This window comes from Kitasatospora sp. NPDC058184 (assembly GCF_042883725.1).
Taxonomy (GTDB): domain Bacteria; phylum Actinomycetota; class Actinomycetes; order Streptomycetales; family Streptomycetaceae; genus Kitasatospora.
Window position 1 is genome coordinate 169,114 of the sequence record NZ_JBHVVE010000013.1, and the last position, 115,343, is coordinate 284,456.

The 115,343-nt window shown below is 73.3% G+C and carries 92 protein-coding genes, 5 tRNA genes and 1 pseudogene (2 of these 98 only partly in view); 18 read left to right on the forward strand and 80 right to left on the reverse strand.

Translation table 11 applies throughout. From position 1 onward, the window contains the following. The 15 genes from ACFVXH_RS24360 to ACFVXH_RS24430 all read right to left on the reverse strand — a co-directional run. Positions 1-2,667 carry the 5' portion of a ComEC/Rec2 family competence protein gene (locus tag ACFVXH_RS24360; RefSeq protein WP_387827121.1) on the reverse strand. The gene continues 12 nt to the left of window position 1, outside the view, so the window shows 2,667 of its 2,679 coding nt (coding positions 1-2,667); it begins with the start codon at positions 2,665-2,667; its stop codon lies beyond the left edge, outside the window. Positions 2,668-2,751: 84 nt separating this feature from the next. Then, a complete protein-coding gene (locus ACFVXH_RS24365) occupies positions 2,752-3,714 on the reverse strand; it encodes a helix-hairpin-helix domain-containing protein (RefSeq protein ID WP_387827124.1) in 963 nt (320 codons plus the stop codon). Between the two features lie 200 nt (positions 3,715-3,914). Next, complete coding sequence (locus ACFVXH_RS24370; protein ID WP_117487734.1) at positions 3,915-4,760, reverse strand: DegV family protein; 846 nt, start codon at positions 4,758-4,760, stop codon at positions 3,915-3,917. 118 nt (positions 4,761-4,878) lie between these two features. Continuing rightward, a complete protein-coding gene (locus ACFVXH_RS24375) occupies positions 4,879-5,700 on the reverse strand; it encodes a hypothetical protein (RefSeq protein WP_387827127.1) in 822 nt (273 codons plus the stop codon). A 389-nt stretch (positions 5,701-6,089) separates the two neighbouring features. Further along, positions 6,090-8,984 (reverse strand): leucine--tRNA ligase, encoded by a 2,895-nt coding sequence (gene leuS, locus ACFVXH_RS24380; RefSeq protein WP_375877173.1) that lies wholly within the window; start codon positions 8,982-8,984, stop codon positions 6,090-6,092. Positions 8,985-9,366: 382 nt separating this feature from the next. Then, the gene (locus tag ACFVXH_RS24385; protein ID WP_074000712.1) at positions 9,367-10,662 is read right to left on the reverse strand and encodes a hypothetical protein; all 1,296 of its coding nucleotides are present in this window, start codon (positions 10,660-10,662) and stop codon (positions 9,367-9,369) included. 98 nt (positions 10,663-10,760) lie between these two features. Continuing rightward, a tRNA-Ala gene (locus tag ACFVXH_RS24390) sits at positions 10,761-10,833 on the reverse strand. A 337-nt stretch (positions 10,834-11,170) separates the two neighbouring features. Further along, a tRNA-Ala gene (locus ACFVXH_RS24395) sits at positions 11,171-11,243 on the reverse strand. 43 nt (positions 11,244-11,286) lie between these two features. After that, positions 11,287-11,359 (reverse strand) — tRNA-Ala (locus ACFVXH_RS24400). Positions 11,360-11,529: 170 nt separating this feature from the next. Then, positions 11,530-12,180 (reverse strand): histidine phosphatase family protein, encoded by a 651-nt coding sequence (locus ACFVXH_RS24405; protein ID WP_074001141.1) that lies wholly within the window; start codon positions 12,178-12,180, stop codon positions 11,530-11,532. Continuing rightward, positions 12,177-12,635, reverse strand: coding sequence for a ribosome silencing factor (rsfS, locus tag ACFVXH_RS24410; protein ID WP_049658573.1), 459 nt, complete (start codon positions 12,633-12,635; stop codon positions 12,177-12,179). The genes ACFVXH_RS24405 and rsfS overlap by 4 nt, the downstream gene beginning before the upstream one ends. A gap of 244 nt (positions 12,636-12,879) precedes the next feature. Continuing rightward, positions 12,880-14,742 (reverse strand): LytR C-terminal domain-containing protein, encoded by a 1,863-nt coding sequence (locus tag ACFVXH_RS24415; RefSeq protein WP_387827132.1) that lies wholly within the window; start codon positions 14,740-14,742, stop codon positions 12,880-12,882. Between the two features lie 14 nt (positions 14,743-14,756). Then, a complete protein-coding gene (nadD, locus tag ACFVXH_RS24420; RefSeq protein WP_049658574.1) occupies positions 14,757-15,389 on the reverse strand; it encodes a nicotinate-nucleotide adenylyltransferase in 633 nt (210 codons plus the stop codon). Positions 15,390-15,512: 123 nt separating this feature from the next. Beyond that, positions 15,513-15,668, reverse strand: coding sequence for a hypothetical protein (locus tag ACFVXH_RS24425; RefSeq protein WP_181970583.1), 156 nt, complete (start codon positions 15,666-15,668; stop codon positions 15,513-15,515). Between the two features lie 235 nt (positions 15,669-15,903). Continuing rightward, positions 15,904-16,050 carry a hypothetical protein gene (locus ACFVXH_RS24430; RefSeq protein ID WP_158077652.1) on the reverse strand — a complete coding sequence of 49 codons (147 nt, stop codon included), beginning with the start codon at positions 16,048-16,050 and terminating at the stop codon, positions 15,904-15,906. A 249-nt stretch (positions 16,051-16,299) separates the two neighbouring features. On the opposite strand from ACFVXH_RS24430, the gene ACFVXH_RS24435 reads away from it, so the two are divergent. After that, positions 16,300-17,370 (forward strand): M48 family metallopeptidase, encoded by a 1,071-nt coding sequence (locus ACFVXH_RS24435; protein WP_380782907.1) that lies wholly within the window; start codon positions 16,300-16,302, stop codon positions 17,368-17,370. Positions 17,371-17,462: 92 nt separating this feature from the next. Here the strand turns inward: ACFVXH_RS24435 and ACFVXH_RS24440 are convergent, their stop codons facing one another. The 5 genes from ACFVXH_RS24440 to proB form a co-directional block, all read right to left on the reverse strand. Beyond that, a complete protein-coding gene (locus tag ACFVXH_RS24440) occupies positions 17,463-18,524 on the reverse strand; it encodes a hypothetical protein (protein ID WP_380782544.1) in 1,062 nt (353 codons plus the stop codon). A gap of 106 nt (positions 18,525-18,630) precedes the next feature. Beyond that, the gene (locus ACFVXH_RS24445) at positions 18,631-19,212 is read right to left on the reverse strand and encodes a hypothetical protein (protein WP_074000709.1); all 582 of its coding nucleotides are present in this window, start codon (positions 19,210-19,212) and stop codon (positions 18,631-18,633) included. A gap of 122 nt (positions 19,213-19,334) precedes the next feature. Continuing rightward, a complete protein-coding gene (locus tag ACFVXH_RS24450; protein ID WP_074000708.1) occupies positions 19,335-20,651 on the reverse strand; it encodes a glutamate-5-semialdehyde dehydrogenase in 1,317 nt (438 codons plus the stop codon). Between the two features lie 110 nt (positions 20,652-20,761). Continuing rightward, complete coding sequence (locus ACFVXH_RS24455; protein ID WP_074000707.1) at positions 20,762-21,286, reverse strand: hypothetical protein; 525 nt, start codon at positions 21,284-21,286, stop codon at positions 20,762-20,764. Between the two features lie 191 nt (positions 21,287-21,477). Beyond that, on the reverse strand, positions 21,478-22,614 hold the full coding sequence (gene proB, locus ACFVXH_RS24460) for a glutamate 5-kinase (RefSeq protein ID WP_049660991.1): 1,137 nt from the start codon (positions 22,612-22,614) through the stop codon (positions 21,478-21,480). Positions 22,615-22,918: 304 nt separating this feature from the next. Here proB and ACFVXH_RS24465 point away from each other — a divergent pair, with 304 nt between their 5' ends. Continuing rightward, positions 22,919-23,665, forward strand: coding sequence for a hypothetical protein (locus tag ACFVXH_RS24465; protein ID WP_387827139.1), 747 nt, complete (start codon positions 22,919-22,921; stop codon positions 23,663-23,665). Positions 23,666-23,764: 99 nt separating this feature from the next. Here the strand turns inward: ACFVXH_RS24465 and obgE are convergent, their stop codons facing one another. The 6 genes from obgE to ACFVXH_RS24495 all read right to left on the reverse strand — a co-directional run bounded on the left by obgE (position 23,765) and on the right by ACFVXH_RS24495 (position 33,254). Beyond that, positions 23,765-25,243 (reverse strand): GTPase ObgE, encoded by a 1,479-nt coding sequence (obgE, locus tag ACFVXH_RS24470; RefSeq protein ID WP_049659936.1) that lies wholly within the window; start codon positions 25,241-25,243, stop codon positions 23,765-23,767. A gap of 140 nt (positions 25,244-25,383) precedes the next feature. Then, positions 25,384-25,641: a 50S ribosomal protein L27 gene (rpmA, locus tag ACFVXH_RS24475; RefSeq protein ID WP_030309712.1), complete on the reverse strand. Its 258-nt coding sequence runs from the start codon at positions 25,639-25,641 to the stop codon at positions 25,384-25,386. 14 nt (positions 25,642-25,655) lie between these two features. Further along, positions 25,656-25,973: a 50S ribosomal protein L21 gene (gene rplU / locus ACFVXH_RS24480; protein WP_045696828.1), complete on the reverse strand. Its 318-nt coding sequence runs from the start codon at positions 25,971-25,973 to the stop codon at positions 25,656-25,658. A gap of 230 nt (positions 25,974-26,203) precedes the next feature. Continuing rightward, the gene (locus ACFVXH_RS24485; protein ID WP_387827142.1) at positions 26,204-29,896 is read right to left on the reverse strand and encodes a ribonuclease E/G; all 3,693 of its coding nucleotides are present in this window, start codon (positions 29,894-29,896) and stop codon (positions 26,204-26,206) included. A gap of 397 nt (positions 29,897-30,293) precedes the next feature. Further along, the gene (locus ACFVXH_RS24490) at positions 30,294-31,094 is read right to left on the reverse strand and encodes a TIGR03936 family radical SAM-associated protein (RefSeq protein WP_049659422.1); all 801 of its coding nucleotides are present in this window, start codon (positions 31,092-31,094) and stop codon (positions 30,294-30,296) included. Between the two features lie 231 nt (positions 31,095-31,325). After that, positions 31,326-33,254 (reverse strand): TIGR03960 family B12-binding radical SAM protein, encoded by a 1,929-nt coding sequence (locus ACFVXH_RS24495; protein WP_387827145.1) that lies wholly within the window; start codon positions 33,252-33,254, stop codon positions 31,326-31,328. 556 nt (positions 33,255-33,810) lie between these two features. On the opposite strand from ACFVXH_RS24495, the gene ACFVXH_RS24500 reads away from it, so the two are divergent. Continuing rightward, positions 33,811-35,115: a M14 family zinc carboxypeptidase gene (locus ACFVXH_RS24500; RefSeq protein ID WP_387827148.1), complete on the forward strand. Its 1,305-nt coding sequence runs from the start codon at positions 33,811-33,813 to the stop codon at positions 35,113-35,115. 100 nt (positions 35,116-35,215) lie between these two features. On the opposite strand, the gene rodA is transcribed toward ACFVXH_RS24500, so the two are convergent. The 8 genes from rodA to ACFVXH_RS24540 all read right to left on the reverse strand — a co-directional run bounded on the left by rodA (position 35,216) and on the right by ACFVXH_RS24540 (position 44,153). Next, a complete protein-coding gene (rodA, locus tag ACFVXH_RS24505) occupies positions 35,216-36,415 on the reverse strand; it encodes a rod shape-determining protein RodA (protein WP_049658703.1) in 1,200 nt (399 codons plus the stop codon). Beyond that, positions 36,412-38,727, reverse strand: coding sequence for a penicillin-binding protein 2 (mrdA, locus tag ACFVXH_RS24510; RefSeq protein WP_049658705.1), 2,316 nt, complete (start codon positions 38,725-38,727; stop codon positions 36,412-36,414). The genes rodA and mrdA overlap by 4 nt, the downstream gene beginning before the upstream one ends. A gap of 73 nt (positions 38,728-38,800) precedes the next feature. Next, entirely contained in the window at positions 38,801-39,439 is a 639-nt protein-coding gene (gene mreD, locus ACFVXH_RS24515; protein WP_049658707.1) for a rod shape-determining protein MreD, read from the reverse strand. Between the two features lie 3 nt (positions 39,440-39,442). Continuing rightward, positions 39,443-40,414 carry a rod shape-determining protein MreC gene (gene mreC / locus ACFVXH_RS24520; protein WP_074000688.1) on the reverse strand — a complete coding sequence of 324 codons (972 nt, stop codon included), beginning with the start codon at positions 40,412-40,414 and terminating at the stop codon, positions 39,443-39,445. Between the two features lie 115 nt (positions 40,415-40,529). Further along, complete coding sequence (locus ACFVXH_RS24525) at positions 40,530-41,555, reverse strand: rod shape-determining protein (protein WP_049648984.1); 1,026 nt, start codon at positions 41,553-41,555, stop codon at positions 40,530-40,532. Between the two features lie 332 nt (positions 41,556-41,887). Continuing rightward, positions 41,888-42,301 (reverse strand): nucleoside-diphosphate kinase, encoded by a 414-nt coding sequence (gene ndk, locus ACFVXH_RS24530; protein ID WP_049648947.1) that lies wholly within the window; start codon positions 42,299-42,301, stop codon positions 41,888-41,890. Positions 42,302-42,409: 108 nt separating this feature from the next. Then, positions 42,410-42,760: a DUF4233 domain-containing protein gene (locus ACFVXH_RS24535; RefSeq protein WP_049648948.1), complete on the reverse strand. Its 351-nt coding sequence runs from the start codon at positions 42,758-42,760 to the stop codon at positions 42,410-42,412. A 1-nt stretch (position 42,761) separates the two neighbouring features. Beyond that, complete coding sequence (locus tag ACFVXH_RS24540; RefSeq protein ID WP_079271806.1) at positions 42,762-44,153, reverse strand: folylpolyglutamate synthase/dihydrofolate synthase family protein; 1,392 nt, start codon at positions 44,151-44,153, stop codon at positions 42,762-42,764. 184 nt (positions 44,154-44,337) lie between these two features. Between ACFVXH_RS24540 and ACFVXH_RS24545 the strand changes: the two genes are divergently transcribed. The 3 genes from ACFVXH_RS24545 (at position 44,338) to ACFVXH_RS24555 (ending at position 48,670) form a co-directional block, all read left to right on the forward strand. Next, positions 44,338-45,771 carry a glycosyltransferase family 2 protein gene (locus ACFVXH_RS24545; protein ID WP_082345126.1) on the forward strand — a complete coding sequence of 478 codons (1,434 nt, stop codon included), beginning with the start codon at positions 44,338-44,340 and terminating at the stop codon, positions 45,769-45,771. Between the two features lie 52 nt (positions 45,772-45,823). Continuing rightward, positions 45,824-46,969, forward strand: a complete 1,146-nt coding sequence (wecB, locus tag ACFVXH_RS24550) for a non-hydrolyzing UDP-N-acetylglucosamine 2-epimerase (RefSeq protein WP_387827159.1) — start codon at positions 45,824-45,826, stop codon at positions 46,967-46,969. 165 nt (positions 46,970-47,134) lie between these two features. Then, the gene (locus tag ACFVXH_RS24555; RefSeq protein ID WP_387827162.1) at positions 47,135-48,670 is read left to right on the forward strand and encodes a chitinase; all 1,536 of its coding nucleotides are present in this window, start codon (positions 47,135-47,137) and stop codon (positions 48,668-48,670) included. A 31-nt stretch (positions 48,671-48,701) separates the two neighbouring features. On the opposite strand, the gene ACFVXH_RS24560 is transcribed toward ACFVXH_RS24555, so the two are convergent. Both ACFVXH_RS24560 and ACFVXH_RS24565 read right to left on the reverse strand, forming a co-directional pair. Beyond that, positions 48,702-49,226: a hypothetical protein gene (locus ACFVXH_RS24560; protein WP_074000687.1), complete on the reverse strand. Its 525-nt coding sequence runs from the start codon at positions 49,224-49,226 to the stop codon at positions 48,702-48,704. A 311-nt stretch (positions 49,227-49,537) separates the two neighbouring features. Further along, on the reverse strand, positions 49,538-52,177 hold the full coding sequence (locus ACFVXH_RS24565) for a valine--tRNA ligase (protein WP_049648951.1): 2,640 nt from the start codon (positions 52,175-52,177) through the stop codon (positions 49,538-49,540). Positions 52,178-52,367: 190 nt separating this feature from the next. On the opposite strand from ACFVXH_RS24565, the gene ACFVXH_RS24570 reads away from it, so the two are divergent. Continuing rightward, a complete protein-coding gene (locus ACFVXH_RS24570; RefSeq protein WP_387827166.1) occupies positions 52,368-53,243 on the forward strand; it encodes a hypothetical protein in 876 nt (291 codons plus the stop codon). A 71-nt stretch (positions 53,244-53,314) separates the two neighbouring features. Here the strand turns inward: ACFVXH_RS24570 and clpX are convergent, their stop codons facing one another. The 5 genes from clpX to ACFVXH_RS24595 form a co-directional block, all read right to left on the reverse strand. Further along, entirely contained in the window at positions 53,315-54,604 is a 1,290-nt protein-coding gene (gene clpX, locus ACFVXH_RS24575; RefSeq protein ID WP_045696864.1) for an ATP-dependent Clp protease ATP-binding subunit ClpX, read from the reverse strand. Positions 54,605-54,882: 278 nt separating this feature from the next. Continuing rightward, positions 54,883-55,545, reverse strand: a complete 663-nt coding sequence (locus ACFVXH_RS24580; protein ID WP_049648953.1) for an ATP-dependent Clp protease proteolytic subunit — start codon at positions 55,543-55,545, stop codon at positions 54,883-54,885. A gap of 56 nt (positions 55,546-55,601) precedes the next feature. Further along, complete coding sequence (locus ACFVXH_RS24585) at positions 55,602-56,222, reverse strand: ATP-dependent Clp protease proteolytic subunit (protein ID WP_049648988.1); 621 nt, start codon at positions 56,220-56,222, stop codon at positions 55,602-55,604. A 268-nt stretch (positions 56,223-56,490) separates the two neighbouring features. Further along, on the reverse strand, positions 56,491-57,882 hold the full coding sequence (gene tig / locus ACFVXH_RS24590) for a trigger factor (RefSeq protein ID WP_074000685.1): 1,392 nt from the start codon (positions 57,880-57,882) through the stop codon (positions 56,491-56,493). Between the two features lie 305 nt (positions 57,883-58,187). After that, positions 58,188-58,261: transfer RNA gene (locus tag ACFVXH_RS24595), tRNA-Pro, on the reverse strand. 182 nt (positions 58,262-58,443) lie between these two features. On the opposite strand from ACFVXH_RS24595, the gene ACFVXH_RS24600 reads away from it, so the two are divergent. After that, positions 58,444-58,514 (forward strand) — tRNA-Gly (locus tag ACFVXH_RS24600). A 106-nt stretch (positions 58,515-58,620) separates the two neighbouring features. Here ACFVXH_RS24600 and ACFVXH_RS24605 read toward each other — a convergent pair. After that, positions 58,621-59,178: a hypothetical protein gene (locus ACFVXH_RS24605; RefSeq protein ID WP_387827170.1), complete on the reverse strand. Its 558-nt coding sequence runs from the start codon at positions 59,176-59,178 to the stop codon at positions 58,621-58,623. A 189-nt stretch (positions 59,179-59,367) separates the two neighbouring features. On the opposite strand from ACFVXH_RS24605, the gene ACFVXH_RS24610 reads away from it, so the two are divergent. Further along, on the forward strand, positions 59,368-60,159 hold the full coding sequence (locus tag ACFVXH_RS24610; RefSeq protein WP_387827173.1) for a DUF6348 family protein: 792 nt from the start codon (positions 59,368-59,370) through the stop codon (positions 60,157-60,159). A gap of 33 nt (positions 60,160-60,192) precedes the next feature. Here the strand turns inward: ACFVXH_RS24610 and ACFVXH_RS24615 are convergent, their stop codons facing one another. From ACFVXH_RS24615 to ACFVXH_RS24630, 4 genes are all read right to left on the reverse strand, one after another. After that, positions 60,193-60,390: a hypothetical protein gene (locus ACFVXH_RS24615; RefSeq protein ID WP_049648957.1), complete on the reverse strand. Its 198-nt coding sequence runs from the start codon at positions 60,388-60,390 to the stop codon at positions 60,193-60,195. Between the two features lie 500 nt (positions 60,391-60,890). Then, positions 60,891-62,117 carry a PP2C family protein-serine/threonine phosphatase gene (locus ACFVXH_RS24620; protein WP_079271718.1) on the reverse strand — a complete coding sequence of 409 codons (1,227 nt, stop codon included), beginning with the start codon at positions 62,115-62,117 and terminating at the stop codon, positions 60,891-60,893. 329 nt (positions 62,118-62,446) lie between these two features. Then, the gene (locus ACFVXH_RS24625) at positions 62,447-62,932 is read right to left on the reverse strand and encodes a ribose-5-phosphate isomerase (protein ID WP_049648958.1); all 486 of its coding nucleotides are present in this window, start codon (positions 62,930-62,932) and stop codon (positions 62,447-62,449) included. A gap of 79 nt (positions 62,933-63,011) precedes the next feature. Next, on the reverse strand, positions 63,012-63,611 hold the full coding sequence (locus tag ACFVXH_RS24630; RefSeq protein ID WP_074000683.1) for a biotin transporter BioY: 600 nt from the start codon (positions 63,609-63,611) through the stop codon (positions 63,012-63,014). A gap of 266 nt (positions 63,612-63,877) precedes the next feature. On the opposite strand from ACFVXH_RS24630, the gene ACFVXH_RS24635 reads away from it, so the two are divergent. Then, complete coding sequence (locus ACFVXH_RS24635) at positions 63,878-65,305, forward strand: amino acid permease (RefSeq protein ID WP_387827178.1); 1,428 nt, start codon at positions 63,878-63,880, stop codon at positions 65,303-65,305. Positions 65,306-65,371: 66 nt separating this feature from the next. On the opposite strand, the gene ACFVXH_RS24640 is transcribed toward ACFVXH_RS24635, so the two are convergent. Next, complete coding sequence (locus ACFVXH_RS24640) at positions 65,372-66,004, reverse strand: DsbA family protein (protein ID WP_074000681.1); 633 nt, start codon at positions 66,002-66,004, stop codon at positions 65,372-65,374. A gap of 226 nt (positions 66,005-66,230) precedes the next feature. Between ACFVXH_RS24640 and pepN the strand changes: the two genes are divergently transcribed. Further along, positions 66,231-68,795, forward strand: coding sequence for an aminopeptidase N (gene pepN, locus ACFVXH_RS24645; protein WP_049648962.1), 2,565 nt, complete (start codon positions 66,231-66,233; stop codon positions 68,793-68,795). A 153-nt stretch (positions 68,796-68,948) separates the two neighbouring features. On the opposite strand, the gene ACFVXH_RS24650 is transcribed toward pepN, so the two are convergent. The 14 genes from ACFVXH_RS24650 to ACFVXH_RS24715 all read right to left on the reverse strand — a co-directional run bounded on the left by ACFVXH_RS24650 (position 68,949) and on the right by ACFVXH_RS24715 (position 82,162). Then, entirely contained in the window at positions 68,949-69,248 is a 300-nt protein-coding gene (locus tag ACFVXH_RS24650) for a putative quinol monooxygenase (RefSeq protein ID WP_049648963.1), read from the reverse strand. Beyond that, entirely contained in the window at positions 69,248-70,213 is a 966-nt protein-coding gene (locus ACFVXH_RS24655) for an NAD-dependent epimerase/dehydratase family protein (protein ID WP_387827183.1), read from the reverse strand. Before ACFVXH_RS24655 ends, ACFVXH_RS24650 begins: the two co-directional genes overlap by 1 nt. A 69-nt stretch (positions 70,214-70,282) precedes the next feature. After that, the gene (locus tag ACFVXH_RS24660; protein ID WP_380782125.1) at positions 70,283-71,539 is read right to left on the reverse strand and encodes an MFS transporter; all 1,257 of its coding nucleotides are present in this window, start codon (positions 71,537-71,539) and stop codon (positions 70,283-70,285) included. After that, the gene (locus ACFVXH_RS24665; protein WP_387827186.1) at positions 71,536-72,885 is read right to left on the reverse strand and encodes a hydrolase; all 1,350 of its coding nucleotides are present in this window, start codon (positions 72,883-72,885) and stop codon (positions 71,536-71,538) included. The genes ACFVXH_RS24660 and ACFVXH_RS24665 overlap by 4 nt, the downstream gene beginning before the upstream one ends. Further along, a complete protein-coding gene (locus ACFVXH_RS24670; RefSeq protein ID WP_049648966.1) occupies positions 72,882-74,135 on the reverse strand; it encodes an ATP-grasp domain-containing protein in 1,254 nt (417 codons plus the stop codon). Before ACFVXH_RS24670 ends, ACFVXH_RS24665 begins: the two co-directional genes overlap by 4 nt. 78 nt (positions 74,136-74,213) lie before the next feature. Then, the gene (locus tag ACFVXH_RS24675; RefSeq protein WP_387827189.1) at positions 74,214-75,161 is read right to left on the reverse strand and encodes a transketolase family protein; all 948 of its coding nucleotides are present in this window, start codon (positions 75,159-75,161) and stop codon (positions 74,214-74,216) included. Then, positions 75,158-75,976 carry a transketolase gene (locus ACFVXH_RS24680; protein WP_049648968.1) on the reverse strand — a complete coding sequence of 273 codons (819 nt, stop codon included), beginning with the start codon at positions 75,974-75,976 and terminating at the stop codon, positions 75,158-75,160. The genes ACFVXH_RS24675 and ACFVXH_RS24680 overlap by 4 nt, the downstream gene beginning before the upstream one ends. Then, positions 75,973-77,826, reverse strand: coding sequence for a M20/M25/M40 family metallo-hydrolase (locus ACFVXH_RS24685; protein ID WP_049648969.1), 1,854 nt, complete (start codon positions 77,824-77,826; stop codon positions 75,973-75,975). The genes ACFVXH_RS24680 and ACFVXH_RS24685 overlap by 4 nt, the downstream gene beginning before the upstream one ends. Next, positions 77,823-78,875 (reverse strand): N-acetyl-gamma-glutamyl-phosphate reductase, encoded by a 1,053-nt coding sequence (argC, locus tag ACFVXH_RS24690; RefSeq protein WP_074000676.1) that lies wholly within the window; start codon positions 78,873-78,875, stop codon positions 77,823-77,825. Before argC ends, ACFVXH_RS24685 begins: the two co-directional genes overlap by 4 nt. Next, positions 78,868-80,187: a DegT/DnrJ/EryC1/StrS family aminotransferase gene (locus ACFVXH_RS24695; RefSeq protein ID WP_074000675.1), complete on the reverse strand. Its 1,320-nt coding sequence runs from the start codon at positions 80,185-80,187 to the stop codon at positions 78,868-78,870. The genes argC and ACFVXH_RS24695 overlap by 8 nt, the downstream gene beginning before the upstream one ends. After that, the gene (locus ACFVXH_RS24700; RefSeq protein WP_049648972.1) at positions 80,187-80,816 is read right to left on the reverse strand and encodes a DegT/DnrJ/EryC1/StrS family aminotransferase; all 630 of its coding nucleotides are present in this window, start codon (positions 80,814-80,816) and stop codon (positions 80,187-80,189) included. The genes ACFVXH_RS24695 and ACFVXH_RS24700 overlap by 1 nt, the downstream gene beginning before the upstream one ends. A 14-nt stretch (positions 80,817-80,830) precedes the next feature. Beyond that, positions 80,831-81,700 (reverse strand): RimK family alpha-L-glutamate ligase, encoded by an 870-nt coding sequence (locus ACFVXH_RS24705; protein ID WP_387827194.1) that lies wholly within the window; start codon positions 81,698-81,700, stop codon positions 80,831-80,833. Then, positions 81,697-81,885, reverse strand: a complete 189-nt coding sequence (locus tag ACFVXH_RS24710; RefSeq protein WP_049648974.1) for a lysine biosynthesis protein LysW — start codon at positions 81,883-81,885, stop codon at positions 81,697-81,699. Before ACFVXH_RS24710 ends, ACFVXH_RS24705 begins: the two co-directional genes overlap by 4 nt. 118 nt (positions 81,886-82,003) lie before the next feature. After that, a complete protein-coding gene (locus ACFVXH_RS24715; RefSeq protein ID WP_158077651.1) occupies positions 82,004-82,162 on the reverse strand; it encodes a hypothetical protein in 159 nt (52 codons plus the stop codon). A gap of 138 nt (positions 82,163-82,300) precedes the next feature. On the opposite strand from ACFVXH_RS24715, the gene ACFVXH_RS24720 reads away from it, so the two are divergent. Further along, positions 82,301-83,347 (forward strand): LuxR C-terminal-related transcriptional regulator, encoded by a 1,047-nt coding sequence (locus ACFVXH_RS24720; protein ID WP_387827197.1) that lies wholly within the window; start codon positions 82,301-82,303, stop codon positions 83,345-83,347. A gap of 57 nt (positions 83,348-83,404) precedes the next feature. Here the strand turns inward: ACFVXH_RS24720 and ACFVXH_RS24725 are convergent, their stop codons facing one another. Together ACFVXH_RS24725 and acnA are read right to left on the reverse strand one after the other, a co-directional pair. Beyond that, positions 83,405-84,712 carry a glycoside hydrolase family 18 protein gene (locus ACFVXH_RS24725; RefSeq protein ID WP_049648976.1) on the reverse strand — a complete coding sequence of 436 codons (1,308 nt, stop codon included), beginning with the start codon at positions 84,710-84,712 and terminating at the stop codon, positions 83,405-83,407. Between the two features lie 191 nt (positions 84,713-84,903). Continuing rightward, positions 84,904-87,549, reverse strand: coding sequence for an aconitate hydratase AcnA (acnA, locus tag ACFVXH_RS24730; protein WP_049648977.1), 2,646 nt, complete (start codon positions 87,547-87,549; stop codon positions 84,904-84,906). A gap of 573 nt (positions 87,550-88,122) precedes the next feature. Between acnA and ACFVXH_RS24735 the strand changes: the two genes are divergently transcribed. Continuing rightward, on the forward strand, positions 88,123-88,656 hold the full coding sequence (locus ACFVXH_RS24735; protein ID WP_387827202.1) for a superoxide dismutase family protein: 534 nt from the start codon (positions 88,123-88,125) through the stop codon (positions 88,654-88,656). 54 nt (positions 88,657-88,710) lie between these two features. Here ACFVXH_RS24735 and argF read toward each other — a convergent pair whose 3' ends face one another. The 3 genes from argF to ACFVXH_RS24750 all read right to left on the reverse strand — a co-directional run bounded on the left by argF (position 88,711) and on the right by ACFVXH_RS24750 (position 94,190). Further along, positions 88,711-89,712, reverse strand: coding sequence for an ornithine carbamoyltransferase (argF, locus tag ACFVXH_RS24740; protein ID WP_049648979.1), 1,002 nt, complete (start codon positions 89,710-89,712; stop codon positions 88,711-88,713). Between the two features lie 174 nt (positions 89,713-89,886). Then, entirely contained in the window at positions 89,887-92,592 is a 2,706-nt protein-coding gene (locus ACFVXH_RS24745) for a polynucleotide kinase-phosphatase (protein WP_387827206.1), read from the reverse strand. Next, positions 92,589-94,190 carry a 3' terminal RNA ribose 2'-O-methyltransferase Hen1 gene (locus ACFVXH_RS24750; protein WP_387827209.1) on the reverse strand — a complete coding sequence of 534 codons (1,602 nt, stop codon included), beginning with the start codon at positions 94,188-94,190 and terminating at the stop codon, positions 92,589-92,591. Before ACFVXH_RS24750 ends, ACFVXH_RS24745 begins: the two co-directional genes overlap by 4 nt. A gap of 141 nt (positions 94,191-94,331) precedes the next feature. Between ACFVXH_RS24750 and dapD the strand changes: the two genes are divergently transcribed. Continuing rightward, the gene (gene dapD, locus ACFVXH_RS24755) at positions 94,332-95,336 is read left to right on the forward strand and encodes a 2,3,4,5-tetrahydropyridine-2,6-dicarboxylate N-succinyltransferase (protein ID WP_049648981.1); all 1,005 of its coding nucleotides are present in this window, start codon (positions 94,332-94,334) and stop codon (positions 95,334-95,336) included. A gap of 167 nt (positions 95,337-95,503) precedes the next feature. On the opposite strand, the gene ACFVXH_RS24760 is transcribed toward dapD, so the two are convergent. Together ACFVXH_RS24760 and helR are read right to left on the reverse strand one after the other, a co-directional pair. Further along, the gene (locus ACFVXH_RS24760) at positions 95,504-95,803 is read right to left on the reverse strand and encodes a DUF6087 family protein (protein WP_063780004.1); all 300 of its coding nucleotides are present in this window, start codon (positions 95,801-95,803) and stop codon (positions 95,504-95,506) included. Positions 95,804-95,952: 149 nt separating this feature from the next. Further along, positions 95,953-98,109 (reverse strand): RNA polymerase recycling motor ATPase HelR, encoded by a 2,157-nt coding sequence (gene helR / locus ACFVXH_RS24765; protein WP_387827214.1) that lies wholly within the window; start codon positions 98,107-98,109, stop codon positions 95,953-95,955. A gap of 500 nt (positions 98,110-98,609) precedes the next feature. On the opposite strand from helR, the gene ACFVXH_RS24770 reads away from it, so the two are divergent. Beyond that, on the forward strand, positions 98,610-98,855 hold the full coding sequence (locus ACFVXH_RS24770; protein ID WP_049648983.1) for a hypothetical protein: 246 nt from the start codon (positions 98,610-98,612) through the stop codon (positions 98,853-98,855). On the opposite strand, the gene ACFVXH_RS24775 is transcribed toward ACFVXH_RS24770, so the two are convergent. The 6 genes and pseudogenes from ACFVXH_RS24775 to ACFVXH_RS24800 form a co-directional block, all read right to left on the reverse strand. Then, positions 98,792-99,511, reverse strand: coding sequence for a DUF6099 family protein (locus ACFVXH_RS24775; RefSeq protein ID WP_074000668.1), 720 nt, complete (start codon positions 99,509-99,511; stop codon positions 98,792-98,794). The genes ACFVXH_RS24770 and ACFVXH_RS24775 overlap by 64 nt on opposite strands. Before the next feature lie 299 nt (positions 99,512-99,810). Then, a pseudogene (locus ACFVXH_RS24780) lies at positions 99,811-100,116 on the reverse strand (nucleotide pyrophosphohydrolase); the annotation flags it as partial. 32 nt (positions 100,117-100,148) lie between these two features. Next, a complete protein-coding gene (locus ACFVXH_RS24785) occupies positions 100,149-101,570 on the reverse strand; it encodes an AAA family ATPase (RefSeq protein WP_387827218.1) in 1,422 nt (473 codons plus the stop codon). A gap of 145 nt (positions 101,571-101,715) precedes the next feature. Continuing rightward, positions 101,716-102,552, reverse strand: coding sequence for a putative RNA methyltransferase (locus ACFVXH_RS24790; protein ID WP_387827221.1), 837 nt, complete (start codon positions 102,550-102,552; stop codon positions 101,716-101,718). 101 nt (positions 102,553-102,653) lie between these two features. After that, the gene (locus ACFVXH_RS24795; protein ID WP_375877224.1) at positions 102,654-103,475 is read right to left on the reverse strand and encodes a RimK family alpha-L-glutamate ligase; all 822 of its coding nucleotides are present in this window, start codon (positions 103,473-103,475) and stop codon (positions 102,654-102,656) included. After that, complete coding sequence (locus tag ACFVXH_RS24800; protein WP_387827224.1) at positions 103,472-104,377, reverse strand: RimK family alpha-L-glutamate ligase; 906 nt, start codon at positions 104,375-104,377, stop codon at positions 103,472-103,474. Before ACFVXH_RS24800 ends, ACFVXH_RS24795 begins: the two co-directional genes overlap by 4 nt. Positions 104,378-104,604: 227 nt before the next feature. On the opposite strand from ACFVXH_RS24800, the gene ACFVXH_RS24805 reads away from it, so the two are divergent. Beyond that, positions 104,605-105,480, forward strand: a complete 876-nt coding sequence (locus tag ACFVXH_RS24805) for a GNAT family N-acetyltransferase (RefSeq protein ID WP_074000664.1) — start codon at positions 104,605-104,607, stop codon at positions 105,478-105,480. Between the two features lie 131 nt (positions 105,481-105,611). On the opposite strand, the gene ACFVXH_RS24810 is transcribed toward ACFVXH_RS24805, so the two are convergent. The 4 genes from ACFVXH_RS24810 to ACFVXH_RS24825 form a co-directional block, all read right to left on the reverse strand. Continuing rightward, entirely contained in the window at positions 105,612-106,040 is a 429-nt protein-coding gene (locus ACFVXH_RS24810) for a fic family toxin-antitoxin system, toxin component (RefSeq protein ID WP_074000663.1), read from the reverse strand. After that, entirely contained in the window at positions 106,037-106,273 is a 237-nt protein-coding gene (locus tag ACFVXH_RS24815) for a toxin-antitoxin system HicB family antitoxin (protein ID WP_049659744.1), read from the reverse strand. The genes ACFVXH_RS24810 and ACFVXH_RS24815 overlap by 4 nt, the downstream gene beginning before the upstream one ends. A 215-nt stretch (positions 106,274-106,488) precedes the next feature. Continuing rightward, positions 106,489-109,131 (reverse strand): collagenase, encoded by a 2,643-nt coding sequence (locus ACFVXH_RS24820; RefSeq protein WP_387827227.1) that lies wholly within the window; start codon positions 109,129-109,131, stop codon positions 106,489-106,491. Between the two features lie 157 nt (positions 109,132-109,288). Continuing rightward, complete coding sequence (locus tag ACFVXH_RS24825) at positions 109,289-110,239, reverse strand: LysR family transcriptional regulator (protein WP_074000661.1); 951 nt, start codon at positions 110,237-110,239, stop codon at positions 109,289-109,291. 403 nt (positions 110,240-110,642) lie between these two features. On the opposite strand from ACFVXH_RS24825, the gene ACFVXH_RS24830 reads away from it, so the two are divergent. Further along, positions 110,643-110,837 (forward strand): hypothetical protein, encoded by a 195-nt coding sequence (locus tag ACFVXH_RS24830; RefSeq protein WP_143204452.1) that lies wholly within the window; start codon positions 110,643-110,645, stop codon positions 110,835-110,837. Between the two features lie 76 nt (positions 110,838-110,913). On the opposite strand, the gene ACFVXH_RS24835 is transcribed toward ACFVXH_RS24830, so the two are convergent. Both ACFVXH_RS24835 and ACFVXH_RS24840 read right to left on the reverse strand, forming a co-directional pair. Further along, positions 110,914-112,263, reverse strand: coding sequence for a class I SAM-dependent RNA methyltransferase (locus ACFVXH_RS24835; protein WP_387827252.1), 1,350 nt, complete (start codon positions 112,261-112,263; stop codon positions 110,914-110,916). 434 nt (positions 112,264-112,697) lie between these two features. Beyond that, positions 112,698-114,773, reverse strand: coding sequence for an APC family permease (locus ACFVXH_RS24840; protein ID WP_049657522.1), 2,076 nt, complete (start codon positions 114,771-114,773; stop codon positions 112,698-112,700). A 248-nt stretch (positions 114,774-115,021) separates the two neighbouring features. Between ACFVXH_RS24840 and ACFVXH_RS24845 the strand changes: the two genes are divergently transcribed. Then, positions 115,022-115,343, forward strand: partial view of a TrkA family potassium uptake protein gene (locus ACFVXH_RS24845; RefSeq protein ID WP_049657525.1) — the 5' portion only. Its footprint extends 347 nt past the window's final position; the window shows 322 of its 669 coding nt (coding positions 1-322); the start codon lies at positions 115,022-115,024; its stop codon lies off the right edge, out of view.

Here is a 115,343-nt window from a genome sequence, read left to right on the forward strand (position 1 = left end):
GGCCCGCGGGGCGCCCGGGGTCCGCTCCGGGTGGGCGTGGGGTGCGGGGCCGTGCCCGTCGGCCCCACCGGTTCCGCCGGCGCCGCCGGGCCTGGCGTTGCCGCTGGAGTGGCGGGCCGCGTGGGCGGGTTGGGGGTGGACGGCCGCGCCGAGGGTGGCCGGGGAGTCGCCCGTCACCGCGATGTCCCCCTCCCGGTCGGTGCGCAGAACGGTGGCGCCGAGTGCGCGCAGGTGGTCGACCGTCTTCGGGGACGGGTGACCGTACGGGTTGCCCTCACCGCAGGAGACGAGGGCCAGCCGGGGCCGCAGCGCACCGGCCAAGTCCCAGTCCTGGTGGGCCGATCCGTGGTGCGCCACCTTCACGACGTCGACCTTCCCCAGCCGGCCCAGCAGGGCCGACTGGGCCTGCGGTTCGAGATCTCCGAGCAGTGCCATCCGTAGTCCTCCTGTCAGTGACACCATCAATGCGACGCTTGCGTTGTTCGGTCCGGGCGCCTCGGCAGCCGCACCGGGGACGGGCCACACCACGTCCCAGGCCAACTCCGCTCCGACGGAGCGCCGTTCACCCCGACCCGCTCTCAGCAACGGCAGGCCGGCCCCTGCGGCCCAGCCCGTCACCCGGGCCGCCTCACCCGGCGGATCGTCCAGCGTGGTGCCCTCGACGGCGCCGACCCGGCGGCCCCGCAACACGCCCGGCACGCCCTCGACGTGGTCGGCGTGGAAATGCGTCAGCAGGAGTAAGGGGACGGTCGTGACGCCGAGGTCGCGCAGGCATCTGTCAGCGGCGTTCGGGTCCGGCCCGGCGTCGATCACCACCGCGCTGTCCGGCTCCCCCGTCGCCAGGGCCAGCATGTCCCCCTGCCCGATGTCGCACATCACCAGTCGCCACCCCGGCGGCGGCCAGCCGGTGGCGATCCGGATGAGCTGCGGCGGGCGGAGCAGCACGGCCAGCAGGACCATCATCAGCACTGCCGTCACCAGCGCCCGCGCCCAGCTCCGCCGGGCGGGCACCGGCACCGGACTGCCCGGCTCCCGCCGTCGGGGCAGCAGGAGCGGCGCCGCCCAGCAGGCCGCCAGGACGGCCAGCGCGACCGTCGCCGTACCGAACCACCCGCCGGGCCAGGTCAGTTGGCCACCCGGCACCTCGGCGCCGCGCCGTGCGACCAGGGCCAGCCAGCCGGCCGGCAGCCCGGCCGGTTCCGCAAGCAGGCGGGCCAGGGCCGGAAGGAGCGGCTGAAGGGCGAGCACCCCGAAGCCGAGCAGCGTCGCCGGGGCCACCGCCAGCTCTGCCAGCAGGTTGCAGGGGATGCCGACCAGGCTGATGTGCCCGGACAGCACCACCGTCACCGGCGCGCACAGCGCCTGGGCGGCCGCCGTCGCGGCGAACGCGCCTGCCAGGTGGTGCGGCCAGCGGCGGGCCCGCAGGGCTTCGGCCCAGTGCGGCCCCAGGACGAGCAGCCCGGCGGTGGCGAGCACGGAGAGCAGGAAGCCGAACGAGCGCGCCAGGAACGGGTCCAGCAGGACCAGCACCAGGACGGCCCCGGCGAGCGCGGGCACGGCCTTGCGGGGACGGCCGGTGGCCAGGGCCAGCATGCCGATCAGTCCCGTCCCGGCCGCCCGCAGCACGCTGGGCTCGGGCCGGCAGACGGTGACGAAGGCCAGCGTCAGAGCCGTGCCGAGCAGCGCGCCGGTGCGCAATGACAGCCCCAGCACCGCGGCCAGCCCGCGCCGTTCCGGGGTGCCGGCCTGCCCGGGTGCTCCCAGCAGCGCACCGAGGACGATCGCCAGGTTGGCCCCGCTGACCGCCACCAGGTGGACCAGGTCGGTGGCCCGGAAGGCGTCGTCGAGGTCGTCGGGCAGTCGCGAGGTGTCGCCGACGACCAGCCCCGGGAGCAGCCCGCGCGCGTCCGCGGGCAGTCCGTCGGTGGCCGTGCGGAGGCCTTCACGGAGCCGCCCGGCGATCCGCTGCGGCAGGCTCGGCGGCGCCAGCTGCCGGGGCGCCCCGTGGACGACCAGCAGCGCGGCGGACTCGGTGTCGTGCCCCTCCCCCGCCGGCCGCACCTCGGCCTCCACGGCCAGCCGCTGGGACGGGAGCAGCCGCTGCCAGGGCTCGCCCTCCGCCCCTCGGGCCATGACGGTCACCGGCGTACGCGTGCGGGTGCTCCGCCCGTCCGGGAGCGGGGTGACACGGTCGGCCACCGCGTCCACGGTGAGGAGTGCCTGCCCGCCGACGGTGCCGCCCCGGGAGGTGTGGACCTTCGGGTCCCCCACGACGGTCAGCTCCACCTCCACCACCGGGGAGGGCTCGCCCGGCGCTCGCGGACCGGCGGCCGCGGACGCACGGGCGAGCTCCGGCAGCGGCCCCCGGTGCAGGTCGGCGGTGTGCAGCGGGGTGGCGATCGCGGCCGCCGCACCGGTGAGCAGGACGGCGGCCAGCGTCGCCGAGGCCCCGCGCCGGCGCAGGACCCCCGGCCGGGTGAGCAGCAGGACGGCCGCGAGCGCGGCGACGCCCGCCGCGGTGAGGACGAGGGCCGCGTACCCCGGCTCCAAGCGCAGGAGTGCCGCCGTGACCGCCCAGGCCGAGGCGGCGGGCAGCAGCAGCCGGAAGTCGGCGCCCGGAGAACGGGACGCAACGGCCGGACCGAACGGCACGGTGGCGACGGACATGGTGGTACCTCCCTTCGAAGGCCGGGCATGCGGGTGGGGGAAGCGGATAAGGGGAACGGGCAGGGACAGCGGCAGGGCAGGGCGTCAGAGGGTGAGCAGCGGACGGAGCTCCGCGTACGTACGGGCGCCGATGCCGCTGACCTGCCGGAGTTGGTCGAGGGAGCGGAAGGAGCCGTGCGAGGTGCGGTAGGCGAGGATGCGCTGGGCGAGGGTGGGGCCGACGCCGGGAAGGCTGTCGAGCTGTTCGAGCGTCGCGCGGTTGAGGCTGACGGGCGGCCGGGGCACGACGGCGCCCGGAGGGCCGCTCCCGCTTCCGACCACCGGGCCGGGGGCGGGCGCCTGCTCGCCGACCAGGATCTGCTCACCGTCCGTCAGGATGCGGGCCAGGTTGAGGTTCCTGGTGTCCGTCTCCGGCAACGGACCGCCCGCCGCCCGCAGGGCATCGGCTACCCGGGAGCCGCCGGGCAGGGTGTGCAGGCCCGGGAGGTGGACCCGGCCGCCGATGTCCACCACGACAGCCGGCCCGGTGCCGGACACGGCCTCGGCACCGGCGCCGGGCCCGGCCCTGGAAGGAGCGGAGTCGGCGGGGACGGACGGCTCCGCCCCCGACGGTGCCGCGACCGCCGCGAGCGCGGGTACGGCGACCGCCTCCGGCCGGGCCAGCCAGAAGTGCTGCACGGCGTAACCGACCGCGAACAGCAGCAGGATGGCCAATCCGGCCACCGCGCGCCGATCGAGTGCCAGCACCGAGGCGAACGAGGGCATCGAGGAGGATGTGGAGAACCGCGAACGCGCCCCGGCCTCCGGCGGACCCATGTCGGCGTCGCCCGGATCCGACGCAACACCCGCATCCGGCGGGACCGGCGTCGCATCCGACAGCACCGGCACCGGCATCGCAACCGGCGACGGCGGCGGGGCCGGCCCCGAAGGGCCCCCTCCCGTACCGCTCTCCGGCTCGTCATCCATCGGCAGCAGCGCGGCCATCCGCAGCCGCACCGTCTCGTTGATCGCATGGCGCTTCGCCGCGCCCAGGCCCATGGTCGTCATGCCGAGGACGGTAGGAGTCCTCCGGCGAACGTGCGGAAATTAGCGAAACCCTGTGGATAACCCGGGGGTTGTGGATAAAAAGCGTCACTCACAAGAGTGGGTATGGCCGCCTGAGGTTGACCGAGCGGCCAGCGAACCACCCACCGGACCGCCCGCCCAGCGAACCGCCCAACGAACCACCCACCGGACCGCCCGCCCCCTCAGCGCGGCGCGACCACCACCGCCAGCAGCCCCGGCCCGACGTGCGCCCCGATCACCGCCCCCACCTCGCCCACGTACAGCTCCCGCAGCCCCGGCACCCGGGCCCGCAGCCGCTCCGCGAGCGGTTCGGCCCGCTCCTCGGCCGCCAGGTGGTGCACGGTGATGTCGACGTCCTGCTCCCCCGACCGCTCGACCGCGATCTCCTCCAGCCGCGCGATCGCCCGCGACGCCGTCCGCACCTTCTCCAGCGGCTCGATCCGCCCGCCGTCCAGGTGCAGCAGCGGCTTGACCGCCAGGGCCGAACCGAGCAGCGCCCGCGCCGCCCCGATCCGTCCGCCCCGGCGCAGGTGTTCCAGGGTGTCGACGTAGAAGAACCCGCTGGTCCCGGCCGCCCGCCGGCCGGCCGCCTCGGCCGCCTCGGCCAGGCCCTGCCCGGCCACGATCGCCTCGGCCGCCGCCAGCACCCCGTACCCGAGCGCCATCCCGACCAGTCGGCTGTCCACCACCCGCACCGGTACGGGCGCCTCGGCGGCGGCCAGCCGGGCGGCCTCGACGGTGCCGGACAGTTCGCCGGAGATGTGCACCGAGACGATGCCCTTCGCCCCGGACTCGGCAGCCGCCCGGTAGGCGGCGGCGAAGGTCTCCGGGTTCGGCCGGGAGGTGGTCACCCGCTGCTTGCCGCGCAGCGCCTCGGCGACGTCCTTAGGGGAGATCTCGACGCCCTCGCTCAGCACCGAGTCGCCGACCGCGACGCTCAGCGGGACCACCGTGATCCCGTACCGGTCGAGGGCGTCCTGCGGCAGATAGGCCGTGGAATCGGTGACAAGTGCGAGGTCGGAGGGCATGAGCCGGAGGTTACCCCCCGTCGCTCCGGGAGGACAGCGCCCGGTCCGGGCCCCCTCAGGAGGTCCCGTGACGCGCGACCGGCTCAGCCCGTCGGAGCCCCCGTGACGCCCGACCGGCTCAGCCCGCCGAGGGCCCCGTCGAGGGCTTGCGCAGCCGCTGCGCCAGCTTGGCCAGCGGATCGGCGAGCCCGAGCAGCTCCTCCGCGCTCGGCCGTCCCTTCCCGTCGGTCAGCCCGGCCCGAGCCGCACCCCCGGACCGCGCCGCACCCCCGGTCGCCCCCGCGGAACCACCAGACCCCGCAGCAGCACCACCGACCCCCGCGGAACCACCGGACCCCGGGGCTCCACCCGCCCCCGCGGAACCGGCAGCCCCCGAAGCACCCTCCGCGACATCCCAGTGCCGCAGCGCCCCCGCCTCGCTCTCGCACTCCTGGCTCAGCCGGCTCAGCTCGTCGTCCGCGAACCGGTGCATCCGGTCCTGCGCCGCCCAGCGCATGGTCTCCGCCGAGTGCGTGATCCGCTCCGCCCGCTCGCGCAGCTCCGGCAGCTTGGCGGCGATCCGCGCGGTGTCCGGCTCGCGCTCCAGCATCCGCAGCTCGCCGTCGAGTTCGGCGGCGTGCGTGTCGAGCCGGTCGAGCAGGGCGAGCGACTCGCCGAGCTGGCTGTCCTGCGAGAGGCCGCCCTCCAGTACCTGCCGGGTGCCGTCGAGCGAGGTCCGCAGGCCCAGCCGGACCGTGGCGATCTGCGCGGGCGGGCCGACCCTGGTGTACGTCTTCGCCTTGAGGGTGGCGGTCTCCACGGCGCGCCGGGCGTTGGCCTCGTGCTTCTCGATCTTCGCGCCGACGGCCTTGGCGGCCTTGACCGTGCCGATCACGGCCAGGACCATCGCCGCGACCCCGAAGAGCAGGACCAGCCCGATCATCACGCCGAACACGTCCATCGCGCGCCACCTTCCGCCGTCGTTCCGGCCCCCACCGGGCCCAACGCGGGCCGCATTGCCGAGGGTTCCACGGTAGCCGCCGGAACCCGCCCGGGGGCAGCCGAGAGGGCCCTGGCGGACGGAGATCAGGGTCAGATCCGGGATCTCCCCGAGGGCCCCCGACCACCCTGGAAGCCCCCCGCAAGCGCCCCTCAAGACGCCCAGCCGGCACCGAACCCGAAAACGCCGACTCCCGAAAGCACCGAGCCCCGAGACTCCCCGAAGCGCCCCCCGAAACGCCCCGAAAACGCCGGACGGGCGCCCCGAAGGACGCCCGCCCGACCGCTCACGCAACCGCTCACGCGACCGCTCACGCGATCACCCCGCGGTCACTTCCGCACCAAGAACACTCAGCCGGTGACGATGTTCACCAGCTTCGGCGCCCGCGCGATCACCTTCCGCACCTCGGCCCCGCCGATCGCCGCGACGACGGCCGGCTCCGCCAGCGCCAGCGCCTCCAGCTCGGCGTCCGAGATGCCCGGCGCGACCTCCAGCCGCGCCTTGACCTTGCCCTTGATCTGGACCACGCAGGTCACCGTCTCGTCCACCACGTACGCCGGGTCGGCGACCGGGTAGTCGGTGTGCGCCAGCGACTCGCCGTGGCCCAGTCGGCGCCACAGCTCCTCGGCGACGTGCGGGGCCAGCGGCGCGACCATCAGCACCAGCTGCTCGGCCACCGCCCGCGGCGTGGAGCCGCGCTTGACCAGGTAGTTGTTCAGCTCGATGGCCTTGGCGACGGCCGTGTTGAAGCGCAGCCCGGCCATGTCCCCGCGGATGCCGTCGATGGCCTTGTGCAGGGCGCGCAGCGTCGCCTCGTCCGGCTCCTCCTCGGTGACGACCAGTTCGCCGGTGGTCTCCGAGACGACGTTGCGCCACAGGCGCTGCAGGAAGCGGTACGAGCCGACGACGGCGCGGGTGTCCCACGGGCGGGAGACGTCCAGCGGGCCCATCGACATCTCGTACAGGCGCAGCGTGTCGGCGCCGTACTCGTCGGCGATGTCGTCCGGCGCGACGGCGTTCTTCAGGGACTTGCCCATCTTCCCGGCCTCGCGCTTGACCGGCTCGCCGTCCCAGAAGTACTGGCCGTCGCGCTCCTCGACCTCGGCGGCGGGCACCGGGAAGCCGCGCTCGTCGCGGTAGACGTCGGCGGTGATCATGCCCTGGTTGAACAGCTTGTGGAACGGCTCGACGGACGAGACGTGGCCCAGGTCGTGCAGCACCTTGTGCCAGAAGCGCGCGTACAGCAGGTGCAGCACGGCGTGCTCGGCGCCGCCGACGTACAGGTCGGCGCCGCCGGCGGGCTTGGTCTCCGTCGGGCCCAGCCAGTACTTCTCGTTGGCCGGGTCGACGACCGCCTCGGAGTTGGACGGGTCGACGTAGCGCAGCTCGTACCAGCAGGAGCCGGCCCAGTTGGGCATGGTGTTGGTCTCGCGGCGGTACTTCCTGACGCCGTCGCCCAGGTCCAGTTCGACGTTGACCCAGGCCTCGTTGCGCGACAGCGGGGTCTCCGGCGAGGAGGCGGCGTCGTACGCGTCGTAGGTGCGCGGCGAGTAGTCGTCGACCTCGGGGACCTCGACCGGCAGCATCGACTCGGGCAGCGCGTGCATCACGCCGTCCTCGTCGTAGACGATCGGGAAGGGCTCGCCCCAGTACCGCTGGCGGCTGAACAGCCAGTCGCGCAGGCGGTAGTTGACGGTGCCCTCGCCGATGCCGCGCTCGGCCAGCCAGGCGGTGACGGCGGCCTTGGCCTCGACGACGCTCAGCCCGTCCAGGGACAGCGACACGTCGCCCTCGGTGCGGGCGGAGTTGACGATGACGGAGTCGTAGGTGTCGAACGCGTCGTCCCACTCGGCCGGGTCCTGGCCCCGCCCGTCGGTGGGCTCGACGACGCAGCGCATCGGCAGCGCGAAGGCGCGGGCGAAGGCGAAGTCGCGGTGGTCGTGGGCGGGGACGGCCATGATGGCGCCGGTGCCGTAGCCCATCAGCACGTAGTCGGCGATGAACACCGGGACGGACTCGCCGCTGACCGGGTTGACGGCGTGGGCGCCGGTGAAGACACCGGTCTTGACCTTGGCCTCGACCTGCCGCTCGACGTCCGACTTGGCGGCGGCCGTGGCGCGGTAGGCGGCGACGGCCTCGGCGGGGGTCGCGGCACCGCCGGTCCACTCGGCGGGCACGCCCTCGGGCCAGGCGGCGGGGACGATCGAGTCGACCAGGGCGTGCTCGGGGGCCAGCACCATGTAGGTGGCGCCGAACAGGGTGTCGGGCCGGGTGGTGAAGACGGTGATCTTCTGGTCGCCGGGGGCCGCGAAGTCGACCCGGGCGCCCTCGGAGCGCCCGATCCAGTTGCGCTGCTGCAGCTTGATGGCCTCGGGCCAGTCCAGCAGGTCCAGGTCCTCGATCAGCCGGTCCGAGTACGCGGTGATGCGCATCATCCACTGGCGCAGGTTGGACTTGAACACCGGGAAGTTGCCGCGCTCGGAGCGGCCGTCCGCGGTGACCTCCTCGTTGGCCAGGACGGTGCCCAGGCCCGGGCACCAGTTGACCGGCACCTCCTTGGCGTAGGCCAGGCGGTACTCGCCCAGCACCTCGTCGCGCTCGGCGACGGTCAGCCCGGCCCAGGCGCGCCCGTCCGGCAGCTCACGCGCGCCGGACTCGAAGTCGGCGACCAGCTCGGCGATCGGGCGGGCCTTGCGAGCGTCCGCGTCGTACCAGGAGTTGAAGATCTGCAGGAAGATCCACTGGGTCCAGCGGTAGTAGTCCGGGTCGATCGTGGAGATCGAGCGGCGCGGGTCGTGGCCCAGGCCCAGCCGGCGCAGCTGCTGGCGCATGTTGGCGATGTTGGCCTCGGTGGAGACCCGCGGGTGGGTGCCGGTCTGCACCGCGTACTGCTCGGCGGGCAGGCCGAAGGCGTCGTAGCCCAGCGTGTGCAGCACGTTGTGGCCGGTCATCCGCTGGTAGCGGGCGAAGACGTCGGTGGCGATGTAGCCCAGCGGGTGGCCGACGTGCAGGCCCGCGCCCGAGGGGTACGGGAACATGTCCATGATGAAGCTGTGCGGCTTCGCGGCGACGTCGCCGGCCGCCGGGTCGGCCAGCGCACCGGTGGGGTTGGGGGCGTGGAAGGTGCCCTCCTTCTCCCAGATGTCCTGCCAGCGGGACTCGATCTCGGCCGCCAGCGCAGCGCTGTACCGGAACGGCTCGGTCGCGGTCTCGGCCGCGCCGGACGCAGGGGTCGTCTCGCTCATGGTCCTTCAAGCTCCATCGGTGTCGGTTGGCGAACCGCGCGGGCGGCCGGCCCGTGGACCCGGCCCGGGACGGGATCGGGGGGCGGAAAACAAAAAATCCCCTCGCAGGAGGGGACGCCACGCCGACTCCGGCACCGCCCGAAGGCTCAGCCGGTCCTGGTCAGCGCGGCCGGCTAAGGAGCAGGCGCACGGTTCGCATGGGCTCAGGGTACCGCAACCGGGTCGACGGGCTGCGGGGTATACCGCCGGGACGGCGGCACGGAGCCGCCCAGGGCCGCACGGGGCCGCATGAGGCCCCGCGGAGCCACCCGGGAGCCGCAGCGAGCCCCGCAGGACCGCACGAGGCCGCACGGAGCCGCGCGGGGCCGAGCCGCCCCCCGCCCTACCGCGCCGCCACCCGCCCCGCCGCGTCGAACTCCCGCAGCGCCTTCGCCACCCGCTCGGACTGCATCCCCGCCGCGAGCGAGCGCGCCAGCGAGGCGGTGCGGGCCGCCTCCCGCTGGTCGCCGAGTCGGCGGTGGGCCTCGGCGAGGCGCACCATCAGCAGCGTCTTGGTGCGGGCCCGTCCCGGTCCGAGACCGGCCACCGCCTCGGCGAGCAGCACCTTGGCGAGCCGGTGCTGGCCGAGCGCCAGCCGCCCCTCCCCCACCATCCCGGAGAGGGCGGCCCGGACCTCCTCGGTGCCGGGCAGGCCGTCCAGTTCGGCGAAGGCCCGGGCGGCGGCGGCCTCGGCCCGTTCGGCCTCGCCCCGGCGGCCGTACGCGCCGGCGAGCCGGCCGTACTGGCGGGCCCGGGCGACGGGGCTGAGCGCGGCGCCGTGGGTGTCCAGGGCGGTCACCAGCGCGGAGACGGCGTCCAGCCCGCGCCCGCCGGTGCCCTGGGTGGCGAGCACGACCAGCGCGCCGAGCACCGCGACGCCGAGCCGGGGGTCGCCGCTGACGTGGGCGGCGCGCAGCGCGGCGACGAAGGCGCGCTGGGCGGCGGCGTCGTGGCCGAGGTCGTACGCGGCCCAGCCGGCCAGCCGGGCGAGTCTGCTGGCCGTGCCGTAGAGCTCGCGGCCGAGCCGTTCGTCGTACGCGCCGAGTTCCAGCAGCTTGGCCAGCATGGCGAGTTCGGCCCGGACGGGGCCGAGGACGAGGCCGCCGCCGCAGGCCCGTTCGAGTTTCTGCTTGCTGCGGTAGGACAGGCCGAGTTCGCCGGCCAGTCCGGGTTCGACGCGCAGCGCGCCCTCGCCGCCGCCGACGGGCGGCGGCGGGGAGTCCAGGCGGGCGGCGGCCTGGTCGAGGTCGGCGCCGCGGAACAGGTCGGTGAGGCGCACCGGGCCGGCGTCGGTGGCGGCCTCGCGCAGCGCGGTCTGGGCGGTGTCGGCGGTCCACGGGTCGGTGAGCAGCCGGGGCGAGAGGATCTTGGCGCCGCGGTGGCCGCCCATCCGGCCCCAGAGCTGTTCGTAGGTGACGGCGATGCCGAGGGTGCGGCTGAGCACCTCGCAGACCGCCTGGTCGTGCGGGCTGCGCGGGACCATGCCGCGGTCGCGCCACTTGTACGGGGCGGTGGAGCTGATGGCGAGGCCCGGCGGCAGGGCGAGGCTCACCTCGCGGGCGAGCCGTTCCGGACTCCATCCGAGCTGGTGGAGTATCCGGGCCAGTTCCTCGTTCCGCCTTCGCTCCAGATCGGCCATGGCACGACGGTAGCGGGATTCCGGCCGCCGGGACCGGCGGCGCGGGCAGAACGGCGAAGAGCCGCCCCCCGTTTCCGGGAGGCGGCTCTCGACTGCTGTGGAGCTATGGGGAATTGAACCCCAGACCTCTTGCATGCCATGCAAGCGCTCTACCAACTGAGCTATAGCCCCTTGACCTGCGTTGTCACCGTGGTTCCCGGTTGTTTCCGGCCGTTTCCCTCGGCGACATCGACTACTTTACACGCTCCGGGGCGTGCTCCTGAAATCCGTTTCCCGAGGTCCGCACCACGCGCCCCGGGAGCCCGCCTCCCGCACTCCGGGCGTACGGCGCCCACCCCCGGCGCCCGCCCTGACGCACACTCCCAGCGCGCACTCCCGACGCACGCGCCCCAGGAGAACCGCGAAGCCGCACCACGCGCCGACCGCGCGCCCACCAGGAGAACCGCGAGGCCGGGCCCGAAACGCCGGAAGGCCGCCACCCCTTGGGTGACGGCCTTCCGAACTACTGTGGAGCTATGGGGAATTGAACCCCAGACCTCTTGCATGCCATGCAAGCGCTCTACCAACTGAGCTATAGCCCCGCGACACGGGCGACCCTGGCTGACCACGACCGCCGATGCGGAGTGGAGCTATGGGGAATTGAACCCCAGACCTCTTGCATGCCATGCAAGCGCTCTACCAACTGAGCTATAGCCCCGCACTCACCGGATCTCCCGCTTCCCTTCCGGGCCGCGTTCCTTCCCTGCGAACGAGGAAGACTCTAGCTGGTCAGGGCCGGAACTGCGAAATCCGCTCCCTCCGGACCCCCGCCGAGGGCCCCGTGAGGGCCCCCGGCACCCGGTGCCGCCCGAGCCGGTACGGCTCGACTCAGGTGTCGTCGCCGATGACCGGCTGCGGGAGGGTGCCCGCGTTGTGCTCCAGCAGGCGCCAGCCGCGCGTGCCCTGGCCGAGCACCGACCAGCAGCAGTTGGACAGTCCGCCGAAGCGCTCCCACTGGTCCGGCTCCATGTCGAGCAGCCGCCCGAGCATGGTGCGGATCGTCCCGCCGTGGCTGACCACCACCAGCGTGCCGTCCTCGGGGAGCTTGCCGACGGCGTCCAGGACCACCGGCACCGAGCGGTCGGCGACCTCGGTGGCCAGCTCGCCGTCACCTCCCCGCCGCACCGGCTCACCGGCCGCCCAGGCCTCGTACTCCTCCGGGAAGCGCTCGCGGATCTCGGCGTTGGTCAGGCCCTGCCAGGAGCCCGCGAAGGTCTCCCGCAGGCCCTCGTGGTGCTGCACGTCGAGCCCGGTGACCTCGGCCAGCTCCGCGGCGGTGCGCCGGGCCCGCTGGAGGTCCGAGGAGATCAGCAGGTCGGGACGGAGCCCGGAGAGCAGCCGGGCCGCCCGCTGGGCCTGCTGGACGCCCTGGCCGGTCAGCTCGATGTCCGTGGTGCCCTGGAAGCGCGATTCGAGGTTCCAGGAGGTCTGGCCGTGCCGCCAGAAGACGATGCGCGGGCCGCGCGGGCCCCGGCTCAGTGCAGGTCCTCGGGCTTGCCGAAGTCGTCGGCGGGGGCGACGACGTTGCCGGCCTCGTCGGTGAACGCGTCCGGACGGTTGCGCGAGGCCAGGGCGTCCTCGGGCAGCGGGAGCTCGGGGCAGTCCTTCCAGAGCCGGTCCAGCGAGTAGAAGGAGCGCTCCTCGGCGTGCTGGACGTGCACGACGATGTCCAGGTAGTCGAGCAGGATCCAGCGGCCGTCGCGCTCGCCCTCGCGGCGCACCGGCTTGATGTCCAGCTGCTCGCGCAGCTGGTCCTCGATCTCCTCGGCGATCGAGCGGACCTGGCGGTCGTTGTTCGCGGAGGCGATCAGGAAGGCGTCGGTGATCGACAGCACCTCGCTGACGTCGAAGGCGATGATGTTGTGCGCGAGCTTGTCGGCCGCCGCCTGCGCGGCGACGGTGATGAGCTGCTGGCTGTGGTCGGTAACGGTCACGGTGTTCTTCCGGCTCGGCGGCTTGGGGGGCGCCCCGGCGCTCGGCCGGGGTCGCCTTCCAGGATCTCACGCCGCCCGGGCGGGCCCGGAACCGTTTTTCCAGGCCCCCGAGACGCCGGGCCCCCAGGCCACGGGCCCACGCCGACTCCGGGCCGACACCGACACCAACGCCGGGCCGACGCCACCGCCGCCCCGGCCCGGATCCCCACCAGGCCCGGACCCCCGTCGGGCCCGGGCCACCGCCCTACTGGGTCTTCGGCGGCTGGTAGTCCTTGCCGAGCACCACCAGCAGGTCCGCGTTCTGGGTGTCGCCGGTCACCTTCTTCACCGCCGTGTCCGGCAGCCCGAGGCTGGTCGCCAGCGACTTCGCCGCGCCCTGCCGGGCGTCGTCGGTGTAGCGGATCTCACTGGTGGCCTGCGGGGCGCCCTTGGCCCCGCCCGGGATGAAGGTCAGACCGGAGTTGACGATCTGGACCTGTACGGCGGCCGCCGCCGCGTCGTTGCCGCTGGAGTCCTGGACCGCGACCCGGACCGGGGCGTCGCCGGCGGCCGCGGACTTCACGGTGCCGCCCAGCACGTCCTTGACCTGCTTGCCCGCGGTCGCCTCGTCCAGGCTGCCGTCCGGCTTGACGGTCAGCGCGGTGGTGCCGAAGTGGCCGTCCTTCGCCTGCTGGGAGAGCTGGACGAGCACCCCGGCGAGGGCGTCCTCGGGCAGCGAGGGGTCGAGCACCGCGTTCATCCGGTGCACGTCGTCCTTGGCGTCCTTGAACTCGGTCGGCATGGCGCGCACCAGCGCGTCCATGACCTGCCCGAACCGGGCCAGCTGGGCGTCCCGGTTCTCGCCGGGGTTCTGCAGCGTGGCGTAGGCGACCGCGGCCTTCCCGCTGAGCATGGTGTTCTTGCCCGCCGCGGACAGCAGCTTGCCGTCCGGCTTGCCGCCCTCGTGGGTCTCGGCGTTGGTGTCCACCCGGACGCCGCCGAGCTGGGAGACCAGCAGCTCCAGGTACGGGGTGTCCAGCCGCCAGGTGCCGGCCACCGGGGCGCCGAGCACGGTGGACAGGCCGTCGCGGGTCGCCGAGGCGCCGATGCCGTCCATGGACTGGCCGACCGTGGTGACCGGCGGGTCCCCCGGGCCGGGCAGCCGCAGGGTGTCGGGCAGCAGCAGCAGCGTGCCCTTCTTCCCGGAGGCGTCGTTGACCAGCAGCGCGCTGGACACCTTGCCCTGGAGGTCGCGCAGGTGGACGACGTTGACCTGGCGCCCGCCGGCGGCGGCGGCCGCGGTCGGCTTGCCGCCGGTGAGGAAGAGGTACCCGCCGACGCCGGCGGCGGCCAGCGCCACCACCGCACCGAGGCCGATCAGCCGGTTGCGCAGCTTGCGGCGGCGCTCGGCGCGCACCTCGCTGCGGGACTCGGCGAACTTCAGCCAGTCGATGACGTCCTCGGTCTCCTCCGCCTCCTCGTCGACGAAGGTGAACTCCCCCGTGGTGTAGCTGTCGTCGGGCGCCTTGCCGCCGCCCTTCCCGCCCTTCCCGGCCTTCCCCGCCTTCCCGGCCCTCGCCCCGGCGACCTGCTCGGACGGCGGCTCGGCCTTGGCCGGCACCGGCTCGGCGGCCGGCCGGGGCACCCGCGGACGCGCCGGTGCGACCGCCGCGGCCGCGGCCGGCTCGGCCTGCACCGGTTCCTGCGCCTGCGACGGCGCCTGCGGTTCGGTCACGACCGGGGCGGCCGCCTGGTACGGCTGCTCCTGGTACCCCTGGTAGCCCTGCTGCTGGTAGACGTACGTGCCCTGCCCGTACACCGGCTGCCCGTACTGGTCGTACTGCTGCTGCTCGTACGGCTGTTGCTGCGGGAACTGCCCGCCCTGCTGGTACCCGTCGTACCCCTGGTAGCCCTGCTGCTGGTAGCCGTACGCGCCCTGCCCGTACACCGGCTGCCCGTACTGGTCGTACTGCTGCTCGTACTGCTGCTGCTCGTACGACTGCGCCTGCGCCTGCGGCTGCTGTTGCGGCTGCTGCGGGTCCTGCGGCTGCTGGTAGCCCTGGTACGGCTGCTGGTACTGCCCGGTGGACCAGTCCTCCGGCCGCCGGCCGTCGCTGCGATCAGTCATGCACCGCTCCCGGATCAGTCCCCGCGCGGCGCGTACAGCGCCCGCTTGTCGATGTAGCGGACCACGCCGTCCGGGACGAGGTACCAGACCGGTTCGCCCTTGGCGACCCGGTTGCGGCAGTCCGTGGAGGAGATGGCCAGCGCCGGGACCTCCACCAGGGAGACCCCGCCCACCGGAAGCCCGGCGTCCGACAGAGTGTGCCCCGGGCGGGTGCATCCGATGAAGTGGGCCAGCGAGAAGAGCTCGTCGGAGTCGCGCCAGGACAGGATCTGGGCGAGCGCGTCGGCGCCGGTGATGAAGAAGAGGTCGGCGTCCGGGTGCAGGGCGTGCAGGTCGCGCAGGGTGTCGACGGTGTACGTCGGGCCCTCGCGGTCGATGTCGATCCGGCTGACCGAGAACTGCGGGTTCTCGGCGGTGGCGATGACCGTCATCAGGTAGCGGTCCTCGGCCGGAGTGACGTGCCGGTCGCTCTTCTGCCATGGCTGCCCGGTCGGCACGAAGATCACTTCGTCCAGGTGGAACGCGCTCGCGACCTCACTGGCGGCGACGAGGTGGCCGTGGTGGATCGGGTCGAAGGTGCCGCCCATCACGCCGAGGCGCTTCTTCACCGGTTCCGGTCCGCCGGGATTCCCGGCCTGCTCTCCCATGCCGCCACACCTTACGCGACACGCGTTACGGTGCGGGAACGGCCGGGTGGGGGTTCTCCGCAGACGCGTGAGGGAGCGTCCGGCCGGTGGCCGGACGCTCCCCGAGCGGCCCCAGGCCCCGGCTCAGCGGTCCCGGTTGAAGCGGGTGGTGATGAAGAGCAGGACCAGCAGGATGACCAGTGCGGCGCCACCGGTCAGGGCCGGGTTCAGACTGTCGTGGTTGCCCCCCTCGCCCTCGGCGAGCAGGTTCAGAACGGGGAGTGCGGCAGCAGTGCTCATGGTCGGCGGGACCTTCTCGGCTCGGTGAACGGACCTGGGGGTTGTTCCGGGCCGGGTGAGGGCCCACCCGTCATCGTACGGGGGGTTACACGGCAACCGCTCGGCGGCCCACCGCCGCTGACCGGGCGTGAGCGCGGGCCGAGGGAGCGACCGGCGAACGGGCCCGGGCCCCGGCGAACGGACCGGGGACGGCCCCCGGGAACGGACCTGGGACGGCCCCGGGGAACGACCGGCCCTAGTTGTTCTTGAAGGCGCGGGCCATGATCCAGATCAGCAGGCCGATGCCCACGAAGGACGCGACCACGATGATCCGCAGGAACAGGCCGGGGCCGGACTCGTCGGAGATGGGCGCGGCCAGGCTGACAAGCGTGTCGGTGGACATCTGCGGGGGCTCCTCGTACTGCTCGGTACCGCGGCCGGGTCCGGTCTCGGTCGTCCAGGCCTCAGGGTAAACCGGCCTCACACCGGCGGAGCCCCCCGGCCCCGGCGCCCACCGCGCGGACCGCGCGTACGCTGACCCCGGGGACGAGTACGCAACCGCGCACGTTGCACAGACAGTCGTTGCAGGCGAAGACCAGCGGGGGGCGGGCCAGCGGGCCGCGGCCGCCGTCGACCAGGAGGTACTCACACCATGACCGACACGACCTCGAAGACGCCGAGCCGCCGCCGCGAGCGCTTCCCCGGGATCTCCACCCGGGCCTGGGAGCACCCGGCGGACCGCTCGGCCCTGGTCGCACTGCGCAGGCTGACCGGCTTCGACGACATCCTGAAGAAGCTCGCCGGACTGGTCTCCGAGCGGGCGATCCGGCTGATGTTCCTGGCCACCGCGGTGAAGACCTCCGAGCGCCAGTTCCCGGAGCTGCACGACATGGTGCGCGACGCCGCCTACGTGCTCGACCTGGAGCAGGTCCCCGACCTGTACGTTTCCCAGGACCCGACGGTCAACGCGTACTGCATCGGCATCGACACCCCGGTCATCGTGATCACCAGCGGCCTGGTCGAGCTGCTGGACGAGGAGGAGCTGCGCTCCGTCATCGGCCACGAGGTCGGCCACGCGATGTCCGGCCACGCCGTCTACCGGACGATGCTGATGATCCTCACCAACATCGCCACCCGGATCGCGTGGGTGCCGCTCGGCAACCTGGCGATCACCGCGATCATCACCGCGCTCAAGGAGTGGTTCCGCAAGGCGGAGCTGTCCAGCGACCGGGCCGGCCTGCTCGCCGGGCAGGACCTCCAGGCGTCCATGCGGGCCCTGATGAAGCTGGCCGGCGGCCACAACCTGGCCGAGATGAACGTCGACGCCTTCCTGGAGCAGGCCGAGGAGTACGAGAAGGCCGGCGACCTGCGCGACGGCGTGCTCAAGGTGCTCCAGCTGCTGCCGCAGACCCACCCCTTCGCGGTGGTCCGGGTCGCCCAGCTGAAGAAGTGGGCGGAGAGCGACGACTACCGCTCGATCATGGCCGGCGCCTACCCGCGCCGCTCGGACGACCCGGACACCTCGGTCACCGAGCAGTGGAAGGCCGCCGCCGAGCACTACACGACCTCGGTCAAGGAGAGCAAGGACCCGCTGATGGGCCTGCTGCGGGACGTGGCCGGCGGCGCCGCGACGGTCGGCGGCAAGCTCCGCGACACCTTCACCGGAGGCGGCAGCAGCGGCAACGGCAGCCGCAACGGCTCCGCAGACCACGACGGCAGCTGACCCACCGCGACCGACCACGACCGCGAGCCGCGACGGCGGCCGGCGTCCCGCCCGGGGCACCGGCCGCCGTCGCGTTCCACGGCCCGGGCGCCTCAGCCGCCCGCCAGCACCTCGCACACCTGCCAGCCCGGCCGGGCGTGGTTGCCGGGGTCGACCGGCGCCGGCGGCGTGACCGCCGTGCCCTGCGCGGTGGCCAGCACCGGCTGCAGGAAGCCCGCCATCGAGGCGCCGCAGGGCTCCGGCCCGGCCTGCACCACCGAGTCCACCAGCCGCAGCTGCCCCGAGGCCAGGTCCACCCGGTCGAACTCGAAGGTCAGCTGCCGCCGCACGGTCTCCAGGGTGACCGGCGCCCCGGCCGGGGCGCCGGCCGGCTTGAGCGCGTAGACGAAGGTGTGGTCGGTGGTGATCTGCAGCGTCCCGCTGTCCGCCTCGTCGATCCGCATCGCGCCGACCACCTTCACGGTGTTCGAGGCCAGCGCGACCTGTGCCGGGTCGAAGCGGACCATCCAGCCGGTCACCGCGTGGTGGCGGTCGTCCACCGGCTGCGCCACGCTCGCGTCGAACTCCGCCTGCTCACCGGGCGTGACGAAGACCCGTACGTCGGCGGTGGCGCCCTGGACCAGCGTCGCCGGGGAGAGCGAGGAGGCGACCAGGTAGCGCTGGACGGTGTCGAGCGCCTTGGCCACCTCGACCCGGCCGAAGTTCCCGGTGGCGGCGCCGGTCGGGGTGTTCAGCCCGATCGTGCCGTCCCCGTACCCGAGCGGCAGCGCGGCGAACGGGTCCGCCGGGTCGGCGACCGGGTGGACGGCCGACGCCGGGCTCAACGCGACCAGGCTGACGGTCAGTTGGCTGCCCTCGGGCCGCACCGCGGTGCCCTTCGGCGAGCTCACCCCGAAGTACACCGCGGCCCCGAAGGCGAGCAGGATGAGCAGCAGCAGGATGAGCGCCTGGCGCGGGACGGTGCCCAGCGGGCCGAACCGCACCCGCGACCGGGTGGCCTTGCCGAAGGAGCCCGCCAGCCGCTCCCGGGCGGAGAGTTCCTGGATGCGGGCAGCCCGCACGAACGATTCGTCGAACACGACGGACCGGAATTCGTCCTCGTTGCCGGAACCGCCCTCGGGCGTCCCCTCAGGAGGCTCTCGCGGGTCACCCACACCACCAGGGTAGGCGGACACCAGCGCCGCCACGAGGGTCCGGGCGCACATTCCCGGGAACGCTCCGTGACCACCGCCCCGGGGCGTGCGCCCCCGGGCGCTCGGACTAGCCCGCAGGCGCCGTGACCACCAGCGGGGGCTCCGCCGGGGCCTGCCCGGGGGCCACCCCGGTGCTGCTGCTGCCGGACTGGGGGCGCCGGGGCGTGCCCGAGGGGCCGCCCACCCCCTGGTAGATCGCCGCGACGGCGACCGCCACCAGGCTCACCCCCATGATCACGGCGAGCACCCAGGCCACCGGCCGGTGCCACCGCTGCTGGGCCACGTACCGCCCGGGGACGCGCACCGGGTCGTCACCGCGCCGCCACCGCCGGACCCGGCGGTCGGCCGCCCGGCCCGGCCCCGACCAGGGGTCGGGGTAGAGGTGGTCCGCGTCGAGTCCGCTCGGGTACGGGCGCAGCTCCAGCGGCAGCCCGTCCCCGGCCGGAACGTCACGGCCCCAGCCCGGCCCCGCGGCGTCCGGCTCGAACCGGGCCTCGGCGGCGGCGAGTTGCCGCTCCTTGGCGGTCGGCTCGTGCACGGCGGCGGACCGGACGAAGGCCTCGTCGAAGACCACGGTGGCGAACTCGTCGTCCGCACCACCGTGGTCGGAGCCGTCGGGGTACGGGAAGCCCCCCACATCCTCAGCCACGGATTCAGCGTATTACCGGCCGGACGATTTGTCTGTGGCTCCCGGCAGTTGGTCCGTCGCACGTGTGACGGACGCCCCGTGCGCGCCGCCCGGCGGCCGTCCGCGGCCTGCGGCCTGCGCGCCTACTCGACCCCGCCGCCCACGGTCTGCGCGGCCTCGCCCCGCACGTGCCCGTCACCAGTGACGATGTACTTGGTGCTGGTCAGCTCGGGCAGGCCCATCGGGCCGCGGGCGTGCAGCTTCTGGGTGGAGATGCCGATCTCCGCGCCGAAGCCGAACTCGCCGCCGTCGGTGAAGCGGGTGGAGGCGTTGACGGCCACCGTGGTGGAGTCCACCAACCGGGTGAAGCGGCGGGCGGCGGCCTGCGAAGTGGTGACGATCGCCTCGGTGTGGCCGGAGGACCAGCGGCGGATGTGCTCGACGGCGGCGTCCAGCGAGGGCACCACGGCGGCGGCCAGGTCCAGCGAGAGGTACTCGGTGCCCCAGTCCTCGTCGGTGGCCGGCACCACGGTGGCCGGTCCGCCCTCGGCGGCCTTCAGCACCGCCTCGTCGCCGTGCACGGTGACCCCGGCCCCGGCGAGCGCCGCCAGCGCGAGCGGCAGGAAGGCGTCCGCGACGTCCTGGTGGACCAGCAGCGTCTCGGCGGAGTTGCAGACGCTGACCCGCTGCGCCTTGGAGTTCAGCAGGATGCCGACGGCCATCGCCAGGTCGGTCTCGGCGTCCACGTAGACGTGGCAGTTGCCGGTGCCGGTCTCGATCACCGGGACGGTGGAGCCCTCGACCACGGTGCGGATCAGCGAGGCGCCGCCGCGCGGGATCAGCACGTCCACGTAGCCGCGGGCGCGCATCAGCTCCCGCACCGACTCCCGGCTCTCCCCCGGCACCAGCTGGACCGCGTCGGCGGGCAGCCCGGCCGCGGCGACGGCGTCGCGCACCACGGCGACCAGCGCGCTGTTGGAGCGGTAGGCCGAGGCGGAGCCGCGCAGCAGCACCGCGTTGCCGGACTTGAGGCAGAGCGCGGCGGCGTCCGCGGTGACGTTCGGGCGGGCCTCGTAGATGATGCCGACCACGCCGAGCGGCACCCGGACCTGCCGCACGTCCAGGCCGTTGGGCAGGGTGTAGCCGCGCACCACCTCGCCGACCGGGTCGGGCAGGCCGGCCACGTCGCGCACGTCGGAGGCGATCGCGGCGATCCGCTCGTCGGTCAGGGTCAGCCGGTCGATCACCGACTCGGCCGTGCCGGCCGCCCGGGCCCGCTCCACGTCCTCGGCGTTGGCCGCGACGATCTCCGCGCTGCGGGCCACCAGCGCGTCCGCGACCGCCAGCAGCGCGGCGTCCTTCGCGCCGCGCGGCAGCGGGGCGAGCGCGGCGGCGGCCTCCCGGGCTCGGCGCGCTACGGCGAGGACGGGGCTGTCGGCGGTGGCGAGATCGCTGGTCATGCCGCCAAGGGTAGCGACTGCGCCCGCCCCGCCCGGGCGGCATTTCGCCCGGTGAGACAGCTCGGTACGGCGTTCGGTCCGGCGTTCGGTCCGGCGTTCGGTCCGGGCGCTCAGTACGGGTGCACGCCGCCCAGGTGCGGCGGCGGCTCGCCGAAGCCCTCCGCCACCCGCTTGTGGTACGTCGCCCGGTCGACCACCTCCAGCCCGACGATCTCCCAGGGCGGCAGGTTCGAGGTGACCTTGTGCTCGCCCCACAGCCGCAGCGCGATGGCCGCCGCGTCGTGCAGGTCCCGGGCCTGCTCCCAGTAGCGGATCTCGGCGTGGTCGGCCGCGTAGCGGGCGGTCAGGAAGAACGAGTGGTCGTGCGCCAGCTGCTCCAGCGAGGCGCGCAGCGCGGACAGCGGGGTGACCTGCCCGGCCACGCTCAGCACCACGTGCCACAGCCGCGCCTGCTCGGGCACGGTGGGCGGCTGGGCCGCCCGGTCGAGTTCGGGCCGCATCCCGCGCATCCCGCCGGGCCGCTGCGTCGGCGGACCGGCCGGCTCGGCGGGGCCGTCCCCGCGTCCGCCGTCGATGCTGGTCAGCCGCCGGCCCGCGGTCCCTGCGGTCAGCGCTGCCTCGCGCCTGCGTTCCACCGGCGGCCTCCTGTTCGGCGATGTCGTGTCGTCCCCACCGGCCCCGTCGGCCCTCGGCCGACCGGTACGGCTGCGCCCCTCCTCGCCCGCGGCCGGGCCGCTCCCGGTACGGAGCGGCCCGCCGTCCGCGCGGCGCCGATCGGCCGGGCGGCCGGTGCCGGGGCAGGCCCCGGCACGGTCAACCGGGCCGGTCAACCGCGCAGAACGACCAGGTCGTCGCGGTGGACGACCTCGCGCTCGTACGCGGCGCCGAACTCCTGGGCCAGGTCGCGGGTGGACCGGCCGAGCAGGCGGGGCAACTCCCTCGCATCAAAGTTGACCAGTCCGCGAGCCACGATGTGGCCGTTTTCGGCAAGAAGGTCCACCGGATCACCCGCGGCGAACTCCCCGTCGACCTTGGTGACCCCGGCGGGCAGCAGCGAGGCGCCGCCGGAGACGACCGCCCGGACGGCGCCCTCGTCCAGGTGCAGCGCCCCGCGCGGGCTGCTCGCGTGGGCCAGCCAGAGCATCCGGTCGGAGGTGCGGCTGCCGGTGCGCAGGAAGAGCGTGCCGGTGGGCCGGCCGGCCAGCGCGTCGGCGGCCTGGCTGGCGGCGGTGAGCACGACCGGGATGCCGGCGCCGGTGGCGATCCGGGCCGCCTCGACCTTGGTGACCATGCCGCCGGTGCCGACGCCGGCCTTGCCGGCGCTGCCGATCTCGATGCCGTCGAGGTCCTGCGGGCCGCGCACCTCGGCGATCCGGCTGGTGCCGGGGCGGGACGGGTCGCCGTCGTACAGGCCGTCCACGTCGGAGAGCAGTACGAGCAGGTCGGCGCGGACCAGGTGGGCGACCAGGGCGGCCAGCCGGTCGTTGTCGCCGAACTTGATTTCGGCGGTGGCGACGGTGTCGTTCTCGTTGACGATCGGCATCGCGCCCATCGCCAACAGCTGGTCCAGGGTGCGGTACGCGTTGCGGTAGTGGGCACGCCGGCTGGCGTCCTCGGCGGTGAGCAGCACCTGGCCGACCCGGATGCCGTACCGGGCGAAGGAGGCGGTGTAGCGGGCGACCAGCAAGCCCTGGCCGACGCTGGCGGCGGCCTGCTGGCGGGCCAGGTCCTTGGGCCGGCGGTCCAGGCCGAGCGGGGCGAGCCCGGCGGCGATCGCGCCGGAGGAGACCAGCACCACCTCCGGGGCCTCGGGGCGGCCGCGCAGCTTGGCGAGCGCGTCCACCAGGGCGTCGACGCGGTCGGCGTCCAGGCCGCCGGTCGCCGTGGTCAGGGACGAGGAGCCGACCTTGACGACGATCCGTCGTGCGGTCAGCACCTCCTCCCGCAGAGGGTCCTCGCTCATCTCGCTGTACGCCCTTCCGGTGTGGTGCGGGTACGGCGGGGCCCGGGCCCGGCCGTCACCCCCGAAATCTACGCGATCCCCGCAGGTCACCGGCGGGGTGTTTCACCGGATGGACCGGATCCGGTACGGGCCGCCACGGGCCGCCCGCCAAGCCGGATGGCTGGTATGGTCCCTGACCGCAAGCCAGATCGGGGGACGGCTTCTTGCCCGCTGTACCCATGTCGTCATCGACCCTTCCTGTCACGACGGGCGGCGCCGCACTGGGCAAAGGCCGGCAACGGTCGCGGCCGTGCGCCCAGGAGAAATGCGCACCATGCGTTCGTACACCACCAAGCTGACCGTCGCCGCGCTCGCGGCGGCCACCGCCCTCTCGCTCGCGGCCTGCGGGCCGGACAACCCGGACACCCCGGCCGGTACCGGCGGCGCCACCGGCGCGGCCCCGGCCCAGACCGGCGCGCCCCAGACCGGCGCGACCCCGGGTGCCACCGCCGGGGGCGCGGCCGGCGGTTCGACCGCGGCCCCCTCGGGCGCGGCCCCCTCCGGTGCGGCGGGCGGGGCCGGCACGGCCGGCGCGGCGGGCGCCGGAGCCGTCCCGGCGGCCGCCACCAGCGTGAAGGTCGGCCAGAGCGCCACCGTGGACTTCGCCGACAAGACCTCCAAGGTCGCCACCAAGCTGGAGGTCACCATCGCCGGCATCGAGGCCGGTTCGGCGCAGGACTTCACCGCCGCCAAGATCAGCATCGTCGGCCTGGAAGGCCGCACCCCGATGTACGTCAGCTACACCATCAAGAACCTCGGGGACGCCAGCCTCTCCTTCACCGCCCCGGACTCGAAGCTCGTGCTCTTCGACACCACGGGCAAGAAGGGCGTCAACGTCCTGACCGCCGCGACCCCGCTGCCCAAGTGCACCGGCGCGAAGTTCCAGGGCGTGGCCAAGGGCGCCGAGGTCAAGGGCTGCACCATCATCTCCACCCCCGGCAACACCCCGGCCGCCGTCGGCTACACCGACCTGGCCGACCCGCTGAAGCTCCAGGCCTCCTGGACCAAGTGACGCCCCGTCACCGCCGGACACGCGGACGGCCCCCGCCACCTCGACAGGTGGCGGGGGCCGTCCGGACCGGACCGGTCAGCGGTCCTCAGTCCTCAATCCTCAGTCCTCGTCGTCGTCGCCCTCGATGGCGGCCTGGCGGCCGCTGGAGAGCGCCTCGAAGGCGAGGAACTCGGACTCGGCCGCGTCCCGGCCCTTCTGCTTCTCGCGACGGCGGTCGACCGCCGGGCGCGGGGTCTCGAAGCGGTGGTCCTCACCACGGCGGCCGAGCATCTCGGCACCGGCGGCCATGGTCGGCTCCCAGTCGAAGACGACGGCGTTCTCCTCGGGGCCGATGATGACGGTGTCGCCCTCGTGCGCCCCGATCTTCCACAGCTCCTGCTCGATCCCGAGGCGGGCCAGCCGGTCGGCGAGGTAGCCGACGGCCTCGTCGTTGCTGAAGTCGGTCTGGCGGACCCAGCGCTCCGGCTTGACGCCGCGGATGCGGTACGCGCCGTCCTCCTCGGTGATGGTGAAGCCGGCGTCGTCGACGGCCTTGGGCCGCAGCACGATCCGGGTCGACTCCTCGGCCGGCTTGGCGGCGCGCGCCTCGGCGACGATCCCGGCCACGGCGAAGCTCAGCTCGCGCAGGCCCTTGCGGGAGGCGGCGGAGACCTCGAACACCCGGTAGCCGCGCTCCTCCAGGGAGGCGCGGGTCAGGTCGGCGATGTCCTGGCCGTCCGGGACGTCCACCTTGTTGAGCGCGACCAGGCGCGGACGGTCTTCCAGACCGCCGTACTCGGCGAGCTCGGCCTCGATGGTCTCCAGGTCGGTCAGCGGGTCGCGGCCGGGCTCCAGGGTGGCGCAGTCCAGCACGTGCACCAGCACCGAACAGCGCTCGACGTGGCGCAGGAACTCCAGGCCCAGGCCGCGGCCCTGGCTGGCGCCCGGGATCAGGCCGGGCACGTCGGCGATGGTGTAGACGGTGTCGCCCGCGGTGACCACGCCCAGGTTGGGGATCAGGGTGGTGAACGGGTAGTCCGCGATCTTCGGCTTGGCGGCCGAGAGCACCGAGATCAGCGAGGACTTGCCGGCGCTCGGGTAGCCGACCAGGGCCACGTCGGCGACGGACTTGAGCTCCATGACGATGTCACGGGCCTCGCCGGGCTCGCCGAGCAGCGCGAAGCCGGGCGCCTTGCGGCGGGCCGAGGCCAGCGCGGCGTTGCCGAGGCCGCCGCGGCCGCCCTGGGCCGCGACGAAGCTGGTGCCGTGGCCGACCAGGTCGGCCAGCACGTTGCCCTTGCGGTCCAGCACCACGGTGCCGTCCGGCACCAGCAGGACGAGGTCCTCGCCGTCCGCGCCGGTGCGGTGGCCGCCCGCGCCGGGCTTGCCGTTGGTGGCCTTGCGCTTGGGCGAGTGGTGGTACTCCAGCAGGGTGGTGACCTGCGAGTCCACGGTGAGGATGACGCTGCCGCCCTCCCCGCCGTTGCCGCCGTCCGGGCCGCCGAGCGGCTTGAACTTCTCGCGGTGCACGGAGGCGCAGCCGTGGCCCCCGTTACCCGCGGCGACGTGAAGTTCGACGCGGTCCACGAAGGTGGTCATGGGTGTGCCTCCAGTGCGCGAGAGTCTGCTTGCTACCTGCGTAAAGCGTGAAGGGTGGACCGGAGAATTCCGGCCCACCCTTCACTGTGAGTCTTGTCCCGACCCGGTGGGTCTTCTCAGACTCGGGAGTCCGCGGGGACTCAGGCCTCGACGGCCACGATGTTGACGACCTTGCGGCCACGACGGGTGCCGAACTGCACCGCACCGGCGGTCAGCGCGAACAGGGTGTCGTCGCCACCGCGGCCGACACCGGCACCCGGGTGGAAGTGGGTGCCGCGCTGGCGGACGAGGATCTCGCCGGCGGAGACGACCTGGCCACCGAAGCGCTTCACGCCGAGGCGCTGGGCGTTCGAGTCACGGCCGTTACGAGTAGAGCTTGCGCCCTTCTTGTGTGCCATTTTTCGCTATCCCCTTACTTGCTGACCGAGTCGATGCTGGTGATGCGCACCGCGGTGTGCTGCTGACGGTGACCCTGACGGCGGCGGTAGCCGGTCTTGTTCTTGTAACGCAGGATGACGATCTTGTCACCCTTGGTCTGGTCGACCACCTCGGCGTGAGCCTTCACGCCGGCCAGGACCCACGGGTCGGAGGTGACAGCGTCACCGTCGACGACGAGGATGGTCGAGAGCTCGACCGAGTCACCCGGCTTGGCCTCGATACGGTCGATCTCCAGCACGTCGCCGACGGCGACCTTGTGCTGGCGGCCGCCTGCGCGAACGATCGCGTACATGCGGTACCTGCTTTCCTTGCTCGGTCGGAACCCCCGACGCCAGCCACCTGGGTACGGACACAGGAGCCTCTCCCCGGCCCTCCGCGCGAACGCGGTGACCTCGGGAAGGTGATGTGCTCGGGAGCAATGGCGTAGACACGCCGATGGTCAAGAATACGGACCGGCCGCCCGGGGGGCAAACCGGCCCGTACGGCCCGGGGCGGGATCACTCCCGCCCCGGGGCGTGGGCACTACTCGGACGCCGTATCACCCTCGGCGGCCGCGGCCTTCTTGGCCGCCGCGCTCGTCCGCTTGGTGGCGGTCTTGCGGGCGGTGGTCTTCTTGGCCGCCGTGGTGGTCTTCTTGGCGGCGGTCTTCTTCGCGGCGGTCTTGCGGGCGGCCCGCTTCTTCGGTGCCGGCGCCTCCTCGGCGGCGGCCTCGACGGCCTCGGCGGTCTCCGGTGCCTCGACGGCCTCCGGAGCCTCGGCGACGACCGCGGCCTCCGCGGCCACGACCGGCTCACCCGGCGCCTCGGCGACGGCCTCGGCCGCGGCTTCCGCGACCGCCGGGGCGGCGGCCTCCAGGGCCGCCTCCAGCGCCGCCTCGGCCTTGGCCTGGAGCACCACGATCTCGGCGGTGCCCGGGGAGCCCGCCGGAGCGGTCGCCTTGCGCACCGCGCGGCGGCGCGGACGGCCCGCCGGAGCGGCGGCCGGGGCCTCCGCCACGGGAGCCTCGACGACCGGGGCCGTGACGGCGGGAGCCGCCTCGGCCGGGGCCTCGACGCCCGGGACCTCCAGGGCCAGCTGGCCCTCGATCTCCTCGCGCACCGGCTCGGCCGGCTCGGCGAAGGCCTCCACCGCGACCGGCTCGGCCGCCACGGCCACCGCGGCCTCGACGGCCTGCGGCTCCTCGTGGCCCGCGCCGCCCTTGCCCCGGCGACGGCGCTTGCCGCTGCCCGCACCGGCCTCGCCCGCCACCACGGGGGTGTGGACGTGGGCGCTCGGCTGCTCCATGTGGACGATCACGCCGCGGCCGTTGCAGTGCACGCACGGCTCGGAGAAGGACTCCAGCAGGCCCTGGCCGACCCGCTTGCGGGTCATCTGGACCAGGCCCAGCGAGGTGACCTCGGCCACCTGGTGCTTGGTCCGGTCCCGGCCCAGGCACTCCAGCAGGCGGCGCAGCACCAGGTCGCGGTTGGACTCCAGCACCATGTCGATGAAGTCGATCACGATGATGCCGCCGAGGTCGCGCAGCCGCAGCTGGCGCACGATCTCCTCGGCCGCCTCGATGTTGTTCCGGGTGACCGTCTCCTCCAGGTTGCCGCCCTGGCCGACGAACTTCCCGGTGTTGACGTCGATGACGACCATCGCCTCGGTGCGGTCGATCACCAGCGAACCGCCGCTGGGCAGCCAGACCTTGCGGTCCAGCGCCTTCATCAGCTGCTCGTCGATCCGGTAGGTGGCGAACACGTCCACCTCGGAGGTCCACCGCTGGAGCCGCTCGGCGAGGTCCGGGGCCACGTTGGAGACGTACTCGTGGATGGTCTTCCACGCCTCGTCGCCGGAGACGATGACCTTGGTGAAGTCCTCGTTGAAGATGTCGCGGACGACCCGGACGGTCATGTCCGGCTCGCCGTACAGCAGCGCCGGGGCGTTGCCGGTCGCGGCCTTCTTCTGGATGTCCTCCCACTGCTGCTGGAGGCGCTGGACGTCGCGGGTCAGCTCCTCCTCGGAGGCGCCCTCGGCGGCGGTGCGCACGATGACGCCCGCGTCGTCCGGGACGATCTTCTTGAGGATCTGCTTCAGCCGGGCGCGCTCGTTCTCCGGGAGCTTGCGCGAGATGCCGGTCATCGAGCCCTCGGGCACGTACACCAGGTAGCGGCCGGGCAGCGAGATCTGGCTGGTCAGGCGGGCGCCCTTGTGGCCGATCGGGTCCTTGGAGACCTGCACCAGCACGGACTGGCCGGACTTCAGCACCGACTCGATCCGGCGCGGGCCGCCGTGGCCCAGCGCGCCGAAGTTGACCTCGCCGGCGTACAGCACCGCGTTGCGGCCCTTGCCGATGTCGACGAAGGCGGCCTCCATCGACGGCAGCACGTTCTGGACCTTGCCCAGGTAGACGTTGCCGACGTACGAGGTGGCCTGCTCCTTGTTGACGTAGTGCTCGACCAGCACGCCGTCCTCGAGGACGCCGATCTGGGTCCGCTGGCCGCTCTGGCGCACCACCATGACGCGCTCGACCGACTCGCGGCGGGCCAGGAACTCGGCCTCGGTGATGATCGGCACCCGGCGGCGGCCCAGCTCGCGGCCCTCGCGGCGGCGCTGCTTCTTGGCCTCCAGACGGGTCGAGCCCTTGATGGACTGCACCTCGTCCGGGTCGAACGACGGCTCGGTGGAACGGCGGCGCGGCTCGCGCACCTTCACCACCGTACGGACGCCGTCCTCGGTGGTCTCGGAGGTCTCGACGGCGCCGGCCTCACCGCTGCGCCGGCGACGGCGACGACGGCGGCGCGACGAGGACAGGCCGGCGGCCAGGTCGTCGTCCTCCTCGCCCTCCTCCTCGGCGACGGCCTCGGCCGACTCCTCGACGGACTGCTCGGTCTCGACGGCCTCGGCGGCCTCGAACTCCTCGGCCTCACCGCGGCGACGGCGGCGACCGCCCCGGCGGCGACGGCGCGACGGACGGCCGTCCTCCCACTCGTCCTCGGTCTCCGGACCGGCGGCGGGGGCCTCGACGGCGGGCGCCTCGACGACCGGGACCTCGACGACGGGCGCCGCGACCGGCGCCTTCGCCGCGGCCTTGGCGGCCTTCGCGGCGGCCTTCACCGGAGCCTGGGCGCCCGACTTGCGACGGGTCGGCTCGACCCGGGTGCGGACCCGGCGGCGACGGCCGACACCGCTGTACTCGAACTCGTCGTCCTCCTCCTCGCGCCCGGCCTGCACCGGGGCCGCGGCCGGAGCCTCGGCCTTCGCCGGGGCGGCGGCGGGCTGCTGCGGAGCGGCCTGCGCCGCCGGAGCGGACGGCGCGGCCTGTGCCGCCTGAGCGGACGGCGCGACGAAGGAGGCGGGCTCCTGGAACACCGGCGCCTGGAAGACGGCGGTGGCCGGGCGGACCGCACGGCGGCGCACCCGGTGGGGCGGCTCGGCCTCGGCGGCCGGGGCGGCAGCGGCGGGCCGGGCGGCCGGCGCGGCGGCGGGGGCCTCGACGGCCTCCTCCTCGGGCTCCTCCGCGACGGCGGGCTCCTCGGCCTGCGGCTCCTCGGCGGCGGGCTCCGCCACCGGGGCCTCGACGACCGGCGCGGCCTCGACCACGCGACGGCGGCGGGGGCGGCGGGCCGGAGCGGCCGGGGCCTCCTCGGCCACCGGCTCGGCGGCGGGGGCCTCCACGGCGGGGGTCTCGACGGCCGGCGCCTCGACGACGGGGGCCGCGGCCTCGGCCACGGGGGCACCGGCGGGCGCCTCGGCGCGCTTGCGGGTACGGCGGGCCCGGACGGGCTTCTCGGCGGCCGGCTCGGCCGTCGGCTCGGCGGTCTCCGCCTTCGCGGCCTTGGCGGCCCTGGTGGTCTTCGAGGCCTTCGCGGCCTTCACGGGGGCCTCGGCCACCGGGGCCTCGACGGCCTCCGGCGCGGTCACCACGATCGGGGTGGCCTCCGGCGCCCCGGCCGGAGCCTCGGCGCGCTTACGGGTACGGCGGGCCCGGACGGGCTTCTCGGCGGCCGGCTCGGCCGTCGGCTCCACGGCCGGAGCCGGGGCGGCCGCGGGGGCCTCGGCCGGCACGACCGTCTCGGCCGCGTCGGCGGCCGCACCCTGCGGGGTACCCGCCGGGCGGGACACCGCGCGGCGGCGACGGCGCGGCGGCGCGGCGGACGCGCCCTCACCACCGGTCGCGGCGGTTTCGTTCTGTTCCGTGGCCGCAGTCTGCTGCGGATCGGTGTTATCGAGCATGCGGGTGGATCTCCCGTCAGGCCCCCGGGCTCCGCATCCGGGCACGGCACGGCACCGCTGGGCGGCCGGCATCACGACGATGCCTGGACCGGACCCTTGGAACGGTGCCGCCGCGCGGACGCGAGGCCGCACAGGGGCTCGTAGTCTCGCTCGGCGCCCCGCACACGGCGGGGTGTCGAAAGTCTTCTGGTCTGACCAGTCTTCTGAGGTTTTCCCAAGCTGCGCCGTCCCCCAACCCCGGGTGGCTCCCGGACGGGGTCCCGGACCGGCCGACCTTCCTGGTCGGCAGGCCCCGGTTGGCAGGCCTGCGCTGCGACGACGCTCGCTCCCCTGGGGAGCCGCGGGAACCCTGGAGGACCGTCGGGCCCAGTGAGGCACTGGGCCCGGCCTCCCCCCGCTAGGCGGACGCGGTAGCGTGCGGCCCTGCTGCCGGCTCCGAGCCGACCGGGGCCGCTGCGCGGTCGAGCGCCAGCGGGTCGGTCACCGTGCCGGACTCCTCGTCGAGCGGCCCCTGCGCCAGCCTGGTCACCTCTGCGGGGACCGGCGGCGCCAGGTCGGCCGTCACACGGAGACCGGACAATACGTCGTCGGGTCGTACGGCTGGTGTGGCGTGTCGTACTACCAGGCGCAGTATCGCACAGGGACGGCCGGTCCGAACATCGCGGTCGGTTCCGGCCCCGGCGTCCGCACCGGCCTCGACCTGGGCCGGGACGGCTTCCAGCGCCGCCACCGCGCCCCGCGCGTCGAAGACCCGCAGGCCGTTCTTGGTGCGGCGCTCGACCTCGACCCGCTCGGCGGCGAGGAAGCGCGCGACCGCGTCGGCGGCCGCGTCGGGCTCGACACCGTCCAGCCGGAGCAGCCACTCGGAGGCCTCCAGGCGCTCCACGAAGTTCGGCGTCCGCACCTCGACCGCGTCGATCACGTCCAGGCCCGTCGGCAGCGACTCGTCCAGCTGCGCCCGCAGCTGCTCGGGGTCGCGGACAGCGGCCAGGCCGATCTCCAGGTACTCCGCCTCGCTCGCCACCCCGGTCGGGGCCGCGTTCGCGTAGGAGACCTTCGGGTGCGGGGTGAAGCCGGCCGAATAGGCCATCGGAACGGCGGACCGGCGCAGGGCGCGCTCGAAGGCGCGCTGGAAGTCGCGGTGGCTGGTGAAGCGGAGCCGGCCGCGCTTGGTGTAGCGGAGACGAATCCGCTGCACCGTCGGCGCGGGCGGCGGACCGTCGGGCGTACGGCGTGCCAGGGTCGCTCAGTCCTTAGTCAGTTGTCCCCGTCCGGCGTGGCGTCTTCCCGCCACTGTCCGGACTCTGTCACCTCAAAGGGTACGCGCCCCGCCACCCCCCTCGCTCCGCCCCTGGTCAGCCGCCGCTCCCCGGCACGCCGCGACCCCCGGCCGAATCGGTCCGGCCGGGGGTCGCGGGTGTGACGTGCGCTACTTGTTGACGACCGTCAGCGGGAGCATCTTCTTGCCGGTGGGGCCGATCTGGATCTGGGTGTCCATCTGCGGGCACACGCCGCAATCGAAGCACGGGGTCCAGCGGCAGTCGTCGACCTCGACCTCCTCCAGGGCGTCCTGCCAGTCCTCCCAGAGCCAGTCCTTGTCGAGGCCGCTGTCCAGGTGGTCCCAGGGCAGCACCTCCTCGTAGGTGCGCTCGCGGGTGGTGTACCAGTCGACGTCGACGCCGGTGCCGGCCAGGCCCTTCTCGGCGCAGGCCATCCAGCGGTCGTAGGAGAAGTACTCGCGCCAGCCGTCGAAGCGGCCGCCGTCCTCGTAGACCTCGCGGATGATCGCGCCGACCCGGCGGTCGCCGCGGGAGAGCAGGCCCTCGACGATGCCCGGCTTGCCGTCGTGGTAGCGGTAGCCGATGTTCTTGCCGTACTTGCGGTCGCCGCGGATGGAGTCGCGCAGCTTGGCCAGACGGGCGTCGGTGGCCTCGGCGGACAGCTGCGGGGCCCACTGGAACGGGGTGTGCGGCTTGGGCACGAACCCGCCGATGGAGACGGTGCAGCGGATGTCGTTCTGGCCGGTGACCTCGCGGCCCTTCTGGATGACGTTCTTCGCCATCTCGCCGATCTGGAGCACGTCCTCGTCGGTCTCGGTGGGCAGGCCGCACATGAAGTACAGCTTCACCTGGCGCCAGCCGTTGCCGTACGCGGTGGCGACGGTGCGGATCAGGTCCTCCTCCGACACCATCTTGTTGATGACCTTGCGCATGCGCTCGCTGCCGCCCTCGGGGGCGAAGGTGAGGCCCGAGCGGCGCCCGTTGCGGGACAGCTCGTTGGCGAGGTCGATGTTGAAGGCGTCGACGCGGGTGGACGGCAGCGACAGGCCGATCTTGTCCTCGGTGTAGCGGTCCGCCAGGCCCTTGGCGATGTCGCCGATCTCGGTGTGGTCGGCGCTGGACAGCGACAGCAGGCCGACCTCCTCGAAGCCGGTCGCCTTGAGCCCGCGCTCCACCATCTCGCCGATGCCGGTGATGCTTCGCTCCCGCACGGGGCGCGTGATCATGCCGGCCTGGCAGAAGCGGCAGCCGCGGGTGCAGCCGCGGAAGATCTCCACGGACATCCGCTCGTGCACCGTCTCGGCGAGCGGGACCAGCGGCTGCTTCGGGTACGGCCACTCGTCGAGGTCCATCACGGTGTGCTTGGACACCCGCCACGGCACGCCGGGGGCGTTCGGCACGACGCGGCCGATCCGGCCGTCGGCCAGGTACTCCACGTCGTAGAACTTGGGGACGTAGACCCCGCCGGTGCGGGCCAGGCGCAGCAGCAGCTCGTCCCGGCCGCCCGGGCGGCCCTCGGCCTTCCAGGCCCGGATGATCTCCGTGATGTCGAGGACGGCCTGCTCGCCGTCGCCGACCACGGCGCAGTCGATGAAGTCCGCGATCGGCTCCGGGTTGAAGGCCGCGTGGCCGCCGGCCAGGACGATCGGGTCGTCGAGGGTGCGGTCCTTGGCCTCCAGCGGGATGCCGGCCAGGTCGAGCGCGGTCAGCATGTTCGTGTAGCCGAGCTCGGTGGAGAACGACAGGCCGAACACGTCGAAGGCCTTCACCGGGCGATGGGCGTCCACGGTGAACTGCGGGACGTGGTGCTCGCGCATCAGCGCCTCGAGGTCCGGCCAGACGCTGTAGGTGCGCTCGGCGAGCACACCCTCACGCTCGTTCAGCACCTCGTAGAGGATCATGACGCCCTGGTTGGGCAGCCCGACCTCGTAGGCGTCGGGGTACATCAGCGCCCAGCGGACGTCGCAGGCGTCCCAGTCCTTGACGGTCGAGTTCAGCTCGCCGCCGACGTACTGGATCGGCTTCTGGACGTGCGGGAGGAGGGCCTCCAGGCGTGGGAAGACCGATTCGACAGTCATGTACTAGGAACCCTTACGACGTGATTCGGTGCCGCGAGTCGGCACGGGAGGGGTGACCCTCAAGGGTAGCCCAATCCGGGGAACGGGCCGTCTGCCCCGGTTCACGGGCCCTCCGCGCTCCGGCGCGACCCCGGACGGGCCGGTCTCCGCCCGCACCCGCCGGTGTCCACCGGTGCCCACCGGTGGCCTCCCGTGCCCGCTGGTGCCCGCCCCGGCACGCGCGGTGGGCGCCCGTCGGCCGGTCCCGTCCGCCGTTGACACGCCCGGACGGGCCGTGCGGTACTGACAGGGCTCCGCCAAAGACATCTGCACCCCTTCCGGACAAGGAAGTTGAGTCGTACGCTCGGCCCTCGTCGGTTTTCCGGCCGGCACGCCTCTCCCTCTCCACGGGCCGCCCCCGGACGGCCCCGTCCGTCCCCGCACGGCCGCCGTTCCCGGCCTGCGGTGCCACGCCCAGCCCCGTCCCCCTCCCCCGTCCCCCCGCCCGCACGCCGTGCCCGGCGGCGCACCCGCACGCCCGCGCCCCGGCGGCCGTACGACCGGCGCAAGGAGAACCATGACCGACACCGGTCGGCGGATCCGCCCGCTCCGGACCCTCGACACCCGGCCGGCCCGCTACCCGACGCCGGCCCAGGCCGAGTCCGCCGCACGGCGGCTCGCCCTGCGGCACCCGGACCGCTGCCGGCTGCGCGAGGTGGGCCGTTCCCGGGCCGGCCGCCCGCTGCTGCTGCTCTCCGTGGACCGCGGCCCGCGGGCCGTCCTGGTGGTCGGCGGCCCGCACCCCAACGAGCCGATCGGCACCGCCGGGACCGTCCGGCTCGCCGAGGTGCTGCTCGACCGCCCCGCCCGCCCCGGACTCTCCTGGCACCTGCTGCTCTGCCTCGACCCCGACGGCGCCGCGCTCAACGCCGGCTGGCTGGACGGCCCGCTCACCATGCGGCGCCACTACGAGCACTTCTTCCGCCCCTCCTTCGAGGAGCAGCCCGAGCTGCTGCCCGCCCCCGGCTCCGGCCGCCCGCCGATGCCGGAGAGCCTGGCGCTGACCGGACTGATCGACGAACTGCGCCCGTTCCTCCAGTGCTCGCTGCACGGGGTGGACTTCGGCGGCGCGTTCGCCCAGCTCACCCGCCCCGTCCCGGGCCTGGCCGGGCGCTTCGCCCGCTCCGCGCAGCGGGCCGGCGTGCCGCTCGACGTGGACTCCTACGACGCGATCGGCTGGGCCAGCCCGGACCCGGGCACCTACCTGATGCCGTCTCCGGGCGCCGGCGGCTCCCGGGCCCTGCCGGACGAGCCCGAGCTGTCCACCTGGTCGTACGCGGCCCGGTACGGCGCGGTCTCCGCGGTGCTGGAGGTCCCGATGTGGGCCGTCGACGCGGTCGGCGACGCCCACCGCCACCCGGCCGGCCCGCAGGCCCTCGCGGCCGCCGCCCGCGACCTCACCGCACGCGCCGCGGACCTCACCGCCCTGCTCCCGGCCGTCCGCGCGCACCGGCCCGGGGCGCCCGGCCACGAGGCGTACGGCCCGCTGCTGCGCACCGCCGAGTCCAGCCTGGCGGTCGCCCCGCGGGTGGCCGAGGAGTGGCTGGAGCGCTGGGGCGCCGAACCGCTCACCGCCTCCCGGGTGACCACCGCCGGACTGGTCGCCGCCCGCGTACCGCTGCGGGTCGCGTCGATCCTGCTGCGGCTGCTCGCCGACACCCGCGGCCCCGGCGTCGAGGCCGCCCGCGACCGCGCCCGCACCGTCGTCGCCGACAGCCTCGACCGGCTGCGCCACCGCTTCGGCACCCGCTGGGTGCCCGTCCAGGAGCAACTCGCCCACCAGACCCGTGCCGTCCTCACCACCGCCGACTGCCTGCTCTGAAACCCACCCCGGCCCCGGACACGACAGCGCCCCCGGACACGACAGCGGGGCCGGCCCGGGAAGTCCCGGACCGGCCCCGCCGCCGCACGGCGCGGCGTGCTCAGGCCGCTATCGGCCGCTGGCTCCGCACCGCCTGGAGCAACCCGATGGCGATCCAGTTGGCGAACATCGACGAGCCGCCGTACGAGACGAACGGCAGCGGGATGCCCGCGACCGGCATGATGCCCAGGCACATCCCTATGTTCTCGAAGGCCTGGAAGGCCATCCAGGCGATGACCCCGGCCGCCACGATCGTCCCGTACAGGTCGGTCGCCTGCCGGGCGATCCGGCAGGCCCGCCAGAGGATCACGCCGACCAGCGCGATGATCGCCAGCGCCCCGACGAAGCCCAGCTCCTCGCCGGCCACGGTGAACACGAAGTCGGTCTGCTGCTCCGGCACGAACTGCCCGACGGTCTGGGTGCCGTGGAACAGCCCCTTGCCGGTCAGTCCGCCCGAGCCGATCGCGATCCGGGCCTGCGCGGTGTTGTAGCCGACGCCGTTCGGGTCCAGCTGCGGGTTGGCGAAGGCGGCGAAGCGGTCGATCTGGTACTGGCTCAACAGCCCGAACTTCCAGATCGCCACGCATCCGGCGGTGCCCGCCACCAGCAGGCCGAGCACCCAGCGGTTCGCCGCGCCGGAGCCGAGCAGGATGCCCAGCACGATGGCGGCCATCACCATCACCGAGCCGGCGTCCGGCATCAACAGCACTATGCACATCGGCACCCCGGCCCAGAGCAGGCCCCGGAACACCGCCCGGTGCGAGGGGAACTCCCGCTCCCCCGCGTCCACCTGGTCCGACAGCACGACCGCCATCGCCAGCACGATCGCGAGCTTCGCGAACTCGGCCGGCTGGATCGAGAAGCCGCCGCCGAGCTGGATCCACGAGTGCGCGCCGTTGATGGTCGAGCCGAGCGGGCTGAGCGTCGCCAGCAGCAGCACGAGCACGCCGACGTACAGGAACGGCACGATCGTGCGGAAGCGCCGGCTCCCTATCGCTATCACCACGGAGCACAGCACCAGCCCGACCACGAAGTTGGTCAGGTGCCGGTACAGGAAGTACTGCGGGTCCCCGTGGGTCAGCGAGTCGCGCCCGCGGGTGGCCGACCAGACCAGCAGCGAGCTGCCGGCCGAGAGGGCGAGGGCGGCCACCAGCAGTATCCAGTCCAGCCGCCAGAGCGGGGAGTCCTTGGACAGCGCCTTGGAGACCCCGCGGCGCTGCGGGGCCAGCCGCAGCTGCCGGTACGAGCCGTAGGAGGTCATGCCCGTCCCCTTCCCGGTCCGCGCGTGGGTTCGAGCGCGGCGTCGGCCGCGGTGTACGACGCCGGACGGTCGGCCGGCGGCGTCCGGTCGAGGAAGGCCGTCGCCGGGGCCGGCTGCGCCGTGGCCGTGTCGAGCAGCGCCGGAGCGGCGGCGACGGCCTGGGCCTGGAGGCCCGGGGCCTGGGCGCCCTGCGCCGCGTCGGCGCCGTACGAGACCGGCTTGATGATCGCGGTGCCGTCCGGGTTGAACTTCGGCAGCTCGGCCTGCGGCGCGGGCAGCAGCGCCTTGCCGCTGTCGATGCCGCCCTTGTCGTCCACGCCGTACAGGGCCTGGTAGATCCGGCGGATGGCGTCGCCGGAGCCGCCGGAGCCGGTGCCGCCCTGGCTTATCGTCATGACGACCGCGTAGTCCTTGCTGTACGTGGTCAGCCAGGAGGTGGTCTGCTTGCCCTCGACCTCGGCGGTGCCGGTCTTGGCGTGCAGCGTGATCTTGTCCTGCGGCCAGCCGTTGAACTTCCAGGCGGCGGTACCGCTCTTGATGACGCTCTCGGTGGCCTGGTTGATGTAGCTGAGCAGCTTCTCGTCGCCGGGGAACTTGGCGTCCTCGTGCGGGGCGATCTCGCGGACGAGGTCCCCGCCCGGGCTTATCACGGCCTTGGCGATGGTCGGCCGGTAGAAGGTGCCGCCGTTGGCGAGCGCCGAGTAGATCCGGGCCATCTGGACCGGGGTGACGAGGGTGTCGCCCTGGCCGATCGCGAAGTTGACGGCGTCACCGGCGCGCATCTGGTAGCCGTCGACGCAGTTCTCCCGGGCGATCTGGTCGGAGTAGCTGTTGCCGCCCTTCTGCCCCTGGGCGCACCAGGCGTCCTTGTTGTTGTCGTAGAAGGACTGCTTCCACTGCCGGTCCGGCACCCGGCCGGTGACCTCGGACGGCAGGTCGATGCCGGTCTTGGCGCCGAGGCCGAACTCGTGGGCGGTCTTGAAGAACCAGTCGCCCGGGTCCTTCTTGGGCTTGATGCCGCCGTCCTTCATCCACTGGTCGTACGCCAGGCCGTAGAAGACGGTGTCGCAGGAGACCTCCAGCGCCTTCTCCAGGGAGATCTGGCCGAAGTTCTCGCTCTCGAAGTTCTTGAACTCGCGGCCGCCGATGGTCATGCTCTTCGGGCAGTCGTAGCGGCCGTCCAGCGAGTAGCCGGCCTGCACGGCGGCGGTGGTGGAGATGACCTTGAAGGTCGAGCCGGGGGCGGACTGACCCTGTATGGCCCGGTTCAGCAGCGGGAAGTTGGAGTCCTTGCTGGTCAGCGACTGGTAGTCCTTGCCGCTGATGCCGCCCACCCAGAGGTTCGGGTCGTAGGTCGGGGCGCTCGCCATCGCGACGATCCGCCCGGTGTGCACGTCCATCACCACGGCGGCGCCGGAGTCGGCCTCGTAGTTGCGGTTGGTGATCTTGTCGAAGGTGTTCCGGGCGTCGTTCATGGCCTGCGCCAGGTTGTCCTCGACCACCTTCTGCACCCGGGCGTCGATGCTGGTGACCAGGTTGTCGCCGGTCTGCGGGGCGACGGTGCCGGCGTTGCCGATCACCCGGCCGAGGTTGTCGACCTCCAGCTTGGTGATGCCCGCGGTGCCGCGCAGGTCGCGGTCGTACACCGACTCCAGTCCGGCCCGCCCGATCTGGTCGGCCGGCAGGTAGCGGTCCAGGCCGCTCTTGCCGGCGGTCTTGCTGACCTCCTCGTCGGTGACCGGCGAGAGGTAGCCGAGCACCTGGGCCATGTTGGCGCCCTCGGCGCCGGTGTAGCGGCGTACGGCGGTGGGCTGCGCGGTGATCCCGGGGAAGTCCTCGCGGCGCTCCATTATCTGCATCGCCTGCTGGGTGGTCGCCTCCTTGGTGACCGGGATCGGCTGGTACGGCGAACCGTTCCAGCAGGGCTGCGGGGTCTTGGCGTCGCAGAGCCGGACCTTCTCCTGCACGTCCTTGGCCGGCATCCCCAGCACCTCGGCCAGCCGGGACAGCACCGCCTTGCCGCCGTCCTTCTGCTGGAGCAGCGAGGTGCGGCTGACCGAGACCACCAGCCGGGTCTCGTTGCCGGCCAGCACCCGCCCGGAGGCGTCCAGGATCTCGCCGCGGACGGCCGGCTCGACCACCTCGCGGATGTGGTTGCCGGTCGCCTTGGCGGTGTACTCCTTGGCGTTGCGGATCTGCAGGTACCACAGCCGTCCGCCGAGGGTGGCGAGCAGCGACAGCACCAGGATCTGCAGCACCACCAGACGGATCGTCACCCGTCGGGTGCGGCCGGTCTCGGGGATGTTGCTCACGTCTCGTGCGCTCCAGGATGCGGGGAGGTCGGGTGGTCGGGGCCGGAGGGCCGGGGCCGGGAGGCCGGTCCGGTTACGGGCGGCGGGCGAAGCCCGGCACGCGCCGCTTCTTGTACGACGGGCCCGTCGAGGTGTCGCGGGTGGTGCGGTAGCGGGCCAGCGTGCCCAGGCCGGAGCCGCCCTCGTCGTCGTCCGCGGCGGCCACCGGGTCGCGGCCGAAGCGGCGGCCGAGGTACATCACCAGCGGCACCACGAAGGGGGCCAGCAGCAGGTCGTAGAGCAGGGCGCTGATGACCAGTCCGCCGAGGCCGACGTGCCGGGCCGCGGTGTCGCCGACCAGGGCGCCGACCATCGCGTAGAGCAGGGTGGAGGCGACCGCCGCGGCGCCGACCACGACCAGCGAGCCGGCCACGGACCGCTGGCGGCCGTGGTCCGGGCGCAGCAGCCCGGCGGCGTAGCCCATCAGGCAGAGCACCAGCGCGTAGCGGCCGATGGCGTGGTCGGAGGGCGGCGCGAGGTCGGCCAGCAGGCCCCCCGCGAAGCCGACCAGGCAGCCGCCGGTGGGCCCGTAGACCATGGCCAGGCCGACCACGACGAGCAGCAGTATGTCCGGGGTGGCTCCCGGGAGCTGGAGCCGGCCGAACACGCTGACCTGGAGGATCAGGCCGAACAGGACGAGGCCGGCGGAGACGGGGATGCGGGCGAGGCGCATGGCTCAGTTCCCCCCAGTGGGCTTGGCGGGCGGGGCGGCGGGCGCGGAGGCCGGGACCTGGCCGGGCACGGAGGCCGGGACCTGGCCCGGCGCGGCGGCCGGCTGGCCCGCGGCGGGCGCCGGCGGCAGGACGGCGTCGCGCGGGTCGGCGCGCGGCGGCACGACCACCACGCCGACCAGGTCCAGCCGGGTGAACTGGACGAAGGGCTCGACCAGGACGGTCTTGGTCAGCTGGCCGGCGTTGGCCTGGACCTCGACGACCTTGCCGACCGGGACGCCGGGGACGAACGGGCGGCCGCTCTGCGAGCCGAAGGTGACCAGCCGGTCGCCGGCCTTGACCTGGGCCTTGCCGTTGAGCAGGGAGACCTTCATCGGGCTGTCGCCGCCGCCGGAGGCGAAGCCGATCTCGCCGGTGCCCTCCAGCCGGGTGCCGGCCGAGAAGCCGGGGTCGGAGGCGAGCAGCACGGTGGCGGTGGTGGGAGCGACGGTGGTGATCCGGCCGACCAGGCCCTGACCGTTGATCACCGTCATGTCGCGGGTGAGGCCGTCGTCGCTGCCGGCGTCGATGGTGATGGTCCAGGAGAAGCCCTGGGCCGGGCCGATCGCGATGACCTGGGCGGCCTTGACGGTGTAGCCGCCGGCGCCGGCGGTGCGCAGCAGGTCGTCCAGCTGCTTGGTGCGCCCGGTGGCCATGTCGGAGGAGGCGAGCTTCTGCCGGAGTTCGGTGTTCTCGCGGGCGAGCTGGTCCGTGCGGCCGCTGTCGGTGGCCGCGTCGCGGAAGGCGCGGACGGTGTCGGCGACCGGGTCGACGACGGTGGCGGCTCCGCGCTCGACCGGTCCGAGGACGCTGGCGGCGGCGTGCCGGGCGGGCCCGAGCGGGGAGTCCTCACCGCCCTTGATGTCCACGGTGATCAGCGCGAAGGCGACGGCCACCAGCAGGATCAGCAGCAGCCGGCTCTCTCGTGTGTCCCTCACGGTGCTGGTACTGCCCCTTCGTACCTGGCCGCCGCCCGGGGCTGTGGGGCCCGGGCGGCGGCCCGTTCAGTCGAGTGTCTGATGTGACGCGTGGTGCCGGCGGTGCGGCGACCTGTCAACGACGCGGCGAAGCGTCGAGTACCTGCTGGAGCGCCTCGAACTCCTCGACGCACTTGCCGGAGCCGAGCGCGACGGAGTCGAGCGGGTTCTCCGCGATGTGGATCGGCATGCCGGTCTCGCGGCGCAGCCGCTCGTCCAGGCCGCGCAGCAGGGCGCCGCCGCCGGTGAGCACGATGCCCCGGTCCATGACGTCGCCGGCCAGCTCGGGCGGGCACTGGTCGAGGGTGGTCTTGACCGCGTCGATGATCGCGTTGACGGGCTCGTCGATGGCCTCGCGGACCTCGGCGGCGGAGATGACCACGGTCTTGGGCAGACCGCTGACCAGGTCGCGGCCGCGGATCTCGGCGTGCTCGTCCTTCTCGCCCTCCAGGCCGAAGGCGCTGCCGATGCTCATCTTGATCTGCTCGGCACTGCGCTCGCCGAGGAGCAGCGAGTACTCCTTCTTGATGTGCTGGACGATCGCGTTGTCCAGCTCGTCGCCGGCCACCCGGATGGACTGGGCGGTGACGATACCGCCGAGGGAGATCACGGCGACCTCGGTGGTGCCGCCGCCGATGTCGACGACCATGTTGCCGGTGGCCTCGTGGACGGGCAGACCGGCGCCGATCGCGGCGGCCATCGGCTCCTCGATGATGTGCACCTGGCGGGCGCCGGCCTGCGAGGAGGCCTCGATGACGGCGCGGCGCTCGACGCCGGTGATGCCGGAGGGCACGCAGACCACGACGCGGGGGCGGGCGAGGTAGCGGCGGCGGTGGATCTTGAGGATGAAGTACCGCAGCATCCGCTCGGTGATCTCGAAGTCGGCGATCACGCCGTCCTTGAGCGGGCGGATGGCGACGATGTTGCCCGGGGTGCGGCCGATCATCTTCTTGGCCTCGGCGCCGACGGCGAGGATGCCGCCGGTGTTGGTGTTCACCGCGACGACGGACGGCTCGTTCAGAACGATGCCCTTGCCCCTGACGTACACCAGCGTATTGGCTGTTCCGAGGTCGATCGCCAAGTCGCGGCCGATGAACGACAGGTTGCTCGCCATGGGGTGTGGGTGCCTTCCCGGGCTCGGAGTTCATGGGGGGGTGGACGAATGCGCGCGTCCACGCGTGGGCGGAGAACAGCTGAGCTGTCTTACCGGGCCCTTGAGTCGCGTCCATCGTAGCCACGCCACTCGGTACGGACGTCGGCGTGGGGCATAGCGTCCATTGTCCGGGGCGTGATCGCATCTCCGAGGATTGGGACGCCGTGTCGGCGCCGCCAGTTCCCTATTTCACGATAAGAATGCCCCGGCCGGGCCAATGGTCCCGACCGGGGCGGTACGAACGTCCCCCCGGGCGTGTCGCCCGGGTCCCGCTCGCCGGATCAGGCGTGCGCGGGGAAGAAGATCTTGATCTCGCGCTCGGCGGACTCCGGGGAGTCGGAGGCGTGGATCAGGTTCTCGCGGGTGATCGTCGCGTAGTCGCCGCGGATGGTGCCGGCCCCGGCCTCCAGCGGGTTGGTGGCGCCGGCCAGCATGCGGATGCCCTTGACGACCTCCTCGCCCTCGACGATCAGCGCGATCGACGGGCCGGTGGTCATGAACTCCAGCAGCGGCTCGTAGAACGGGCGGCCCACGTGCTCCGCGTAGTGCTGCTCCAGCGTCGCCCGGTCGAAGGTGCGCAGCTCGATGGCGGCGAACCGCCAGCCGGCCTTGCGCTCGATACGGCTGATGATCTCGCCGGCCAGGCCGCGGCGGACGGCGTCGGGCTTGAGCAGGACGAGAGTGCGCTGGGACACGGTGCGTCTCCTGGGGATTCGGTTCGGCAGACAGTCGGGTCGACAGGCGGCGCCGACAGGGCAGAGATTACCTTGCGTACACGGCGTGTCGGTCCGCTGGTCCGAGCCTCAGGCCTGTACGGCGGCGGCCTCCGCGGCGGCCCTGGCGGCCTTGAACGCGTCCACCTTGCGGCCGTAGTGCACCGAGCACCACCACAGGCCGGCGAAGACCACGCCGAGCCCGAACATGGTCGGCAGCACGAAGCCGCTGGCGATCAGGCCGATCTGCAGCGCCCAGCCGATCTGCACCGCGCCGGGGCGGTCGATCATGCCGCAGAGCAGGACGCACAGCGCCATCGCGATGCCGCTGACCGTCCAGATCTCCGCGTTGGAGACGTCGGTGAGCCGCATCGCGACCAGCGCCGCGAACAGGACCAGCAGCACTTCGCCGATCAGAGTCGAGGAGCAGAGCGTCCTCATGTCACTTCCTCCCGAGCAGCAGGCGGGCCTCGCCCACCGTGATGACCGAACCGGTGACCAGCACCCCGGCGCCGCCGAGGTCGCCCTCCTCCTCGGCGAGGCTGACGGCGGCGGCGATGGCGTCGTCGAGCCGGGGCTCGACCTGCACGCGGTCCTCGCCGAAGATCTCGACGGCGAGGGCGGCGAGCGCGTCGACGTCCATCGCGCGGTGGGTGGAGTTCTGGGTGATGACGACCTCGGCCAGGATCGGCTCGAAGGCCTCCAGCACGCCGGCCACGTCCTTGTCCCCGGAGGTGCCGATCACGCCGACGAGCCGGGTGAAGCCGAAGGACTCGGTGAGCGCGGCCACGGTGGCGCGGGCGCCGTGCGGGTTGTGCGCGGCGTCCAGGACGATCGTGGGGCTGCGGCGGACGACCTCCAGGCGGCCCGGCGAGGAGACGCCGGAGAAGCCCTGGCGGACCTTGTCCACGTCCAGCTGCCCGCCGCGCGCGCCGCCGACGCCGAAGAAGGCCTCGACCGCGGCCAGGGCGAGGGCCGCGTTGTGCGCCTGGTACTCGCCGTGCAGCGGGATGAAGACGTCCTCGTACTCCTCGCCGCCGAGTCCGCGCAGCGTCACCAGCTGGCCGCCGACGGCGAGTTCGCGGCGGATCACGCCGAACTCCATGCCCTCGCGGGCGACCGTGGCGTCCACCTCGACGGCGCGGCGCAGGATGTTCTGGGCGGCGTCCAGCTGCTGCTGGGCGACGACGGCGACGGCGCCGGACTTGATGATCCCGGACTTCTCGACCGCGATCTCGCCGGTGGTCTCACCGAGCTTGTCGGTGTGGTCCAGCCCGATCGGGGTGATCACGGCGACGGCGGAGTCGATGACGTTGGTGGCGTCCCAGGAGCCGCCCATGCCGACCTCGACCACGCCGACGTCCACCGGGGCGTCGGCGAAGGCCGCGTAGGCCATGCCGGTCAGCACCTCGAAGAAGGACATCGGCACCGGCTGCGCCGCGTCGACCATCTGCACGTAGGGCTCGATGTCGCGGTAGACCTCGACGAAGCGCTCGGGGGTGATCGGGGCGCCGTCCAGGGTGATCCGCTCGGTGACGGACTCCACGTGCGGGCTGGTGTAGCGGCCGGTGCGCAGCTCGAAGGTGTTGAGCAGCTGCTCGATCATCCGGGCGGTGGAGGTCTTGCCGTTGGTGCCGGTGATGTGGATGGAGGGGAAGGACCGCTGGGGCTGGCCCAGGATGTCCATCAGCGCCTCGATCCGGTCGAGCGAGGGCTCCAGCTTGTTCTCCGGCCAGCGCTTGGAGAGCTCCACCTCGACGTCGCGCAGGGCGTCGCCGGTGCCGCCGTCGGCGGGGCGGATGGTGTACGGGTTCGGGTCGGCCTTGTCGCTCACGTCCACAGTCTACGGAGCGCTGGCGGGTCCTCCTCACGGGGTGAGAACGACCACTTTGCCCGTTCTTTCCCATGATCAGCTAGTTTCCTCCCTTTACTATTGATTTAGCGATTTGAACCGCAATGAAGCATCGATTCGCAACCGATAGGAGCCTTCGGCCTTTGATCACTGGGAGCACTGCGCCATGCCCGACGCCCTGCACGAGTGGATCGTGCTTCGCCAGGACGCCGTCGTCTGGGTCGCCGGACTGATCTCCCTGGCGCTCGTCGGCTACATGGCCCTCGTCTTCGGACGCTTCCTCGTGTACTGGGCGGGCTCCCGCCACGCCTTCCGGCACGGCCGCCCCGCCGAGCCCGGCGACCCCGCCGCCTTCCGGTGGCACCTGGTGATCCCCTGCCGCGACGAGGAGGCCGTGGTCACCCAGACCCTGGACGGCCTGCGGACCAGCGCGCCCGAGGCCCACCTGTGGGTGATCGACGACGACAGCGAGGACGCCACCCGCGAGCTGGTCCTCGCCGCCGCGGCCCGCGACCCGCGGATCCACCTGGTCCAGCGCCGCCGCCCGCACGCCCGGATCGGCAAGGGCGCCGCCCTCAACGCCGCCTACCGGGAGATCTCCGCCCGGCTGCCCGAGGGCACCGACCGCTCCCGGGTGGTGATCGGCGTGGTCGACGCCGACGGACAGCTCGACCCCGGCACCCTCGCCCGGGTCTGCAACCCCAAGGCCCTCGGCCGGCCCGACACCGGCGCCGTCCAGATCGGCGTCCGGATGCGCAACGCCGACGACGAGCTCCCGCTGCCCGGCCGCGGCCGGATCGCCAACGCCCTGGCCCGCGCGCTGGTGCGGATGCAGGACGTCGAGTTCCAGGCCACCAACACCGGCATGCAGCTGCTGCGCCGCCGCACCGGCAGCGTCGGCCTCGGCGGCAACGGCCAGTTCGTCCGGCTCACCGCCCTCGACTCGCTCACCGCCGAGGAGGGCCGGGCCGGCCGCCCCTGGCCGGAGCGCGCCCTGCTGGAGGACTACGAGTCCGGCCTCGACCTGCGCCTGGCCGGCTGGCGGCTCACCCACGTCACCGAGGCCCAGGTCTCCCAGGAGGGCCTGATCTCGCCGCGCCGCTTCCTCACCCAGCGCACCCGCTGGGCCCAGGGCAACATGCAGTGCCTGCGCTACACCGGCCGGGTGCTGCGCTCCCCGCACTACACCGCGACCGGCAAGGCCGAGGTGCTGTACACCTTCCTCCAGCCGGTGGTCTGCGTGCTGCTGGTGCTGCTCTTCCCCGTCTCGCTCGGGATCACCGGCGCCGGGCTGGTGCTCTTCCCGGAGGAGACCGCCGAGTTCCAGCTCCGGTTCGGCCCGTGGATGCTGCTCGCCTTCGTGCTCGCCACACTGCCGATGGTGTTCTGGGGCTTCGCCTACCGCCGGGCCGTCCACCCCGACCGCGGCCGGCTCACCGGGCTGCTCTGGGGCGTCCTGGTCTGGCTCTACGCCTACCACCTGTTCGTGGTCGCCACCCGGGCCGCGGTCCGGATGCTGCTCGGCCGCAACGGCTGGGCCAAGACCCGCCGCAACGCCGAGAAGACCGCCCTCGGCGCCCCCACCGCGCTCGAGTCCTGAGCCCGCCCCTCTCCCTTCGCGCCGCCCCTCCCCCACGCCACCGGAGCCCCGCATGAGCATGTGCCTGCCCCCGTCCAGCGTCGCCGTCGTCCTCGGCACCCGCCCCGAGCTGGTCAAGCTCGCCCCGCTGATCCACGAACTCGGCGACGCCACCCGGCTGGTGCACACCGGCCAGCACTGGGACGAGGCGATGTCCGGCCGCTTCCTGCGCGACCTGGACCTGCCCCGGCCGGAGCTGCTCACCGGGGTCGGCGGCCGCCCCCGGGCCGGTCAGATCGCCCAGTCCCTCGGCCAGTTGGACGCCGCCTTCGCCGAGGACCGCCCCGCCGCCGTGGTCGTCCAGGGCGACACCAACGCCACCCTGGCCGGGGCGCTGGCCGCCAACGCCCGGGAGATCCCGCTGCTCCACGTCGAGGCCGGGCTGCGCAGCTTCGACCGGGCGATGCCCGAGGAGCACAACCGGGTGATGGTCGACCACGTCTCCGACCTGCTCTGCGCCGCCACCGGGGAGAACGTCGCCAACCTGCGCGCCGAGTCGCTGGCCGAGGACCGGATCGAGCTCACCGGCAACACCGTCGTCGAGGTGGTCCGCCGTCAGCTGCCGGACGGGGCCGCCCGCGCCGCGCTGCTCGCCGCGCACGGCCTGCGCCCGGACGCGTACGTGCTGGCCACCGTGCACCGCCCGGAGAACACCGACACCGCCGAGGCGCTCGGCGCGGTGCTCACCGAGCTGGACCGGATCGCCCGGGCCGGCACCCCGGTGCTGTTCCCGATGCACCCGCGCACCCGGGCCGCCGTCGAACGCTTCGGCCTGGACGGCCTGCTGGAGCGCCTCGCCGTCACCGGCCCGGTCGGCTACGGCGACTTCCTGGGCCTGGCGCGCCACGCGGCGCTGCTGGTCTCCGACTCCGGCGGCGTGCAGGAGGAGTGCACCGTGCTCGGCCGCCCGCTGCTGGTGGTGCGCCGCTCCACCGAGCGTCCGGAGGCCGTGGCGGCCGGCTTCGCCGCGCTGGTCCGGCCCGGCGAGGAACTGGGCACCCTGGCCCGCGCCTGGCTCTCCGACACCCCCGAGCGGCTCGCCCGGCTTGCGGCCACCCCGAGCCCGTACGGCGACGGCCTGGCCTCGGCCCGGATCGCCGCGCTGACCGCGGCACTCGCCGGCCCGGCCGGCCGGCAGGCCCTCCCGTCGGCCGCCTAGGTCCTCTTGACAGCAGAATTGGTCTACTCCACCTTGTGAGGCAAGTCTCCGTTCCCGACCGGGACTTGAGTTGTCGGTAGCTCCCGCACGCGCACCATCGACACCCCGGACGGCGCTCCTCCCCCACGAGGCGCCCGCCGGGCCTCCCCCACTGGAGACGGAGTCATGCCACCTGCCCGACACCGGCGCCCGCGCGCCGTCCACTCCCTGCTCGCCGGAGCGAGCGCCCTGGTCATCGGCCTGGGCGGACTCGTCCTGGCCGGCGGCACCGGCGCCCACGCCGCCGACACCGACCTGATCGTCAACGGCGGCTTCGAGACCGGGAACCTGTCCGGCTGGACCTGTTCGAGCGGTACGGTCCAGCGCACCACCGTCCACTCCGGCACGTACGCCCTGCAGTCCACCCCGGCCGGGAGCGACACCGGCGAGTGCACCCAGACCGTCCCGGTGAAGCCCTCCTCCGCGTACACCCTGAGCTCCTGGGTGCAGGGCTCGTACGTCTACCTGGGCGCCCGCGGCACCGGCGGCACCGATCCGAGCACCTGGACCCCCGGCGCCGGCGGCTGGACCCAGCTGACCGCGAGCTTCACCACCGGCCCCAACACCACCAGCGTCACCGTCTACCTGCACGGCTGGTACGGGCAGCCGGCCTTCGCCGCCGACGACGTCTCGCTGCTCGGCCCCGGCGGACCGCAGCCGTCACCGAGTCCGACGGCCACCGCCACCTCCACCGCCTCGCCGAGTCCGACGGCCACCCCCACGGACAGCGGCACGCCCACCCCCACCTCCACCGGCAAGCCGCCGGACCTGCCCAAGCACATCCTCACCGGCTACTGGCAGAACTTCGACAACGGCGCCACCGTCCAGCGGATCAGCGACGTCCCGGCCGCCTACGACATCATCGCGGTCTCCTTCGCGGACGCCACCGCCACCCGCGGCGGCCTGAGCTTCACCCTCGACCCGGCGCTCTCCTCCCGCCTCGGCGGCTACACCGACGCCCAGTTCAAGGCCGACATCGCGGCTAAGCGGGCGGCCGGGAAGCGGGTGGTGCTCTCCATCGGCGGCCAGAACGGCACGGTCTGGGTGGGCGATTCCGCCTCCGCCGCGACCTTCACCAGCACCGCCTGGGCGCTGATGCAGAGCTACGGCTTCGACGGGATCGACATCGACCTGGAGAACGGCATCAGTTCCACCTACATGGGCCAGGCGCTGCACGCCCTGGCGGCGAAGGCGGGGAGCGGATTCATCCTCACCATGGCGCCGCAGACGATCGACATGCAGTCGACCGGCATGGAGTACTTCAAGCTGGCGCTGAACGTGAAGGACATCCTCACCATCGTCAACATGCAGTACTACAACTCCGGCGCGATGAACGGCTGCGACGGGAACGTCTACTCCCAGGGCACCGAGAACTTCCTCACCGCACTGGCCTGCATCCAGCTCAAGGGCGGGCTGCGGCCCGACCAGGTGGGCCTCGGGGTGCCGGCCTCCACCAGCGCCGCGGGCGGCGGGTACCTCGCCGCCGGCACCGTCAACAACGCGCTGGACTGCCTGGCCTCCGGCACCAACTGCGGCAGCTACAAGCCGGACACCACCTGGCCGGGCATCGGCGGCGCGATGACCTGGTCGACCAACTGGGACGCCAAGGCGGGCAACCCGGTGGCCGGCACCATCGGCTCGCACCTGCACGCCATGCCGTAACCGGCCCGGCCGGTCTGCCGGAGGCCCGGGTTCAGACCCCGGCCCGGGCCTCCGGGACGTGCGCGGCGCCGCCGTGCCGACGGCGCAACTCGGCCGTGATCTCGGCCAGTTCACCGTCGGGCAGCAGCGGCAGCATCATCGCGACGCCCTGCAGCAGACCGCCGAGCAGGAAGGTGGTGTCGGGCGTCGCGGCCACCAGGCCGCGGACCTCGGCCACCTCGCCGGCCGCCACCGCCTCGATCAGCTGGGCCGCGCTCGCGGTCTCCTCGTCCACCGCGACCCCGCCGGTGTCCTCCGGGGCGCGCCGGGCCATCGCCCGCAGCACCCGGTCGCCGACCTCGGGGGCGTACGCCTTGCGGACGGCCTCGGCGGCGATCCAGGCGAGCAGGGTGGTCACCTCGCGCTCGGCGTGCTCGGCGAACAGCAGGTCCAGCTCGTGGTCGAACGCGATCTGGTTGCCGTGCCGGAACGCGAGCAGCAGGGTCGCCGCCCTGGCCTTGGCCTCCTCGACCGCCTCCAGAGGCAGTTCGTCGGCCAACTCCTCGGTCACCACCACGCCATGCCCTCCCGTCCGTCGCTCAGCAGGAACGCTCAGCGGAAACGCCCATTCGGAAACTCCGTGCACACGGTACACAGCGGACCTGCAAACTTCCGCGAACCCGCGCGGGCAAGACCGGAATCAATTCGCTCGGAATAGGACCTCACCCGGTCGCAGGATGATAATTCGCCGGAAGGGAGCAATGTTCCTGGGCTATTTGGTGTAAGGAAAGCGGCCGGGGAAGCCGAACCGGAACCGGAACCCGGAAAACGCCGAGGGGCCGCACCCCGCGCGTCGCGGAGTACGGCCCCTTCGGCGGGGACGGGCGGTCAGCCCTGCGGCAGCGCCGCGAGCTGGGCGGTGATCCGGGCGATGTCGGCCTCGGCGGCCTCCTGGCGGCCCCGGATCTTGGCGACCACCTCGTCCGGCGCCTTGGCGAGGAACGCCTCGTTGCCGAGCTTGGCGGTGGTCTGGGCCTTCTCCTTCTCGGCGGCCGCGAGGTCCTTGGCCAGGCGCTTGCGCTCGGCCGCGACGTCGATGGTGCCGGAGAGGTCCAGCGACACGGTGGCACCGGCCACCGGCAGCGAGGCGGTGGCCGCGAAGCCCTCCTCGGGCGCGGTCAGCCGCAGCAGCGAGCGGATCGCGTCCTCGTGGACGGCCAGCACGGTGCCGGCCAGCTCCAGCCGGGCCGGGACGCGCTGCGCGGGCTGCAGGCCCTGGTCCGAACGGAACCGGCGGACCTCGGTGACCACCTGCTGCAGCGTGGCGATCTCCGACTCGGCGGCCGCGTCACGGTAGCCGCTGTCCTTCGGCCACTCGGTCACGACCAGCGACTCGGCGCCGGTGAGCGCCGTCCACAGCGCCTCGGTGACGAACGGGACGACCGGGTGCAGCAGCCGCAGGGTGACGTCCAGGACCTCGCCCAGCACCCGGCGCGAGGCGTCCGCCTGCGGACCGCCCTTGGCCAGGGTGGTCTTGGAGAGCTCGACGTACCAGTCGAAGACCTCGTCCCAGGCGAAGTGGTACAGCGCGTCCGTGGCCTTGGCGAACTGGTAGTCCTCGTACAGCCCGTCCACCTCGGCGACGGTGGCGTTCAGCCGCGACAGGATCCAGCGGTCGACCGCGGTCAGCTCCTCCGGCGCGGGCAGCGGGCCCTCGACGGTGGCGCCGTTCATCAGCGCGAAGCGGGTCGCGTTCCAGATCTTGTTGCAGAAGTTGCGCGAGCCCTTGACCCAGTCCTCGCCGATCGGCACGTCGGCGCCCGGGTTGGCGCCGCGGGCCAGGGTGAAGCGGACGGCGTCGGCGCCGTAGGCGTCCATCCAGTCCAGCGGGTCGACCGCGGTGCCGGAGGACTTCGACATCTTCTTGCCGAACTCGTCGCGCACCAGACCGGTCAGGGCGACGGTCTTGAACGGCGCCTCGCCGTCCATCGCGTACAGGCCGAACATCATCATCCGGGCGACCCAGAAGAAGATGATGTCGTGGCCCGTCACCAGGACGTCGGTCGGGTAGAACTTCTCCAGGTCGGCGGTCTTCTCCGGCCAGCCGAGCGTGGAGAACGGCCACAGGCCGGAGGAGAACCAGGTGTCCAGGACGTCCGGGTCCTGGTGCCAGCCCTCGCCGGTCGGCGGCTGCTCGTCCGGTCCGACGCAGACGACCTCGCCGTCCGGGCCGTACCAGACCGGGATCCGGTGGCCCCACCAGAGCTGGCGCGAGATGCACCAGTCGTACATGTTGTCGACCCAGTCGAAGTAGCGGCGCTCCAGCTCCTTCGGGTGGATCTCCACCTTGCCGTCGCGGACGGCGTCGCCGGCGGCCTTGGCCAGCGGCTCGACCTTGACCCACCACTGCAGCGACAGCCGCGGCTCGACCACGGTGTGGCAGCGCGAGCAGTGGCCGACCGCGTGCATGTACGGACGCTTCTCGGCGACGATCCGGCCCTGCTCGCGCAGCGCGCCGACGACGGCCGAGCGGGCCTCCAGCCGGTCCATGCCGAGGAAGGGGCCGTGCACGGTGATCGCACCGCACTCGTCCATGACGGACAGGTTGGGCAGGTCGTGGCGCTGGCCGATGGCGAAGTCGTTCGGGTCGTGCGCGGGCGTCACCTTGACGGCGCCGGTGCCGAACTCCGGGTCGACGTGCTCGTCGGCGACGACCGGGATCTCACGGTCGGTCAGCGGCAGCTTGATGGTCCGGCCGACGAGGTGCTTGTAGCGCTCGTCCTCCGGGTGGACGGCCACCGCGGTGTCGCCCAGCATCGTCTCGGCCCGGGTGGTGGCCACGACGATCGAGTCGTCGCCCTCGCCGTAGCGGATCGAGACCAGCTCGCCCGGGGTGTCCTCGTGCTCCACCTCGATGTCGGACAGCGCGGTGAGGCAGCGCGGGCACCAGTTGATGATGCGCTCGGCGCGGTAGATCAGGCCGTCGTCGAAGAGCCGCTTGAAGATGGTCTGGACGGCCTGGGACAGGCCCTCGTCCATGGTGAAGCGCTCGCGCGACCAGTCCACGCCGTCGCCGAGCCGGCGCATCTGGCCGAGGATGCGGCCGCCGTAGCTCTTCTTCCACTCCCAGACCTTCTCGACGAAGGCCTCGCGGCCCAGGTCGTGGCGGGACAGGCCCTCCTCGGCGAGCTGCTGCTCGACCTTGTTCTGGGTGGCGATGCCGGCGTGGTCCATGCCGGGCAGCCAGAGCGTCTCGAAGCCCTGCATGCGCTTGCGGCGGGTCAGCGCGTCCATCAGCGTGTGCTGGAAGGCGTGGCCCAGGTGCAGGACGCCGGTGACGTTCGGCGGGGGGATGACGATGGTGTACGCGGGCTTGTCGCTCTTCGCGTCCGCGGTGAAGTAGCCACGGTCTACCCAGCGCTCGTACAGCTCGCCCTCTACGTCCGCGGGGGTGTAGGTCGTCGGGAGGGTCGCTGCTTCGTCCCCGGCAAAGGTGCTCACGGGGCGCTGGTTCGTCGTGTCGGTCACGACGCACAGTTTACGTAACCGGGGGGTGGGTCACGAACCGCTTTCCGGCCCGCGGCCCCGGCGCGGACCGGACGGGGCCCGGCCCGGCGCCGTGCGGTAGCGTGCCCGGGCACTCGTCCGGTGGACCGGACGGGCACGGACGACCGGACAGACGACAGGCCGCGGGTGCGGCGGGGGAGCACGGACGCAGATGTACGGCCAGGGACAGCAGTACCCGCAGGGACAGCCGCAGCCGTACGGGGGTCAGCCGCCGTACGGCCCGCCGCCGCAGCAGCCGTACGGCGCGCCCCCGCCCCCGCCCGCGTACGGCCGGCCGCAGTACGGCCAGCCCCAGCCGCAGCCCCCGTACGGCCAACCGCAGTACGGCCAGCCCCCGCAGCAGCCGTACGGCGTGCCTCCGCAGGCCCCGTACGGCCAGCCGGGCTACCCGCAGCCGCAGCCGCCCGAGCGCAAGGGCAAGGGCGGCCTGGTGATCGGGCTGGTGGTCGGCGCCCTGCTGCTGGGCGGCGGCGGCTTCGCCGCCTGGAAGTTCCTCGGCGGGAGCGACCAGGGCGGCCGGTACCGGATGTCCGCCCCGGACACCATCCCGGACGGCTACTCCCAGAAGTCGGCCGAGGACAAGGCCGTCGACCCGAACAAGCCGGAGGCGGCGGACTTCGGCAAGGACCTCCACGTGATCGCGGCCAGCTACAGCCGGGGCACCGACCTCGACACCTTCTCGGTGCTCGGCGTCTACGGGAAGCTCAACGACCCCGGGAAGATCATCGCGGACGCCAAGAAGAGCACCGGCGACGACGACGTCACCTGGACCACCCCGCTGACCGACTTCCCGGCCCGCGACTCCAGGAACTCCTCCGCGAAGCTCTCCTGCGGCGTGGCCGGGATCGCGGGCAAGCCCGGTCCGACGGTCTGCGTGTGGGCGGACAGGTCCACCACCGGCCGGGTCACCTTCAGCAGGATGAACGTGAACAGCCACGGCCAGCTCACCGGCGGCCAGGAGACCACCCTGACCCAGGCGGCCGACCAGACCAGGGCGATCCGCGACGCCATGGTCGTCGCCAAGTAGCGCGCACGCCACGAGGAGGGGCCCCGCACCGGATCCGGTGCGGGGCCCCTCCTCGTGGCGTCGGCCTCGGGTCAGGCGCTCTTCTCCCGGCGCTCGCGCTTGATCATGTCGCGCGGCACCAGGGTGGGGATGGCGTGCTTGGAGACGACGTCCCCGGTGACCACCACGCGGGCGACGTCCTGGCGCGAGGGGACCTCGTACATCACGGACATCAGCACCTCCTCCATGATGGCCCGCAGCCCGCGCGCGCCGGTGCCGCGCAGGATCGCCTGGTCGGCGATCGCCTCCAGCGCGTCCCGGGAGAACTCCAGCTCCACGCCGTCCAGTTCGAACAGCTTGCGGTACTGCTTGACCAGCGCGTTGCGCGGCTCGGTGAGGATCTGGAGCAGCGCCTCGCGGTCCAGGTTGTGCACGCTGGTGATCACCGGCAGACGGCCGATGAACTCGGGGATCATGCCGAACTTCACCAGGTCCTCGGGCATCACCTGGCGGAAGTGGTCGCTGGCGTCCGACTCCCGCTTGGAGCGGATGTTGGCGCCGAAGCCGATGCCCTTGGCACCCGCGCGGCCCTCGATGATCCGCTCCAGGCCGGCGAACGCGCCGCCGACGATGAACAGCACGTTCGTGGTGTCGATCTGGATGAACTCCTGGTGGGGGTGCTTGCGGCCCCCCTGCGGCGGCACCGACGCGGTGGTGCCCTCCAGGATCTTCAGCAGGGCCTGCTGCACGCCCTCGCCGGAGACGTCCCGGGTGATCGACGGGTTCTCGCTCTTGCGCGCGACCTTGTCGATCTCGTCGATGTAGATGATCCCGGTCTCGGCCTTCTTGACGTCGTAGTCGGCCGCCTGGATCAGCTTGAGCAGGATGTTCTCGACGTCCTCGCCGACGTAGCCGGCCTCGGTCAGCGCGGTGGCGTCCGCGATCGCGAACGGCACGTTGAGCATCCGGGCCAGGGTCTGCGCCAGCAGCGTCTTGCCGGAGCCGGTGGGGCCCAGCAGCAGGATGTTGGACTTGGCCAGCTCGATGGCGTCCTCGCGGCCGTTGCCCCCGCTGCGGCCCGCCTCACCCGCCTGGACCCGCTTGTAGTGGTTGTAGACGGCGACCGACAGCGCCTTCTTGGCGAGGTCCTGGCCGACCACGTACTGGTCCAGGAACTCGTAGATCTCGCGCGGCTTCGGGAGCTCCTCGAAGCGCACCTCGGAGGTCTCGGCGAGTTCCTCCTCGATGATCTCGTTGCACAGGTCGATGCACTCGTCGCAGATGTACACGCCTGGGCCGGCGATCAGCTTCTTCACCTGCTTCTGCGACTTGCCGCAGAACGAGCACTTGAGCAGGTCGCCACCGTCTCCGATGCGTGCCACGAGGTGCTTCCCCTTCGCCAGGGGCCCCGCAGGGGTTCCGGGGCCTGGTGCTGTGGACCGTCAACGCCGACGGCGCTCGGTCTCGCTATCCGACGGTACTCTGCCGGGCCCGTGATTCCGTCCTCTTCGCCAGGTCTGCCCTACGCCCTGGGCGAATTGATACCGAACAGATGCCGTCGCACGGGCCCGCCGATGGGCCGGGGCGGGGTGCGCACCCGTGTGCGCACCCCGCCCCGACGGGCCCCGCCGACCCGCTCGCGGGCCGGAGGGAGCCGACCTCAGGAGGTCAGCGAGGTCTTGCGGGTGGAGATGATCTGGTCGATCAGGCCGTACTCGGCGGCCTCCTCGGCGGTCAGGATCTTGTCGCGCTCGATGTCCTCGCGCACCTGCTCCGCCGTCCGGTTGGAGTGCTTGGACAGCATCTCCTCCAGCTGCTCGCGCATCCGGAAGATCTCCTTGGCCTGGATCTCCAGGTCGGACACCTGGCCGCGGCCGGTCTCGGTGTACGGCTGGTGGATGAGGATCCGGGCGTTCGGCAGCGCCATCCGCTTGCCGGGGGTGCCGGCCGCGAGCAGCACGGCCGCGGCGGAGGCCGCCTGGCCCATGCAGACCGTGGTGATGTCCGGCTTCACGTACTGCATGGTGTCGTAGATGGCCGTCAGGGCCGTGAACGAGCCGCCGGGCGAGTTGATGTACATCTGGATCTCGCGGTCCGGGTCCATCGACTCCAGGCACAGCAGCTGCGCCATGATGTCGTTCGCCGAGACGTCGTCGACCTGCGAGCCGAGGAAGATGATGCGCTCCTCGAACAGCTTGGCGTACGGGTCGTACTCGCGGATGCCCTGCGTGGTGCGCTCGACGAAGCGCGGGACGATGTAGCGGCCCTCGGCGCGCATGTCCTCGACGCGGGCCTGGGCGGCCGACAGGCTGGGGATGTTCATGGGGGTCCTTGTCCTCCGAGGCGTTGGGGCTGTGGTGTCGCGGGCCGGGCCGAGGCTCAGGCAGCGCCCGTGCCGCCGCCGCCGGGGACGTCCGCGGCGCTGTGCATGATCGCGTCGATGAGGCCGTACTCCAGGGCCTCCTCCGGGGTGAACCAGCGGTCGCGGTCGGAGTCGGCGGTGATCTGCTCGAAGGACTGGCCGCTGTGGTGCGCGATCAGCTCGGACATCCGCTTCTTGGTGCGGAGCAGCTGCTCGGCCTGGATCCGGATGTCGGTGGCGGAACCGCCGAGGCCCGCGGAGGGCTGGTGCATCAGGATCGTGGAGTTCGGCAGCGAGAAGCGCTTGCCCGGGGCGCCCGCGGTGAGCAGGAACTGGCCCATCGAGGCCGCCATGCCCATCGCGATGGTGACGACGTCGTTCTTGATGTACTGCATGGTGTCGTAGATCGCCATGCCGGCCGAGATCGAGCCGCCCGGGGAGTTGATGTAGAGGAAGATGTCCTTCTCCGGGTCCGCGGCCAGCAGCAGCAGCTGCGCGGTGATCTTGTTGGCGATGTCGTCGTCCACCGCCTGGCCGAGGAAGATGATCCGCTCGTTGAGCAACCGGTTGTAGACCTGGTCGCCAAGGCCGCCGAGCACGTCACCAGCGGCGGCGTGCGGTGCCATCGGGCCAGGCATCTGCATCTGCGGGAACGTCACTTAGCCACCTGCTCAGTCGATTTGGACGGTCGCTCCACGGCCGTCGCGGTGTCGCACAGCTTCCGGGTATCACGTCGTGATTGTTGCTGTCCAAGGACCCTAACGCGCAGGCCCGGCCGCAGAATCCCTCACGCAGAACTGTTCGCTGTGAGCGCAGGGTCGCGGCGGCCGCCTGGCCGGACGACAGCGGGCCCGGACACCGTACGGCGTCCGGGCCCGCTGCGGCCGGAAGGGGCTACCGGGGCGCTCAGGCCTCGGTCTTCTCCTCGGTGGCGGTCTCCTCGGCGGCGGCCTCGACGGTCTCGGCCGTCTCGTCCTCGTCGTCGAAGTTGACCTCGTTGCCCTCGGTGTCGACGACCTTGGCGGCCTCGACCACGGTGGCCAGCGCCTTGCCGCGGGCGACCTCGCCGACCAGCAGCGGAACCTGGCCGCCCTGGACGACCTGCTGCGCGAACTGGTCCGGGGTCAGGCCCGAGCCGGCGGCGCGGCGGATGAGGTGCTCGGTGAGCTCCTCCTGGTTAACACCCAGCTCCTCGTTGGCGACGATCTGGTCCAGGACGAACTGGGTCTTGATGCCCTTCTTCGCCTGCTCCTCGATCTCCGCGTCCCACTCCTCGCGGGTCTTGCCCTGGGTCTCCAGGTACGCGTCGATGGTGAGGCCCATCGGCTGGAGCTGGTGGTGCTCCACGTTGTGCTTGCGGGTCTCGACCTCGTCCTTGAGAAGCTTCTCGGGGTACTCGATCTCAACCAGCGCGAGCAGCGCGTCCAGGACCTTCTCCTGGGCCTGGGTGGCCTGGTCGTACTCCTTCATGCGCTCCAGGCGCTTGCGGGAGTCGGCGCGCAGGTCCTCCAGGGTGTCGAACTCGCTGGCCAGCTGGGCGAACTCGTCGTCCAGCTCGGGCAGCTCCTTCTCCTGGACGGCGGTGACGGTGACGGAGACCTCGGAGGTCTTGCCCGCCTGGGTGCCACCCTTGAGCTCGGTCTCGAAGGTCTTCTCCTCGCCGGCCGACAGGCCGATGACGGCCTCGTCGATGCCGTCGATCAGACGGCCCGAGCCGATCTCGTAGCTGACGCCGTTGGCGGTGCCGTCCTCCGGCACCTCGCCGTCGACCTTGGCCACCAGGTCGACGACCACGATGTCACCGGCGGCGGCGGCGCGCTCGACGTCCTTGACCGAGGAGAAGCGCTCGCGCAGCTGCTCCAGCGACTTCTCGATGTCCTCGTCGGAGACGGCGATCGGGTCGACGGTCACCTCGATGGAGGAGAACTCCGGCAGGGTGACCTCGGGACGAACGTCCACCTCGGCGGTGAACTTCAGGTCGCCGCCATCGGCGATCTTCTCGACACCCTCGATGTTGGTGATGTCGGGCTGTCCGAGGACCTCGATCTTGCCCTCGTCGACGGCCTGCGTGTAGAAGCGCGGCAGGGCGTCGTTGACGGCCTCCTCCAGCACGGCGCCACGGCCGAAGCGCTGGTCGATGACCCGGTTCGGGATCTTGCCCTTGCGGAAGCCCGGGACCGAGACCTGCTGGTTGATCTTCTTGTACGCCGCGTCGAGGCTGGGCTTGAGCTCCTCGAAGGGCACCTCGACGGTGAGTCGAACCCGGGTCGGGTTCAGAGTCTCGACGGCGCTCTTCACGGTTAGGTCTCCTAGGGGCTTGCGGTCAGGTTGTCTCCGCCCGTCCCCGTCGTCCGGACGGAGCCGGAAGGGGGGTCGGACGAGACGGGCGATGGGCGGTTGGAGCTGCATCTCCCGTGGGGTGGACGGTGAGCTTGACTCCTCGCCCTCGTGCGGTTGACCTGGGTTGACGCCACAGGGACTACCGCCAGCGCCCCATCCTACCGGTACCACCAAAGGCGGACGCCAGGCGCCACCGTACCGCCGTCCGGGAGCGCCGAGACAGAACAGGGCCCCGCCCCTACGGACGAGACCCTGCCGCACTGTCGGGGTGACCGGATTCGAACCGACGGCCTTCCGCTCCCAAAGCGGACGCGCTACCAAACTGCGCCACACCCCGTGGTGCCGAGAGGAAGCGTACACGCCGGGCCTGGGCGGCTCGCCGACAAAATCCGCCCGGGCGCGACGCGGGATATACCGCGCGGGCGCGCAGGGGGTGTGCGCGATCCGGTGTGCACGCGGGCGGCCGGACCAGGTAGGCTGTCCCCCGAACTTCCGGCCGGTGACGGCTGGGAAGGTCGTGCGGGCGTAGCTCAATGGTAGAGCCCTAGTCTTCCAAACTAGTCACGCGAGTTCGATTCTCGTCGCCCGCTCTCCGGTCCGGCCCCGGTGTGCCCAGCACACCGGGGCCGTCGACGTTTTCCCACCCGGAAGCCCCCGGAAGCGTCGCGGGGGCCTCCCCGGAGGCGCCGCGGGGCCTCAGAGCCCGAGCCGGGCGGCCCGGGCGGCGGCCCGGTCCAGCAGCTGGTGGACGTCGCCCTCCCGGGTGGTCGGGCGGTCGTTGTACTCGTCCGGGGAGCGCGCCGGGCGGCCGGTGGCGTGCAGCACCTCCATCAGCTGGACCCGGGCGGTGCGCACGGTGGCCGGGGTGCCGTAGCCGTGCGCCAGCACGGCGGCCTGCGCGCCGAGCAGGCAGACCCGGCCGGCCCCGTCCCACATCGCGCCCTGGAGCCAGCCGTGCGCCCCGATGTAGCGGGAGGCGAGCCTGAGGTGGTCGGCCGCCGCGACCGGGACGGGCCGGGCGGGCCGGCCCAGCGCCCGGTCGAGCAGGGTGGCCCGGGGTTCGGGGTGGCCGGCCTGCCAGGGCCGCATGGTGCTGCCGTACGGGCAGACGTACGGCACCGGGGTGCGCGCGGGGGCGGGCAGCGAGGCGAGGTAGGCCTCGATCTCGGCGACCAGTCCGGAGTCCGCGGGGCCGAACGGCGGCGGACCGGGGGCGAGGAGGACGGGCGGGGGCGGGGCGGTACTGCGGGGCATGCGGGTCCTCCGGGCGGACGGCCTTCAGGTTCCGCTGCCCAAAGTGGGGTATGCCGGACATTTCCGCGACCGGAGGGCCGCGGGGTCCGCACGGTTTCCCGGTGGGCTGCCAGGCCGATAGCCTCGGCGGCGTTCGAGCGGAGTTCGAGCGCGACCTCATCCGCGCGCTCCCGAGGTGGAGGAGTCCCGGTGGGTCCTCAGGAGCGGCTGGCCGTCATACAGCGCTGTGTGGTCCGCGAGATGGCGCGGTTGGGCCAGGTGTTCCGCCCGGACGGCGAGGTGGTCCGCGGCCCCGGCACCACGGCGGTGGCGGTCCGCGAGCACCCCGGGGACGACGGCGCCGGGCACGTGGACCTCGGCTTCGTGCTGCACCTGGGCCGGGCGGACGCCCCGGTGGTGTGGGACTGCGCGGCCGGCCTCGGCAAGACCGAGGAGGAGAAGCTCGCCAACGCGGTGAAGATGTGGGCGACCACCACCGCCCCGGTGCTGGTCGAGTTCGCGGAGGGCCGCGGGGTGCACGCCGACCGCCCGGCCCTGCCCGAACTCCCGGGCTGGCGGGCGGTGCAGGGGCCGGCCGCGGTGTTCGGCTTCGGCAACGAGCACCTGGCGGGCTGGCTGGCCGAGCACCGGGTGCTGCCGGCGCTCGCGCCCGCGCTGCGCGCGGAGTTGACCGGGACCGGGCCGGTGGGCGTCAAGCTCTTCCTGGGCGGCAAGGCGGGGGACGACGTCGCCGAGGTCCGGGTGGGCGGCGAGGTGTCGGAGGCGGCCTCGGCGGCGCTGCGCGCGCTGGACTGGCCGCGGGGTGAACGGCTGTGCTGGGCCCGGCTGTTCGTCCTGCTGACGGCCGAGCCGGCGGCGTCGGGGCGGCACACGTCGGCGGGTGCCGTGGCACCCGCACCGATGCGTGTCCCGGCCCCGGCGGCCGCGCGCCCCCGGGGACTGTTCGCTCGCTGGCGGGAAGCCAGACGGGCCGGCCGGTAGCCCCGCGGCGGGGGTGCGGACGGCCCGGCCGGATCAGCCTCCGGTGATGCCGGAGATGCTGTGCGCGAGGTTGGCCAGCAGGGAGTTGATGGAGGTCGCGACCGTGGTCTCGTGCAGCATGAAGCCGAACAGGGCGGCGACGATCGCGTGCGGGATCTTCATCTGCTTGTTGCGGATGAAGATGATGCACAGGATCGCGAACAGGACCAGTGCGGAGACGGAGAGTGCCACCCGGACTCACTTCCTCGTTTTCATAGCGTGGTGCCGCCGCCCGGCGGCACCTGCGAAAGCCGGACCCCGGCCTGTCCGACGGTCCCGAGGCGGAATCGCGGACCGTCCGGCACACCGCCGGTGAGGGAGCCCGCGGTCGACCGCTGTCTGTCGTGCCGCACGTGACGCCCCCTATCCCCCGAATCCTGAACAGTCCCGCCCGGACTCAGTGTGGTCGACCGTGCCGATTGCGTAAAGGTCTGAAAGTCAGCCCAACGCCGATATCTTGCGATGCGAGACGAGTTTCCGCCGACCGGGACGATAGCGGAGCCGTCCTGACGAATCGTCGGCGGGGCCGTGCTGAGCGGCCGGGAAACCGTCGGGGGCGGGTAACGGAAGCCAGTGGTCCGGTCAGTCGACGGGGCGTCCGATTTGGCTGAAGATCAGCTGCCAGGCTTGACAGCCGCGGCTGCCTCCGGCATGTGCCCCGGCGACGGGGGCCGGGCGGGCGTCGGCGGGCGTCAGTCGCGCCAGAGCAGCAGCACGGCGCGGTCGTCGTTGATGTCCCGGGCGACCGTCTCGATCAGCGCGCCCGCGGCGCCCGCGCCCGTGCCGGGTCCGCCGCCGGGCACCAGCCGGTCCGCCTCCCCCATCAACCGGTCCATGCCCTCCCCGAGGTCCCGGCCCGGCGCCTCGACCATGCCGTCGGTGCACAGCATCAGCACGTCGCCCCGGTTCAGCCGGCCGCGCACGCCCTCGAACTTGGCGCCGTCGTAGATCCCCAGCAGCGGGCCCTCGGCCTGCTTCACCTCCCAGCGCCCCTCCCCGGCCAGCCGCTGCATGCCCGGCAGGTGCCCGGCCGAGAGCAGCTCGTACTCGCCGGTGTCCAGGTCCAGCACCAGGTGGACGGCGGTGGCGAAGCCCTCCTCCCAGGACTGGCGCAGCAGGTAGCCGTTGGCGGCGGGCAGGAAGTCGTGCGCGGGCAGCGAGCCGACCAGGCCGCCGAAGGCGCCGGAGAGCAGCAGGGCGCGGGAGCCGGCGTCCATGCCCTTGCCGGAGACGTCCGCGAGGACCACCTCCAGCAGCCGCTGGCCGGGGCCGGTGCGCGCGGCGACCACGAAGTCGCCGGAGAAGGACTGGCCGCCGGCCGGGCGCAGCGCCATGTCCGCGTGCCAGCCGTCCGGCAGCTCGGGCACCCGGCTCTGCACCCGCAGCCGCTCGCGCAAGTCGAACAGCATGGTGGAGCCGCCCCACCAGGGCACGCCGACCCGGGCCCGGAACTGGGCGAGCAGCAGGCCGCCCACGCCGGCGGCGCCGACCACCAGGGCCGCGCCCGGGGTCACCCCGTAGAGGTACGCCTCGGGGTTGTTGCTGGCGACCCGCTGGCCGGTGTGGATCACGGACTCGGAGGAGAGGCCGAGGGCGGCCAGCGCGTAGAGCACCACCAGGCTGCCGGGGCGCAGCAGCAGGGCGCCGGCCAGGATCGGCAGGACCAGGGAGGTGGGCGGGGCCCAGCCGGGGATCCAGATGTTGAGCATGATCAGCAGCGGGACGAGCAGGGCGAGCGCGCAGAGCACCGGCCAGTCGGCGGCGCCGCCGCGGAAGTAGTCCACCCCGGCCGTGCGCAGCCTTCGGCGGACCCGGCGGAGCCTCTTGCGCAACCGGGCCGTCACGGACTCGGACGCCGGGGCGGCGCCGGGCCTCGTCGCAGTCGTCTGGGGCGGTGTGCCCGGCGCTCTGCCAGCCATGGGGTCCGACCCTATCCACGGGCACCGCCCGGCGTCGACGGGACGGGGGCGGGCGGTGGCGCCGGAGCGCGGGGCGTCCACCGGGTTTCGGCCGATCGGAACGGTTGCGGGCGTGCCGTCAGGAGGCCTGCGCGGGTTGGGCGTACGAACCGTGCGGGCGGCGCGTGCGCCCCGCGCGCGGGGATTCCGGCGCGCGGGGGCCTGTGGCCGATCCCACAGGCGGCGCGGGGCCGTTCCGGGCGCGTCACGCGCTTCCGGGGGCCCGGAGACGGCGGCGGCCGGTCGCACGGGAGCGTGCGGCCGGCCGCCGGAGAGGGTGGGTGGCGGGATCAGCCCTGCGGGTGGTGGGCCGGGATCGGCGGGAGCTCGCCGGTGGTCTCGTACTCGCTCAGCATCTCGATCCGGCGGGTGTGCCGGGCCTCGCCGCTGTAGGGGGTCTTGAGGAAGACCTCGACGAAGCCGGTGGCCTCCTCGACCGTGTGCATGCGGCCGCCGATGGAGATCACGTTGGCGTTGTTGTGCTGACGGCCGAGCTCGGCGGTCTGCGCGCTCCAGGCCAGCGCGGCCCGGACGCCCTTGACCTTGTTGGCGGCGATCGCCTCGCCGTTGCCCGAGCCGCCGATGACGATGCCCAGGGCGTCCTCGTCGGCGGCGGTGCGCTCGGCGGCGCGCAGGCAGAACGGCGGGTAGTCGTCCTCGGCGTCGTAGATGTGCGGCCCGCAGTCGACCGGCTCGTGGCCGGCCCCCTTGAGCCACTCCACGAGGTGGTTCTTCAGTTCGTATCCGGCATGGTCTGAGCCCAGGTACACGCGCATGCCATGAGTGTGGCATGCGCGTGCGCCCGGGCCCGACAACGGGGGCGCCGGCGGGGAGCGGTCGGCGCGGCGGGGGTGGTCAGCGCCGGCCGAGCAGCTTCCAGGCCAGCGGCAGGGCGCCGGCGGCGAGGGCGGCCTTGAGGGCGTCGCCGACCAGGTACGGGTAGAGGCCGAGCTCGGCGGCGCGGGCGAGCGGGACGTGCAGCGACAGGGCGAGGTACGGGACGCCGACCGCGTAGATGGCGAGGCTGCCGAGGACCATGGTGACGGCGGTGTTGACCGGGGTGCGGTCGGCGCCGCGGCGGGCCAGCGCGCCGGTCAGGGCGGCGGCGACGACGAAGCCGAGCACGTAGCCGAAGGTCGGGAACGCCCAGCCGGTGGCGCCGCCGGTGAACCAGGGCAGGCCCGCCATGCCGGCCAGCAGGTACAGCACCAGCGAGGCGGCGCCGCGGCGGGTGCCGAGCGCGGTGCCGACCAGCAGGGCGGCGAAGGTCTGGCCGGTGACCGGGACCGGCGAGCCGGGGACGTTGACCGACAGCTGGGCGGCCACGCCGGTCAGCGCGGCGCCGCCGGCCACCAGGGCCAGGTCGCGGGCCTGGGCGCCGAGGCGGGTGGAGGCGGCGGGCAGCAGGTCGGCGAGGACGGCGCGGCGCGGTATCGGGGTGGTGGCAGTGGCCATCGGGGCTCCTCCGTGAGAGTCCAGGTGAGTGAACACCTGTGAACCTACGCGGTGATCCACTGGGCGAACGGCACGGTTTCGGACAAACCCCCGCCCTCGGGCGTTGTCGGAACCGACTCGGGACAACCCCTGGTCACAACATGATCACTTTGGGTTTCGGCATGGTCCGCATACTGGGCCCGAACCGATCATCTTTGGCATGGACAGCGGCGGCGCCGGATATTGGACAGCTCATGTCGCATACCGCACAGTCTGGAACCACCCCTATGGCCCCCACTTCCGCCCCTACGGCGCCCGGGACCCCCGACGGCACCCGACCGGCCGCGGCCCCGGCGCCGGGTGGCCAGCAGCTCACCCACGGCCTGAAGCAGCGCCACCTGTCCATGATCGCCCTCGGCGGCGTGATCGGCGCCGGCCTCTTCGTCGGCTCCGGCGCCGGCATCGCGGCCGCCGGCCCGGCGATCATCCTGGCGTTCGTGCTCTCCGGCCTCCTGGTCATGCTGATCATGCGGATGCTCGGTGAGATGTCCGCCGCCCGCCCCGCCTCCGGCTCGTTCTCGGTGCACGCCGAGAAGGAGATCGGCCCCTGGGCCGGGATCACGGCCGGCTGGATGTACTGGGTGATGCTCTGCTGCGGCGTCGCCGCCGAGGCCACCGCCGCCGGGAAGATCGTCAACGGCTGGATACCCGGCGTCTCCGCCTGGGTCTGGGTCGCCCTGTTCATGGCCTTCTTCTGCGCCAGCAACCTCACCGCGGTGAAGAACTTCGGCGAGTTCGAGTTCTGGTTCGCCGCCATCAAGATCACCGCGATCATCGCCTTCCTGGTCCTCGGCGGGCTCGGCATCGCCGGGGTGATCGGCCCCGGCGCCCCCGGCGCGCACAACCTCACCGGCGAGGGCGGCTTCCTGCCCAACGGCGTCAGCGGGCTGATCGTCGGCCTGCTCGCCTCGGTCTTCGCGTACGGCGGTCTGGAGACCGTGACCATCGCCGCCGCCGAGTCCGACGACCCCAAGAAGAACGTCGCCAACGCCGTGCGCACCGCGGTGTGGCGGATCGCGATCTTCTACATCGGCTCGATGGCCCTGGTGGTCACCCTGGTCTCCTGGAAGGACCCGAAGGTCGTCGCGGACGGCCCGTACGTCACCGTGCTGAGCCACCTCGGGGTGCCCGCCGCCGGACTGATCATGCAGGTGGTGGTGCTGGTCGCGCTGCTGTCCGCGATGAACGCCAACATCTACGGCGCCTCCCGGATGGCGTACTCGCTGGTCGGCCGCGGCCAGGGCCCCAAGGCGCTGGCCAAGGTCGGCGGCGGGGTGCCGCGCAGAGCCGTCCTGGCCTCCTGTCTGTTCGGCTTCGGCGCCGTGCTGGCCGCCAAGTTCTGGCCGGACACCGTGTTCACCTGGCTGATGAACACCACCGGCGTGGCGATCCTGGTGGTCTGGCTGTTCATCTGCGTGGTCCAGCTGCGGATGCGCCGCCGGCTCGAGCGCGAGGCCCCCGAGCTGCTCACCGTGAAGATGTGGGGCTACCCGTACCTGACCTGGATCGCGATGGCCGCCGTGGCCGGCATCCTCGCCCTGATGACCACCACCGAGGGCAACCGCCAGCAGCTGTACGCGGCCGGCGTGCTGGTCGCGGCGCTCACCGTCGCCGGGCTGCTCAAGCAGCGCCGGGACGCCGCCGCGCTCCGCTGACCTCCCCGCGCACGCGGCAGGGCCCGGTACCGAGCGGTACCGGGCCCTGCCGCGTGTCCGGCGCCGTTACTCGAAGGACGGGCCGGCCGTACGGGTGCGCTTGATCTCGTAGAAGCCCGGGGTGGAGGCCACCAGCAGGGTGCCGTCCCACAGCCGGGCCGCGGCCTCGCCCTTCGGGGCGGGGGTGACCACCGGGCCGAAGAAGGCCACCCGCTCGCCGTCCGCGCCCTCGACCGCGATCACCGGGGTGCCGACGTCCTCGCCGACCAGGGTGATGCCCTCCTGGTGCGAGGCGCGCAGGGCCTCGTCGTACGCGTCCGTGTCGGCCGCGGCGGCCAGCTCGGCGGGCAGGCCCGCGGCCACCAGGGCGGCCTCGACGGTCTCCCGGTTCTGCGGCAGGCCCTGGTTGTGGAAGCGCACGCCCAGCTCCGTGTAGAGCCGGCCGAGCACCTCCGGCCCGTGCTGCTCGGCGGCGGCGACGCAGACCCGCACCGCGCCCCAGGCGTTGTCCAGCAGCTCCCGGTAGTTCTCCGGGAGGTCCCGGTGCTCGTTGAGCACCGACAGGCTCATCACGTGCCAGCGCACGTCGACCGGACGCACCTGCTGGACCTCGATCAGCCAGCGGGAGGTCATCCACGCCCACGGACAGGCCGGGTCGAACCAGAAGTCGGCGGTCTTGCGCTCAGCGGCAGTCGTCACTGCGGGTGCCCTTCGTGAGGTGGTCCGGGACACGGAGGAGTTCCGCCCCGGGAACGCCAACACCCGCCCCGCACCGCTGATTCCGGTGCGAACGCGGCGGCCTGTGCAATGGTACTGACGCCGCGGGGCGTGAAAGGATGACCCCGCGTGCGCGGGGCACACCCCGCGCCGAGACCGCACCACCCACAGGCGCACCACCGTGCGAGCCGGACAAAGGAGTACCGCCGTGCCGGGCAAGAACCTCAGCCGCGACGAGGCGCAGCAGCGGGCCAGCATCCTGGCCGTGGACGGCTACCAGGTCCGGCTGGACGTGACCTCGGCCCCGGACCGGGAGGCCGGCACCTTCCGCTCCACCACCACCGTCACCTTCCGCTGCTCCCAGCCCGGTGCGGACACCTTCCTCGACCTGCTCGCCCCCGCCGTCCGCTCGGTCACCCTCAACGGCCGCGCCCTCGACCCGGCCACCGCCTACGACGGCGCCCGGGTGCACGTCGACGGCCTCGCCGCCGAGAACGTGCTGACCGTCGAGGCGGACTGCGCCTACAGCCGCACCGGCGAGGGCCTGCACCGCTTCGTCGACCCGGTGGACGGCGAGACCTACCTCTACACCCACTACGAGCCGGCCGACGCCCGCCGGGTGTTCGCGAACTTCGAGCAGCCCGACCTGAAGGCCCCGTTCACCTTCACCGTGACCGCCCCGGCCGCCTGGGACGTGCGCTCCAACGCCCCGCACGAGGACGTCACCGAGCAGGACGGCGCCCGCACCTGGGAGTTCGCGCCGACCAGGCCGATCTCCACCTACCTCACCGCCGTCGTCGCCGGCCCGTACCACGTCGCCCGCGACCACTACCGCCGCGAACTGGCCGACGGCACCGCGCTGGAGATCCCGCTCTCCGCGATGTGCCGCAAGTCGCTGGCCCCGTACTTCGACGCGGACGAGATCCTCGGCGTCACCAAGCTCGGACTCGACTTCTTCCACGAGCAGTTCGACTACCCGTACCCCTTCGGCAAGTACGACCAGGCCTTCGTCCCCGAGTACAACATCGGCGCGATGGAGAACCCCGGCTGCGTCACCTTCCGCGAGGAGTACGTCTTCCGCTCGAAGGTCACCGACGCCGCGTACGAGGCCCGGGCCAACGTCATCCTGCACGAGATGGCGCACATGTGGTTCGGCGACCTGGTCACCATGCGCTGGTGGGACGACCTGTGGCTGAAGGAGTCCTTCGCCGACTTCATGGGCTCCTACGGCCTGATCGGCGCCCGCACCCGCTACTCCTCGGCCTGGGTCACCTTCGCCAACCAGCGCAAGGCCTGGGCCTACCGGCAGGACCAGTTCCCCACCACCCACCCGATCACCGCGGACATCCGGGACCTGGAGGACGCCAAGCTCAACTTCGACGGCATCACCTACGCCAAGGGCGCCTCCGTCCTCAAGCAACTGGTGGCGTACGTCGGTTCGGAGGCGTTCTTCGAGGGCGCCCGCCGCTACTTCAAGCGCCACGCCTTCGGCAACACCGAGCTGGGCGACCTGCTGGAGGTGCTGGAGGAGACCAGCGGCCGCGACCTCAAGGCCTGGGCCGCCGCCTGGCTGCAGACCTCCGGGGTCAACGCGCTCACCCCGCAGGTCACCACCGACGCCGAGGGCCGGATCACCGAGCTGGCCGTGCTCCAGGACGGCGACGTGCTGCGCCCGCACCGGATCGCGGTCGGCCTGTACGACCGGGACGCGGACGGCGCCCTGGTGCGCACCGGGCGGATCGAGCTGGACGTCACCGGCGCCCGGACCGTCGTCACCGAGGCCGCCGGCCTGCCCCGACCGGCGCTGGTGCTGCTCAACGACGACGACCTGACCTACTGCAAGATCCGCTTCGACGAGGAGTCGCTGGAGAACCTGCGGGCCGGCCTCGGCGAGATCCGTGACGAGCTGGCCCGGGCGCTGACCTGGTCCGCGGTCTGGAACCTCACCCGGGACGGCCTGATGCCGGCCCGCGACTACGTCGCCCTGGTGCTGCGCTTCGCCGGCCAGGAGGGCAACATCGGCGTGCTCCAGTCGCTGCACGCCCAGGCCAAGACCGCCGTCGACCTGTACGCCGACCCGGCCTGGCGCGGCGAGGGCGGCCGGCTGCTCGCCGACGGCGCCCTGCGCGAGCTGCGCGAGGCCGTCCCCGGCAGCGACCACCAGCTGGCCTGGGCCCGCTTCCTCGCCCAGACCGCGGGCGGCGCCGAGCACCTCGGCCTGGTCCGCGGCCTGCTGTCCGGCAGCGCCCGGATCGACGGCCTGGAGGTCGACCAGGACCTGCGCTGGTCGCTGTGGCTGGCGCTGGCCGCGGCCGGCCAGGCCGCCGACGAGGAGCTCGACGCCGAGCTGGCCGCCGACAACACCGCGAGCGGCAAGCGGCACCACACCCAGTGCCTGGCCGCCCGGCCCACCGCGGAGGCCAAGGCCGCCGCCTGGTCGGCCGTGATCGACTCGGACGAGCTGCCGAGCGCCCTGGTCGAGGCCAACACCGGGGGCTTCTCGATCCCCTCCCAGCGCGACCTGACGGCCCTCTACGCGGCGCCGTACTTCAAGCTGCTGGAGCGGGTCTGGGCCGACCGGACCATCGAGATCGCGATCCGGATCGTCGGCGGCTTCTTCCCGCTCGCCCAGGCCTCCGAGCAGACCCTGGCCGAGGCCGACGGCTGGCTGGCCGGGCACCCGCAGGCCGCGCCGGCGCTGCGCCGCCTGGTGCTGGAGCGCCGGGACGACCTGGCCCGCGCGCTGCGGGCGCAGGCCTGCGACCGGATCTGACGGGCCGCCGTACGCCGCACCGACCGCGCCGCGACAGCCGTACGCGGTAGAGGCCGTGGGCCCCGGCCCGCTCCTGGAAACCAGGGGCGGGCCGGGGCCCACGGCCGTTCTCCGGCGCGGCCGGTGCACTCAGCCGGCGCGCTCAGCCGGTGCTCAGCCGGCGCTCACGGAGACCGGAACACTGGGGTGCACCTCGCGCTCGACCCGCGGCAGGATGTCCGGGATGTAGACCTTCTGGATCGCGTCGCCGCCGTCGTGCGCCTCCCAGGCCTCCCGGGTCGCCCAGCGCTCCACCAGGACGAAGCGGCCCGGGTCGTCCTGCGAGTGGTACGCCTCCCAGCTGACGCAGCCGTCCTCGGCGAGGCACAGCGGCCGCATCCGGGCCAGGGCGTCGGCGACCGCCGGGACGCCGTCCGGCTCGGTGACCCTGACGATGACGATGAGGTCGAACATCACTGCTCCTTGGCGGTGGTGGGATCGGTGTCGGCGGCGGCGGCCCGGCCGAGCGCGGGCAGCCACTCGGCGATGGGGGTGAACCGGTAGCCGAGCGAGGCGGCCCGGTCGGCCGACATCGCGAAGTCGGCCGGGCAGGAGAACGGGGACAGGTCGGGGTCGCCCGCCGGGTCCTCCTTCTCGATGACCTGGGCCGTCAGCCCGGTCGCCCCCTCCACCGAGGCAACGACATCGTAGACGTCGGCGGTGTCCGGGGAGGCCACGTTGACCGCGCCGGTCACCTCGTTCACGGCCGCCCAGGCGAGGAAGCCGGCCGCGTCCTCGGCCCGCACCAGCGAGGTCCGGCCCGGCCCGGCGTGGGCCACGATCGGCCGCCCGTCCCGGATCCGGTCGACGTGGAAGCGGTAGCGGCCGGTGAAGTCGCCCTCCTCGGCCAGCACGTGGGCCACCCGGGCCAGCAGCACCGGTACCCGGGCGCGGTCGGTCACCGCGGCCTCGGCCTGGCGCTTGCCCTCGCCGTAGTTGGCCTCCAGGTAGTCGTCGTCCTGCCAGGGCAGGGTGAGGTCGTACGGGTAGCCGGCCGGGTCGAGCTCCTCCTCGCGGGCGAGCGCGCCGAACTCCGGTGCGGCAATCGGCCCGCGGAAGGTGTCCCGGTTGTAGACCTCGATGGTGCTGGTCAGCACCAGCTTCCCGGCCCGGTCCCCGAAGGCCTCGCAGGCCTCCACGGCGGCGTTGGGGGTGTAGCACATCTGGTGCACCACGGCGTCGAACCGCTCCCCGGCGACCGCCTCGGCCAGCTCGCCGGGACGGTTGACGTCCGCGCGCAGCCGTCGGACGGAGTCCCCGAACGGGTCCGGGGTCCGGCCGCGGGTGACGAGGGTGACGCGGTGGCCGGCCGCCAGCAGCCGGCGCACCAGCAGCTTGCCGAAGTAGCGGGTCCCGCCGATGACGCAAATGTCTGCCATCTGCTCTTTCCTGTCTCTTTCTCTCTCGTTCCGTCCGCGGCCCCGCGACGCGCGACCGCTCGGGTTCTGTCAGGCGGACGCGGCGCCCACGGCGTCCGAGCTGCCCGCCTCCGCCTCCTGGGCCGCCGCGGCCTCGGTGCCCTCCGCCCGGCCCACCAGGCAGACCACCGCGCAGCCGGCGGCCACCACCGCGTCGACGTACCAGTTCGCGCCCGGCACCCCGGCGGAGCGCGACAGGTCGAACAGCACACCGGCGAGCACCGAGCCGGCCATGTTCCCGGCGCTGCGGAAGAAGTGCATCGCCCCCATCGCCTTGGCGAGTTGGCGCTCGGGGACCTTGCGGGCGATCCACATGTCGAAGGACGGCACGAAGAGGATCTCGCCCAGCACCACCGTCAGCGCCCCGACCACCACCCAGGCCGCGCCGCGCCCCGCGCCGAGGGCGGTGAACGCCACCGTCATGCCGGTGAGGCCGATCGCCATCACCACGGCCGGGCTGAACCGGCCGATCAGGAACTTGAACACCGGGTACTGGAGCACCAGGATGCTCAGCCCGGTGATCCAGAACGGCGAGGACGGCGCCCACTGCGGCACGTACCGCTCCATGTGCAGCGGGATGCCGACGATGAAGCCGATCGACAGGAACCAGAACACCGCCGACAGCAGGAAGTAGCGGGTGGCGCCCCGGATGTCGATGCCCTTGAACACCGCGGTGGAGAACAGCGGCTTGCGGGCCGCCGCCCCGGCCCCGGGCTCCACCGGCGCCGGGGGCTGGAAGCCGTCCCGGGGGATGAAGGACGAGGCCGCCAGGCAGAACGCGAGGAAGATCGCGAACACCACCGAGAACAGGGTGCGCAGCTCGACGTCGGCGAGCACGGCGCCCAGCATGGCGCCGCCGAACACGCCCACCTGACCGGCCATCTGGAAGGTCGAGAAGGCCTTGGGGCGCTCGTCGTCGGGGTAGGAGGCGAGGACGTTCTTCAGGCCGGGGAAGGAGGTGCCGGAGCCGAAGCCGATGAAGAAGGCGAGCACGGCGTAGACCAGCACCCCGGTGCCGAAGCCCATCAGGCCCAGCGCCACCGCCTCCAGGGCGGTACCGAGGAAGACCGCACCGCGGATGCCGATGCGCAGCGCCACGCCCTCGTAGAAGAAGGTGGCGAGCAGCCGCCCGACGTACGTCATGGCCATCACGACGCCGGCCCAGAAGCCGCTGTCCACCCCGCCGAGCGAGGCCACCAGCACGGGGAACCAGATGTAGCTGCCGGTGTTGGCGAGCAGGATGCCGGCGTTGACGCCGATCAGCGCCCGCTTGCGGTCGACGGTCACAGGGCCGCCCCCTCCTTCGTGTCGTGCGTCGTCGTGCCGGCCGCCGCGGCGGCGCGGAGCCCCGCGATGGCCCGGGCGACCGCCTCGCGGTCGATCGGTGTCCCCCGCACGACGGTGGCGGTGGGCAGCGCGGAGAGCGGCCGGCCCGGGGCGTGCAGGTTGTAGGTGGCCGGCGCCCCGACGCTGATCGGGTGGGCGGCGCCGGACTCGCCGCGCAGCTCGTCGAAGTAGCGCCGGCCGCCGACGGTGGCCTGGTGGCGCAGCGCGTCGGCGAGCGAGGGGTCGTCCCCGCGCAGCAGGTCGAGCTCGCCGAGCAGGGAGTAGCCGTGGTAGGCACCGGTGTTGCCCGAGTCGGTGCCGACCAGCAGGTTGCCCTCGCGCAGCGCGGCCAGCGCGTTGCGGCGCATGTCGCCCAGCGCGCCGGTGCGGGTCTCCTGGAGGCCGTAGGTGATCCCGTACGGCTGCTCCAGGCCGCGGACGGCGTCCAGGTTGCGGACGTCCTGGGTCTCGGCGAAGCCCTCGCGGCCGTACGCGGCGAGGAAGTCGTCGGCCGTCATGACCATCGGGCGCAGCCCGGAGAGGGTGGAGACGAACCGGGCGCCGGCCAGGTCCTTCCACTCGGCGTCGCCGAGGGTGCGGTCGCGGACGGTGTGGGCGAAGAGCCGGAAGCCGCAGTCGTAGGCCCAGCGGGTCTCCTCCAGCGTGTTGCAGTCGATCACCGCGGTGATGCCGCGCTCGGCGGCGATCCGCGCGGTGAACCGCAGCACCCGCTCCGACAGCCGGGAGAAGCGCACCTTGGAGCCCGGCTGCTCGGTGCCGTCGGTGAACATGACCTTGAGGAAGGTCGCGCCGCGCTCGGCGTTGTTGCGCAGCGCCTGGTCGAGGTCGGCCTCGACCGCGAGCATGTACACCGGGGTCGGGAACTCCACGCCGTGGCCGGAGAGGCCCGCCGCGTTGGTCATCGCCGTCACCGCGTAGCCGCAGTGGACCAGTTCGGGGTACGGCAGGTCCGAAGCGGCCCGGCCGGCCTCCCAGGCGTCGGCCACCATCGGGTAGCCGAACATGTCCACCACGTGGGTGACGCCGTGGTAGAGGTACTGGAGGGCGATGATCCGCGGGTCCTCGGCGGTGTCGTCGAAGTTGGCGGGCAGGGCGATGTGGGCGTGGGTCTCGGTGTAGCCGGGCCACAGCTCCGGCTCGTCGCCGCGACGGGTGCCCGAGGGCTCGATCCGGCTGAAGACCCCGTCCTCGACGGTCACGTCGAACAGCGCCTCGGCGTCCAGGGCGGGGACGGCCACGCCCGACAGTACGGCGGGCCGCCGCTGCTCGGGGGTGGCCGCGCTCACCGGGCCACCTCGACCGACAGGCGCAGGTCGATGCGGTCCAGGCCGTCCTGGCAGCGCTTGGCGGCCTCGTCCCGGTCGCCGCCGGTGAAGATGATGTGGCCGATCCAGTCGAAGTTGCTGCGGGACAGCCGGTTCACGGCCGTGCCGGGCTTCTTGTAGCCGAGGGCGCTGTGGAAGCCGGGCAGGTCGGTGAGGGCGTCGAAGCCGATCGCCTCGACCGTCCCGGCGACCGGGGAGCCGAACCAGTGGCCGCTGGCCGTGGTCTCACGGGGGAAGGCCAGCTCGGGCCGCTCGCCGAGGGCCTGGCGGATGACCTCCAGGTACGGGTCCACGCCGGAGGTGATCTCCATCAGGGTCGGCACGATCCCGCCGGCCAGGCGGCCGTTGACCTCGCACAGCACCGGGCCGTCCGGGCCGAGCAGCCACTCGGTGTGGATGAAGCCGAAGTCCACGCCGAGCCCGTTCAGCACGGCGGTGGTGGCGGCGAACAGCTCCTCCTGGAGCGGGTGGCCGCTGAAGTAGGTGAGGCCCATCTCGATGAAGTACGGGAACCCGCTGAGCGAGCGGTCGGTCAGGCCGAGGTTGACCACCTCTCCCCCGGCGAGCACGCAGGACTCGACGGAGATCAGCTCGCCGGTGACGAACTCCTCGATGACGATCTCCGGGATGCGCACGACGCCGCGCCCGTAGTCGGCGACCTGGGCCAGCTCGGCGAGGTACTCGCGCAGGTCCGCCTCGTCCTTGAGGTGCAGGACGTGGAGGCTGGCGGTGCCGTCGGAGGGCTTGGCCACGCAGGGGAAGCCGACCTCGCGGACGGCGGCCTCCACCTCGGCCGGGTCGGTGGCCACCGCGAAGCGCGGCTGGCGGATGCCGGTGCCGGCCAGGGTGGTGCGGGTCAGGTGCTTGTGCCGGGCGTTGCGGGCGCCGTCGACGCTCATGCCGGGCAGGCCGAGCGCCTCGGCGACGGCGGCGGTGTGCACGGTGTGGTACTCGCTGTACGTGGTGACGCCGTGGATCGGCTTGGCCTCGTGCAGCCGGCGCGCCAGGTCGGTCAGCTCGTCGAGGGAGAAGGCCTGCTCGCTCTTGACGACCTGGCAGTTCGGGTGGGCGTAGGCGGCCTCGGTCAGCGGCGAGACGCTGAGGTAGAAGTCGGGGTCGACCGAGACCAGGGTGACGTCGTGGCCCAGTTCCAGGGCGTTCGCGATACCGGCGATCCCGTTCGGGTTGCACTCGATCATGAGGATGTGCATGGCTGTGCTCCTTTTCGGACTGTGGCGGATCAGGGGATGACGGGGGGCGGGGGCGCGGCGGACGCGGGCCCCGGCGGCTCAGCGGACGCAGGCTCCGGAGGCGGCCGGCAGCCGGCCGGCGCCGGCCCGGGCCACCGCGGCGAGCACGGCGGGCAGCGTGAGCCCGACCGCGGCCATGACCTCCTCGTGGTCGCCGCCGGTGGACGGCCAGGTCAGGTCCGCGCTCGCCGCGGTGACCTCGCACCCGGGCATCAGCAGCGCGAGGGCCTCGGCCGCCCCGCCCTGGGCGCGGTGCTCCTCGACCACGACGAACCGCCGGTGGTGGCGGGAGAGTTCGGCCGCGGCGCGGGCCAGGTTCGGGTGGTCCAGGTAGACCAGGTGGGCGTGGCCGGTGCCGGGGCGGGCCTCCCGCGCGGCCAGCGCCAGGCGGGTGCCCTCCTCGCCGACCGACACCAGGCAGACCTCGCCCGGCTCGGCCCGGGACTCCCAGGTGACCAGCGGCGCCCGCTCGCCCTCCCGGTCGAGCGAGCGGTACTGGGCGTTGCGCCCGGTGCGGATGTAGTGCGGCCGGCCGGAGCGCACGGCCTCGCGGACCACCGCGCGCATCTCCGCCTCCCCGTAGGGGGCGGCGATGACCACGCCCGGGATGCTGCGCAGGACGGCGAGGTCCTCCAGGCAGTGGTGGGTGGTGCCGAACCAGGCGCCGGAGACGCCCGCGTACGGCGCCACCACGGTGACCCCGGCGTTCAGGTAGCCCAGCGTCAGCTTGAGGCTCTCCGCCGCGCGCAGCGCCGCGAAGGGCGCGAAGGTGCTGACGAAGGGCTTGTACCCGCCCGCGGCGAGGCCCGCCGCCATGTCGACCATGGCGCCCTCGGCGATGCCGAGGTTGAAGAAGCGGTCGGGGTGGGCGGCCTGGAACGGGTGGCCCTTGCCGCCGAGGTCCGCCTCCAGGCAGAGGATGGTGTCGTCCTCGGCGGCGAGCCCGGTCAGCTCGTCGCGGTAGGCGTCACGGCCCGAGAGGGTCATCGGATCGCTCGCTTCCACTTGGCGGCGCGCGTGGCGTCGATGGTCACGTAGTGGGAGCCGGCCTTGCCCTCCACGGCGGGCACGCCCTTCCCCTTGACGGTGTTCGCGATGACGGCCAGCGGCCTGCGGGCCCCGGCCCGGTCCCCGGCGAGCAGCCCGGTGAGCGCCGCCAGGTCGTGCCCGTCGGTCTCGGCGACCTCGAACCCGAAGGCGGCGAACCGCTCGGCGAGCCGGGGCAGCGGCGAGATGTCGGCCACCATGCCGTCGTTCTGGCCGCCGTTGCGGTCGACCACCAGCACGAAGTTGCCCAGCTCCTGGGCCACGGCGACCTGGCAGGTCTCCCAGACCAGGCCCTCCTGGAGCTCGCCGTCGCCGGCGACGGCGATGCCGAGTCCGCTCCGGCCGCCGATCCGGCGGGCCATCGCCCAGCCGGCGGCGTACGGGACGCCGTGGCCGAGGCTCCCGGTGGGGAAGCGCACGCCCGGGACCTTGGGGCCCGGGTGGCCGGTGAACGGCTCGCCCGCCAGGCCGTAGCGCGGTGTCGGGTCCTCCGGGAGGACGCCGCTGACGTGCAGGGCCGCGTAGAGCCCGGCGGCGGCGTGGCCCTTGCTGAGCACGACCTCCGTGCCGTCCCCGGCCGAGGCCCGGTGCAGCGCGGCGATCAGGATGTCCAGGACGGACAGGCTGCCGCCGAGGTGGCAGCCGCGCGGCCCGGCGGCCATGTCGACCACCAGCCGGCGGGCCCGTACGGCCCGGTCGGCCAGGGTGGCCAGCAGGTCGTCCCCGGTCTGCGGCGGGGCGAGCAGGGTGCTCATCGACGGCTCCCCTCGGGCAGGGCGAACCACCGGTTGACGGCGTCCGCGAGCAGCGAGCGGGCGGTGCGGTACTCCATGGCGCCGATCCGCTCCTCGTCGGTGTGGTCCAGCGAGGAGTCGCCGGGGCCGTACGCGACCATCGGCACGTCCCGCCAGGTGGTGGCCAGGGTGTTCATGTCCGAGGTGCCCTTCTTCACGACGAAGCGGGGCCGGATGCCGGTGTCCGCGAAGGCCCGGCTGAAGACCTTGACCAGGGAGCTGGAGCGGCCTCCGACGTACCCGGGGGTGGCCCGCAGCACCTCGATCTCCACCCCGGGGCGGACCTGGTCGAGCGCGGCCGAGCGCAGCGCGTCGAGGTCGGCCGTGGGCGGCACCCGGAAGTTGAGGATCCCGGTGGCGTGGTGGTGCTCGCGCCCGGTCCGGCTGCTGATCTCGATGACCGCGCTCAGCGCGTCGGTCGCGTGGGCCAGCACGGCCGTCCGGATGCCGCCGAGCGCCTCGATCAGCAGGTCGGGGGCGGAGACCGCGTCCTGTCCGGCCGAGTGGCCGCTGGACACCGAGGCGGTCACCTTGAGCTTGAAGAGCCCGAAGTAGCCGAGTGTCAGCTTCTCCGAGCCGCTGGGCTCGCCGATGACGACCGCGTCGGCCGGGTAGTGGTCGCGGACGTGGAACGCGCCCTTGGAGGAGGAGATCTCCTCCTCGACCGCGCCGACCACGCACAGCTGGCCGTCCTCCGGGATGTCCGCGTGCGCGAGCACCTCCAGGAAGTTGGCGAGGCAGCCCTTGGCGTCCACGCTGCCGCGGCCCCACAGTTCGCCCTCGCGCCACTCGGCCGGCCAGCGGTGCGGCACGGTGTCGAGGTGGCCGAGGAGGAGCAGTCGGCGGGGCCCGATGCCGCGGCTGGCGACGAGGTTGCCCGCCTCGTCGACGGCGGCGTCCATGCCGCGTTCGCGGCACCACTCGGCCAGCAGGGTGGCGAGTTCGGCCTCGTCGCCGGAGACCGAGGGCACCGAGACCACCCTGGTCAGCAGGCTCAGGTCGGCGGAGGGCTCGCGCACCCGCCAGAACCTGGTCCAGTTGGCCGGCTCGGACATGGTGTGCGGCCCGGTGATGGCCACGTCGGCGCTGCCCTCCAGGGCGATCTCGGCCGCGCGGACCTTCTGCCGCATGCGCCCCGCGGCGTACCGCGCTCCGTCGCCCGGGTAGGCGTCGGCCAGCGTGGAGCGCGGGTCGTCCTTGTCCGTCAGCAGTCCGGCGGTGCCGGTGACCAGCCGCAGGTGGTCGGCGTCCAGCGCGTTGGCGAGGACCGCCGCGAGCACGTCGGCGTCCACGTTGAGCGGGGCGCCGCCGTCCGGGTCGGCGACCGGTGCGGACAGGCAGACCAGGTCGTACGTGTCGAGCAGGGCGTTCAGCCGGGCGGTGTCCACCTGGGCGGGCACGCCGGCCCGGTGGTCGCGGACCACGATCGGCCGGCCCTCGGCGGACAGCGCCTTGAGCGGGCGGTTGGCCCGGCCGGTCACCAGGGCGCCGCGCGCCGCGACGGCGGTGAAGACGCCGAGCCCGAGGGCCCGGGCCTCCCGCTCCACGGCGGGCAGGGTGACCCGCTCGTAGGCGTCGACCAGGTGGGTCATCTCCTCGGGCGGGCAGTAGCGCACCTCGTCGCCGTTGGCGAGCCGCAGCTGCGGCATCGGGCGGGCGATCGCGCGGTAGTGGGCCTCGATGCCGGTGGCACCGCCGGCGACCAGGAGCACCCGGGCGCCCCGGGCCACCAGGTCGGCCAGCTCCTTGTGGATCGTGCCGTGGTCGAGCGTGGCGCTGCCGACCTTGATCACGTACAGCGGACGGCTCACGGCGACACCGCCGTGGTGGGCAGTCCGGTCGTCTCGTCCAGGCCGGAGATCAGGTTCATCGCCTGGATCGCCTGGCCGGCCGCGCCCTTGATCAGGTTGTCCAGGGCCGCCACCGCGACGCACTGGTCGCCGCGCACCGCGACCGCCACCTCGGCGACGTTCGAGCCGACGACCGCCTTGAGCATCGGGAAGTCCTGCGCCGCCTTGGGGGCCGGCCGGACCCGGACGAAGGGCTTGCCGAGGTACGCCTTGGCGTAGGCCCGCTTGACGTCCAACGCCGTGACGCCGTCCCGCAGTTCGGTGTACGCGGTGACCATGATGCCGCGCGACACGTCGAGGCTGTGGGTGGAGAACCGCAGGTCCACGGCGGCGCCGGTGAGGTCGGCGATCGCCTGCTGGACCTCCGGGGCGTGCCGGTGCCCGTGCAGCTTGTGCACCCGGATGTTGCCGCTGCGCTCGGCGTGCGGCTCGCCGCCGCCGCGACCGCTCCCGGTGGAGCCGGTCTTGGCGTCGACCACGACCCGGTCGGTCGCGAGCGAGGCGGCGAACATCGGGTAGAGCGCGTAGATGGTGGTGACGGCCATGCAGCCGGGCAGGCTGATGAACCGCTCCTGCGGGACCTCGGGGCTCAACTCCGGTATGTAGTAGGCGAAATCCTCGCTCGGCGGGTTCGCGGCCGTCCTCGGGTAGTGGGTCCGGACGTCGTCGCCGTCGCGGAGCCGGAAGTCGCCGCCCAGGTTGAGCACCCGCTTGGCGTTGTCGGCGATCAGCGGCAGCTGCTCCGGCAGGGTGCCGGTCGGCAGGCAGCCGAAGGCGACGTCGACGGGGCCTGCCTCGGCGAGCTGCGCCAACGGCCGGAGCGTCAGCGAGCCGGCCCTGGGGTGGTTGCGCAGCCACGGGTGGACGCTGCCCACCGTGGCACCGGCGTTGCGCTCCGCGGAGAGGAACGCGAGCTCCACCCCGGGGTGTTCGAGCAGCAGCCGGATGACCTCGCCACCGGTGTAGCCGCTCGCGCCGATGACGGCGACGCGGATCTTCTGGTCAGCCAAGGCGGGCCGCCTTCTCCCACGGACGGCGGTGGTCGCCGCTCTCGACGAGCTTGCGGATGGCGTCCGGGCGCCGGGCGACCTTCCGGAAGGCGTCCGCGTAGCGCAGGATCCGCTCGTACTCGACCGGGGAGCGCAGCTCGCGGCAGAGCACCAGGGTGCTGTCGAGCATGCCCAGGGTGACCGGGAAGTCCTCCGGCCGGTGGTCGCGCACGGCGTCCGGGTTGAGCGAGAACGGGTAGCCGTTGCCGAAGCCGTCGCGGTGCCGGAACGGCAGGTGGCACGGGATCGGGGTGTTCTGCCACTCGCGGGCCGGCACGCCCTCGGCGACCAGCAGCTCGTGCACCGCCTCCTTGACGGCGTGCACCGGCAGGTCCTCCAGGCCGACGGCCTCCGGGTGCAGGGTGGTCCGGTACATGTTGTACGCGTGCACGTGCCCGTCCGGGACGTGCGGCGGCGTGAACAGGCCGGTCCCCGCCAGGGCCTCGCCGAGCAGGGCGGCGTTGCGGGCCCGGATCTCGTCGTAGTACGGCAGCCGGGCCAGCTGGCTGGTGCCGAAGGCGGCGGCCACCCAGGACATCCCGTAGTCGATGGCGTGGCGCTCCAGGTAGGCGACCGCCCGGCCGTACGCCTCCTCGGTGGCGTAGAAGGCGATGCCGCCCTCGCCGCCGAGCGGGAAGTTCTTGTCGGCCATCAGGCTCTGGCCGGCGGCGTCGCCGAAGGAGCCGGCCACCCGGTCGCCGATCTTCGCGGAGTGGGCGTGCGAGGCGTCCTCGACGAGGGCGATGCCGTGCTGGTCGGCCAGGGCGCGCAGGGCCGGCACGTCGGCGGGCAGGCCGTGGACGTGCACCGGCATGAGCGCCCTGGTCCGGGGGGTGATCGCGGCGGCCGCGGCCCGCGGGTCCATGCAGTAGGTGTCGGGGTCGATGTCGACGAACACCGGGATCGCGTGGGCGGCGACCACGGCCTGCGCGGTGGCGATGAAGGTGAACGCCGGGACGATCACCTCGTCACCGGGCTGCACGCCGGCGCCGACCAGGGCCATGTGCAGGCTGGAGGTGCCGCTGGCGGTGGGCAGGGCGTACTCGGCGCCGACGTAGGCGCGGTACGCCTCGGCGAAGTCGGCCACGACCTTGTCGGGCGACTGCCGCTGGGCGAGCATCAGGTTGAAGACGTCTTCCTTGGTGATGATCGGGAAGAGCGTGCGGCGCTGGGCCTTGGGGATCATCGCGCCGCCGCCGAGGGCGGCGAGCTCGTCGGCGAGGTCGGCTTCGGTGGGCAGGGGCAGGGGCGAGTTCGGGAAGTCGGTGATCATCAGCGTGCTCCGGAGCTTGCGGCGGCGGGGCGAGCCGCGTGGGTCAGGGCCATCCGTACGCAACCGGCCACCAGGGGGCTCAGCCGGTAGTTGAACTGCACCCCCGGCACCAGGTCCTCGTCGGCCTCCTGCTGGGTCCACATGGTGCGCAGGTCGTAGGCGCCGAAGATCTTCAGCCGCTCGGCCCGGGCCCAGAGCCGCTCGTCGTCGGTGAGCACGGCGGCGGCCGGGCCGAAGCCGAGCCCGCTCAGGTCCACCACCAGCGCGGGGGCGGTGGCTTCGGCGGTCAGCTCGTCCAGCCGGCCGGCGTTCTCGGGGGTCAGCGAGACCAGGTCGAAGGCGGCCGGGGCCTGCCCCTCGACGGTGACGCCGAGCCAGGCCAGGAAGGCCGTGGTGGCCTCGTCCGGCCCGGCCAGGGCGACGGTGTCGCCGTGGCCGATGCCCTGGCCGGCCAGGGCCGCGTGCAGGGCCCCGGTCCGGCTGTTCAGCAGGACGGCCTTGGCGCGGCCGGTCCGCTTGGTCAGCAGCCGCTCCAGGGCGGGCAGTTCACGGTCGCTCTTCTCGATGCTCATGACCACGCCCGAGGTGAGCACGCGGGCGAGCACCGTCGCGGTGTCGAACAGTTCCATGGTTCCTCTCCGGGTCACACGGCCGCGGCCGTCAGCTGCCCCGCCACGTACGAGGCGAGGTGGCCGGCGACGTTCACTCCGTGCAGGGCGGAGGAGCGGGCGAATTCGGGGTTGGCGTTCACTTCCAGGACGAGCAGGTCACCGGTGGTCCGGTCCTCCACCAGGTCGACCCCGTAGAAGCCGGGGCCGAGCACGTCGACGATCTGGACGCAGAGCTTCTCCATCTCCGGGGTGATGTCGACGCGCCGCACCTCGGCGCCGAGGTGGGTGTTGGTGCGCCAGTCGTCCGAGACCCGTTGGATCGCCACGACCGGGGTGCTCCCGACGACGACCACGCGCAGGTCGTGGCCGGGCTTGTCGATGTACTCCTGCACGATGACGGGGAAGAGCTTCCCCGCGGCGTCGACGGACTCGCGCCCGGCGGCCCAGGCGTCCAGGCACGCGGCGTCCGCGAGCTTGGTAACACCGCGCCCCCAGGAGCCGCTGACCGGCTTGACCACCGCCGGCATGCCCAGCTCGGCGACGATCGCGCGCACCTGGTCGTAGCTGAAGGCGTGCCGGGTGTGCGGGTGGGGGATGCCGTGCCGGGCGAAGAGCAGGGCCTGCAGGCCCTTGTCGTTGCAGGTCTCGATGGTCGACGCCCGGTTGAGGGTGGTGATCCCGGCGTGTTCCAGGCGGCACGAGACGCTGATCGCGTCCCGGTGCGAGAGGTTGCGGATCAGGGCCAGGGCCGGCGGGTCGGTACGACCCGCCACCACGTCGGCCAGATCCTCCATGAGCAGTGGAGTCGCCGTCAGACCCTCCCCGCGCAACGCCCCGAGGAGGAGTTTCTCCTCGGGGCGCAGCATGGTGGCCGACAGCAGGACGCGGCCGGAGGAGGTCACTCGCCCCAGTCCTCTTCCACCTCGGGGGCCAGGTCGAGGCGGACGCCGGCCTCGGACTTCTCGACGACCTCGTGCTCCTGGCCGCAGGCCGCGCACTCGGTCACCTCGCCCCGCTCCCAGGCCTCGTCGACCTCGAAGTCGGTGTCGCACACCAGGCATTTCGGTACGGCAATCGCAGCGGTCATTTCTCTCTCTCCTTCTGAATGTCGGCGCGCCGATATCCGCGAAACGTGATTCGCAGCACTCCCGCAGGTCGGCGGATCGGCGCTACTGTCCAGGGGTGGCGGATTCCCGCCCGGCCGATCAGGCCCAGCCGGGGTCGCCCGGCAGGAGCGCCACGTCGCTGGCGGCAGCGGTGGGGGCGCTGCTGGGGGCGTCCGGCGCGGCGGAAACGACGATCACCGCGACGGCGGCCATAACGAAGGACGCGAGGATTCGACCCGGGAACCGCATGATCTTCATTTCCACCCCTAGATAGACCTATCCGTTCGTGCTGGGGGGTTTCCCCGCACACAGAGAGAATGCCTGGGAATGGGTCCTTGCCAGAAGAGATCCGATGGCTCAGGATCGTGCACTGCAAGATTCCGAAGGGGGTGGCACATGTGCGACATATCGGACGTCAGTGGCCCGGAGGCCCACCCCGGGCCCTGTGACGAGGGGATCACGTTCTACCGCAAGGCCGTCCTGCTGGGGAGGGCCCCGACGGCGGAGCCGCCCGCCTGCCTGACCGAGCTGGGGCTGCTGACGGCGGCGCTGGGCGACCCCTCGGTCCTGGTGCCGGTCCCGCCCGAGGTCGCGACCACGGCGCTGCTGCACCCGATGGAGCAGCAGATCCTCGAACAGCAGCAGCAGGTGGCCGCGATCCGGACCGCCATGTCCCAGGTCGAGAGCGTCTACCGGACGCTGCGCCGGGAGGGCCGGGACAACGTCCAGCGGCTCAGCGGCGCGGCGGTCATCGCCGCCGCGGTGGCCGAGACGACCCAGGCGACCGAGCGGGAGCTGCTCACCGCTCATCCGGGCGGCAGCCGGCCGACCGACGTCCTCGCCAGATCGCTGGTCCTGGCCCTGGACGCGCAGAAGCGGGGCGTCCGCCAGCGCACGCTCTACCAGCACTCCGTCCGGGCGCACTACCCGACGCTGGACTACATCAAGGCCGTCACCGAGGCCGGCATCGAGGTGCGGACCGTCGACGAGGTCTTCGACCGGCTCATCATCTGCGACCGCTCGGTGGCGTTCATCCCCGACAAGGAGCTCGAGCACCACAACCACGCGCTCAAGGTCACCGACCCCGGCGTGGTGCACTTCCTGGCCTCGGTCTTCGAGCACGCCTGGGAGCGGGCCGCGCCGGTCGTCTACGAGAGCGACCAGCAGCGCCCGCCGCTGCTCACCGACGAGACCCGGCTGCGGGTGCTCCAGCTCATGGTGGACGGCTACACGGACGCCGCGATCGCCAGCCGGCTCGGCATCAGCTCGCGGACCGTGGCGAGCCACCTCAAGCGGGTGTCGGAGATCCTCGGCAGCAACAGCCGGGCCCAGCTCGCCTACCTGACGGCGCAGAGCGGCATCCTGGACGGCTCCCCGCCGCCCGCCCGGCAGCTCCGGGGCCCGCACGAGCAGCCGGCCGGGCCGGCCGGTCCCACGGCGTAGCAGGGCCCGCCGCGGGGGCGTCCGCGGCGGGCCCTGGGTACGGGGAGGGGGGAGCGGTCAGTCGCGGCTCAGGCCGCGGTCCAGCGCGGCGATCGCGCTGCCCTGGGCGTCGTCGCCGTCCAGCGACCAGACCATCACCCCGGCCAGGTCGTTCCAGCGCGTGTACCGCGCCTTCTGGGTGAGCACCTCGGCGGTGTCGTAGCTGTAGAACGTGGTGCCGTCGTACTTCCAGGACGCGCCGTGGTCGCGGTCCAGGTAGACCTTGCCCGGCAGCGCGTTGATCTCCTGGTACGAGTGGTCGGGCGCGGACGCGGTGGCGCTCTGGAAGAGCCCGCCGCGCTTGCCGGGGGCGACGCCGGTCCAGCCGTGGCCGTACAGCGGGGCGCCGAGGACCAGCTGCTCGGCGGGCAGGCCGCGCTCCTGGTAGTGGTCGGCGGCCTGGTCGGCACTGCGCCGGCGCGGGTCCGGGTCGGCCGGGTCGGAGTACAGCGGGGCCTGGTGGTTGGCCGGGCCCTTGCCCTCCCACGGTCCGTGCAGGTCGTAGGTCATCAGGTTCAGCCAGTCCACCGACTCGCTCAGCTGCGGCAGTTCGAGCCGGTCGGCGACCGTCTCGTTGGCGGCCACGGCGGCGGTCAGCAGGTACTTCTTGCCCTTCCGGCCGCTCAGCGCGTCCAGCTGGTCGCGGAACTCCTGCATCAGCAGCGTGAAGTTGTGCCCGTCCTCGGGGCGGACCACGTTGCCCGCGTCCCCGCCGCCGCCCGGGTACTCCCAGTCGATGTCGATGCCGTCGAAGACGCCCGCGGCGGCGCCCTTGCCGCCCTCCGGGGAGTCCGCCAGGACCGGCAGGTCGCCCTTGACGTAGAGGTCGATGCAGGAGGAGACGAACTTCTTGCGGGCCTCGTCGGTGGCGGCCGCGTCGGAGAAGTACTTGGACCAGGACCAGCCGCCCAGCGAGATGACCGTGCGCAGCTGGGGGTTCTTCGCCTTGAGCTTGCGCAGCTGGTTGAGGTGGCCCTTCAGCTTCTGGCCCGGGGCGTCGGCCACGCCGTCCACCGACTCGGCGGCGGAGAAGGAGCGCTGGTAGTCGTTGCGGGCGTCGCCCTGGCCGGCCTCGTTGCTCTCGAAGCAGGTGCCCTCGGCGGAGACGTTGCCGAAGGCGTAGTTGATGACGGTGAGCCTGGCCGCCTGGCCGGACTCCTGGACCCTCTTCGCGGAGCTGTCGGCGCCCCACTGGGTGAAGTAGCCGACCCGTTGGCCCTTCAGCTTCGGGCCGTGCCGTCCGTCGGCGGCGTTGGCGGTGGCGGGGGCGGCGAGCAGCGCGGCGACGGTGGCGGCGGCGAGCAGGGCTGAGGCGCGAGTGGGCATACCGGACCTGTTCTCTGAAGCGGCGTCAAATGGTCTGGACCAGATGGCACAGAGGTTTAGTCCATCCGCCGTTCACCGCACAAGGGGGCGGCCGCAACCGGCGCAGTATGCAAAAAGCTGGTGCGAGAAGCCGTCGCAAAAAGAGGAGGCCGGACCGCGGGATGCGGTCCGGCCTCCTCAGAGGCTCATGCTCAGCCGATCAGCGAGCGCAGCACGTACTGCAGGATGCCGCCGTTGCGGTAGTAGTCCGCCTCACCGGGGGTGTCGATGCGGACGACCGCGTCGAACTCCTTGTCACCGGCCTTGACCTTGACGGTCTTCGGGGTGCGGCCCTCGTTGAGCTCGGTCACGCCGGTGAAGGAGAAGGTCTCCTCGCCGGTCAGGCCGAGGGACTCGGCGTTCTCGCCCTCCGGGAACTGCAGCGGCAGGACGCCCATGCCGATCAGGTTCGAGCGGTGGATGCGCTCGTACGACTCGGCGATGACGGCCTTGACGCCCAGCAGCGCGGTGCCCTTGGCGGCCCAGTCGCGGGACGAACCGGAGCCGTACTCCTTGCCGGCCAGGACGACCAGCGGGACGCCGGCGGCCTGGTAGTTCTGCGAGGCGTCGTAGATGAACGACACCGGCGCGTCGGCCTGGGTGAAGTCGCGGGTGTAGCCGCCCTCGGTGCCCGGCGCGATCTGGTTGCGCAGGCGGATGTTGGCGAAGGTGCCGCGGATCATCACCTCGTGGTTGCCACGACGGGAACCGTAGGAGTTGAAGTCGCGCTTCTCGACACCGTTGGCGGTCAGGTACTGCGCCGCCGGGGTGCCCGGCTTGATGTTGCCGGCCGGGGAGATGTGGTCGGTGGTGACCGAGTCGCCCAGCTTGGCCAGGACGCGGGCGCCGGCGATGTCGGTCACCGGGCTCGGGGTCTTGGCCATGCCCTCGAAGTACGGGGGCTTGCGGACGTAGGTGGACTCGGCGTCCCACTCGAAGGTGTTGCCGGTCGGGACCGGGAGCGACTGCCAGCGGTGGTCGCCGGCGAAGACGTCCTGGTAGCCCTTGTCGAACATGGCCTCGTCGATGGAGCCGGCGACGGTGTCGGCGACCTCCTGCTCCGACGGCCAGATGTCGGCGAGGAACACGTCGTTGCCGTCGGCGTCCTGGCCCAGGGCGTCCCGGGTGATGTCGATGTTCATGTTGCCGGCGAGGGCGTAGGCGACCACCAGCGGCGGGGAGGCCAGGTAGTTCATCTTGACGTCCGGGTTGATCCGGCCCTCGAAGTTGCGGTTGCCGGAGAGCACCGAGACGACCGCGAGGTCGGCCTCGTTGACGGCGGCCGAGACCTCCTCGGGCAGCGGGCCCGAGTTGCCGATGCAGGTGACGCAGCCGTAGCCGACCAGGTTGAAGCCCAGCTTCTCCATGTACGGGAGCAGGCCGGCCTTCTCGTAGTAGTCCATGACGACCTTGGAGCCCGGCGCCAGGGTGGTCTTGACCCAGGGCTTGACGTGCAGGCCCTTCTCCACGGCCTTCTTCGCCAGCAGGGCGGCGCCCAGCATGACGGAGGGGTTGGAGGTGTTGGTGCAGGAGGTGATCGAGGCGATCACGACCGCGCCGTTGTCGATCTCGTAGGACGAGCCGTCGGGGGCGGTGACGGCGGTCGGCTTCGAGGCCTCGGCGGAGTAGGTCGGCAGCGCCTCGGCGAACCGCTCGGCGGCCTCGGCCAGGATCACGCGGTCCTGCGGGCGCTTCGGGCCGGAGATCGACGGGACGACGGTGGAGACGTCCAGCTCGAGGTACTCGGAGTAGACCGGCTCGTGCGACGGGTTGTGCCAGAGACCCTGCTCCTTGGCGTACGCCTCGACCAGGGCGAGCTGCTGCTCGTCGCGGCCGGTGAGCTTCAGGTAGTTGATGGTCTCGGCGTCGATCGGGAAGATCGCGCAGGTCGAGCCGAACTCCGGCGACATGTTGCCGATGGTGGCGCGGTTGGCCAGCGGGATGGAGCCGATGCCGTCGCCGTAGAACTCGACGAACTTGCCGACCACACCGTGCTTGCGCAGCATCTCGGTGATGGTGAGCACCAGGTCGGTGGCGGTGGTGCCGGCCGGCAGCTCGCCGGTCAGCTTGAAGCCGACGACGCGCGGGATCAGCATGGAGACCGGCTGGCCGAGCATCGCGGCCTCGGCCTCGATGCCGCCGACGCCCCAGCCCAGCACGCCCAGGCCGTTGACCATGGTGGTGTGCGAGTCGGTGCCGACGCAGGTGTCCGGGTAGGCCTGGCCGCCGCGGACCATGACGGTGCGGGCCAGGTGCTCGATGTTCACCTGGTGGACGATGCCGGTGCCCGGCGGGACGACCTTGAACTCGTCGAAGGCGGTCTGGCCCCAGCGCAGGAACTGGTAGCGCTCCTTGTTGCGGCCGTACTCGATCTCGACGTTCTGGGTGAACGCGTCCTTGGTGCCGAACTTGTCGGCGATGACCGAGTGGTCGATGACCAGCTCGGCCGGGGCCAGCGGGTTGATCTTGGCCGGGTCGCCGCCCAGCTCCTTGACGGCCTCACGCATGGTGGCGAGGTCGACCACGCACGGCACACCGGTGAAGTCCTGCATGATCACGCGGGCCGGGGTGAACTGGATCTCCTGGCTCGGCTGGGCGTTCTCGTCCCAGTTGCCGAGGGCGCGGATGTGGTCGGCGGTGATGTTCGCGCCGTCCTCCGTGCGGAGCAGGTTCTCCAGCAGCACCTTGAGGCTGTACGGCAGCCGAGCGGAACCCTCGACGGCGGAGAGCTTGAAGATCTCGTACGACTCGTCGCCCACCTGCAGCGAGCTGCGGGCGTCGAAGCTGTTCGCGGACACGACTGACTCCTTCTGGGTGCTTCGTGCGGTATCCGGCCGTCACGCGGTGGTAAGGTCAGCCTTACTTAGGCTTGCCTTGCCCGCATCGCCGGCGAGCGCCTCTCGGCAAGTATCTTGATGTCGAGATATATCCTAGGCGGCAGTTATCTCGATGTCGAGATAAACCATAGTGCATGCCTCGGCACACCGATCGTCCGGGCCGCACCGCTCGCGCTCCGGCCTCTTCGGCCGGACCGCACCGGCCACGACGGCGGCCGCCGCCAGCGGCACCACCACTAGCTCACCACCGGAACCGCCGGTCGGCGAGGGGGCGGCGTCGGCCGGCGGGGCCGTCCGCACTCTTTCCCCTCTGTTCGCGCCCGGTTCGCCCCCGGACCCGGTTCACCCCCGCGCCCGGGCCCGGGCGGGTGTGGCGGCTCGCCCGCACGGGGTCCGGTCGGGGTCCGGCGCGGGGTCTGGCGCGGGCCGTCCGCCTGACGTACCGGGGTCCCGGGAGCCCGGAGCGGTGTCCTCCGGGCCGGGGCGCCGTTAGCAGGGGGACCCCCGTCGCCCCGCCCCCGGAAGGCCCGACCGATGACCGCTCCGCTCGCCGCCGCCCTGCTGCCGCTGGCCCTGCTCACCCCCGCCGCCTCACCGGTCTCGGTCGTCGAGGCCGACTTCGACCCGGCCACCGCCTTCGTCCCCCCGGCGGCGATCAGCTACGCGAGCGACCTGGTGCCGTACGGCGCCCACGTCCGCATCGTCACCGACCGCTCGGCACCCGGGCGGACGGTGCTCACCCTGAAGGCCTCCGGGCTCGCCCCCGACCACGAGTTCCCCGCACACCTGCACACCGGCCGCTGCGGGGCCGACCCTGCCTCCTCGGGGCCGCACTACCAGGACGAGGTCGACCCGGTGCAGCCGTCCACCGACCCGGCGTACGCCAACGAGCGCAACGAGCTGCGGCTGGCGCTGCGCACCGACGGGCGGGGCCGGGGCAGCGCCACCACCGTGGTGGGCTGGCAGCCGCGACCGGGCGAGGCGCGCTCGCTGGTGCTGCACGCGGGCACCCCGGCCGGCCCGCACGCGGCGGGCGACCGGGTGGCCTGCGTCAGGCTGGACGGCTGAGCCGCGCGGCCGCCGGGGCGGGCGCCCAGGAGCGGGCACTCAGGAGCCGGTGCTTCAGGAGCCGAGGGTGGCGACCAGCACCGCCTTGATGGTGTGCAGCCGGTTCTCGGCCTGGTCGAACACGATGGAGTGGGCCGACTCGAACAGCTCGTCGGTGCACTCCAGCTCGGTCATGCCGGTCGCCTCGTGCATCTGCCGCCCGACCGCCGTGCCGAGGTCGTGGAAGGCCGGCAGGCAGTGCAGGAACTTCACGTCCGGGTTGCCGGTGGCCCGGACGGTGTCCATGGAGACCTGGTACGGCTTGAGCAGCTCGATCCGCTCGGCCCAGACCTCCTTGGGCTCGCCCATCGAGACCCAGACGTCGGTGTAGAGGAAGTCGGCGCCGGCCACGCCCTCGGCCACGTCCTCGGTCAGGGTGATCCGGGCGCCGGTCGTCCCGGCCAGGGCCTTCGCCGACTCCTGCACCTCCTCGGTCGGCCAGAGCGCGCGCGGGGCGACGATCCGGATGTCCATGCCGAGCAGGGCGCCGGTGATCAGCAGCGAGTTGCCCATGTTGGAGCGGGCGTCGCCGAGGTAGGCGAGCGCGACCTCCGGCAGCGGCTTGGCGGTGTGCTCGGTGACGGTGAGCACGTCGGCCAGCATCTGGGTGGGGTGCCATTCGTCGGTCAGGCCGTTCCAGACCGGGACGCCGGCGAACTCGGCCAGCTCCTCGACGATCTCCTGGCCGTGGCCGCGGTACTCGATGCCGTCGAACATCCGGCCGAGCACCCGGGCGGTGTCCTTGACGGACTCCTTGTGGCCGATCTGCGAGCCCGCCGGGTCCAGGTAGGTGGTGGTGGCGCCCTGGTCGTGGGCGGCGACCTCGAAGGCGCAGCGGGTGCGGGTGGAGGTCTTCTCGAAGATCAGCGCGATGTTCTTGCCGCGCAGCCGGGGCTGCTCGGTGCCCGCGTACTTCGCCGCCTTGAGCGTGGCGGCGAGGTCCACCAGGAAGCGGAACTCCTGGGGCGTGAAGTCGAGCTCCTTGAGGAAGTGCCTGTTCCGGAGGTTGAAGGCCATGCCGGGCTCCTGGGGTGACGGGACTGACGGACTGCGGAAAGCGGCAAGTCTATACGATACTCGGAATTTATATACGGAGGCTGGGCGGAGGAGGGGGCCCACGGGGGCTCCGTCGGTTCCGTGGGCCCCCTACTCGTGGGCTCCGTAGGCTCCCCTCCTCTGCCTCCGCCGCCGTCACAGCCGCGGGTCGACCGGCTCCGACTCCAGCGCGAGCACCGCGAAGACCGGCTCGTGCACCCGCCACAGCGGCTCCCCCGCCGCCAGCCGGTCCAGCGCCTCCAGGCCCAGCGCGTACTCGCGCAGCGCCAGCGAGCGCTTGTGGCCCAGCGCGCGCAGGCGCAGCCGGTCGAGGTGCTCGGTGTAGTCCGGTCCGTAGACGATCCGCAGGTACTCCCGGCCGCGCACCTTCACCCCGGGCTGCACCAGGCCGCCCGGCCGGCCCTTGCCGCGCGCCGTGCGCACCGGCGAGACCAGCGGCTTCACCACCATGCCCTCGCCGCCCGCCTCGGTCAGCTCCTCCCACCAGGCGGTGGCGGCGGCCATCGAGGCCTCGTCCTCGGTGTCCACCAGGATCCGACGGGTGCGCTGGAGCAGGGGCCCCTCGCGGCGCTCCGGCTCCTCCGTGCCGGTCCCCTCGGCCGGGCCGGCGGTGTCGATCCCGTCGGCCTCGTCGATCCCGTCGGTCTCGTCGGCGGCGGCCAGGCGGTCGATCCAGGCCAGGTGTTCGTCGTGCGGGCGCACCGCGAGGTTCGCCCCCTCGGCCGCGAGCAGCTGGAACGGCGCGAGCCGGATGCCCGACAGGCCCTCGGTCGGCCAGCAGTAGCGCCGGTACGCCTCGGTGAACGCCCGCGCGTCGGCCGCGCGCTGCCGCTGGCGGTCGGTCAGCCGGGCCAGGTCCAGGCCGCGCCCGGCCGCCCGCTCCAGCGCGGACAGCACCTCCGGCAGGGCGGCGCCCGCCGCCGCGCCGACCGCCGCGTACTGGCGGCGCAGCAGCTCCACCGCCTTCAGCGACCAGGGCATCAGCTCGGCGTCCAGCAGCAGCCAGTCGGTGGCCAGCTCCTCGAACAGCCCGGCGCGCTCGGCGGCCGCCCGGACCCGGTCGAGCACGGCGCCGGTCAGCTCCTCGTCGGAGAGGAAGGCGCGGCCGGTCCGGGTCCAGATCGCGCCGGGGCCGGCCACGCCGAAGCGGCGCTCCAGCGCGGCCCCGTCCCGGGCCACCAGCAGCACCGCGCGCGAGCCCATGTGCTTCTCCTCGCAGACCAGGTGCCGCACGCCGTCCGCCCGGTAGCCGAGGAAGGCCTCCTCCGGGTGCTCCAGGTAGCCGTCCCGGCGGGACGTGGCGCTCGGTGCCATGGTCGGCGGCAGGTAGGCGAGCAGCCGCGGGTCCAGCGCGAAGCGGCTCATCACCTCCAGCGCGGCGGCCGCGTTCTCCTCCCGGACGGCCACCCGCCCGTGCAGCCCGGTCTCGACGGTCCGGCGCCCGGCCACGTCGCCGAGGTCCAGCGGACGGCCCTCGCGGGCGCCCGGCGCGTCGGTGATCAGCGGGCGCACCGGGGCGTACCACTCGCGCTCGGCCTCGACGCCCACCAGCTCTCGCTCCGGATAGCGCAGCGCGGTCAGGCTGCCGCCGAAGACGCAGCCGGTGTCCAGGCAGACGGTGTTGTTGACGAAGCTCGCGGCCGGCACCGGGGTGTGGCCGTAGACCACCAGCGCCCGGCCCCGGTACTCCTCCGCCCACGGGTAGCGCACCGGCAGCCCGTACTCGTCGGTCTCGCCGGTGGTCTCCCCGTACAGCGCGTGCGAGCGGACCCGGCCGGAGTTGCGGCCGTGGTACCGCTCCGGCAGGCCGGCGTGGCAGACCACCAGGGCGCCGCCGTCCAGCAGGTAGTGGCTGACCAGGCCGCGCATGAACGCGCGGACCTCGGCCCGGAACTCCTCGCTCTCCCCCGCCAGCTGGTCCAGCGACTCCTGGAGGCCGTAGGCGACGTTGACCTTCTTGCCGTCCATCGCCCGGCCGAGCTTGTTCTCGTGGTTGCCCGGCACGCAGAGCGCGTGGCCGGCCGCCACCATGCCCATCACCAGGCGCAGCACGCCCGGGGTGTCGGGGCCGCGGTCGACCAGGTCGCCGACGAAGACGGCGGTGCGGCCCGCCGGGTGCACGGCGTCCACCGGGCGGCCCCCGGCGTCCCGGGTCAGGGTGTAGCCGAGCCGGGTCAGCAGGGTCTCCAGCTCGGAGCGGCAGCCGTGGATGTCGCCGACGATGTCGAACGGGCCGGTGAGGTGGCGCAGGTCGTTGTAGCGCTTCTCCAGCTCGATCCCGGCGGCCGCCACCTCGGCCTCACCGCGCAGGACGTGCACCTTGCGGAAGCCCTCGCGCTCCAGCCCCCGGAGGGAGCGGCGCAGCTCCCGGTGCTGGCGGGGGACCACGTGGGCCGGCAGCTGCCGGTCCGGGCGGGAGCGGTTGCGCTCGGCGCACACCCCCGGCGGGACGTCCAGGACGATCGCGATCGGCAGCACGTCGTGCTCGCGGGCGATCTCGACCAGCCGGCGGCGGGCCTCGGGCTGGACGTTGGTGGCGTCCACGACGGTCAGCCGGCCGGCCGCCAGGCGCTTGCCGACGATGTAGTACAGGACGTCGAAGGCCTCGGCGGAGGCGGACTGGTCGTTCTCGTCGTCGGCGACCAGGCCGCGGCAGAAGTCGGAGGAGACCACCTGGGTGGGCAGGAAGTGGCGGCGGGCGAAGGTGGACTTGCCCGCGCCGCTGGTGCCGACCAGGACGACGAGGGAGACGTCGGTGACGGGGAGGCGGCGGGAGGCGGTGCTCTCCGCGCGGTCCTGGTCCCGGCTCTCGCCGGGGGTGTCGGTCGGGTCATCGGTCATCGGGGCTCGCCTCCTTCGGGCGTCGCGGTCGTGATGGGCACGGTGGTCGCGGTGGGTGCCGCGGCCGTGGTGGATCCCGGGGTCGTGGTGGATCCCTGGGTCGTGGTGGTCGCGGGCGTCGGCGTCGTGGTGAACAGGGCCAGCTGGGTCGGGGCGCCGACCTCCTCGTCCTCCGGGCCGACCGGGCGCAGCTCCACGGTGTAGCCGTACGCGGCCGCGACCTTCCCGGCCCAGGCCCGGAACTCGGCCCGGGACCACTCGAAGCGGTGGTCGGCGTGCCGGACGGCGCCCGCCGGCAGGCTCTCCCAGCGGACGTTGTACTCGGCGTTCGGCGTGGTGACCACGACCGCCCTCGGCCGGGCGGCGCCGAACACCGCGTACTCCAGCGCGGGCAGCCGCGGCAGGTCCAGGTGCTCGATCACCTCGCACAGCACCGCCGCGTCGAAGCCCTTGAGTCGGGCGTCGGTGTAGGTGAGCGCTCCCTGCGCCAGCGTCACCCGGGCCGCCTGACGCTCCGGCATCCGCTCCAGGCCCAGCCTGCGCCCCGCCGACCGCAGCGCCCGGGCGGAGACGTCCACGCCGAGGATTCCGGTGAACCGGGCGTCCTTGAGCAGTTCGCCGATCAACTCGCCCTGGCCGCAGCCGAGATCGGCGACGCGGGCGGCACCGGTCTCGCGCAGAGCGGCGAGGATCGCGGTGCGGCGCTGCTCGGCGAGCGAGGGCTGCCGGGGCTCCGGATCGTCCCGCGCCTCCTCCTCGGACCGGTCGTCGACCGCATTGTCGATCTCCTCGACCTCGCGGTCGTCGGCCTCCGCCAGCCGGGCCAGCTCCAGGCGCTCCATCGCGGCGCGGGTCAGCGACCAGCGCCGGGCCAGGTAGCGGCGGGTGATCAGGGCGCGCTCGGGGTGGGCCGCCAGCCAGCCCTGACCGGCCGCGAGCAGCTTGTCCACCTCGTCCGGGGCGACCCAGTAGTGCTTGGCGCCGTCCAGCACCGGCAGCAGCACGTACAGCTGCTGGAGCGCGTCGGCGAGCCGGACCGTCCCGGAGGAGAGGGCGATCCGGACGTAGCGGGACTCGCCCCACTCGGGGAACGACTCGTCCAGCGGGACCGCCGTCGCCTCGACCCGCCAGCCCAGCGGCTCGAACAGCCGGACCACCAGGGCCGGGCCGCCGCCCCCGCCCGCACCGTTCGCGGGCACGGCGGGCAGCTCGATCCGCAGCGGGCGGGCCCGCCCGGGCAGTTCGGGCCGGGCCGGGCAGTCGCCCTTCATCGCGGACCGGAACACCGTCCGCAGCGCCACCGCGAGCAGCGAGGAGGCGGCGTACGGGCGGTCGTTGACGTACTGGGCGAGCGCGAAGTCGGGCGAGCCGCCGCGCCCCCTGCCATCGCCCCGGCCCTTGCGGACCAGCGCGATCGGGTCGACGTCCAGCAGCAGCGCCGCCGTGCAGACCTCGTCCCCCGCCTCGGGGTAGAAGACGTGGGCCTCACCGTGCGACGTGGTGAACCGCTGGACCTTGTCGGGGTGCTTGTGCAGCAGGAACCCGAGGTCCGTGGCCGGGTCCTCGGCGCTGCCGGTGGTGGAGATCGACATGAACACCCGCTGAAGTATTGCCCAGCGCCCGAACGCCGGGCACCGGGTTTTCCCGCCCCGCGGGCCGCCGACCGGCGCCTTCGCCGGGCGCGTCCGCCCGGTGGGCGTGTTCGGCACCGGGGCCCCGCATTGGTTAACGTGCACGGTGTGACTGCTGAATCCACCTCGCTCGAATCCACCTCCCCGGCGAACGGCGCCGTGGCCACCGGTCTGGCCACCATCGCCGCCGACGGCACCGTCCTCGACACCTGGTTCCCCGCCCCCGTGCTGGCCGCCGAGCCCGGCCCGGCCGGCACCGTCCGTCTGACCGCCGAGCAGGCCGAGGCCGAGCTCGGCGCCGGCGCGGCCGAGGCGCTGCGCGTCGACGCCCGCCGCGGCGTCGAGGTGGTCGCCGTGCGCACCACCATCGCCTCGCTGGACGAGAAGCCGCTCGACACCCACGACGTGTACCTGCGCCTGCACCTGCTCAGCCACCGCCTGGTCAAGCCGCACGGCCAGAACCTGGACGGCGTCTTCGGCCTGCTGGCCAACGTCGCCTGGACCAGCATCGGCCCCGTCCCGGTGGACAAGGTCGAGCAGGCCCGGCTCGCCGTGCGCGCCCAGGGCGGCCAGCTGGCCGTCTACGGGATCGACAAGTTCCCGCGGATGACCGACTACGTCGCCCCGACCGGTGTGCGCATCGCCCACGCCGACCGCGTCCGGCTCGGCGCCCACCTGGCCGTCGGCACCACCGTGATGCACGAGGGCTTCGTCAACTTCAACGCCGGCACGCTGGGCACCTCCATGGTCGAGGGCCGGATCAGCGCGGGCGTCGTCGTCGGCGACCACAGCGACATCGGCGGCGGCGCCTCGATCATGGGCACCCTGTCCGGCGGCGGCAAGCAGGTCGTCTCGGTCGGCGAGCGCTGCCTGCTCGGCGCCAACGCGGGCATCGGCATCTCGCTCGGCAGCGACTGCGTGGTCGAGGCCGGCCTGTACGTGACCGCCGGCACCCGGGTCACCACCCCGGACGGCACGGTGGCCAAGGCCGTCGAGCTGTCCGGCCAGGACAACCTGCTGTTCCGTCGCAACTCGCAGAGCGGCGCGGTCGAGGTCATCGCCCGCTCCGGCTCCTGGGGCGGCCTGAACGCCGACCTGCACGCCCACAACTGACCTTCGGTCGAAGGCTGTTGGGGTCCGGCGCCCGGGTGGCGCCGGACCCCGCCCGCTTCTCGGGGGCCGGTTACGGCCCGGCGTCCCGTTACGGCCCGGGGTCCGGTTACAGCCCGGGGTCCCGTTACGGCCCGGCGTCCGGGCCGAGGCCCGGGCCCGCGCGGGCTTCAGGGCTTGCGGTGGCGCCCCGGTGCCTTCCCCGGCCGCCGCGCCTGGCGCCCGGGCCGCGGCGCTCCCGCGCCCTCGGCCCCGTACAGGATCCGCTGGGCGGTGGCGTAGTCCTCGGCCACCGTCTCCGGCAGCCACTGGTAGCCGTCCCAGCGCACGATCAGCCTCGGTTCGCCCGGCAGCACATGGGCGCCCCGCTGCCGCCCGACCGTGAGCCGTACGACCCGCAACTGCCCGACCGGCCGCAGCCGTTGCTCCCGCCTGGCCGCCCACGACGCCAGCGGTTCCTCCTCGTCCATCGCCCCAGTCTGGCCTCCCGACGCCGTCACCCGACACCTGCGTCACCCGACCGGGCGACGCGCGTTCCAGCCCCTCCGCTCCCTCCGTCCGCACCCCGTTCCCTTCTCCGTCTCTTCGCCGTCTCTTCCGAGGCTTGACGCTTGACGCTTCACACGCTCCTGAGGACCACCAGCCGCTGGGTGGCCCTGGTCATCGCGACGTAGCGGTCGACCGCCCCCTCGACGCCCCCGCCGAACGCCTCCGGGTCGACCAGCACGACCAGGTCGAACTCCAGCCCCTTGGACAGCTCCGGGGTCAGCGACCGGACCCGCGGCCGCGCCTCGAAGTCGGGGGCACCGATCACGCAGGCGACCCCCTCGGCGTGCTCGGCGAGCCAGCCGTCCAGGACGGCGTCCAGCTCCGCCACCGACCCGTGCACAACGGGGATGCCGCTGCTGCGGACGGAGGTCGGCACGTTGGCGTCCGGCAGCGCGGCCCGGATCGCGGGCTCGGCCTCGGCCATGACCTCCTCCGGCGTCCGGTAGTTGATGCTCAGCGAGGCCACCGTGCTCCGGTCGAGCCCGATCCGTTCCAGCCGCTCCTGCCAGGACTCCGTGAACCCGTGCCTGGCCTGCGCCCGGTCCCCGACGATGGTGAAGCTCCGGGACGGGCAGCGCAGCAGCAGCATCTGCCACTCCGCGTCGGTCAGCTCCTGGGCCTCGTCCACCACGATGTGCGCGAACGGCCCGGCGAGCGGCTCCGGGTCGGCGCCGGGCAGGGCCGTCTCGTCGACCAGGGTGTCCTGGAGGTCGCGCCCGCGCAGCATCGTCACCGCGCCCTCGCCGTCGTCGTCGGCCTGCAGCAGGTCGCCGATGACGTCGGCCATCCGCGCGCGCTCGGCGGCGGCCGCGGCCTCCCGACGGCGCCGGCGCCGGTCCGCCTCCGGATCGCCGAGCCGCTGCCGGGCCGCGTCCAGCAGCGGCAGGTCGGACACCGTCCAGGCCTGGGGCGCGTCCTTGCGCTGGAGCCTGCGGACCTCCTCGGGGGCGAGCCAGGGCGCGCACATCCGCAGGTAGGCGGGCACCGACCAGAGGTCGCCGACCAGGTCGGCCGCGTCGATCAGCGGCCAGGCCCGGTTGAGCGTCTCGGCCAGCTCCCGGTCCTGCCGCAGCGACCGGCCGAACAGCTCGGGCGAGGCCCCCGCGTCCTCGTCCAGCTTGTCCATCAGGATCGTGGCCAGCTCCTCCCAGATCTGCTCGCGGGCCTCGTTGTGCGGGGTGCCCGGGTCCGGCGCGTCGAACGCGTCGGACCAGTCCTCGGCGCTCAGCCAGAGGTCGGCCCAGTGGGTGGTGACCTCCATCCCCTCGGCGGGCGGCTCCTCGTAGAACCGGACGGCCTTCTCGATCGCCCCCACCATGTCGGCCGAGGACTTCAGGCGGGCCGTCTCGGGGTCGCTCTCGGGCCCGGCCTTCGCCCCCTCTGCGACGAGGTCCCGCACGGTGCAGGTGCGCACCCCCTCCTCGCCGAGGCTGGGCAGGACGTCGGCGACGTAGGCCAGGTAGGGCTGGTGCGGGCCGACGAACAGCACGCCGCCGCGCCGGTGGCCGAGCCGGGGGTCGGAGTAGAGCAGGTACGCGGAGCGGTGCAGCGCGACGACCGTCTTCCCGGTGCCCGGGCCGCCGTCCACCACCAGGGCGCCCCGGGACCCCGCCCGGATGATCGCGTCCTGGTCGGCCTGGATGGTGGCCAGCACGTCCCGCATCCGGGCCGACCGGTTGCCGCCCAGGCTCGCGATGAACGCGGACTGGTCGTCCAGCGCGGCGTGCCCCTCCAGGGCCTCGGCGCTGAACACCTCGTCCCAGTAGTCGCCGATCCGGCCGCCGGTCCAGCGGTACCGGCGCCGGCTCACCAGGCCCATCGGGTCGGCGTGGGTGGCCCCGAAGAACGGCTCGGCCGCGGGCGAGCGCCAGTCGACCAGCAGTCGGCGCCCCCCACTGTCGGTGAGGCCGAGCCGCCCGATGTACACCGGCTCCGGGTCGTCCGCGTGGACGACCCGCCCGAGGCACAGGTCCAGGCCGAAGCGGCGCAGGGCGCGCAGCCGACCGGTCAGCTTGTGCACCTCGATGTCCCGGTCCATCGCCTCCCGGCCGAGGCCGCCCGGCGCGCGGCGCAGCGCGTCGAGGCGGTCGGACAGCTCCGCGATCGACTGCTCCAGGCTCTCCGCGACGGCCGCGAAGTGCCGCTCGTCCTCACCGATCAGCGCCGGGTCGGCCTTGGCGACGAGGCGGGCGGGCAGGTCGAACGCGCTGGTGGTGCGGCTGTTCATGGCATCAGCTCCGATCTGAGGCCTGCGATTGTGCGCCACCACGGGGGCCTTGCCGCAAGACCCCCCATGCGCTATACGTTGAGAGTGGCAAGGGGTGGGTTCTCCCCCGGCCAGTCTCCGGTTCGTCTCCTACTCGTCTCCGAATCATCCCCGGCTCCTTTCCGGGCGCGCTCGACCGCGCCGCGCTCCGCACCGCCGCTCACGCCCCCGCTCCGCGCCGCCCGGTCCACCCGCACCGTCCGCGCCGCTCAGGCTCCCCGGGCCGCGCCGCGCCTAGCCGAGGCGGCGCCGCGACGGCAACCCCGGCTCACCCGGGAGGCTTACCGCACAGCGGAGTTGGACCGCATCGGGTGGTGTCCGGGTGACGGCATCCGGACCGGTTCGTTGGGTGCTACGGCGGGGGTGGGTGCCCCGGTAGCGGGCACTTCCGCCTCCCGCCGTGCGGTCCGAGCCACCGTCGGCCGCCCTACACCGCACCACCGATCCGAAGAGGTCCCGCAATGTCCGAACCATCTGCCACGCCGCAGTTCCCGAGCAGCCCGACGGGCTCGGCCGACGGCACCTCGGCCGGACCCGCCACCCCCAAGAGCCTGCTGGAGCAGATGCAGGAACTGCTCGCCTCCGTCAGCGCGGACCTCGCCGAACTCCAGGGCTCCGTCCCCGGGGGCGCCGACTCCACCGCCTATCCGACCGGCACGGACACCTCCGGTGCGTCCGAGGCCTCGGACGCACCGGGCGCCCGGTAGCCGACCACCCGGTCCTCCTCGGCCGGCCCGCCCGCACCGGGCGGGCCGCCGCCGGAGGGCGGGCTGCCGCTCGCCGCACCGCCACCGTCACCGCCCGGCGGACCGGTCTCGCCCGGAGGGCCGAGCCGGACCACCAGTAACGGCGCCCCGCCACCCGCCCGCTCGCGTTCCCGCTCCGCACCGCCGAGCGCGGCGGGCTCCGCCGCCCCGGCCCGGAGCGCCGCCGCACGCAGCCGTACCGTCAGGTCCTTGCACTCCGAGACCGCGTCCACGCCGTCGATGCACGTCCAGTAGAGGCTCTCGGTGTCCGCCCCGCAGGCCAGCACCACCAGCGTCTCGCCGACCTCCTGGAGCAGCCCGTCCAGCGCCCCCAGGGCCGGTGCCAAGTCCCCCAGGTCGGTGAGCCGCGCGGCCCGGCCGCCGCTCACCAGGGCGGCCCGGACGACGGAGCGGTCCAGGCAGACCGCCGCGTGCGCCCCGGCCTCGGACAGCTGCTGCCCCAGCCCGGTGAGATCCTCGTCCTCCGACTCCGCCAGCCTGGCGCCCACCGCCTCGGTGAGCAGCGCGGCCTGCCGCGCCTCGGCCAGCACGTCCGGTACGTGCCTGGCCTCGGCCAGGGCGTACCGGGCCGTCTTGATCAGTCGCAGCGCCTCCATGGCCACCGCTCCTCCCGCTCGCTGTCGCCGTCGACCCGGGCCGCCGGGAGGGGCGGTCCGCGTGGTGACGGCTGGTCACGGCGAAAGCGTGCGAGGAAGTGCGCGAGCGCGCATCCACGTTGTCAGAAGCTGTGGACAAGTCCGGGGTTGTGGATAACTTTCGTCCCTCACACGGGTTGGTCGTCCACGTCCGGGTTGACGGACGTCGCCCTCTCGGGCGCGCGGGCCACGCTCCCGGCGGCCTCACCCACCCCCTGGTCGGCGTCGGACGCGTCCTGGCCGGCGGCGCCCGCGTCCGTCGGCACCGGGAAGCGGAGCTCGTTCCGCTCGATCTTGGCCGCCAGGGCCTCCAGCGGATCCACCCCGACCGCCGTGCAGAACTGCAGCAGGTACGCCAGCACGTCCGCGACCTCGTCGTGCACCCGGTGCGCGCGCTCCGGGTCGGACATCACCACGGCCGCCTGCTCGGGCGTCAGCCACTGGAAGATCTCCAGCAGCTCCCCCGCCTCCACGCTCAGCGCCGCCGCCAGGTTCTTCGGGGTGTGGAAGGGCTCCCACCGCCGGGCCGACGCGAAGTCCACCAACCGCTGCCGCAGGACATCCACCGTGGGCTCTGCCGGCCCCGTCACTCGTTCGCTCACCCCTCCAGGTCTACCGCATCCCGGCCCGCCGCCCCACCGCCCACCGCGAATCCGGCCACCCCCGCCGACCCCGCCGGCTCCTCCGACCCGCCCCCGCCCGCTTCCGCCCCCAGGCCGACCGCCTCCCCGGCCGCCTCCCCGGCCGTCTCCCCGTCCACCGCACCAGCCGCGCCCCCGGCCGCCTCCCCGCGCCCGCCCTGGACCGGCACCCGCGCCGTCTCCGGCCGCAGCACCGTGTACCCCGAGTCCGGGTCCCGCCGGCACTCGACCAGCACCACCCCGCCCCCGGGCCCGCCACCCAGCACCTCCCGCGCCGCCGCCGGCTCCTGCAGGGCCGCGACCACCCGCAGCTGGCTGCGCTCCGCCATCTCCCGCGCCAGCCGCAGCAGCGTGCCGGTCTGCTCGGCGGAGAGCCCCGCCCCCAGGTCCTCGGCCAGCACGGTGAGCTGCCGGTGCGCCCAGGGCACCTCGGCGGCCACGTCGAGGTCGAGCACCCCGGCCCCGGTCAGCAGCACCGCGGCGAAGGCGAGGTGGCGCAGCATGCCGTCGGAGGCCTGGTCGGCCCCGGTGCGTCCGAGGACGCCCTCGTCGAAGACGGCGAGGACCCGCTTGACGCCCGCGCTCTCGCGCTCGGCCAGGGTGAGCCCGAGCAGCGGGTGCGGCGCGGCGGCCTGCACGGCGCGCAGCAGCTGCCCGTACCGGCGCGGGCACTCGTTGCTCAGCCGGGCGACGACGGCGGAGATGTTGGCGGCGTTGCTGCGCAGCCGGGCCTGCGGGTCGGCCCGGGCCCAGCCGCGCATCAGCGCGGGGACGGGGTGCAGCGGGAAGACCTCGCGCAGCGCGGTGAGCAGGTCCTCGGTGGCGGCGAGGACGAGGCACTCCCCGGCCGAGGAGCCCGCGACCCGCAGCGGCAGCTGTGCGGTGATCATCGTGCCGCTGGGGAACGGTGCCCGGATGTCGCCCTGGCGGGTGTCGTTGTGCCAGCAGACGTTGACCCGCCGGTTGCGGACGTCCTGCTCGCCGGTGTCCATCAGGGTCCGGCCGTCTAGGGTGAGCGACTCCCGGGCGATCCGGACCGGGCCGTCGGTGCGGACCACCACGTCGAGCCGGATCAGGCCGTGCGGCGAGCGGACGGTGCAGCCGAGGTTGATCGCGTGCCGCCCGTGCGGGACGCACCCGTCGAGGCCGCCGCGGACGGGTGCGGCGAGCGGGCCGGTGCGCTCGGGCAGTCCGTCCAGCGAGTCGGCGATCTCCTCGCCGAGGGCGAGCCGGGACAGCACGGCCAACGCGTCGAGGGCGTTGGACTTGCCGACGCCGGCGGGCCCGTGCAGCACGGTGAGGGGCGCGAGCGGCAGCACCGCGCGCCGGTAGGACTTGAACGAGGTGAGTCGGAGCTCCTCGACGGTGGGTCGCGGCACGGGCGGCCGGTCGGGCCCCGGGGCGCCCGGTCGGAGGTGGGACGGCCCTGCGGGCACGGTGGCGTCGCGGTTCACCTGTCGGACGTTAGCCGCAGGCCGACCGGCAGAAACGTGCCTGCGCGGCAGATTCATCCCAACGTGGGGCTCAGCGCCGGTACGCGGCCACCGTCACCGAGGCCGTCACCTCGACCGGCTCCGGCAGTTCCGCGAGCGCGGCGGCGAGCCGTTCCGGGTCGGTGTGCCAGGCGCTCGGCCCCATGCCGACGACGGTGCGCACGCCCTGCGGGCCGAGCCGCAGGGTGAACTCGACCTCGCGCCGCCCGGCGGGCTCCAGGTACGGCCCGAGCTTCTCGTCGATCCTCCGCTGCTTCTCCTCGTCCACCGACAACAGCCCCAGCGCGCCGACGAGTTCACGCAGGTGGCGGGCGGTCGGCGAGACCAGCAGCAGGGTGCCGCCGGGGCGCAGCACCCGGCGGATCTCCGGCCCGTTGCGCGGTGCGAAGACGTTGAGCATCAGCTCGGCCGAGGCGTCCCGCAGCGGCAGCGGGCGCCAGGCGTCGCACACCACGGCACCGATCCGGGGGTGCGCCTTGGCGGCCCGGCGCAGCGCGAACTTGGAGATGTCCAGGGCCGCGCCGACCGTCCCGGGCAGGGCGTCCAGGACGTGCGCCAGGTAGTGGCCGGTGCCGGCGCCGAGGTCGGCGACCAGGCCGTCGGACGCACCGGCGACGGCCGCGGCGGCCTCCGCCAGCGCCTCGGCGATCGGCCGGTAGTGCCCGGCGGCGAGGAAGTCCGCGCGGGCCGCGACCATCTCGGCGGTGTCCCCGGTGCCGGTGTGGGCGTCGCCGGCGAGGAGGCTGACGTAGCCCTGCTTGGCGAGGTCGAAGCTGTGCCCGGCCGGGCAGCGCAGGCTGCGGTCGTGCCGGGTGAGGGCCTGCGCGCAGTGCGGGCAGGCCAGGTAGCGCTCGATGTCCTGGAGCAAGGTTCCGTCTTCTCTCGCCGTACGCCCCGGCCGGTCGGGGCGCCAGCCAGCCTAACGACCCCGGCGGGCCGGACGCCCCAGGCCATCGGCCCGGGTCGGCTCTACCCCGCGTCCCTCCCGAGCCCGAGCCCCGCGAGCGAGCGCCCCCGCCCCCGCTCCGCCCCGACCCGCAGCGCCAGCGCCACGAGCGCCTCCGGCGCGCCGGCCCGGCCCCGGACCCCCGGGAAGGCGTTGACGTCCACGATGACCGGCTCGGCGGGCCCGTCGAGCAGGTCGACCCCGTACACGTCGAGCCCGAACACCTCGCCCACGCGCAGCGCGAGCGCCGCCCGCCCGGCGGACGGCTCCCAGTCCTCGGCCCGCCCCGACTTCCCCGTGCCGGTGGCGAGTTCGGACTGCCGCCGGGCCGCGAACACCTGTCCGTCGACGACCCACAGCTTCTGGTCCCAGCCGGTCCCCGGGACGAACGGCTGGGTGACGACCGGCTCCTCGGGCCAGCGCTCGGCGAGTTCGCGCAGCCGGTCCGGCCCGTCCACCCGGGCGACCAGGTCGTGCCGCCTGCTGTGCCGGCTCTTGACCACGAACGGGTAGGCGGGGTCAGCGAGTTCACCCAGCAGGCCGACCGCGTCGGTGGCCGCGAAGGGCAGCCCGGCGGCGCGGGCGAGCTCGGCCATCCGCACCCGGTCCTGGCACAGCCCGGTGGCCGCCGCCGAGTTGACCACCGGCGCGCCCCGCCGCTCCAACTCCCCTGCCAGCGCCAGTGCCTGCGGCGTACGGGCCTTGAGCAGGTAGACGTCCGCGAGCCCGGTCACGGGCCCCGCGGGCGGGACGGCCGCGACCTCGTGCCCCCGGCGCACCAGCAGTTCGGCGGCGGCCGCCAGCACCGGGTGCCCCGGGTCGCCGGTGATCAGCCCGACCTTCACAGCAACTCCCCCTCACCGAAGCCCCGTTGGCCGTACGGGTCGCCGCCCGCTGGCACCAGTTCGGCGGGCCCGGCGGGCAGCGACACGGCCGTGCCGCTGCGCGCGAGCCGCAGCACCGCCCGGGCGACCCGGGCCACCGCGTCCGGCACCTGCCGGAAGCTCGGGAAGTCGTTGACGTCCACCACCACCGGTCCGTCCGGCCCCAGCAGCACGTCCACCCCGTACAGGTCCAGCCCGAACACCTCGCCGACCTGCGCCACGATCCGCGCGACGCTCCCCGGCAGCGGCACCTGCCGCTCGCGCACGCCCTGCCCGGGGTGCAGCGGGGAGGAACGTTCCGTCGCGAAGAGCTCGCCGTCGACGCAGTACACCTTGAGGTCGGTCCCGGAGTTGGGCACGTACGGCTGCGCGAGCAGCAGCCCCTCCCCCGCCAGCTCCGGACCCACCTCCAGCAGCTGCTCGGGGCTGCGCACCAGCCGCACGGCGCGCCCGGAGCTGCCGTCGGCGGGCTTGACCACCAGCGGGTACTCGGCCGCCGGGATCTCCGCCAGCCGCTCCCAGCGCGCGGCCGCGTACGTCACCGGGACGGGCAGGCCGCGGGTGCGGCCGATGACCGCGGCGAGCGCCTTGTCCCGGACCCCCCGGATCGAGCGCACGTCGTTCACCGTGGTGAGGCCGACGGCGGCGGCCGACTCCAGCAGGGTCAGCCCGGGACCGCCGGACACGGTCTTGAGCACCCAGGCGTCGTGGCTGCCGGCCCGGACCTCCTCGGAGATCGCCAGCAGCGAGTCCCCGGGGCGCAGCACGTCCACCCGGTGCCCCCACGCGGTGAGTTGGCGTGCCACGTCGAGCGGCATGCCGTCGTGCCGGTAGTGTTCCTCCACCAGAAAGCAGAGCCTCATCGGCCTGTCTTCCCCCTTGCCTCGCCTCGTGCAGACGTCCGCCGTCCCCCTCGGCAGAGCTGTAAAGGCTTCAGCATGCACGCCGCGGCCGCACAAGATCGCTGCGGGCGGGTAAGCGTTCGGCAACAATCGGCCCCCGGAACGGCGACGCGCGGGCGGCGCCGAGCCCGGAGGAGCCACGGTCCGCCCCGACAAACCGGTGGCGCCCCTCCCCCGCCCCTGCTTGGATGCACGCCGTGACCCCTGATGATCATGCCCACGACCGCCCCCTGCTCGACGAGATCGAGCGCTACTACGACGCCGTGCCCCGCAGCGCCGCCCGCACCGAGGACTTCGGGCCGCTGACCCTGTTCCTCCGTGACGGGGCCGGCTGGCCCTACTACGCCCGCCCGACCCTCGGCCACACCGGCCCCGCCGCCACCGCCGAGGACGTCCGCCGGGTGCTGGAGCGCCAGCGGGAGGCGGGCGCGCCGGAGGCCTTCGAGTGGGTGGCCGAGCAGAACCCGGAGCTGCGCGCGGCGGTCGAGGCGGCGGGCCTGACGGTGCACGAGCACCCGCTGCTGGTGCTGGGCCCGCAGGACGAAGCGGCCCCGGCGCCCGAGCTGCCGGAGCGGGTGGAGGTCCGGGTGCTGGCGCCGGACGCCCCGGAGCTGGCGGCCGCCGTCGCCGTCCCGCACCTGGCCTTCGCCGAGCCGGGCACCGCCGTCGGCCCGGCCGGCGCGGCCGAACTCGCCGAGCGCGCGGCGACGTTGGCGGCCGACGGCACGGCGGAGCGGATCGCCCGGCGGATCGCCACCGGCACCACCGTGCTGGCCGCGGCCGTCGAGGACGGCACGGTCCTGTGCGCGGGCCAGCACAACCCGGTGGGCCCGGTCACCGAGGTGGCCGGGGTGGGCACGCTCCCGTCCGCGCGCCGTCGCGGGCTGGGCCTGGCGGTCACCGCGGCTCTGGTCGAGCACGCCCGGGCGAACGGGGTGCGGACGGTGTTCCTGTCCGCCGCCGACGAGGACGTCGCCCGGATCTACCGCCGGGCCGGCTTCCGCACCTTCGCGACGGCCCTGATCGCGGAGCCCGCCGCCCAGCAGGAGCCCGCCGCCCAGTAGGAGCCCCCGCCCGGCAGGCGCCTGCCACGCGGCAGGAACCCTCCGCCCGGCAGGAGCCCCCCGCGTAACGGGCCGCCCACCGGCCCCGGCCCGGAAGGCCCCGACAGGAAAAGGACCGGGGACGGCGCCGGTCAGTCGTCGTCCTCGTCCTCGTCGTCCGCCCCGCTGACCTCCTCCCCCTCCGCCTCGTCCACCACCCAGGCCGCGAGCCGCTCGGCGACGCCCGACACCCCGAGCCGCCCCTCGCGGATGGCCCGGGAGAGGCTGCGCACCTCGCGGGCGGTGGTGGCGACGGTGCAGCCGCTGGCGACGAGGTAGGCGTAGGCGACGGCGGTCGCGAAGAGTTCGTTGGTCTTCTCCAGTGCGGGCACCCGGATCAGCTGGTGCATCAGCGCGGCGGCGCGGTCCTGTGGTTCGGGGTAGACCGAGATGTCGAATATCTCGGCCTGGTGGCGGGTGACCGCCGCGAGCAGCGAGCCGTAGTCGGTGACCTGCGGATCACCGGGCGTGTACTGCTCGGCGGTCATGAGCAGCCACGAGAGGTCGACCTCCAGCTTCAACGGCGCACGTCCTGGAGGTCGCCGGGCTCCCCGAACTCGGCGAGGAAGGCCGACTCGTACTCCTTCATGAACTGCGCGGCCGCGTCCACGAAGGCCCGCCCTGACTCGCCCATGTCCTGTTGGACCAGGCGCTCGATGTACTGGTTCATGGAGATCCCCTGCTGCTCCGCCCGTTCCCGGGCCATCTCGGCGGTCGTGGCGTCGACCCGCACGTTCAGCTGCTTCTTACCCATGCCGTTCAAGCTAGCGCTCAAGTGCTAGCTCAACAAGGGCGTGCGCACACCGCCCGCACACCTGCCGCACGCCCCCGCGCAACCCGGCCGTCACCGCGGCGCCGGACGGCAGCCACCGGAACGCCGGACGGGCCGCCGCCGAGGCGCAGGAACGCCGGACGGGCCGGGCCCGCGGCTGGCTGCCACGGACCCGGCCCGCACCGGAAGGGGGCGGATCAGAACTGGGTGCTGACGGTCACCCCGCTGAAGTCGCTCTTCGCGTAGAGGCTCACGTAGCGGTAGCCCGCCGTCGGGTTGGTCACCGTGATGCTCTGGGTGGTGCCCGCGTTGGTGGAGGCGGCGGTGTAGGCGCTCGGCGAGGCCCAGGTGCTGTCGCTGTAGTACAGGTACGCGGTGCCGGTGCCCCCGGAGGTGGTGATCTTCAGGGTGCTGGTGCCGGCCGGCAGGTAGACGTACAGGTAGTCCAGGTTGCCGGCGGTGGCCGACAGGTTGGCGCGCGAGCAGTTCTTGCCGAGCGCGTCGGTGCGCGGGTCGGTGCAGGCAGGCGGGGTGGTCGGGCCACCGCCGCCGCCCGTGGTCACGGCGACGGAGGCCGGGGTGCTGGCGGTCCTGCCGGTGTCGTCGGTGACGGTCAGCGCGACGGTGTAGGTGCCGGCGGCCGCGTAGGTGTGGGTCGGGTTCTGCTGGTCGGAGGAGCTGCCGTCGCCGAAGGTCCAGTGCCAGGCGGTGAGCCGGCCGGCGCCGGTCTGGACGGACTTGTCGGTCAGCGTGACGGTCGCGCCGGAGACCGACTGGCCGAACAGCGCGGTCGGGCCGGCCGCGAGGCAGGCACCGCCGGCGCAGGTGTCGAGCCAGGCGTCGAAGTCGGCGTCGTAGCGGGTGCCGATGCCGTTGTAGACCGCGTAGCCGCCCTGGTAGTCGCCGGTGCGGAAGTGGGCGAGCATGGCGTCGATGTCCGCCGGGTGCTTCTCGAACATGTACCGGACGGCCAGGTAGCCCCACGGGTAGGTGCGCACGGTGTCCGAGTTGCCGTACGTGTTCTGGAAGAGGGTGCTCAGCTTGTAGGTGTGCTTGGCGGCCTCGGCCATCGCCTGGGTGTCGGTGGTGCCGCGGTAGGCGTAGGACTCGTACTCGGCGACGCCCTCGATCCACCAGATGTCCGGGACGGAGATCTCGGTGGAGAAGTTGCCCTTGAGGTCGTAGATGTTGTCCAGGTAGTGGGTGTACTCGTGGTTGAGGTTCCACACGTTGGCGGTGAAGCCGTCGTTCCACGACTTCTGGTACATCACGCACACGGCCCGGTTGTTCGGGTCGGTCGGGTCCATGACGGTCTGTCCACCGTTGTCGGTGGAGTTGTTGAAGATCGCCCAGGAGTAGGTCAGGTAGTCCGCCTGGTTGGCGAAGACCGCGAGGGTGAGCTCCTTGTCGTACTGACCGGGGATCGGACCGTTGTCCTTCACCAGCTTGTGGAAGAAGGTGTCCTCGCCGCGCAGGCTGGCGCAGACCGCGGCCAGGTCGGCGGGCGACAGGACCTCGGTCTGGATGGTGCGGTTGTCGCACACCAGCTGGTTCGGCAGCACCGCGGCGGTCAGCTTCGCCGGCAGGTCGCAGATGCCGTAGTACGAGCACTGGCCGGGGTCGAAGCTGTTGGCCTGGTAGGCGGTGTGGACGTACAGCGGGCCGGTGGCGCCGGTGATCTGCGCGCCGTCGAGGACCGCCTTGACCTTGCCCTTGACCGCGGCCTCGACCACCGGGCCGTCGCCGGCCATCCGGCCGAGGTCGTTGCCCGCGTTGACGTCCAGGTAGGCGTTGGCCGTGCCGAGGAGGTCCTTGTGGTTCAGCGCGAAGTCGCCGAGGGTGGCGCCGATGCTCGGGTCCGCGCCGACCGCGCTGACGAAGTCGGGGTTCCAGTTGCCCCGCCACAGCGGCGCGGAGAGCACCGCGTTGACCGCCTTGAGCATCTTCGGGAAGGCGTTGTACGAGTTGTCGTACGCCGTCAGCACCTGCTTGTAGACGCCCAGGTAGCTGCCCTGGAGGTTGGCGCTGTCGGTGAGCACCAGCACCTCGTTGAGCACGGCGCCGTTGGCGTCGCTGACGTCGGTGCGGTGCGGGGCGGCGAAGAACGCGTCGAGGGCGGCCTTGGAGCCGCTGGTCAGGGCCGCGCCGTACGGGCCCACCGCGTCCGCGTTGTTCGACTGCACGAACCAGCCGGCCCGCTGGAAGAGCACGAGCTGCAGGATGGCGGTCGAGTTGTCGCCGGTGTAGCCGGCCGCCATGGTCCGGAAGGCGTCGGCGACGGTGAGCATCTTCGATTCCTTGAAGATGCTGCCCGCGTCGGTGCCGGTGACGTTGAACAGCGTGTTGACGCAGTCCGTGGTCGAGCCCTCGATGAAGGAGACCAGGTCGGCGCCGCTGCGGCTGCCGAAGTCGGCCGGGGTGCAGCTCTGCGCGGCGGCCGCTCCGGCGGCGCCGCGGGCGGCGAGGGCCGGCTTGGCCGGGGGCGCCTTCGGCTCGGCCGGGCGCGGCGCGGTCTGCACGACGGTGTCGGCCGGCTGGCCCATCACGACCTGGCCGAGCAGCGCCGGGGGCAGCGGCTTGGCGACGGGGGCGAGGTCCTCGGCGGCACGGGCCTGGGCGGCCGGGTCGACGGTGAGGAAGGCGCCGAGCGGCTTCGGCTGGACGGAGCCCGGGTCGGCCGTCGGAGCACCGGCCGCGGGCCGGGCGGGAGCGGCGGAAGCACCGGAGGCGGCCGAGGCGGCGGAGGCGGCTGACGCCGTGGCCGGCAGCAGCGTGGCGGCGGCGCAGCAGCCGGCCACGAGGCCGGCCAGCAGGGTGGGGAGGGGTATCCGTGGGCGCACTGGTGGGGTCCTTCTCCTGTGGGGGAGGCGCTGGGAGGACTGCCGAGACGTTGGGGGAACGCGTCATGATCCTGCCAGCGACGGAAGGTCAGAACAATGTCACAGGTCATATGACATCTTCGGGCCCGGCCATAACACGGACCCCCGCCCACTGCCGCTACGACCGGTAGGTCCGCGCGGCCCACGCCTGGAAGCTCGGCGCGGCCGCGATCAGGTCCCGGTACGCCGCGGCGGCCGCCCCGAACAGCGTCTCCACCACCTCCCCGCCCACCCCGGCCGGCCGCCAGACCAGCAGCTGCCGGACCCAGATCGGCGTCCCCGCCAGCGGCTTGACCACCACGTCCGCGAGCGGCCGGGTGGTGGCCTGGACGACGGAGATGCCGAGCCCGGCGGCGATCATCTCCTGGAGCTCCAGCCGGCCGCCGAGGAACTCGTGGACGGTCGCCGGGGCGAACCCCGCCGCGGCGCAGGCCCCGTGGAAGACGCCGTGCCAGCCGGCCCCGTCGTCGGGGGTCAGGAACCACTCCTCCTCCGCGAGGTCCGCCAGGGCCACCTCGGTGCGGTGCCGCAGCCGGTGGCCGGCCGGCAGCGCGACGAAGACCGGCTCGGTGACGATGCCGCGGTGCGCGACGGACGGCGAGTGGCACAGCTCCCGGCCCGGGTAGTCCACGGCCACCGCGACGTCCGCCTCGCCCCGCTCCAGCAGCTCGACGATGTCCGAGGAGCGGTAGACCGACGTCACGGTGAAGCGCTGCCCGGGCCGCTGGTGCCGGGCCCTGGTGACCAGCCCGGGCAGGATCGGGGCGTTGGTGGCCGCCAGCCGCAGCTCGCGCGGGGCGGGCCCGGCCGAAGCCTCCGCACGGCGGCCCAGGCAGTCGGCACGGGTGAGCAGTTCCCGGGCGGCGGCCAGCACCTCCACCCCGAAGCCGGTCGGCGCGACACCGGCGGCGGTGCGTTCGAACAGCGGGGCGCCCAGGTGGCGTTCGATCCGGCGCAGCTGGGTGCTGGTCGCCGGCTGCGAGGCGCCGAGCAGGGCGGCGGCCCGGCCGACGCTCCCGGTGTCGGCGATGGCGCACACCACGCGCAGGTGCCGCAGCTCCAACTCCATGACGCTCCCCCTCACGCATCGGCCGGCCCCGGCCGACGGCGCGGGGCGGCTGCCGCCAAGGGCGGTGCAACAGCACACATCACATGTCAGCTGCTCACCTTCGCCCCGGCGATTTGCCTCGTCAAGCCCCCTCCCGGGACCCGACGGCTCTCCGCGCACCATCTTTTACCCGCGCATTGCCGACGCCTGACCTTCCGCCCTGCTCCGGTCGCGTCCACACCTGTCCTCCACCCCGCTCCGGACCCCGCCCGCACCTGCCCTCCGCCCCGGTCCGGGCCCCCGCCCACCACCGCCGTGCCGCCACCAGGCGGAGCGGGACTTGAAGACCGCCCCACCGTCCGGGACGCTGAAAACCCCCCTGCGTTCCCCCCGAGCGGGCACCGACCGGTGCGGAGGCCGACCGATGACAGCCATGTTCGATCAGGAGCTGCGCGAGCAGCTCGCCCAGGCCCGCCGGGACCTCGCGGCGGCCCGGGCCGAAGGGGACGCCGACGGCGTCCAGGCGTACGAGGGCCGGGTCGCCTCGCTCCTGCGGCTCGCCGCCCAGCACGGCATCGACCTCCCGCACAGCGTCGACGAGGAGGAGCACAACGAGTAGCCGGCCCCCGGACGCGGCGGAGGCGGCCACCCCGAACGGGTGACCGCCTCCTGCCGTGCCTTCCCGGCGCCCGGGATCACTCCCCGGCCGGCTCCAGGATCGCCACGCACTCGAAGTGGTGCGTCATCGGGAACAGGTCGAAGGCCCGCAGCGACACCGGCCGGTAGCCGCCCTCGCGGAAGAACTTCAGGTCCCGGGCGAGCGCCGCCGGGTCGCAGGCCACGTACGCGATCCGGCGCGCCTCCAGGCCGACCAGGTGGGCGACGGTCTCGCGGCCGGCGCCCGAGCGCGGCGGGTCCAGCACGATCAGGTCGGTGGCGGTGATGCCGGTGCGCGGCAGCAGCGTCTCGACCCGGTCGCACTCGATCTGAACGTTGTCCAGCGCGGCCAGGTTGTGCCGGGCGTCGACCACGGCCTGCTTGGCGGACTCGATGCCGAGCACCGCGCCGTCCTCGCCGACCCGGTCGGCCAGCGCGCCCGCGAACAGGCCGACTCCGCAGTACAGGTCGAGCGCGCTCTCGCCCCACTGCGGGTCCAGCCCGTCCAGCACCGCGTCGACCAGGGTGTCCGGCGCCTCCGGGTGGATCTGCCAGAAGCCGCCGTCGCTGATCCGCCAGGTCCGCCCGGCGGCCCGCTCGCGGACGAAGCCGCGCCCGTGCACCTTGTGCACGTCGCCCTGCTCGTCCACCCGGGCGATCGACACCGGCTTGTCCAGCTCGACCAGCGGCAGCTGGGCACCGTCGCGCGGGGTGAGCACCACCTGGCGGTCGGAGGAGCCGGTCGCGGCGATCACCTCGACGCTCGCCACGCCCGGCCAGTCCCTGGTCTCGACGCCCAGCTCGGTGACGCCCTCGGCGGCGATCAGGCAGCGGTCCACCGGCTGCACCTCGTGCGAGCGGTACTTGCGCAGGCCGACCTTCCCGGTCCCGGCGTCCACCGTGTACTGCACCCGGGTGCGCCAGGCCGGCACCTGCCCGGCCGGCAGCTTGCCGCCGACCGGCTCGACGCTGCCGTCCCAGCCGGCCTCGGCCGGGGTGAGCCCGGCCAGCTTGGCCAGCTGCTCGGTCAGCACCGCCGCCTTGAGCTTGCGCTGCCCGCCGGGGGTGACGTGCTGCCAGTCGCAGCCGCCGCACTTGCCCGGACCGGCGAACGGGCACGGCGCCTCGATCCGGTCCTTGGAGGGCTCCAGCACCTCCACCGCGTCGGCCCGCAGGAACCGCGAGGTGGTGGTCCCGTCGGTCACCAGCGCGACGACCCTCTCACCGGGCAGCGCGTGCCGCACGAACAGCACCCGGCCCTCGTGCCGGGCCACGCAGTGCCCGCCGCCGTGCGCGACCGGGCCGACCTCGACCTCGTAGCGCTGCCCGACCAGCGGCTCCCCGGACGGCGCCTCGGGCCGCGAGGGCCGCGCGGCGGCGGTGCGCAGCGCCTTGGGCGGCCGCACCGCCTGCTTGCGCGGCGCCTTCCGCTCGGCCCCGGCGGCGCCCTTCGGCGCACCCTGACCGGCGCCCTGGCCGGCGTCCTTGCCCGCACCCTTGGGCGCGTCCTTGCCGGATCCCTTGGCGGAGCCCTTGCCCGCGGCACCCTTCGCCGCGGAGCCCTTGGCCGCAGCGCCCTTGCCTGCGGCACCCTTCGCCGCGGAGCCCTTCCCGGCCACCGGCTCGGCGGGCCCCCGGTCCTCCCGCTCGCCCGGGACGAACGGCGCGGTGCTCGCGGTGAGGCCGTCGCGGTCGGTGGCCTCCGGACGGGACGGCCGGCCCCAACGCGGCCGGGAGACCTGACCGGGCTTGGAGCCGCCCCGGCGGGCGCCCTTGCCGGAGGCGCCGGAGGAGCCCGAGGAACGGGGCGGAGTGTTGCGGGTCACTGGGAGGAGTCCTTGCTGCGGTCGGGGCTGTCACCGGCGTTCGTACCGGTGGAGACGGAATCCTTCGACTTTACGGCCTTCGGCGCCCGAGGCTCGCCACGCCGGACGGCGCCCGGCGCCGACCAGGCCTTCTGCGGCTTGCGCCGCTCGGAGGACTCCAGCTGCCACGGTACCGAGGTGACCATCACACCCGGCTTGAACAGCAGCCGCCCCTTGAGCCGCAGCGCGCTCTGGTTGTGCAGCAGGTGCTCGTACCAGTGGCCGACCACGTACTCCGGGATGTAGACCGAGACCACGTCCCGCGGGCTGCTGCGCCGCAGGTTCTTCACGTAGTCCAGGACCGGCCCGGTGATCTCGCGGTACGGCGAGTCCAGCACCTTGAGCGGCACCTCGATGCCGCGCTCGTCCCACTCCCGCCGCAGCGCCGCCGTGTCCGCCGGGTCGACGTTGACCGTGACCGCCTCCAGCGTGTGGGCCCGGGCCAGCCGGGCGTACGCCAGGGCGCGCAGCGCCGGCTTGTGCAGCTTGGAGACCAGCACGATGGCGTGCACCCGGGTGGGCAGCACCACGTCGTCCGGCTCCTCGGCGGCGATGAGCTCGTCGGAGACCCGGTCGTAGTGGCGCCGGATGCCCTTCATCATCACGAACAGCACGGCCATCGCGGCGATCGCGATCCAGGCGTGGCCGATCTTGGTGACCAGTACGACGATCAGCACGGCCATGGTCATCACCAGGCCGAAGGCGTTGATCGCCCGGCTGCGCTGCATGTGGCGGCGCTTGGCCGGGTCGGTCTCGGTGCGCAGCAGCCGGGTCCAGTGCCGGATCATGCCGGACTGGCTCATGTTGAAGGCGACGAAGACGCCGACGATGTAGAGCTGGATCAGCCGGGTCGGGTCGGCGTCGAAGGCGAGGATCAGCAGGATCGCGGCGATCGCCAGCAGGATGATGCCGTTGGAGAAGGCCAGCCGGTCGCCGCGGGTGTGCAGCTGGCGCGGCAGGTAGCGGTCCTGGGCGAGGATCGAGCCGAGCACCGGGAAGCCGTTGAAGGCGGTGTTGGCGGCGAGTACCAGGATCAGGCCGGTGACGCCGGCGACGAAGTAGAAGCCGGGCGTGAAGTTGTTGAACACGGCCTCGCTGATCTGCGCCAGCGCGGTCTTCTGGTGGTAGCCGGGCGAGGAGCCGACGAGCTGCTCGGCCGGGTTCTCGGCCATCTGGACACCGGTCAGCCGGGCCAGCCAGATGATGCCCATGAACATCACGACGGCGATGCTCGCCATCATCAGCAGCGTGGTGGCGGCGTTCTTGCTCTTCGGCTTGCGGAAGGCCGGCACGCCGTTGGAGATCGCCTCCACACCGGTCAGCGCGGCACAGCCGGAGGAGAAGGACTTCAGCAGCAGGAACACCATCGCGAAGCCGGTCAGCGAGTCGTTGCCGGGGGTGGCGGCGAGGTGGAACCCGGAGCTCTCCGCGGGCATGTCCTGGCCGAGCGCGAAGTGCCGGAAGACGCCGTAGCCGACCATCCCGATCACGCCGACCATGAAGGCGTAGGTGGGAACGGCGAAGGCGCTTCCGGACTCGCGCACACCGCGCAGGTTCATGCCCATCAGCAGGACGACCACGACCACCGACAGGACCGCCTCGTGACCGCGCAGCGAGGGCACCGCGGACACGACGTTGGCGACGCCCGAGGTGGTCGACACGGCCACGGTGAGCACGTAGTCGACCATCAGCGCGCTGGCGACCACCAGACCGGCGGCCGGCCCGTGGTTGACGGTCGCGACCTCGTAGTCGCCGCCGCCGCTGGGGTAGGCGTGGACGTTCTGCCGGTACGAGGCGACCACGGCGAGCATCACGATCGCCACGACGACGCCGATCTGCCAGGAGAAGTGGATCGCCGAGGCGCCCGCGATGGAGAGGGTGAGCAGGATCTCCTCGGGGGCGTACGCGACCGAGGAGAGCGCGTCCGAGGCGAACACGGGCAGCGCGAGCCGCTTGGGCAGAAGCGTCTCGCCGAGCTTGTCGCTGCGTAGGGCGCGCCCGATCAGGATGCGTTTCGGAAGGTCAGTCGGCATAGGCACGTTAAGGAATCGTAGGGGCTCCCCGGTCAAGGCTCCGCCGTTTGTCCCCCCCTTCGTCGCGACTGCGTTCGGTGGACCGGCTAGCGTGTCGGATACGAGTCGGCGGGCAACACTCTGGTTGTCGAGCGTTGCCGGGTCGGCGCCCCCACGAGGAACCTCGTCCCGGACGACCGGGCGGGAAACGGAGCTGAACGGTGTTTGCGCAGGTCAAGACCCCTTCGGGACGGGTGAGGTAAGCGCCGGTGCACATCGTCATCATGGGCTGCGGCCGCGTGGGCTCCGCCCTCGCCAGAGCCCTGGAGAAACAGGGCCACTCGGTGGCCGTGGTCGACCAGGACCCGACCGCGTTCCGTCGGCTGGGCGCCGGCTTCAACGGGCGCCGGGTGACCGGCGTCGGCTTCGACCAGGACACCCTGCGCGAGGCGGGCATCGAGGAGGCCGGCGCCTTCGCCGCGGTCTCCAGCGGTGACAACTCCAACATCATCGCCGCGCGGGTGGCCCGGGAGAACTTCGGCGTCGAGAACGTCGCCGCCCGGATCTACGACCCCCGCCGCGCCGAGGTGT

Coding starts and splice junctions, on each gene's coding strand:
- ACFVXH_RS24715 (WP_158077651.1), bottom strand. CDS start 82,162: ATGAAGATCATGCGGTTCCCGGGTCGAATCCTCGCGTCCTTCGTTATG.
- wecB (WP_387827159.1), top strand. CDS start 45,824: ATGAGCATGTGCCTGCCCCCGTCCAGCGTCGCCGTCGTCCTCGGCACC.
- nadD (WP_049658574.1), bottom strand. CDS start 15,389: ATGGGAGAGCAGGCCGGGAATCCCGGCGGACCGGAACCGGTGAAGAAG.
- ACFVXH_RS24710 (WP_049648974.1), bottom strand. CDS start 81,885: ATGACCGCTGCGATTGCCGTACCGAAATGCCTGGTGTGCGACACCGAC.
- obgE (WP_049659936.1), bottom strand. CDS start 25,243: ATGACCACCTTCGTGGACCGCGTCGAACTTCACGTCGCCGCGGGTAAC.
- ACFVXH_RS24570 (WP_387827166.1), top strand. CDS start 52,368: ATGTACGGCCAGGGACAGCAGTACCCGCAGGGACAGCCGCAGCCGTAC.
- ACFVXH_RS24580 (WP_049648953.1), bottom strand. CDS start 55,545: ATGAACATCCCCAGCCTGTCGGCCGCCCAGGCCCGCGTCGAGGACATG.
- mreD (WP_049658707.1), bottom strand. CDS start 39,439: ATGCGCCTCGCCCGCATCCCCGTCTCCGCCGGCCTCGTCCTGTTCGGC.
- ACFVXH_RS24630 (WP_074000683.1), bottom strand. CDS start 63,611: ATGGCCACTGCCACCACCCCGATACCGCGCCGCGCCGTCCTCGCCGAC.
- ACFVXH_RS24535 (WP_049648948.1), bottom strand. CDS start 42,760: ATGAGGACGCTCTGCTCCTCGACTCTGATCGGCGAAGTGCTGCTGGTC.
- ACFVXH_RS24385 (WP_074000712.1), bottom strand. CDS start 10,662: ATGGCCGATCTGGAGCGAAGGCGGAACGAGGAACTGGCCCGGATACTC.
- rplU (WP_045696828.1), bottom strand. CDS start 25,973: ATGTACGCGATCGTTCGCGCAGGCGGCCGCCAGCACAAGGTCGCCGTC.
- proB (WP_049660991.1), bottom strand. CDS start 22,614: ATGAGCGAGGACCCTCTGCGGGAGGAGGTGCTGACCGCACGACGGATC.
- ACFVXH_RS24830 (WP_143204452.1), top strand. CDS start 110,643: ATGACAGCCATGTTCGATCAGGAGCTGCGCGAGCAGCTCGCCCAGGCC.
- ACFVXH_RS24800 (WP_387827224.1), bottom strand. CDS start 104,377: ATGAGGCTCTGCTTTCTGGTGGAGGAACACTACCGGCACGACGGCATG.
- leuS (WP_375877173.1), bottom strand. CDS start 8,984: ATGAGCGAGACGACCCCTGCGTCCGGCGCGGCCGAGACCGCGACCGAG.
- ACFVXH_RS24605 (WP_387827170.1), bottom strand. CDS start 59,178: ATGCCCCGCAGTACCGCCCCGCCCCCGCCCGTCCTCCTCGCCCCCGGT.
- ACFVXH_RS24415 (WP_387827132.1), bottom strand. CDS start 14,742: ATGACTGATCGCAGCGACGGCCGGCGGCCGGAGGACTGGTCCACCGGG.
- ACFVXH_RS24760 (WP_063780004.1), bottom strand. CDS start 95,803: ATGGACGAGGAGGAACCGCTGGCGTCGTGGGCGGCCAGGCGGGAGCAA.
- ACFVXH_RS24735 (WP_387827202.1), top strand. CDS start 88,123: ATGACCGCTCCGCTCGCCGCCGCCCTGCTGCCGCTGGCCCTGCTCACC.
- ACFVXH_RS24775 (WP_074000668.1), bottom strand. CDS start 99,511: ATGGAGGCGCTGCGACTGATCAAGACGGCCCGGTACGCCCTGGCCGAG.
- ACFVXH_RS24450 (WP_074000708.1), bottom strand. CDS start 20,651: ATGACCAGCGATCTCGCCACCGCCGACAGCCCCGTCCTCGCCGTAGCG.
- ACFVXH_RS24745 (WP_387827206.1), bottom strand. CDS start 92,592: ATGACCGATGACCCGACCGACACCCCCGGCGAGAGCCGGGACCAGGAC.
- ACFVXH_RS24435 (WP_380782907.1), top strand. CDS start 16,300: ATGACCGACACGACCTCGAAGACGCCGAGCCGCCGCCGCGAGCGCTTC.
- ACFVXH_RS24680 (WP_049648968.1), bottom strand. CDS start 75,976: ATGAGCACCCTGCTCGCCCCGCCGCAGACCGGGGACGACCTGCTGGCC.
- ACFVXH_RS24720 (WP_387827197.1), top strand. CDS start 82,301: ATGTGCGACATATCGGACGTCAGTGGCCCGGAGGCCCACCCCGGGCCC.
- ACFVXH_RS24620 (WP_079271718.1), bottom strand. CDS start 62,117: ATGGCTGGCAGAGCGCCGGGCACACCGCCCCAGACGACTGCGACGAGG.
- ACFVXH_RS24650 (WP_049648963.1), bottom strand. CDS start 69,248: ATGTTCGACCTCATCGTCATCGTCAGGGTCACCGAGCCGGACGGCGTC.
- ACFVXH_RS24430 (WP_158077652.1), bottom strand. CDS start 16,050: ATGTCCACCGACACGCTTGTCAGCCTGGCCGCGCCCATCTCCGACGAG.
- ACFVXH_RS24695 (WP_074000675.1), bottom strand. CDS start 80,187: ATGATCACCGACTTCCCGAACTCGCCCCTGCCCCTGCCCACCGAAGCC.
- ACFVXH_RS24675 (WP_387827189.1), bottom strand. CDS start 75,161: ATGACCCTCTCGGGCCGTGACGCCTACCGCGACGAGCTGACCGGGCTC.
- ACFVXH_RS24465 (WP_387827139.1), top strand. CDS start 22,919: ATGCGCACCATGCGTTCGTACACCACCAAGCTGACCGTCGCCGCGCTC.
- ACFVXH_RS24425 (WP_181970583.1), bottom strand. CDS start 15,668: ATGAGCACTGCTGCCGCACTCCCCGTTCTGAACCTGCTCGCCGAGGGC.
- ACFVXH_RS24365 (WP_387827124.1), bottom strand. CDS start 3,714: ATGACGACCATGGGCCTGGGCGCGGCGAAGCGCCATGCGATCAACGAG.
- ACFVXH_RS24670 (WP_049648966.1), bottom strand. CDS start 74,135: ATGCACATCCTCATGATCGAGTGCAACCCGAACGGGATCGCCGGTATC.
- ACFVXH_RS24555 (WP_387827162.1), top strand. CDS start 47,135: ATGCCACCTGCCCGACACCGGCGCCCGCGCGCCGTCCACTCCCTGCTC.
- rodA (WP_049658703.1), bottom strand. CDS start 36,415: ATGACCTCCTACGGCTCGTACCGGCAGCTGCGGCTGGCCCCGCAGCGC.
- ACFVXH_RS24635 (WP_387827178.1), top strand. CDS start 63,878: ATGGCCCCCACTTCCGCCCCTACGGCGCCCGGGACCCCCGACGGCACC.
- ACFVXH_RS24495 (WP_387827145.1), bottom strand. CDS start 33,254: ATGACTGTCGAATCGGTCTTCCCACGCCTGGAGGCCCTCCTCCCGCAC.
- ACFVXH_RS24585 (WP_049648988.1), bottom strand. CDS start 56,222: ATGCCTGGCCCGATGGCACCGCACGCCGCCGCTGGTGACGTGCTCGGC.
- ACFVXH_RS24700 (WP_049648972.1), bottom strand. CDS start 80,816: ATGGAACTGTTCGACACCGCGACGGTGCTCGCCCGCGTGCTCACCTCG.
- ACFVXH_RS24655 (WP_387827183.1), bottom strand. CDS start 70,213: ATGGCAGACATTTGCGTCATCGGCGGGACCCGCTACTTCGGCAAGCTG.
- ACFVXH_RS24815 (WP_049659744.1), bottom strand. CDS start 106,273: ATGGGTAAGAAGCAGCTGAACGTGCGGGTCGACGCCACGACCGCCGAG.
- argF (WP_049648979.1), bottom strand. CDS start 89,712: ATGGCCTTCAACCTCCGGAACAGGCACTTCCTCAAGGAGCTCGACTTC.
- ACFVXH_RS24840 (WP_049657522.1), bottom strand. CDS start 114,773: ATGCCGACTGACCTTCCGAAACGCATCCTGATCGGGCGCGCCCTACGC.
- ACFVXH_RS24375 (WP_387827127.1), bottom strand. CDS start 5,700: ATGGACGTGTTCGGCGTGATGATCGGGCTGGTCCTGCTCTTCGGGGTC.
- ACFVXH_RS24805 (WP_074000664.1), top strand. CDS start 104,605: ATGCACGCCGTGACCCCTGATGATCATGCCCACGACCGCCCCCTGCTC.
- ACFVXH_RS24500 (WP_387827148.1), top strand. CDS start 33,811: ATGACCGACACCGGTCGGCGGATCCGCCCGCTCCGGACCCTCGACACC.
- ACFVXH_RS24770 (WP_049648983.1), top strand. CDS start 98,610: ATGTCCGAACCATCTGCCACGCCGCAGTTCCCGAGCAGCCCGACGGGC.
- rpmA (WP_030309712.1), bottom strand. CDS start 25,641: ATGGCACACAAGAAGGGCGCAAGCTCTACTCGTAACGGCCGTGACTCG.
- ACFVXH_RS24370 (WP_117487734.1), bottom strand. CDS start 4,760: ATGCCCTCCGACCTCGCACTTGTCACCGATTCCACGGCCTATCTGCCG.
- ACFVXH_RS24625 (WP_049648958.1), bottom strand. CDS start 62,932: ATGCGCGTGTACCTGGGCTCAGACCATGCCGGATACGAACTGAAGAAC.
- ACFVXH_RS24725 (WP_049648976.1), bottom strand. CDS start 84,712: ATGCCCACTCGCGCCTCAGCCCTGCTCGCCGCCGCCACCGTCGCCGCG.
- ACFVXH_RS24545 (WP_082345126.1), top strand. CDS start 44,338: ATGCCCGACGCCCTGCACGAGTGGATCGTGCTTCGCCAGGACGCCGTC.
- ACFVXH_RS24825 (WP_074000661.1), bottom strand. CDS start 110,239: ATGGAGTTGGAGCTGCGGCACCTGCGCGTGGTGTGCGCCATCGCCGAC.
- helR (WP_387827214.1), bottom strand. CDS start 98,109: ATGAACAGCCGCACCACCAGCGCGTTCGACCTGCCCGCCCGCCTCGTC.
- ACFVXH_RS24485 (WP_387827142.1), bottom strand. CDS start 29,896: ATGCTCGATAACACCGATCCGCAGCAGACTGCGGCCACGGAACAGAAC.